This window comes from Flammeovirga yaeyamensis (assembly GCF_018736045.1).
Classification (GTDB): Bacteria; Bacteroidota; Bacteroidia; order Cytophagales; family Flammeovirgaceae; genus Flammeovirga; species Flammeovirga yaeyamensis.
Genome location: NZ_CP076133.1, coordinates 1,614,803 through 1,730,145, shown reverse-complemented (window position 1 = coordinate 1,730,145; position 115,343 = coordinate 1,614,803). Strand labels below are relative to the sequence as shown.

The window sequence follows — 115,343 nt, the reverse complement described above, 5'->3', positions numbered from 1 at the left end:
TCTTGTACTCACGACCTGTTAAAGCGGCGAAATCTTTAAATGCTTGATCTGTAATTTCTTTAATGTGATCAAAGAAGAAAGGTCTTTGTGCAGCCACCGATTGCATATACGCATCTTGGTTTTGAACAATACCCGCCATTAACGGATTATCCACATCCCAAATTTCAGGAATACGTCTACGTGTCTCTCCATAGATAATTTTTTGAGCTGGAGTAGGCGTTGGGATAATGTCGTCTGGACGACCTAAGAAATCTTTGATTAAATCACGCTCAGGAAGGTTGAGCGACTCAATAAGGTGAGTAGTAAGGAAACCGTCTTGCGCAATCACACCCGGAGTTAAAGCCATCTCGGCAATTTTGTGGGAAATGATGTTCAAGTCGGCAACGTGTTGTGCCTTTTTGGCGAATAATTGGAAGAAACCTGTATCATCAATGGCATGGTAGTCATCGTGACCCGCATGCACATTAAGGGTAGATTTCGTCATGGCTCTAGCACCAATATTTAATACATAAGTAAGTCTTTTACCTACCGCTGCATATAAAGATTCGTGCATGTAAGCAATACCCTGACCAGAAGAGAAGTTTGCTGCTCTCTGTCCTGTCATAGATAAACCAGCCGTTACAGCTGCCGCTGCATGTTCACCCTCTGGCTCAATGAAAATTAATGGTTTGTCCGAAATGTTTAAGTGCCCTTTGGCTGCTTCTTCCGCCCAATATTCACCCATCTGAGTAGACGGCGTAATAGGGTAGGCCCCCGCTGCATCCGATGATTCTCTTTCGCACATAATAGCCGCGGTGTTACCATCCATCGCGACACGTACGCCAGGATACTTAGCGTTAGTTGTGTTGTTGCTCATTTTTATTAATGCTGCTTTTTAAATAAGTGTGTTATCTAATTCCGTACAAAAAAAGATGACAGATTTCAGTGAAACCCTGCATCGCGATTTTGCATTTTCTATATATATAATCTTGTAGTAATTGTTTGTTAACTTGGTTATTGTCAAGTATTTCGTCGAAATACTTTTCATTTATCTCACTCCATTTCACTACAAGAAGTTATTCCTCCTCTCTAATTAATAAAGTTAGCTTTCTAACATAATAGTTTTTTTGGACCAATAGTTACTAATATGTGCTTCGTGTTATAAGCTAAAATTATATTAATTGTACTCTTTACACTCCCAATGTATTGAGATTAGAAATGAATGAACATGATGATGATCAATAGAAAAGATGATGAAGGTCAATAATAAGAGAGAGTCATTGTAGGATTTGAAGTTGTATTTATTATTAAATAATTGCAAATATTATCTTATAATTACGTTTTTTGATGTCAATAGGTATGATTCTGCTAAAAACTGGTTTACCAATTTAAAGTCGCTTTTTTTGTACTTAAATGATTATTTAGAATAAATTTAAAATAGTATTTATGACGCTTATTTTAACATTTTAACTCCATTTTTTAAGATTTAAATTTTAAAGAAAGGTGATTTTAGAAATCGTAATTTCTCTCTGATTTTAATTTTCGCTCTAATATTAAAACACTTATTATTGGTTAATAATTGAAAATAACATAAAATGATTGTTTAATATCAATGATTAGTGTATATTAGACACTACATCACCACTAGCAATCTCAACCCATAGATTTTCATAACTTTTTCCTTTTGCCAAACTACAACTTTTAAAATACGATTATTATGAAAATATCAAGACGAATCATTAATCACGAGATGGACAGAATAGACCAAATGACTGAAGAACAGGCTTTACTTTTTACAAAAGAAACGGATTATTTTAATCCGGAGGTGGATAATGGCGTCTTCGCTAAAATAGAACCGCTTGTTATTAAGAATCCACAAAAGATTCAAAAGTTAATGTTAATTCAGATGCAATCTTTTAAGGCTTTAAATCCAAAAAAGAGAAGACCATACCTTGCTTATGTAAGTATGTTAGATGCACGAGGTACATTATTTTACGATTACACCAATAAGACAGAAGAAGAAATAGAGGATTTAGTACTTTCTGGAAAATTATTACCAAAATCATTAGTAGTTTATACATTGTTTTGCATTGATATGAATGATAAACATAGACGTAGTATTCATTTAGGATGCCCTTATGTATTTGTGAATAGACAAGCTACTTTTTGGCTAATGAAAAACTTTCAAGGTAGATTCTTTTTCGGAGAGGATAAAGAATTGATGAAGGAGATTAAGAACGCCGGAGGGGAGGTACATCGTTTTCCTTTGGGTAGAAAAAAAGTGTCTTAATAGAAGGCGTAAATCTACGCCTTTCTATTGTAGATTAAATATAAATTAGTGTGTTTATAGGTAAATACTGTCCAAGAATTAATAAGGATCACATTTTTTTTTCAGAAAATAAATGATTAACTAGTAGTGTCGAAACTAAAAAGCTAGGATAACCAAATTGACTACTGTTTAAATTTTTAATTTTCATCAAGATGAAAACATTAAGTCATGTGCTGTTATTAACAGCATTATTAGGGTTATTAAGCTGTCAAAATCAATCATCAGAAACATCTTCTAAAACATCAACTCTTAAAGAGGCATTTGATGGTAAATTCCTATTGGGTACTGCTTTACATGTAGATCACACCAATGGTCTAAGAGCGGCTTCTTCTTCATTAGTAGAAAAGCAATACAATTCTATTGTAGCAGAAAACTGTATGAAGCCAGAAGAAATTCATCCTTCAGAAGGAGTGTATAATTTCACAGAGGCAGATCAATTTGTCGAGTATGGGGAAAAGCACAATATGTTTATTGTAGGTCATACTTTGGTTTGGCATTCTCAGGTTCCTGATTGGTTCTTTATTAATGCAGAAGGAAAAGAATGCTCAAGAGAAGAATTGATAGAACGTATGAAAGACCACATTTATACTGTGGTTGGTCGCTATAAAGGTAGAGTAGATGCATGGGATGTGGTCAACGAAGCAATTGATGATAAAGAAGGTTTACGAAAAAGTAAATGGTATAACATTATTGGAGAAGACTTTATCGATTTGGCCTTTCAGTTTGCTCATGAAGCAGATCCAAATGCAGAATTATACTACAACGATTATTCTATGATTCTACCACATCGTCGTGCAGAAGCTGTAAGATTGGTAAAACGCCTTTTAGATAAAGGTATCCGTGTAGATGGTATAGGAATGCAAGCACATTATGGAGTGGATTACGTAAAAATTCCAGAATTTGAGAAAAGCATTACCGATTTTGCAGATCTTGGAGTGAAAGTAATGTTGACAGAATTAGATATATCTGTTTTACCTTTCCCAACCGAAGAGATTTCTGCTGAGATTTCTCAAAAATATGCCAAATCTCCAGAATTTGATCCATATCCAGAAAATCTTCCGGATAGCATGCAAGTGAAATTGGCTCAAAATTATGTCGATTTATTCAAGGTTTTAATCAAGCATCAAGACAAAATTAGTCGAGTAACTTTCTGGGGAGTGAACGATGCACATACTTGGAGAAACAATTGGCCTATCGAAGGTCGTACAGATCATCCTTTATTATTTGATAGAAATAATCAGCCAAAAGAGGCGTATCATGCGGTTTTGGAATTGGCAAAATCAAACCCTAAAGGGTAATTTTATTCCTTATTAGGGACAATTTTTATATTAAATAAGCGGTGGTCACGATCTTTATCAAGTCAAATTGATGATAAAATTTTACAAATGAGTTTATTCTCTGTATTATTATATATGATGAAATCGTGATCACTTTTTAAACTTAAATAATAACTATCACTTCACCGTCTGTATATGAATTATTATTTACTACTACTAATTACATTTTTCACAACTATTACAGTTTATGGTCAGCAAGATCAATTTATTAAATTGAACTTGAGTGCCGATGGGCGACCAATTACGGATATAAATAAGGATCAGCAAGGATTTTTATGGGTGGGTACTTTTGGAAATGGTATCTATAAATATGATGGTTTAAACTATGAGCTGTTTAATTATTCTGTAACCGATTCTTCTAAAATCAACGACAATTTTATTCGATGTTCATTAATTGATAATGATCAAAAACTATGGATAGGCACGAATAAAGGAATTAGCTATTTTGATACTCAAAAAGACAAATTCATTCCCATTAGATTAAGCAATACTGAAGATGTAGTTGCTTTCGAAATGGAGGAAACCAAAGATGAATCTATTATTTTGGCAACAAACACCAAAGGTATTTATATAAAGAACAAGGATAATTCCATCGATTTTTATCCGATGAAATTAAAACTAGAAGACTACTTTAAGATCAACTCTTTAGCCACAAGGGATCATAAAAACTACTATCTAGCCACCAACCAAGGGTTATTTATATTTAATTATCTAAGGAAAACCTTTACTAAAGTAAAACACAAAGACCTTCCCGAGAATATTAGTATTCAGAAAGTGTATTTGTCTAAAAACGGTACTCTTTGGATAGGAACGGTAGAATCTGGAATTTATACTTATAAGATATCTTCGGAAAAAGTAGAAGCTTTTCCTGTGACTACTACTAGAATAATGGATTTTTGTGATAGTGAATCAGGAATTTTTGTGGCGACAGAAAATGATGGCGTATTTGTTTTCGATGTTGAAGACAATAATAAATATCTTCATTTTGAGAGTAATGCAAAAGATTGGAATTCGCTTTCCTCCAATTCTGTTTGGTCGTTGTATGCAGTAGATAAAAATAAAATCTTGATTGGGTATTATGAATTTGGTGTTGGTTTATATGATCCGGAATTCTATAAATTTAGCCACCTTTCTCATAATCCTTATAATAAAAATTCTTTGGCTACTTCATCAGTAAATAGTATTGTCTCCGATAATAATGGCTTATTATGGTTAGGGCAAGATGGTGGAGGAATGACAAGATATGATCAAAAATTGGATCAATATTCAACGGTTAATACTCAAAACAATCAGCTAATAAAAGGCTTAGGAAGTGATGCAGTTCAATCTGTATTTAAAGATAGTAAAGGACAAACTTGGGTAGCTACTTGGGGAAATGGGATCTATTATTTACCTAAAGGAAAAACATCTTTTGTAAATTACACTAAGGACAATTCTAACTTATCTTCTGACCGTGTGATTTATTTTGATGAAGATAGTTATGGACGTATTTGGATTGCGACTTTTGATCGAGGGATTTGTTACTTTAATGCAAAAGATCAAAAGATGTATTACCCCAATTATGGTGATTTTGTTAAGACAAGCTTATCGACCAAAGATGTTCGAAATGTATTGGTAGATGGAAAAGATAATGTTTGGGTGGGTACAACAGAAGGACTCTTCTATATTGAAACTCAAGATAAACAGTTTAAAGTAAAGACAGTTTTATCACAACAATTGGGGGGAGACAACATTTTATCACTTTTTATAAGTCAGGATCGACATTTGTGGATAGGGACAGATGGAGCAGGTTTGTATAAGTATAATTTAGAAACCAAGCAGTTGATCTCCTATTATGGTAATAATAAAGTCAACCGAAAGGTGATTTGTGGAATCACAGAAGACCTGAATGGAAATATTTGGTTAAGCAGTAAAAATGGTATTGCTGTAATTCAAAAATGGAATGATAGTGTTCGTTATTTTACGCAAAAGGACGGTTTAGTATCAGAGAACTTTAATTATAACTCTATAGCTTTTGATCCTAATTCAAATACATTATTTGCCGGTTCTATCAGGGGGTTGAATTATATTGATGCCTCTATTATCAAACCCCAAAAATGCGAGGCGGAGATTTTCTTCAATACAATCAACATTCATCAAACGAAATTTCAGAATGATGTTGAGGAAATTCAAAGAAAGATAACAGACGGGGAAGAAGTAGTGCTTTCTCAGGATGAAAATATCTTCTCCATAGATTTTACCGGTATCGATTTCCCATATTCTGATAAAATTGATTTTGCTTATTATTTAGAGGGACCCGAAAAGTCATGGAATTATGTAGGTGCGGTGAGGAATGTGACTTATACTTCTCTACCAAGGGGAGAATATGTTTTTCATTTAAAAGGAATGGATAATAATGGGGTGTGGACAAAAGAAAAAACGATAAAGATCAAAGTTTTACCTTATTGGTACCAATCGAATTTGGCTATTGTAGTTTATGTTTTACTCTTCTTGCTTGGACTTTATTTCTTGAATAGAATAATGAAGGCAAGAGTGAGAATTTTGGAAGAAGCCAAAGGAGAAAGAGAGCGCAGATTGCAAGAGGAAGAACTAACTAAAGCAAAGCTTCGGTTTTTTACGAATATATCACACGAATTTAGAACTCCTTTGACATTGATTCTAAATCCAATTACTGATATGATATCTGGGCAGTTTTCTACTCAGCAATTAAGAGAAAAGAATGTCTCAATCTATAGAAATGCACTTCGATTAAAGAATTTGATAGATGAATTGATGGATTTTAGAAAGTTGAATTCTAAGAACATGAGCCTTAAAGCACAGCTATTAAATCCGGAAGAAGTGATTGAAGAGGCCATCTTATTTTTTGAAGAAGAAGCTGAAAGTAGGAATATCGAAATTTCTATCAAGAAAGACTTTACAAATGAGATTCAGATTTACTTGGATGAAAGTATGATCGAAAAGATCATCTTTAATCTGTTCTCTAATGCCTTCAAATTGATGGATCAAAATGGCGAAATCAATATCAATTTATCACTTTCTGATACTTATTTGAGAATTTCGGTAAGCGATACAGGTCCAGGAATTTCTAAAGAGAATCTAGAAAAGGTATTCGATCGTTTTTATCAGGTAGATGCACATCAGGATGCTTATTATGGTGGGACAGGAGTTGGATTGGAAGTAGTGAAACAGTTTGTGGAGCTGCATAAAGGTAAGATTTCAGTGGAAAGTATTGTAGGTGTGGGCACAACCTTCCATTTAGATTTCCCAATGGGTAAAGATCATCTCGATGAAAATCAAATATTTGATAGGAATTCGTTGAATAGAAAGAAATATGTACTTCCTGTAAGCGATCATAAATCGGTTATTGCAACTACTTCATCCGCTTCGAAAAAACAATCTGTTTTATTGGTAGAGGACAATTATGAACTGCGTTCTTATTTAAAGGAGGCGCTACACGAACATTATCAAATACATGAAGCATCTGATGGAGTAAATGCTTTGGATCTCCTCGAAGAAAAAAATATCGACATTATTATATCTGATGTGATGATGCCTAATATGGATGGTTTCACTTTATGTGAAAAGGTGAAGACGAATTTAAAGATTAGTCATATTCCTCTTATCCTTTTGACAGCCAAAAATGATCAAGAAGATAAAATAAAAGGAATTGATTTAGGGGCAGATGCTTATATACAAAAACCATTTGATTTAGAATTACTGCATGTGACTATAAAACAACTTCTGAAATCAAGACAAGTAATATTCGACCGATTTATTGGTAAATATCAAGAGGAAGGGTTTGAAAGTCCAACGACCACAAATGTAGATCAAGAGTTTTTAAAAACGATTACGGATTATGTGTATCAACATATTTCAGATCCTAATTTAAATGTTGAACATTTGGCTGGTCAATTGAATTTAAGTAGGAGTCAGTTATACCGAAAAATTAAAGCACTTACGGGTTTAACAGCTACAGTATTTATTAAACGGATTCGTTTAGAACAAGCAAAGAAATTGATATTGGTAGGGAATAGTAATATGAGTGACGTTGGATATCAAACAGGATTCTCTTCTCCATCTTATTTCTCGAAATGTTATAAAGAGTATTTCAATATTCTACCAACACAAGAATTAAAAGAGGTCGAAGGAAAAGAATAAGAAGGCAATTACTATTGATCTAATCATCTATAAACTCGGCTTTATGTCGAGTTTTTTTATACTTAAATGATAAACATGGTATAATATTTTATTTAAAGAGTAAGAATTGTATTTAATTTTTTTAACTATTTGATTTTTTAGTGTGGCTGAAATGAAAATTATGATGCATCAAATGTGACATTTGTTGCAAAAATGTGCCTCAACATCATTATTACAAGATTTTGCTTCAATTTTATTATTTGTATAAAGTACAATTATACAACTTGCAGCATGAGAAAAAAGTCAAGCGAACAAAATGTTCACTCTAGGAAATTAGTAGTACTAGAGGTCTTGGTTATTACTAGTTTAGTTGGTCTCATTATTTTAATAGCCACTTTGGCGTAGATAATAGACCAGCAGTTTCGACACAATTAACAAGTCTGTGATAAGGCACATTTTTTAACTTTAAAATCTACATAAACAAAATGAAAAGAAATTTTACTTAGACAACATTTCAGCTCTCAAGTTATGCTAACTCTAACTATTCACTAGATCTGTAAAGTTTAATATAAAACAAAATAGGTTTAGTATCTGATTGAATTAAACATAGAAAATGAAATGAACAATTATTTTTTTAGAGCAGACGTATCGAAAAAGATACCTCTTCTAATGATTCTATTTTCCGTTCTGTTATTACCAAACTATCTCTATGCTCAAGATTCCAAAATAATCAAAGGAGTTGTAGTAGATAGTAATAATAATGTACCACTACCTGGTGTAAATGTATTTATAGTAGGTACTACAATAGGTACGATTACCAACTTCGAAGGTGAATATTCTATTAAAGTAGATGCGAATTACACCGAGTTAGGTTTTAAATATATTGGTTACATCGAAAAGATGGTTTCCATAGAAAACCAAACTGAAATAAATATTTCGTTGGACGAAGATGTAAAGCAGTTAGAAGAAATTGTGGTTGTAGGTTATGGTACTCAGGAAAGAGCAAAAGTAACGGGTGCAATTGCAACAGTAGATTCTGAAGCCATTACTTCGACTCCGGTCTACACGGCAGATCAAGCTTTACAAGGTAGAGCTACAGGTGTGTCTGTAACTAATAATGGTTCTCCAGGTAGTGATCCAATTGTACAAATTCGTGGTGTAATGGGTACGAGTGGTAACAACCCTCTAATTGTAGTAGATGGTATTATTGTACAAGGTTTGGGTGATTTGAACCCTTCGGACATTGAGACAATGACGGTCTTAAAAGATGCTTCTACTACTGCTATTTATGGTGCACAAGGTGCAAATGGTGTAGTTGTAGTCACGACTAAGAAAGGTAAGTCAGGAGAAATTAAAATTGATATTGACGGCTACCGTGGTGTTCAAACAGTGCAAAACCAACATGATGTAATGGGTAGAGATGACTACATCAAATACTCTAAAATGTGGGGAAATGCTGCTGAAGGACGTTTAGAAAATGAAAAATATGCTGATATCAGTAAGTACAATACCAATTGGCAAGATGAGATTTTCCAACAAGGTATTATCGAAAACTACAATGTTGGCTTATCTGGAGGTGGTGAAAACACGAATTATAGAATTAGTGGTAACTACATGAATCAGGAAGGTGTATTAAAAAACACGGGTATTGAGCGTTTCATGTTTAGAGCGAATTCAAATTATACGAAAGGTAGATTGAAGGTAGCACAAACATTCTCGGTGTCAAGTACTGATAAAAAGCCGGAGCAAACATCTGCAGGTCGTTCAGCATTAGAGCATGCCATTAAAATGCCACCATATCTTACGGTTTATAATGCAAGTAATTTAGGTGGGTATCAAGGTACAAATATTCAATTGGATGGTCAAGATGCTGAAAACCCGGTAAGAGTTTTAGAACATACAGAAATCTCTAATCGAAGAGTGAACCTTATGGGTACGTTATCAGCAGAAGTGGAGTTATTCCAAGGTTTCTCTATTAAGGGACAAGGCGGTATTGACTACTTCAATTATACAAATGATTTATTCTCCCCAGCATACGACGATGGATCAGCTTTAGCTAGACCCAACAGAGCATTGATCGAGAAAGGATATGGATCTCATGCAATGATGACATTAATTGGACAAGCCAACTACAGTAGAAAATTCGGTAAACACAATGTAAATGCTGTAGCTGTTGTAGAACGTATTGAAAAGAAAAATATGAATGCAGGTACGTCGAGTTTTAATGAAATTACCAATGAGATCAAGAATACAACGAATACTGACTTAACTGGCGGTTCTTTCTCTGTAGATTATGGTAAACTAGGTTATTTAGGCCGTGTGAACTATGATTATGATGGTAAATATCTATTTGCTGCTTCATATCGTCGTGATGCTTCTTCTAGATTTGGAGCCAATAACAGATGGGCAGGATTCTACTCTTTATCATTAGGTTGGAACGTGTTGGATGAAGCATTTATACCAGAAACTGATTGGATGTCACAGTTAAAGTTAAGAGGTAGTTATGGTTCTGTGGGTAACGATAATATTGGAGATTATAGATATTCTGCATCTATCGTTTCAGGTAATCATAGATATGTTTTTGGTGGTGCAAACGGTGTGTATCAAGCATTTGGTACAACGGCAGGTAACCTACCAAACCCTAATTTAAAGTGGGAAACAACTTACATGACTAACGTAGGTGTTGATTTAGGTTTCTTCGAAGATCGTTTAACACTATCAGCTGAATATTATAAAAACGAAAGTGATGATCTATTAATTAATGTTCGTCAGGTTTCTTCTATTGGTGGTGTAAACTCTACTCAAGCGAAAAATGCAGGATCTGCTCAAGTAAGTGGTTTTGAATTTAATCTTGGAGTGAAAAACCAGGAGAAGGCATTGAAATGGGCAGCCAACCTAAATATTAGTACCATGCAAAATAGAGTGAATGATCTTGGTGGAGAAACACTTTTTGAAGGGTACTATGAAAACAACGGTTCTATCTTAAGAAGTGTTGAAGGTGAGCCGCTAAGACATTTCTACGGTTATCAAGCAGTAGGTATTTTTAGATCTTGGGAAGAGATTTATACTTCACCAATTCAGACATCAAATACTGCGCCTGGCGATGTGAAGTTTAAAGATATTTCTGGTCCTGACGGTGTACCTGATGGTGTTATCGATCATCACGATCAAACAATCATCGGTAATCCAACTCCAGATGTAGTATTTGGTTTAAACATGGATTTTAGTTATAAGAACTTCGATTTAAACATCTTCTTTAACGGTACTTATGGAAATGAAATCTATAATACTACAAGATGGTATTTGGAAGGCGGGCAACGTTTCTTCAATGCCCATCCAAAGATGTTAAATGCATGGACGCCTGAGAATCCAGATTCTGATGTACCTCGTTTAAGCGAGTCGGGTGATAACTTAAGAACTTCAGATCGTTTTGTGGAGGATGGCTCTTATTTAAGACTGAAAAATATCACTTTAGGATATACACTTCCTAAAAACGTTTTATCGAAATATATCTCAAGATGTAGATTCTATGTAAGTGGACAAAACTTGTTTACAGTAACAAAATATACTGGTTTGGATCCAGAGGTTGGTGCTGCAGCAGCAAGTGGTAACAACCCTGCCGAGACGGGTATCGATAGAGGTAACTATCCAACTCCTGTAACAATTATTGGTGGCTTACAATTAAACTTCTAAACATCATGACAAAAATTAAAAATACATTCATTTTATTATTAGTGATTGCACTTGGAAGTAGCTGTAGTACAGATTTCCTTAACATCTCTAACCCTAATGAACTTACTGAGGATACTTATTTCAAGAACAAATCTCAGTTACAATCTTCGGTTGATGCATCTTATGTCAATTTGCAATCAAAAGGTCTTTACATCCGTCATTTATTTTTTATGAATGACAATATGGGTCACGAAGTGGAATTAAATCCTCAACACGAGCCTGATAAACGTCAGTATTATAATTTTACTTTTGACTCAAATCACGAAGGCATCTTTACTTATTGGGATAACTGCTTTAGAGGTATTAATAAAGCAAACTTCGTAATCTCGAATCAAGATAAATTTGAGAATGTTACTCAGGATGATGTGGATAGAGCATTAGGAGAAACTCACTTTATGAGAGCCTTTTACTATCATCTTTTAGTGACTCGTTTTGGTGGTGTTCCGATTTACCCAGAGTTAACTGATACTCCAAAACCGAGATCAACTAAAGAAGAGGTATATCAATTTATTTTGGAAGATTTAGCCATTGCAGCTGAACTTTTACCTACTCAAGCGAATTCTGATGGAGGTAGAGCAACTTCAGGAGCAGCCTATGCATTAAAAGGTAAAATGCACTTGTACAGACAAGAATGGCAAGAGGCAGCAGATGCTTTCAAGAAAGTAACAGGTTATACTTTGGTAGACGATTATTCTCATAACTTCCTAGAAGAAACGGAATACAATTCTGAATCAGTTTTCGAAGTAGGTTTTACAAGAGAATTTGGTTGGTCTGATCAAGATACTTGGTGGGTAGAAGATGCTTCAGGAATGCAGTTCGTATCGTTAAGAGGTCAGGAATATGGTTGGAACGATTGGTTCAACTCTTACCCAGGAGATGACTTGTTAGACGAATATGAAGCGAACGATCCTCGTTATGTAGCCAATTTCTATACAGATGGAGAGTTGTTTAATAACGGAACAGAAGTAGTAAGTCTTCCAGATCATAGAGCAGCTTGGAAGAAATATCAAAACTATTATCAACGTCCGAAAGAGGAAATTGCATCAGGTATTAATCACCGTGTAATTCGTTACTCAGATGTTCTATTAATGAGAGCAGAGGCGGAAAATGAGTTAGGTAATATCTCGACAGCAGTTAATTTAATGAACGAAGTGAGAGCAAGAGTAAACATGCCGTTATATGGATCAGCAGAAATGAATGCAACGTATCCTGTAAGTAATAAATCGGATGTTTTCAAAGCCATCGTTCACGAAAGAAAAGTAGAGTTAGCTGGTGAACAAGTACGTTACAATGACCTACTACGTTGGGATATGGCTTCAACATTCTTAGCAGGATCAGGCTTTGTAAGTGGTAAGTCGGAGTTACTTCCTATTCCACAAAAAGAAATTGATGTAAACCCTGAAATTTCTGCAGCGGATCAAAATCCTGGCTATTAATATCAGCTTGTTGAACTGAAAATGAATGAACTATGAAAAATAAATTTATATATATATACCTTTTAGGATTACTTTCTGTTTGGGGATGTACATCAGAAGATTCTTCACCAATGGAAGAACTGCCAAAAGCAGCATTTACAGCGACTCCATCAGATGAAAATCCTAACTACATAGTACTTGATAATCAATCGACAGGGACATCCATTATGAGTTCTTGGAAGTTCAAGGAAGATGGACCTTTCGTAAGAGGATCACAAGGTATGGATACTACCTATTACCCTAACGAAGGAACTTACAAAATTACGTTATATACAGGTAATAATGCAGGTGTAGATACAGTGTCTCAAGATATCGTTATCGAACAAAGAGATCCGGATTTACCACCAATCGGAGGAGATGCTTTCTTATTGTTAGGCGATTTCGAAGATGGTAATGTGGGTGATTGGAATGCATGGGGACAAGATGTTTCTGTGGTAAGTAATCCAGGTGCATCAGCAGCTAATCCTTCTGATTTGGTGTTGAAAATGACCCAAACAGAACCTTGGCAAAACAGTGCTGTTAGAAGTATTCCTCAAGTGACTCCTTTTGCAACAAAGATTGTGGTTGATGTTTACTTCGAAGTAGCAGGCGAATTAAAACTACAGATAGAAAGTGATTTTAATACCGGATATTTCCAAGCTGTACCAGCCGGAGAATGGGTAACATTAGAATACAATCTCGAAGGAGAAGTTGATCCTGCAAAAGAGTATCCATGGATTCTTTTCCAAGGAAATACGGCAGGAAGTTACTACATCGATAACATCAAATATTATGCACTTGATATTGGTGGAAATAACGGAACAGTATATGGCGATTTTGAAGACGAGCAAGTGGGTGATTGGAATGCTTGGGACCAAGCCGTTTCAGTAGCAGCAAATCCAGCAGCAGATGCTGTCAACTCATCAAACTTTGCTTTAATGATGACACAAGCAGATCCTTTCTCAGCAAGTGCTGTTAGAAACGGTCAGATTGTGGGTGTTGCAGCCGATAAGATTACGGTTGATGTGTATTTTGAACAAGCAGGTTCTCTAAAGTTACAATTGGAAAGTGATTTTGATACAGGGTATTTCCTTGATGTCGAACCTGGAAAATGGGTAACATTAGAGTACGATCTAAACGGACAAATAGACGGAAGTAAGGAATATCCTTGGGTGGTTATTCAGGGAAATACGGCAGGGAATTACTATGTCGATAACATTACTTACTACGAACAGTAAATTGTTTTCAATCCAGGGTGAAAGCCCTGGGTTGTAACTAAGCTTCAAAAAGAAATAACATGAAAAAATTATTTATATATCTATTATCTGCGTTAGTAGTTGGACTCACAAGCTGTGTAGATAATAAAGAGCAAGAATTAACACTTTCTTCACCGACTATTTATAAAATCTCCAACTTAAAAGCCAGTAGCTTTACGGCAGATTGGACAAGCATTGTGAATGCACAAAGCTATGAACTAAATCTGGCTACTGACGAGAATTTTACCAACCTTGTGGCTCCATATGAAAGTGTTTCTACTAAAGAAGATTTCTTCCATTTTGAGGGGCTTGCTAAAGGACAGACTTTTTATGTGAGAGTAAAAGCCTCTCTTAAGGAGAAATCTTCAGATTTTTCTAGTGCAAAATCAATTACTACTTTGGCCGAAGATGGTGTAGAGCCAGACACTCCACTAAAAGATGTGGCGACAACGTTTAGAGTAGGTATGGCTACTATTGTAGATCGATTAAATGGAACTCACGATGAGATCTACAAAAGAGAATACAATCAGATTTCAGCTGAATGGGAAATGAAAATGAATATCATGTATCCAGAAGAAGGTAGATATGATTTTACATTAGCAGATCAATTGGTAGAATATGCACAAAATAACGGTATGGAAGTTCATGGTCATGCTTTGATTTGGCATGCAGCTACTCCGGATTGGGTAGAGAACTATGCAGGAACGGACGAAGAGTTTTCTGATATGGTCGAAGATTATATCAAAACTACTGTAACACGTTACAAAGGAAAAGTAATCTCTTGGGATGTTGTGAATGAAGCCATTGATGATGCTGGTGGAAATTATAGAAATTCAGTTTTCTTAGAAAGAATGGGTGAAGGCTATATTCAGAAATGTTTTGAATGGGCAAGAGAAGCAGATCCAGATTGTTTATTATTCTACAATGATTATAACTTATGTTGGGATAGAACTAAGTTAGATGGTGTCATCACTAAAGTGGTTGATAATTTCCAATCGAATAATGTTCCTTTAGATGGTGTTGGTTTCCAAATGCACATTGGTTATAACGGCCCATCTAAAACAACAATTGCAGAACATACTAAACTAATTACTGATAAAGGTATTCTTATGCACTTCTCGGAGTTAGATGTAAAGATAAATCCTGATAATGATTTATCGGGTCCTACTGAGGAAAGAGAGTTTGCTCAAAAGGACAAAGTGAGAGAGGTAGTAGAAGTGTATAATGCAATACCGGAAAGTAGCAAGTTTGCACTAACGATTTGGGGATTAAGAGATGATGAATCATGGATTCCAAGCCATCAAGGTCATGATGATTGGCCATTATTATACGACAAAGACTTTACGATCAAAAAAGCACATACAGGCTTCTTAGAAGGCCTTCAAGAATAGAGTTAGCTATGTGAGGAGGAGGGAATCAGAGTACCTCTTTCTCCTTCTAACATCAAACAATTTATTTATCGGCTTGTCAATAAAAGAATCAACATGTGTGTGTTGGGGTGGTATTTTATTGCTTAGATTTTATTGACTTTATTATTGAGAAAAATGAAAATTGATGACCAAAAAGTATCGTTAAAAGAAAAGATTGGATACAGCTTGGGTGACTGTTCTGTTAATTTTGTATTTCAAATTATGTTGGTTTTTCAACTTGGTTTTTATACAGACGTTTTCGGAATTAAAGCAACAGCTGCTGGAACGATTCTATTATTAGCAAGAGTTATTGATGCCTTTGTAGATCCTGTGGTAGGCATTATGTCGGATAGAACCAACACAAGATGGGGGAAATATAGGCCATGGGTGCTTTGGACTGCCATACCTTTTGGATTATTTTTCTTTTTAGCTTTTACTACTCCAGATCTTACGGAGCGATATAAAGTGATTTACGCAGGGATCACCTATACCTTATTAATGGCCATCTATTCCTTAAATAACACACCGTACTCAGCTTTACATGGAGTGATGTCGAGTGATATTGATGAGAGAACTAATATTGGATCTGTTCGATTTGTTTTAGCCATGGTGGCCTCATTAATTGTACAAGGTTTTACATTACCATTAGTCGATAAATTAGGTCAGGGTGATGATCAGAAAGGTTGGTCGATGGCGATAGGTATTTTCTCACTCATTGCTATTGTATTTTTTGTCATCACTTTTCTTACTACGAAAGAAAGAATTACACCGCCTCCAACACAGAAAACTTCCATCAAACAAGATTTTAAAGATTTGAGTAAAAACGGTCCATGGTTCTCTATGTTTATTGTGACCCTTTTTATCTTCACAACATTATCATTATGGGGAGGAGGAATGTATTATTTCTTTAGTTATTACATGCAACCTCAAGCCATTTTCTCATTCTTAGAGCAATTCAATTTAGTACAAACTACCAACAGCGAACCATCATTATTACACAGTTTAATGGATGCCTTTGGTCTATTGGCATTACCAGATCAAAGCAATGCATTTAGTGTTGGATTTAGCTTTTTTAATATGATAGGGCAGTTTTTTACCATTATTGGTGTATTGACCCTGTCTGCTCCATTGGCAAAAAGGTTTGGCAAAAGAAACACCTTTATTGTCTGCCTGTTTATGACTTCAGTTTTTACTGGACTATTTTTCTTTGTTCCAGAAGATAAGGTGGGTTGGGCATTTACCTTAAATATTTTGAAGTCAGTATTCTATGCACCAACCATTCCGTTACTCTGGGCAATGATGGGCGATGTAGCCGATTATTCAGAATGGAAATATAAAAGAAGAGCCACGGGATTTGTCTTCTCAGGGATTGTATTTGCATTAAAAGCCGGATTAGGTTTAGGAGGTGCTTTATGTGGATGGATCGTATCAGTTTATGGATATGAACCTAATATGGTACAATCTACAGAGGCCATTTTTGGTATTCGTTTAACTGCTTCAATTGTCCCTGCAGCTACATTTATGATTTCGGTTATTTCTCTCATTTTTTATGTGATTACGAAAGAGTTCAATATCAAAATGCAAGGGGAATTATCAGATAGAAGAGCAAAGCAACAAGAAAATGAATTTATAGAGGTCGAAAATGTGGCCTTAAATTAAGTATATATCATATCATTTGATAAAATAAAATCAGCATGAGTTTAGTAAAAAATAAACCAAAATATATTGCAGATCATTTGTACACTGCAGACCCTTCCGCTCACGTATTTAATGGAAAATTATATATCTATCCATCACACGATATTGAATCTGGTGTAGAAGAGAATGACAATGGTGATCATTTCAATATGCAAGATTACCATGTCTTCTCTATGGATGATATTAATGGAGAAGTGACGGATCATGGTTGTGTTTTGAAATTAGAAGATATTCCTTGGGCTGGAAGACAAATGTGGGCACCCGATGCCGCTGAAAAAGATGGTAAGTATTATTTGTATTACCCAATGAAAGATAAAAATGATATCTTCAGAATGGGAGTGGCAATTAGCGAAAAACCAGAGGGGCCATTTATTCCAGAACCAATGCCAATGGATGGGAGTTACAGTATTGATCCAGCTGTTTTTAAGGATAATGAAGAAGATTTCTATATGTACTTTGGAGGAATCTGGGGAGGTCAATTACAAAGATATAGAGATAATAAGGCAATAGAAGTGGGACAAGAACCTGCTGACCATGAAGATGCTTTGTGTCCGAAAGTCGTGAAACTTTCTAAGGACATGAAGGGCTTTGCGGAAGAACCAAAAGATGTAGTGATTCTCGATGAAAATGGTGAGCCATTAAAAGCTGGAGATCACGATAGAAGATATTTTGAAGGACCTTGGATGCATAAATATAATAACAAGTATTATTTCTCATATTCTACAGGTAATACCCATAGAATATGTTATGCAGTAAGTGATTCACCGTATGGACCATTTCATTATAAAGGTGTTGTATTAACTCCTGTGGTTGGGTGGACAACTCATCACTCCATTGTAGAATTCAATGGAAAATGGTATTTATTTTACCATGATAGTCAACCATCAGGAGGAAAAACTTGGCTGAGAAGCGTAAAGTTTGTGGAAATAGATTTTAATGAAGATGGTTCAACAACCACTGTAGACGGTGAAATGTAATAACATGTATCATTCATTGTTTCAAAAGCACTCTCAAATTGGGAGTGCTTTTTTTGTGTAGGACAAATGGAGCATCAAAATGCTTCATTTTTGATGCTCCATTTTTATTATTATTTGTCGTTTTTTTGATATACAACCGATTGTTCTTCAGTTACTTTTGATAATGAGATCTCAATGAAATGAATTAACTCTTCTACTATCTATTTTGTTCCGGCTACATCATAGAAGTCAGAAAGAGTGCTAACTAAATCTACTAAATTATTGAAATGAAAAATTATCTAAACGAAAAGGTAAACTTTAGGAACAATCATGTAAAACCACCAAGCTTTGTAAAAACTATCGCTCTCTTATTTATTTCACTACTGTTTTTTAGAGTGGATTGTAATGCCGTTATTTCTAATTCGGGTATTACAATACAAACAGAGACAATGACTTTAGGAGGAGCTTATGCAGGTACGACAACAACTCCTTTTGATGGTATCATTTTATATGCTAATGATGATAATGGATCCACAACCATTCAACTTTCCAATGCACCCGGAGTATTTGATATAAGCTTAAGAGGAGCATCCACAAATGCTAGTGCTGCAGGTGTTAGTTTAGAAATTGATGGAACCGAAATTACCACTTTTTCTTTTTCTGGTACTGTCCCAAGTATTGATACAAAATCAATAAAAATTGAAGGGAATGCAGGAAGTAAAGTGATCAGGTTGGTACTGAAAACAGATAATGGATCAAATGATACATTACTGGATTGGATCAGTTTTACTCGAACGGGTGATATTCCACCTCCTCCTGCACCTCCAACTTTGCCAAGCGAGGGTGCTTTCTATACAGGGAATTATAGAAATATGTTTAAAGAGGCAGGGTATACACAACAACAAATTGATGATAAAATCAATAGTGTTTATCAACAGTTATTTTATGGAGATAATGATACCGAAAGAGTATATTACCCTAAAGGAACGGATGAGGGCTACATCTTAGATATCGATAATAATGATGTACGATCAGAAGGGATGTCTTACGGAATGATGATCGCGGTCCAAATGAACAAGCAAGAGGAATTCGATCGTATATGGAAATTTGCGAAAACTCATATGCAACATGGTCCGGGAAACCGAGAAGGTTATTTCCGTTGGATTGTGGATGCGAATGGAGCAGAATTAGATCCTAATACGGCTTCAGATGGTGAAATATATTTTATCACAGCCTTGTATTTTGCTTCCGTAAGATTTGGAGATCGCGGTGGTATTTATAATTACCGTGCAGAAGCGGATTATATCCTTGAGCAAATTATGAATAAAGGGTGGCCACACAATCAGATCATTGGTTCAGTACCAAATATGTTTAATGAGGAAAAGAAAGTCTGTTTCGTGCCTTATGCTCAAGCTTCAACTTATACAGACCCTTCATACTTTTTGCCTTCTTTTTATGAAGTTTGGGGAATGATGGCCAAAACCAATCGTCAATATTGGAAGGATGCTGCAGTTGTTGCTCGCGACTTTTTTCAAGCGGCTGCACATCCTACAACAGGTTTAATGCCTGATTATTCCAATTATGATGGTAGTCCAACCGGCGGACATAAAGAGGATTTTGTCGTAGATGCTTGGCGCTGTGCGATGAATGTTGCCATGGATTATGCTTGGTTCAAGAAAGACGAAAGAGAGAAAACAATTACCGATAACATTCAAGACTTTTTCTACAATGAAGGTATTTATAGTTATTCTAGTGGCTATACCTTAGATGGCAATCCTTTACCAGGGACAGACTATCAAGCAGTAGGTTTGGTCGCTTGTAATGCCATGACTTCTTTGGCTTCCACCGATGCGAAATCTTGGGAATTTATCAATGCATTATGGGATCGAGCACCAACCACAGGTCGATACCGTTATTATGATGGATTATTACAAATGATGTGTCTATTGCATTTATCAGGTAATTTTAAAGCGTATGTAGACGGTTCAACTCCTCCTGTTGATCCTAATCCGATTCCTGTAACAGGAATTACTTTAACTCCATCATCATTGTCTTTGGTAGTGGGACAAACAAGTAATCTGTCAGTAAGTATTTCACCCTCAAATGCTGATGATAAACGAGTAAATTATACATCGTCGAATACGAACATTGCGACTGTTTCAACTTTAGGTGTCGTTCAAGCGATTCAAGAAGGGAGTACAACAATTACTGCGACAACTGTAGATGGTGGTTTTACAGATGAAACTATTATAACAGTTAGCTCACCTCCAACATCTGGACAAACGCCTTATTTAGGTAGTCCACAAATTATTCCTGGAACAATAAATCCCGTCACATTTGATAATGGTGGTCAAGATGTTGCCTACAATGATTCTGATGTGGACAACAATGGCAATGGCGATCGTCAGGATACGGATGTAGATACCGAAAACAGAACGAATGGTGGTAATATTGGATGGATTGCTGCAGGAGAATGGTTAGAATACACAGTAGACATCAATACAACAGCCAATTATACTTTATCAGCTGAAGTTGCTTCACCATCATCTGATGGAAAATTTCATATTGAATTTAATGGTGTCGATAAAACTGGAATAATCAATGTGTCCTCTACAGGAGGATGGGGTACATTTACCAATGTAACTGCTTCGAATGTTAGTTTAACCGCAGGGGAACAAGTGATGCGAATTGTTTTTGATGAAGGAGGTTTTAATCTTGGAAATCTATCTTTTACCGAAGATAATTCTAACGGAGGTGGAGATAATGGAGGAGACAATGGCGGAAATACGGGTACATGTTCTTTTGGACTACCTAGTTCAGAAGCATTTCCTACTACCAATACAAGCTTCACTCATGCACATGTATTAGGTAATGGTCCCGATTTATCTCATGTAAATAATATTTCCGTGAACTGGTCGAAAGAAGGCGGACAAATTTGGGACTTCTCTATGCGTACAAATAACGGTGTGCCTAATTGGTATGTTGATCTTAAAACAGCCATTACTCATACTTTAGGTAGTGCCTCTCCATCGATCACTTTTTCGAATAGTGGATTCAGCGGATTAGATGGAGCATATTGGATTGGCAAAGAGGGTTCAGATGTGGTATTGGTTTCAAAAACATCAGATTTCACCATTTATTTAAGTAATTCTTCTTCTGCACCTAGTTGCTCTAATGCTAGGTTGATGACTGTGAATTCAACATCAAATAGTGATTTGGAAAATGAAATTCAACTTTATCCGAATCCTGCTACAGATCAAGTGAGCATCAAAGGGCTGAAAAGTACAACGACTAAAATCAAAATTTATACGATAAGTGGGGTATTGGTTTCTACTTCAATTTTAAATGAAGATGAAAGAAAGTTGAATGTTTCAGCTTTAAAGAAAGGAACCTATGTGCTTCAACTTTTATCGGATGATGATTATCAAATTAAAAAACTGATGATTCAATAATTAAACTGTCTAATCAAGAGTCCAATAATTAAACATTCTACTTCACTCAAAAAATTGGGCTCTTGATATTTTATGAAATGAAAACTTTATTAAAATGAAAAATCTACTATACATGAAAACGCTAGATTCTTTAAGCGGTATTCACAACAACAATCAATTGATGCAACGTTTCTATAAAAGCGTTTTTGTAATGTCTGTTTTCCTATTTTCAGTTTTTGATGTACAATCCCAAACTATTTGTAATAATCAGATTGGGAATCAAGGAGGATATACCTATGAGTATTGGAAAGATTCTGGAAATGGTTGCATGACGCTTAACAATGGAGGAAACTTTTATGTTTCTTGGAGCAATATAGGCAACCTTTTGGCTCGAAAAGGAAAGCGTCCCGGTGTGAAAAATCAGACAGTGACGTATGGAGCAAATTACCAACCTTCGGGAAATTCTTATTTATGTATTTATGGTTGGACAACAAGTCCTTTGGTGGAATATTATATAGTGGAGAGTTGGGGAAGTTGGAGACCACCTGGGGCAAATGCTAAAGGGACTGTCACCACTGACGGAGGTACATATGATATTTATGAAACCACAAGAGTACAACAACCTTCAATTCAAGGAACAAAAACGTTTCAACAGTATTGGAGTGTTCGTCGATCGAAAAGAACAAGCGGTACAGTAACGTGTGCCAATCATTTTAATGCTTGGGCTTCTTTAGGAATGAATATGGGTAATCTATATGAAGTTTCGTTTACTGTAGAGGGTTACCAAAGTAGTGGTACATGTAATGTGTATAGTATGTCGATGGGGACAAGTAATGGAAACTCTGGTGGAGGAAATACAGGGTCGAATACGATAAAAGTAAGAGCTAAAGGCGTAAGTGGACAAGAGAAATTGAATGTCCGTATTGGTAATCAAACCATTCAGACTTTGTCGCTAACTACTAATTTTAAGATTTTTACTGTCAATACCAACTCTAATGGAGATCTAAATCTTGAATATTTTAATGATCAAAACGGCAGGGATGCTCAAGTGGATTGGGTAGAAATTAATGGAAATAGAAAACAAGCTGAACAACAATCGTATAATACAGCGGTTTGGCAAAATAATTCTTGTGGAGGTCAATATTCTGAATGGATGCATTGTAACGGAGTTTTAGGTTTTGGAAATACATCAGGAGCTAGGATGATGAATGTCGATGCTATTGATATTTCAGATAATTCAATTTATCCAAACCCAATAACTAATGGTAAAGTATCTATTAGAAATGCTGATTTAGGGGAGATTTATCAAATTGTGATTTACGATCAGCAAGGGGCAATATCAAAAAGTTGGGAGGTAAATGATGGTCAAGCACTGATGAATTTAGAACTTGATTTACCTAAAGGTATTTATATTATGCACGTGGTTGGATCTATCAAATCACTTCAAGAAAAAATCATTATTTCAAACTAAGCATTTGATGATAAGGGGAGCAAAATCAGCTCCCCTTATTAAGTTATAAGCTTGGTCCGTTTAGCTTATCATACAAATTATCTGATGACATCAAATAAGTCTCTTTTTCCAATTCTGCTTCCCATTTTTCCATAATCATTGGATTCACTTGAAGACGAGAATCGATGTATTTAAAAGTGGGATTATCAAACCACATTCTATGTGCCTTCCAATTACAATTTATGTACGAAATGGCTTTTACCGTTTTCGGATTTTGATGAATAGTCGCAAAAAATGGAGTAAACCAATTTTCCCATGCCTCCACTGCTTGATCTTGATTAGCTAAGTCAGTCTCTTTATTTTCTTCCAAAGCAGGAGTGGCTTCAGCAATAAATACGGGTTTTCCTTTTTGCTTCGCAAAGGCAATCATATTTTGTTTTTTCCACGCCCCAAAAAATGAAAAAGCACACCAATCTACATAATCATCTCCTGGGTACCATTGCTCTAATTCTTCTAATGAGGACATAAAACCACACGATTGCCAAACATAGGCTACATTAGTAATCCCCATTTCATCGTAAATATCCTTTATCCTTTTATAGGCTTTTATATAGTGTTCTCTATTGTAGTGATTCCAATCATGACCATCAAATTCATACCCAATACGCAAGAATATCGGACGAGGGGCCTGTTGTTGAAGGAAATTTCCTAATTCACGAATCATTTCATCTCTTTCACCATAAGCCACCGCAGAATCGTGATGTACCATGCCTAAGCCAATTGCCAAAGCCATATTTTTATAATCTTCATCCCCCAATTGAAGACTCATGTTGCTATCGTTATCGCCCCAATCTGCTGTAGAAGTAACACCATCCAAACCTTTATGAGTAAACCCAAAAGATTCTTCACCCGGAGTGAGTACCGTATAAGCAGTGAATCCTGCAGGACGTCTTTCAAAATAATCTAGATAACCATTGTTGTATTCTTCCAATCCTCCAATAGAAGTCAATTCCTGACCGATAAATACTAAACACTTACCGTCCTCAGGCTCAAATTTAGCTCTAGAAGTTTCTTCAATTTTAGTTTGCTTTTTTTGAACAGATGTACATGCACTTATCAAAAACACGGCACATGCACTAATACATAATCTTCTTAAAAAATTCATTTCAATTTACTTTTTGATGATGGTTTGAATTTAAGGGGTTTGACTATCGATTCATCAAATTTTTCTACCTCATTTGTACGTCATAAAGTATTGAAGTAAGAGTTGCATCATTTGAAGTATTCCTAGCAACATTTGTTATAGCGTTAAGGAGTATCAAATAGAAAAAAGGAGTATTAAAAGGTAATAGAAGACCTAATTTTTTTGATAAATTGCAATGATATTATAATTAAAGAAATACTGACATCAGACAAATGAACCAAAGAAGAAACCCATGGATAGCGGGAGTATCCAATTTTTTTATTTTAGGATTAGGTCAATTATATAACGGTGAATTAAAAAAAGGTATACTGTTTCTCCTTGGATTTACTTTTCTTCCTTTCATTCTCCGATTAACACATTTGCCTTATTCATTTTTTGGATTTTGGGTGACAATATTTATCATATTTGTTCTTCGATTGTATGTTATAATTGAAGCTGTGAAGTCCGCTAAAAAGCTTCAAGATTATACCTTAAAGGCTGTAAATAAGTGGTATTACTATTTCTTATTTATAGTAGGGTCAATAATCATTAGTTTGATATTTGATCATAATTCATTGTTAGGAGTCGGCACTTTTTCAGTAGCCTCTGAATCCATGGAACCTACTATAACTCAAGATGATTATGTTGCCGTGAAAACTTCAGTTGATGTCAATAAGTTGGAGTATGGCGATATTGTGGTTTTTTCAGATGAAGAAGATGAAGAATCATTTTATATCTGTAGGGTAGTTGCACAACCTGGAGACAAGGTGATGTTGAAGGATAATTTACTTGTAATTAACGGTCTTCCATTAGCTCATCAAAAAAAGGAAAATGATTTTTATACCGAAACTTTACCCAACTTCAAAAACATTGATATTCGAGTAAATCAAGAGGTTCCAAAAGGACATGAGTCGGCAAATACCTATGAATTTGAGATCGCTTCGGATGCCTATTTCCTAATTGGCGATAATAGAGATAGTGCTTTGGATAGTCGTTATTTAGGTGAAATCAAAAAAGATAGAATCAAAGGAAAACTGCTCTTTATTCCTTATGGTTTTGATGTGAATCGGATAGGAACAAAGTTTTAATATATGTAGACAACATTATCAATAATTCCTATACACCCTATAATTTTTCTTTATTTTCTTATTAATATTTGAAAAGACGAATATTTAAAATACGTAATAATACGTAATAACTTGATAGGCGAATATAAGAAAAGTACATCTTGAAATTTATTTTAGTAACATCACAATTAATAGAGTATTAAAATATAGATATTCAATACGTTACGTGGTGTATGGAGTTTTTGTTGTTTATCGAAAAAATGAAATTTTCATTCATCTTTTTCTTTAAAATTACGTAGAAAATTACATTAAATTTGAACTTCATACGGAATTAATTTAACTGAAGAAGATAAAATTAAAATTTATTTGTATTTTTGCACTACGAAAAATTAAATGTCAATTATTCATTTAATAAACGAAAACAGCATTACTTACTCTTAACAGATGAAAGTAAGCAAATAAACTTTCCTTTTTATACACTATACACTAAGAGAATTTTTATGAGCAGATATAACGAATATCTCCAAGAGATCGAAGAAAGAAAAGGTCAGGGGTTACATCCAAAACCGATAGACGATGCAGAATTAACTAGTGAGATCATTGCGCAAATCAAAGATGTGAACAATGAATACAGAAAAGACTCACTAAACTTCTTTATTTACAATACACTACCTGGAACAACTAGTGCAGCTGGCGTTAAAGCTCAATTCTTAAAAGAAATTATTCTTGGTGAAGCTAAAGTAGAAGAAATTACAGCAGAATTCGCTTTCGAACAATTATCACACATGAAAGGAGGTCCTTCAATCGAAGTACTTTTAGACCTTGCATTAGGTGATGATGCTTCAATTGCAGAAGCTGCAGCTAAAGTATTGAAAACGCAAGTTTTCCTTTACGATGCTGATATGGAACGTTTGGAAGTTGCGTTCAAAGCAGGAAATACTGTAGCTACGGAAATATTAAAGAGTTATGCTAATGCTGAGTTCTTCACAAAACTACCAGAGGTAGAAGAAGAAATCAAAATTGTTACTTTCATTGCTGGAACAGGTGATATCTCTACAGATTTACTTTCTCCAGGTGCTGATGCTCACTCAAGATCAGATCGTGAACTACACGGACAATGTATCTTCGAACATAATAAAGAGCAACAAAAAGCATTAACAGCATTAAAAGAACAACATCCTGATAAGCGAGTAATGTTAATCGCTGAAAAAGGTACAATGGGTGTAGGTTCTTCAAGAATGTCAGGTGTAAACAACGTAGCGTTATGGACAGGTATTCCTGGTAGCCCATATGTTCCTTTCGTTAACATCGCCCCAATTATTGCAGGTACTAACGGTATCTCTCCAATTTTCTTAACTACTGTAGGTGTAACAGGTGGTATTGGTATCGACCTTAAAAACTGGGTGAAGAAAAAGGATGAGAACGGTAACACAGTTCTTGATGCAGATGGTGAGCCAGTATTAGAGCAAACATATTCTGTGGAGACAGGTACTGTACTTACAATCAATACAAAAACAAAAAAATTATACAACGGAGATCAAGAACTAATTGATATCTCTGCTTCTTTAACTCCTCAAAAAGTAGAGTTTATTAAAGCAGGTGGTTCTTATGCAGTTGTATTTGGTAAAAAATTACAATCTTTCGCAGCAAAAACTTTAGAAGTGGAAGCTCCAGTAGTATTCGCTCCATCAAAAGAAATTTCTATTGATGGTCAAGGTTTGACAGCTGTTGAAAAGATCTTTAATAAAAATGCTGTTGGAACTACTCCAGGAGTAACATTACACTCAGGTTCTGACGTTCGTGTAGAAGTAAACATCGTAGGTTCTCAAGATACTACAGGTTTAATGACTTCTCAGGAATTAGAATCAATGGCAGCAACAGTCATCTCTCCAATTGTAGATGGTGCATACCAATCAGGTTGTCACACTGCGTCAGTTTGGGATAAGAAAGCACAAGCGAACATTCCTAAGTTGATGAAGTTTATGAACGACTTCGGTTTGATTACAGCACGTGATCCAAAAGGAGTGTACCATGCAATGACAGACGTTATTCATAAAGTATTGAATGACATTACTGTTTCTGATTGGGATATCATTATTGGTGGTGACTCTCATACAAGAATGTCTAAAGGTGTTGCTTTCGGTGCCGATTCAGGTACAGTAGCATTGGCTTTAGCAACTGGTGAGGCAACAATGCCAATTCCGGAATCTGTGAAAGTGACTTTCAAAGGTGAAATGAAAGCTTACATGGACTTCCGTGATGTAGTTCACGCTACTCAGCAACAAATGTTGAAGCAATTCGGTGGAGATAACGTATTCCAAGGTAGAGTAATTGAGGTGCACATTGGTACTTTAACGGCTGACCAAGCGTTTACTTTCACTGACTGGACAGCAGAGATGAAAGCGAAAGCTTCTATCTGTATTTCAGAAGATGAAACATTAATCGAATCTTTAGAAATTGCTAAGTCTAGAATCCAGATCATGATCGAGAAGGGTATGGACAACGATAAAGCAGTTCTTCAAGGATTAATTGATAAAGCGAACAAGAGAATCGAGGAGATCAAAACAGGAGTTAAACCTCCACTGACTCCAGATGCTGATGCGAAATACTTCGCTGAAGTAGTAGTTGATTTGGATGAAATCGCTGAACCAATGATCGCCGATCCTGACGTTTATAACGAAGATGTTTCTAAACGTTACACTCACGATACAATTAGACCTCTATCTTACTACGGTGGGGACAGACAAGTTGATCTTGGTTTCGTAGGTTCTTGTATGGTTCATAAAGGTGACATGAAGATTCTTGCTCAAATGTTGAAAAACATTGAAGAGTTACACGGTAAAGTAGAATTCAAAGCACCTCTAGTTGTTGCTCCTCCTACATACAACATTGTAGATGAGTTAAAAGCAGAAGGTGATTGGGATGTATTGAAGAAGTACTCTGGTTTCGAATTCGATGATGATGCACCTAAAAATGCTGCTCGTACGAAATACGAAAACATGCTTTACTTAGAGCGTCCTGGTTGTAACCTTTGTATGGGTAACCAAGAGAAAGCCGAGCCGGGTGATACAGTAATGGCGACTTCAACTCGTTTATTCCAAGGTAGAGTTGTAAAAGACTCTTCTGAGAAGAAAGGAGAATCGTTATTATCATCAACTCCTGTAGTAGTACTTTCAACAATCTTAGGTAGAACACCTAATTTAGAAGAGTACCAAGCAGCGGTGAAAGGAATCAACTTAACGAAGTTCAAACCTTCTTCTAAGTTGTTGACTTCTTAATTGAATTAAAATCACTACTTTTTTCAAGTAGATTTTAAAATACATTAAATCTCAGTAAATTGCGTTACGACGTTTATTTACTGAGATTTTTTTATAAACCTTAGTAAAACGACCAATATCTCTCAATCTGATATTATTTTTTAACTCAAATGATTAGCTAACAAACTCATGAAACAACTATTTTATTTTTTACTTATTGTGTTGACCTCCTGTCAAGTTCAACAAAAAATTAATACCGAAGCACTTACAGCTGAATTAGATAGTATCTATTATTTAGATCAAAAATACCGCAACCAACTATTAAATACTTATGAAATTGATTCTACAGAAATCAAAGCACTTTGGAATAAGCAAAATGCAATTGATCAAAAGAACTTAAAAAGAGTAATTGACATTATCGATACTGTAGGAGAATTTCCTGGCAAAAGTTTAGTGGGTAATAAAGGGAGCAAAGCTGTTTTTTATGTTTTACAACATGCACCAGATAGTATCCAAAATAAATACTATGATATGATCATACAAGCCGGTGAGGATCAAGAATTAAGTAAAAACTTGGTGTGTATGTATCAAGATAGATATTTAATGCAAAACGGAAAACCACAAATTTATGGATCACAAATTCAGATTGTAAAAGAATTAGACCCTCAATCAGGAGAACTAGTTGAGGTAACTAAATTGTGGCCAATTGCCGATACAACTAGCATAGATTCTTTAAGAATGTGGAACGGATTTGGTCCTTTGGAAGATTATTTGAATGCGTTTGGTTTGAGTCGTTGGGAAGAAAAATCAAATTATACGAAATAACTAACAATCTAGATCTTAATGAAAAAACTAATCAAAGGCTTCCTTCTATCGATAGTAACTATTTACATCATTTTTTGTGGTGGACTTTATCTCAATCAAGAATCTCTCATATTTTTCCCAGATAAATTAAAGGCAGATTATCAGTTTGAATTTCCTATGGATTTTGAAGAAATGAATTTCAATACTTCTGATGGAAATACGATTAATGGATTATTATTTAAAAGTGATAGTACAAAAGGTTTAGTTTTCTTTTTACATGGTAATTCGGGTTCATTAGAAAATTATGGGTATACCACTCAAGTTTTCTTAGAAAACAATTATAATGTCTTGATGATTGATTACCGCGGTTTTGGAAAAAGTACAGGTGAAATCAGTAGTCAGAAACAGCTTTTTGATGATAATCAAATGATTTATGATCGAATGAAACTTCAATATAATGAGGAGAATATTATTATTATGGGGTATTCGATTGGAACCGGTATGGCTTCTTTTTTGGCATCAAAGAATAACCCCAAAGAACTTATTCTTCAGGCACCTTATTACGGGCTAAAAGCAATGATGCGAAAACATTATCCTTATGTGCCTCCATTTTTATTAAAATATCGTTTTGCTACTTATAAATACCTCAGGAAATGTAATTTTCCCATTTACATATTCCATGGAAAAGGGGATAATGTCATTCCTTATGATCAATCAGTGAAGTTAAAAGAAGAATTTCCTTCTAAAATCGAATTGACCACTTTAAAAAATCAGGGGCACAACGGAATAAGTAATCACTCAAACTATTTAGAGGTGATGAATGTGATACTATCAAAAGAATAAGAGACTTAACTGATACAAATACCTATAATTGTTTAAATTATCTTTAAATAATATTCGAACGATTGAATAATTTGTAGTTTTGTGTACTGAACTAAACTCATTGTACATGCAACTTGATATCAGACGAATATTAGTAGTATTATTTTGTTTTGTTTTACTATCAAATACTTATGCTCAAAAGAAGAATTTACGATTCTCAGCCCTAGGAGGTCCAGCATATTCTCCCGACTATGGACTGCTTGTTGGTGGAAGTATGTTATTCACTTTTAAAACCAACCCACTCGATGTTGATTTAAGAAAATCGGTAGTGCCCATTAACTTTTCAGTGATGGAAGCAGGATATGATTTTAAAATTCATCCTCAATTATTCTTAAAGGGAGGGGATATACGTGTGTTTTCTGATTTAGAATATTTAAATACTTATAATCATTATTATGGTGTGGGTTATGAAGATAATCGAACCATAGAAAGGGGGGAAAAGACGACAGAATATTTTCAAAATACAGTCATCCTTAGAAATGATGTACTCTTCAGAATAAATGATTCACCTTTTTTTATTGGTCCCTCTTTAGATTATACTGACCGTATTCTCACAGATGTTGCTCCAGGTATAAAAGACGATTTCATTTATATATACCAATGTGGTACCGAAGAAGGAATAAACTTTAGAAATGTTGGTTTTGGTATTCGGGCAACCTACGATACAAGAGATGTACCGGTGAATGCTTATGAAGGTAAGTATTTCGATATTAATGCTCGAATGTATAATAAAGAATTAGGAAGCACCCAAAATTGGGGTGTCATCTCAGTGGAATATCGACAATATAAAAAACTTCCACGGCTTGGAGAAAGAAAAGTATTGGCTTGGACAGCAAAAGTGAGATCTACCGTTGGTGATACTCCATTTACGGATATGTCACAAATTGGCTCCCCACATGACCTAAGGGGTTATTATAAAGGGCAATTCAGAGATAAAACTTCAGCTTATATCATGGCTGAATTTCGATCGATGTGGAATTCTAAATCAAAGTTTTTATCCAAAATGGGATATACCGTTTGGGGAGGTGTCGGAATGATTGGGTCAGATATTGTCACCCCACAAGGTGTATTACCTAATTTCGGAGCAGGATTTCGTTACGAGGTACAACCAAGAATGAACTTTAGAATTGATGTTGGGCATGATCCCCTGCAAAATCAGACACTCATTTATTTTAATATGACAGAAGCATTTTAATTTTTTTTTCGCGTTAAGAAAAAAAATAATTGATTATTAAAATTATAAATATATCTTTGCGCCACTAGAAAATGTACTACCTGATTATCATCATAATTATTTAAAAAAATACCCTACCCAAAAACATAAAAAAGGCCTAAATATCTCTGACTAGCTTAAGGTGTACAAATTCTATCTTTATTATTAAAACATATTGTAAGTAGTTGATGTTTAATACTTTGTAAAGTATTAAGCCGGTTTCTTGTACGCTATATATTTCAGTTAAATAGTAGTCGTATTCGTACTGTTTCTTTCATAATTAATTTGAAACGGATGGATCTAAATCAAATCGACAAAATCGAATTAGAATACCTCAAATTCGAAGATTATTTGGAGATTAAAGGTGTGATGGTATCTGCCTATTCTTCAATGCCTGATTCTTATTGGAAAGAAGATCAGATTAAAAATCTTTTGGAAAAATTTCCGGAAGGTCAAGTAGTCATTAAAGTGAATGGGAATATCGCAGGTACTGCTTTATCTATTATTGTGAATTACAATCAATTTGATGATAACCACACCTACCGAGATATCACTGCTGATTATACATTTAATTCTCATGATTACAATGGGGATACTTTGTATGGGATTGACGTATTTATTAAACCAGAATTTAGAGGTTTAAGACTGGGTAGAAGACTCTATGATTACAGAAAAGAATTATGTGAGAATCTTAACCTAAGAGGGATTGCATTTGGGGGTAGAATACCGAATTATCATAAGTTTTCTGATGAGATTACTCCAAAGGAATATCTAGAAAAAGTGAAGTTAAAGGAGATACATGATCCTGTGCTAAACTTTCAGATATCCAATGATTTCCATCCAACAAGAATACTAAAAGGTTACCTTGAAGGGGACGAAGATTCTGGTGAATATGCAGTGCTTTTAGAGTGGGATAACATTTATTATGAAAAACCAACTGAGAAAGCGACAACCCAAAAAAAAGTAGTACGTTTAGGCTTGATACAATGGCAAATGAGACCATACAAAGATATCAATTCATTGCTACAGCAAGCAGAATATTTTATAGATGCAGTGTCAGGATATCGATCAGATTTTGCAGTATTTCCAGAGTTTTTCAATGCTCCGCTTATGGCAAAATATAACGATTTATCAGGAGCAAGAGCTATTAGAGAACTAGCAAAATATACAGAAGAAATAATTGAAAAATTCTCCAACTTCTCAATTTCATACAACATAAATATCATTGCAGGCTCAATGCCAGAAGTAAAAGATGGTGAATTATTAAATGTAGGCTATCTATGCAAAAGAGACGGAACAGTAGAACGATTTGAAAAAATCCACATCAACCCAGATGAAAAGAAAGTTTGGGGTATGCAAGGTGGTAAAGGACTCAAAACATTTGATACAGATTGTGGAAAAATTGGTGTTTTGATATGTAACGATGTAGAGTTTCCAGAATTGAGTCGATTGTTAGCTGAAGAGGAAATGGAAATACTCTTTGTACCATTTTTAACCGATACACAAAATGGGTATTCCAGAGTAAGACATTGTGCTCAAGCAAGGGCAATCGAAAATGAGTGTTATGTGGCCATCACAGGAAGTGTAGGAAACCTTCCAAATGTTCATAATATGGATATACAGTTCGCTCAATCTATGGTATTTACCCCTTGCGATTTTGCTTTCCCGACGAGCGGGGTCAAAGCAGAAGCTACACCAAATACAGAAATGATTTTAATAGCAGATGTCGATCTTGATTTACTGAGAGAATTACATCAGCACGGTAATGTTAGAAACTTAAAAGACAGAAGAACAGATATTTATCATTTAGAAAAAATTTAATCGATTTTAATTACACCTCAACCATTTTATGTAAAGATGAAAAACACATACTTTGATTTAATTGAACAAAGCTATTACTTTCCACAGGAAGGTTTTGATCTCAGAGACAACTCTCTCACTTTTCATGGCGTTTCTTTGAAACATCTTATTGAAAAACACGGAACTCCTTTTCGCTTTATTTATTTACCTAAGATTGGTGATCAGATTAAAAAGGCAAGAAACTTATTCAACAGAGTCATTAAAAACAATGCTTATCAAGGCGAATATAATTTCTGCTATTGTACAAAATGTAACCACTTTTATCACGTAGTAAACGAAGCGATTAAACATAATGTCAATCTGGAAACGTCCTCTTCATTTGATATTGATTTAATCTTATCATTATATGAAAAAGGTAAAATCACTACAGATATCAAAATCATTCATAACGGATATAAAACAGAGGATTATCTAAGAAAGATTGTCGATTTACAAAAAGCGGGTTTCCACAACTCTGTGATCATTCTAGATAGTATTAACGAGTACCATCGTTTAGCAAGAATTAAAACAAAGCATGTGGTAAAGATTGGGGTGAGAATGTCCATTAACGAAGAAGCACAATCGGCTTATTATACTTCGAGATTAGGCATCCCTCAAAAGGATATATTGGAATTTTACAGAACTTATATTCATGACAACCCTAAAGTTGAATTTAAGATGTTCCATTTCTTTGTGGATTCTGGAATAAAAGATACGCCTTATTACTGGGGAGAATTTAGAAGAGCATTATCTCTTTACATCGACTTGAAGAAAGAATGCGAATCTCTAGATTCTTTGAACATGGGAGGTGGATTTCCAATTAGAAACAACTTGGGATTTGAATACAACTATGAGTACATGATCAATGAGATTGTATCAACAATCAAATCAGCTTGTGCTGAAAGTAAAATTCCCGAACCTCATTTATTTACAGAATATGGTAAATACACAGTAGGAGAAGCAGGTGCCATCATTTTCGAAGTATTAGATAAGAAAGAACAAAACGATACAGAAACATGGTACATCATCGATAACAGTTTAATGAATACCATTCCAGATGCATGGTCAATTCAGGAAAAATTCATCTTGTTACCGGTAAACAAATGGGACCATGAATATGGTAGAGTGAATATTGGAGGAATCAGTTGCGATCATTCGGATTATTACAATTCAGATGATTTAAACCAAGAGGTTTTATTACCAAAATTTGATAAAACCAAAGACAAAGAACCATTGTATTTAGGGTTCTTCCATACAGGTGCTTATCAAGATTCTGTAAGTGGATATGGTGGAATAAAGCATTGTCTGATTCCAGCTCCAAAACATGTAATCATTGATAGAGATGAAAAAGGGAATATCATAGATACGGTGTATCGTGAAGAGCAATCGGTTAGTGAAATGTTTAAAATTTTAGGATACAATGAGTAATCCATACATTTTCGCAGGTTTAGAAGAAAAGTATTCTGCTTACAGTAATGCAAATATTTTACTTCAGCCTATCCCATACGATGGAACAAGCACTTGGGGAAAAGGGGCGGACAAAGGTTTAGCTACTTTCATAGAAGCTTCTGAAAACATGGAACTTTATGATATCGAAACAGATTCTGAAGTCTATAAAAAAGGAGTATATGTTCTTCCTGAAATTGATGAAAATTCAAGTCCTGAAAAAGTGTATCAAGCTGTGTATAAGAAGACAAAAGATCTACTTGATTCAGGAAAATATCTCACTTTTTTTGGAGGGGAACATTCCATAAGTATCGGAGTAATTGATGCTTTCAAAGAGAAATACGAAAACCTTACTGTACTTCAAATTGATGCACACGCCGATCTACGACCAAGTTATCTAGGTTCGGAATTTAACCATGCTTGCGCTTTGTATCGTGCTTCTAAATCGACCAATTTAATTCAGGTGGGCATTAGAAGTATGGATGTATCTGAGAAAGAACATATGAATTTTGATAAGTGTTACTTCGCAGAAGATATTTATGGTAATTACGATTGGATGGATAAGTCAATTGATCAGATGACTGACGATGTATATCTCACTATTGATTTGGACGCATTTGATCCAGGAATAATGCCAGCAACAGGCACACCAGAGCCAGGTGGTTTTGATTGGAACACATTAATCATTTATCTCAAAAAAGTTTTTACAAAAAAGAATGTGGTTGGGTTTGATATAGTTGAATTTGCACCTATCGAAGGTTTGCACGGACCCGGATTCTTAGTTTCAAAATTGTACTACAAATTATTATCATATAAATACTATGGAAAATAAAGGAGCTATCTCTCAATATATGCTAGAGCACTTTAAACACTTCAATGCTGCTAGCTTAGTGGATGCTGCTAAAGGTTATGAAGCACAATTAGTAGCAGGGAATAAAATGATGGTTACGCTTGCAGGAGCTATGAGTACTGCAGAATTGGGGAAATCATTAGCCGAAATGATTCGACAAGATAAAATTCAGATTATCTCTTGTACAGGGGCCAACTTGGAAGAAGATGTGATGAACTTGGTAGCACATTCATTCTACAAAAGAATACCAGAATATAGAGATCTAACACCTCAACAAGAAAGAGAATTGTTGGATAGTGGTCTAAACAGAGTAACGGATACTTGTATTCCAGAAGAGGAAGCTTTTAGAAGATTACAAGATCATATCTATAAAATCTGGAAAATAGCAGAAGAAAACGGAGAAAGATATTTCCCACATGAGTACATGTATAAAATGTTGCTATCTGGGGAGTTGGAACAATATTATGAAATTGATCCTAAGAACAGTTGGTTGTTGGCTGCAGCCGAAAAGAACTTACCTATTGTTGTCCCAGGATGGGAAGATTCGACTATGGGGAACATCTTTGCTTCTTACTGTATCAAAGGAAAATTACTACCTTCTACTATGAAATCAGGTATAGAATACATGACTTGGTTGGCAGATTGGTATACAGAAAATACACAAGGAAATGGCATCGGGTTTTTCCAAATAGGTGGAGGCATTGCAGGTGATTTTCCAATTTGTGTAGTACCAATGTTGTATCAGGATTTAGAAAGACCAGAAACACCGTTTTGGAGTTATTTCTGTCAGATTTCAGATTCAACAACTAGTTATGGTTCGTATTCAGGAGCAGTCCCTAACGAGAAAATCACATGGGGAAAATTGGACGCTGATACACCGAAGTATATTGTAGAGTCAGATGCTACTATTGTAGCCCCTTTGATTTTTGCCTACTTACTAGGGTATTAGATTTTGTTTTGATAATCAAGAACTCTCAGATTGTTTGATGTATAAAATAGAGTTCTTGAGGTTGTATAATTAATGTCAGTAATTAAAGATAAATCGAGGAGTATTGCTCCTTGTATTTGTACGAGTTATTAAATAGTTTTAGTATTATAAAGATGAAAGGACGTCGCTATGCAACGTCCTTTCTTATATTTTATTGAGGCGAGAACCTCGTAAATCGTATTTCTTCTTTTAAACTTCTTTCGATAAAGTTTGATCGAGCACCATTCACTAGATACACTTCAATTCCTTTTTCGAAGCAGATTTTGGCCGCACTAATTTTGGAAGTCATTCCTCCAGTACCTAAACCATTTTCCCTTTCTTCGATATACTGATCAATATTCGATAGGTCATTCACTACTGGAATCAGTTCAGCATCATCATGTAAATTGGGGTTTTTAGTAAACAACCCTTCAATATCCGATGCGATGATGAGCAGGTTAGCATCCACCAAAGAAGCCACCAAGGCAGATAATTTATCATTATCACCTAAGATCAATTCTTCTACTGCCACTGTATCATTTTCATTAAAAATGGGAATGAAACCGTGATTCAATAACTCATCTACTGTATTTCTTGTATTTTTTCTTGATTCTTCGTTATCAAAATCTTTATAGGTCATTAAACATTGAGCCACTTTTAGATCAAAATCGCCAAAACATTCAGCATAGATCTGTAAAAGTTTAGGCTGACCAATGGCTGATAGTGCCTGCTTAGAGTGCACCATATTGTTTTTTAACCCATTAATATTGATGAACTGTTTAGCAGTTGCAACAGCTCCCGAAGAAACCAAAATGATATCGTATCGATCTCTTAAAGCAAGAATTTGTCGACCAATATTTTCTATTTTACCTCGTGAAATTAGTTTGGTACCTGCCGTTAAAGTGGAGGTGCCAATTTTCACTACAATTCTTGGCTTCATTTTAATTACGTGTTTGTCCGTTACCCGAAATAAACCATTTGTTAGATACGAGCTGAGCCAATCCAACAGGTCCTCTAAAGTGTAACTTTTGTGTACTAATGGCAATCTCAGCACCAAAGCCAAACTGTCCACCATCTGTAAACCTCGATGAGGCATTGTGATAAACTGCTGCACAATCTACTTCATACTGGTAAGCAGTGGCCACTTCTTTATCATTTGTGATAATCACAGCAGAATGTCCTCCAGAATACTTGTTGATAGTGTTTACTGCCGATACTTTATCAGGAGTTACGGTAAATAAGATTTTCTCTGATAAAAATTCCTCTGGCATTAATGCATCTACATCGGCTTTTTGAGCTAAGGAAGTGAAAGTAGTTACTTGATCATCACCTAAAACTTCTAAACCAAAATCGGTTGCTTTTTGAGCCAATTGAGCTACTTTATCAGCTAATTGAGGAATCTCTTGATCGAACAATACTTTGTCGATCGCGTTACAAACACTCAAACGACTTTTACCATTTAAGACAATATCGATGGCCATATCAAAATCTACATCCTTATGGATATAGATAAAGTTATTTCCACGTCCACTAATCATCAAAGGAACGTTCGTCGTTTGTTTGATATAATTAATCAGACCTTCACCACCTCTCGGGATAATTAAGTCCAATTGATATGTATTTTCCGAAAGCATTTTTTGTGTAGCAGCACGATCTATGTCTAAATACTCCACATAGTCTTCGCTGACATCATTAGATTTTAATGCTTTTTTCCAAAGGTCGACTAAAACCAGATTCGAATTTCTAGCTTCTTTGCCACCTTTTAATAGGATCTTGTTTCCAGATTTAAAAGCACTTACTGCAGCCTCGATAGTTACATCAGGACGCGATTCGTAAATAATAAGAATACGACCAAAAGGAACCACACGATTTTCTACAGTCATCCCATTGGGGTGTTCGTAAGCACTTAATACTTTCCCCTCGGGGTCTTCCAAACCTAAAACTTCAGCTACAGAACCTACCATACCCTTCACTTTTTTGTCATCCACTTTTAGACGATCCACCAAAGTGGGGTCAAGGTCTCCTGCCTTTTCTAAATCCAACTTGTTGGCCTCGATAATCGATGAAGCATGATCTTCAATCAACATCGCCAAATCTTTTAGCACATTGTTCTTCTTCTCTGTGGAAAGTATCATCTTCTTTATAAGTTATTGTTAGTTATCCCACAATCGCTTTGTGGTTTGGAATTAATTCTCACAATATACGGCGATATTATCAAAGAATTTAATATTTAATTGATAAATTAATAATAATAGATCTAAACCATTGATATTTTTCAATTTTATACTGCTTTTTTATTTTATTAAATTAAATAGTAATTTGATGTTTAAATTGGAACTTTGACCTAGTTTAAACATAAATTATATATGTATTTCGAAGGAACTATATCCATTGACCCATCTCAATTGACGCATATTGAGAAAGTTAAACCAACAAAAGCATTCAAAAGAGTATTTTATTATTTGACCTTAGGAAATGTTTCTGATCAAGTAGAAAAAGAAACATTTACGGCGGTTTCTATCCTACAACAATTAAATGATGTACTGATTCATTTAGGTATTGATAATATTGTTCGATTATCACACGATGGTATCGATTTTTATTTAGATAAATACGGTAAGGAAGGCGATCTTAAAGAAGCTTTTGATAAATACGATTTAGAAATTGATCATTCCATGTCAACACACTACGAGAAGCTGGTGATGGTAATGGAACATGACGATACTACTTTTAAATATTTATTAGAAATTGATATTAACCGTACCCACAAAGTAGGAGAGTATCCTATTGAAATGAAGGTGACCGGTTTATTAAATCAGTTTAAAAAATCGGATAAAGATCGTACGGCTGTAGAATCAGAAATGTCTGATATTTTCAAAGATCAAGAAGCTTATAATAAGTTTAAGGCATCCAAACAATATGAATTTGAGCAGTTTTTGAACGAAATTAAAATGGCTATCATCAAATTGATGAAAGTAGATGATGTCATTACCAAAACAAAAACGAAGGTGGTTGTACCTAAAAATAAGGTACAAGAAGAATCAGATATTCGATACGATCAATCCTTCGGACAATATGGAGTTCATTATGGTTATTATGGTTTCTCGGATTTCCTTTTCTACAGCATGTTATGGTCGAATATGAGTCATACAAATAATATTACCATGTATGAAACTCACTTGGAATCGGACATGGGAGAAGAATTAGGTTTCTTCGATGAAGTCGATACTTCTTCGGATTATTTTAATGATGAGGTGGAGACAGATTATCACGACCTTGAAACTGAAAGTGAAGATTACTCATCAGACGATTTTGAATCAAACGATACTGGTTTTGAAAGTACGGAAGATTCAGGAAGCTGGTTCGATTTCGGTGGAGATAGTGATAGTGATTGGGGTGGTTTTGATGATTTTGATTCTGATTGGTAATATTTAAAGAATTTAAATAAAAAGGCTTTTATACTTCGGTGTAGAAGTCTTTTTTTTATATTTTTATTTGTATTGATATTATTTGTTTAAATGAAGACACCAAAAAAGCCAGAGAACGAGTTTCAAAGAATTAAAGATTTGTATTCCTACAATGTTTTGGATACTCTAAATGATATTGATTTTGATTATATCACTCAAATGGCTGCACAAATATGTCAAACAAAAATATCAGTGGTTAGTCTTGTAGATCGAGAACGACAGTGGTTTAAATCTAAATTTGGTATTGATGCCGCTGAAACACCAAGAGATGTTTCATTTTGTGGTCATGCGATCTTAGAACCCGATAAAATGTTGGAAGTAAGCGATGCTCGATTAGACGAAAGGTTTGCCGACAATCCTCTAGTTACAGGAGCCCCTCATGTTACTTTTTATGCTGGAATCCCTTTAGTTACCGAAGAAGGAAATGCATTGGGTACATTATGTGTAATTGATGATCAACCCAAAGAACTCAACGATTATCAAAAAGAAAGTCTGAAGATATTAACACATCAAGTAGTCCGACTTTTAGAATTAAGGAAAAGAACACTTCAGATAGAAAAAAATAATCAGGAACTGACTAAATATTCAGAACACTTAAAAGACTTCATTCAGATTTCTACTCAGAATATGAATGGACCTGTTCTTAGTATGAATAGTATTATCAACTTAGCTCTTTTAAAACAACCCGACCCACAGATAGAAAGCTACTTAAAAAGAATATCGAGAGAAATTGATATCCTGCAAGACTTAATGAGGGATTTTGAAAAGTACGATGAAATTGTAAAAAGAAAAGAGAACCTTGAAATCTATTGCCTCAAAGATTTAACTAGGGACTTTAACGATTTCTTATCCCAATATTCTAACATATATACCATTAATATTCATTCTGATCTAGAACATCTGGTAATTGATCAGAAAAATATAATAGAAATTTTTCATCAATTGGTTAGCTTCTTTATTGGTTACTCCAACAAAAAAGTACTTGATTTTGATTTAACGATTCTTGAAAACTACTTCAACTATGAATTTGAGTTGAAGGTAAAAAAATTGACCATTGAAAAAGATCATCTAAAAAATATTTTTGATCCTTTTATAAGTAAAATCTTAAATCAGAAAAACGATAAAAAAATCAAGAAAGATTTGTCTCTAATACACAAGCTTATTAGCATGAAAGGTGGGAAAATTAATGTGACTTCTAATGAAGAGGATGGGACAGTTATTTATTTCTCTATTGAAAAATAAAAAATTAGCTAACAAAGGTTAACCTAAATAAAAACTTTGTTATGAGTGTTGATAATACAATAATAAATGAGCACATTTGTTATGTTCAAACATATAAACATAATATATGAACATTACAATAAACCATAACTCAGCATTACCACTTCATAAGCAAATAGAAAATGTATTGAGAGATTTAATCGATACAGGAGAGTATGACAATGGAAAACTATTTCCTAAAGAAGTAGATATCAGTAATCGTCTTGGTGTTTCTAGAAATACTGTGAGACAGGCCATCAATACGTTGGTGACAGAAGGATTATTGATAAGAAAGAAGGGAGTAGGAACAACTGTAGCTGAAAAGAAAATTCAAACGAAGTTATCTGAGTGGCATAGTTTCACTCAAGAAATGAATAATAAAGGAATTCCTTTTAAAAACTATAAAGTCCAATTAACCAAAGTGAAAGCAACGGAAGAATTGGCTTTATTACTTTCAATAGAAGAAGGAAAGGAAATCATGAAATTGGAAAGAATTAGAGGCGACAAGGACATGCCATTTGTGCACTTTGTTTCATGGTTTCATCCAAAAATTGATTTTGACGAGAACGAATCATTCGAGAAACCTTTGTATGATATTATAGAGGAAAGATCGAATATTATCCTTACAAAATCTTCAGAAGAATTATTGGCTATGTTGGCAGACAAACAATTGGCCCTAGATTTAAAAGTAGAAGAAGGATCGCCAGTTTTATTTAGAAAAAGAGCAGTGGCTGATCCAGGAGGTAGAGTGATGGAAATTAATCATGGGTATTATCGAGGAGATCGTTTTACCTATCAGATCGAGATTAACCGATAACTACCACAGCACTTACATTAAATGAACTGAAATTACTTATTAAATGAGACTAGACGCTAACAACGAAACAACCTATATACTTACTGCTGATATCGGCGGGAGTCACATTACGTCTTCAGTCGTTAATGTGGAACAAAAATCTATTGTAGAAAATACAATATTTCATTCAACGGTGAATAGTCAAGGAACTGCTGATGAAATATTAGCTACTTGGTTAAACGCTTTAGCCTCTTCCTTAGAAAAATGTAATGATATTAAAATCTCTGGGGTAAGTATTGCCATGCCCGGTCCATTTGATTACAACAAGGGGATCTGCTTAATGGAAAATGTCGGTAAATACGATTCTATTTACGGATATAACATTAAGTTAGCTGTCTATGAAAAACTTTATCAACATCTTCCTTCTGCAGAAAATGTAGTCTTCCTTAATGATGCTGATGCCTTTATTTTAGGTGCTGTCTATCAACAAAATTGGGAGACTGATAAGGTAATCGGTATTACTTTAGGTACCGGTTATGGTTCTGGTTTTGTAGAAAATGGACAATTGAGAACATCTGGAAAAGACATTCCTAAAGATGGTTTATTGTACTGTCAGCCTTATAAAGAGGGCATTAATGAGGACTATATTTCTACAAGATGGTTCGTAAATGAATGGAATAAAAAAACAGGGGAATCAATAAAAGGAGTAAAGGAGGTAGCTGAATCTCAGGAGGCATTATCAAATGATCTTTTCGAAGAATTTGGGCAGAATTTATCCAATACTTTATTGCCTTGGCGCACATCATTTAACCCTTCTAAATTAATCATCGGAGGCAACATCACGAAAGCCTTATCACGATTTGAAAATACATTAAATAAAGATTTAAATATAAATGAAATAATTGCTTATCCTTCTACAGAGGAAGCTTCTATGATTGGGGCTGCGATTCATTTTACAAAAACTATATCAAACAAAATGACAAGAAATACGAAACAATATTTGATGCCTTCAAAAGTAGAAGGAACGGAGAAAGGACAATACAATATTTATCCTTCTCATCAATTAACTGAGGGCGAAATTAATATTGGATATGCTTCTTTAGCACAATCAATCAAAGGAAATAATAAAATTCTTTTAGACGGTTTTGTAGGAGTGGATTGGGAAGCCGTTACTTCTCAGTTATTAGATGCTTTAAAAGCGGAAGGTATTCAGAAAGCAACTTTCTTAAACTTGGATGGTGCTTTAAAATCAGATAAAGAAATTGAAGAATTGGTAGCACCTTATTTAGGTGGTGATGATCCAATTTTCGGTAAAATATACGATAAAAACCTTGTGGATTTCTTTGATCAAGAGAAGTTGGATCAATTAAAGAATCAAGAAGGTGAATTGGTAATTATCTATGGTAGTGGTGCTTCTTTACTACAGGACAGCGATACTGCTCTAGTATATTTTGATGTACCAAAAAATGAGATTCAATTCCGTTCTAGAGCATCAAGAGTATTGAACTTAGGTGCCAGAGAAATCGTTGCTCCAAAGCCTCAATATAAGCGTATGTATTTTGTGGATTGGATGATTTTGAACGATCAAAAATCGAAAATTCTTAAGGATATTGACTTTATAGTTGATGAACAAAGAAGCAACGAAATTACTTGGACGGATGGTGATACTTTCCGCAAAGGTTTAGAAGACATGTCGCAAAATGCATTTAGAGTTCGACCTTGGTTTGAGCCTGGTGCGTGGGGTGGACAATGGATTAAAGATAAAATTGGCGGATTAAATGATGATGTACCGAACTATGCTTGGTCGTTTGAATTAATCGTTCCAGAAAACGGTATTGTTTTCGAACAAAACGGAAACTTATTAGAAGTATCTTTCGACTTCTTGATGTTCCACAATCATCATAATGTATTGGGTGAAGCAGCCAACCGTTTTGGTTATGAATTCCCAATCCGTTTCGACTTCTTGGATACTTACGATGGAGGTAATCTATCTGTTCAATGTCACCCAAGAGTACCTTACATGCAGGAACACTTTGGACATAAGTTTACGCAAGATGAAACCTATTACATGCTTGATGCTGAGGAGGATGCGAAAGTATACCTTGGTTTCCAAGAGGACATTGAGCCTAAAGCATTCGAAAATGCATTAACACATGCAATGGAATCTGGTGAAGAAATGGATGTAGAAAAATACGTTCAAGTTCACAAGGCGAATAAACACGATTTGTTCTTGATTCCAAACGGTACCATCCACTGTTCTGGTAAAAACGGAATGGTATTAGAAATTAGCTCAACTCCCTATATTTTCACTTTTAAGATGTACGATTGGCAACGTTTAGATTTGGACGGAAAGCCAAGACCAATGAACATCGAAAGAGGTATGGAAAACTTGTATTTCGACCGTAAAGGTGATAAAGTGCAAGAGGAATTGATCTCTAAACAAGTAGTGACAGAAGAAGGTGAGGATTATCAAATCGTAAATCTTTCAACGCACAAAGAGCATTTTTATGCTGTGGATCGTTTTGAGTTCGATTCATCGATTGAAGTAGAGTTGAACAACCAATGTCATATTATGAGTTTGGTAGAAGGCGAATCGATCACAGTCGTGACCAACGAAAAAACATTTGATATTAATTATGCTGAGACTTTTGTAGTTCCAGCAGCAAGTAAGCACTATAAGTTAATTAACACTTCTGGCAAGAGAGTCAAAGTGATAAAATCTTATGTGAAATCGGAAGAGTGCTAAGCACTTAGAATTATTACTTGACTTGGAGGATTGTTTATAACATTCGGACGTTGCCTAGCAACGTCCACCTCCATTTACTTTTTTACTAACTAACAGCACACACACAATAGAAATGAACAGAAAAGTTATTTATACCACAATAGTTGCCGCTATTGCTGGAGTGTTATTTGGATTCGACACTGCAGTAATATCTGGGACTATACCCTATGTAACCAAACACTTCTCCCTCGAACCCGCTTTAGTAGGTTGGTTTGTAAGTTCTGCATTGGTCGGATCTATATTGGGAGTTAGTTTTTCTGGTTTAGCAAGTGATAAGTTTGGTCGTAAGAACATGCTTATTATTTCTGCAGTAGGATTTTTATTATCTGCATTAGGTTGTTCCATATCCAATGGATTTACGGAATTAATTATCTATAGAATGCTAGGTGGGATCGCCATCGGTTTAGCTTCTATGGTGGCTCCATTATACATTAGTGAGATCTCTCCTAAGAAATACAGAGGTCGATTGGTAACTGTTTATCAATTATGTATTACAATGGGGATATTATTGGCTTATTTCTCTAACAGTTTCATTCAGTTTCAAGAAGTGGACTTTAAAGGAATATTCTCTGGTATTGAAGGTGATGGATTATGGAGAACCATGTTTTTCGTAGAAGTTGTTCCTGCGTTTATCTTCTTGATTGGATTGATATTCGTTTCTAAAAGCCCTCAATGGTTAATGCTTAGAGGTGAAGCTGAACAAGCAAGAGAATTATCAAATAGTCTTGGCATAGAATCACCCACATTAACTGATGATGAGTCGAACAAAGTGAGTTTAAGCGAGCTTGTAAAAGGCAATTTGAAAAAGCCCATGGGTATTGCGGTATTCCTTATGTTATTCTCTCAATTATGCGGAATTAACGCCATCATATATTATGGTCCAAGTATTTTAGCCGAAGCAGGTTTAAGCCTTGGAGATTCTCTAGGAGGACAAGTGAGTATCGGAATAGTTAACATGTTATTTACCATTTTCGCTATCTTATTTGTCGACAGATGGGGTAGAAAACCTCTACTTACATTGGGAGCCTTAGGAGTAACATTTGCTTTGCTAACTACAGGAATGTTATTTCAATTAGGAGTCGATTCAGGATATAGCATTGTTGGTACAATCATCTTATTTATTGCCTGTTATGCCTTCTCATTAGGACCAATACAGTTTGTGGTAGCATCAGAAATTTTCCCTCTTAAATTCAGAGCAAAAGCCATGTCGGTGTGTACCATGATGCTTTGGGTAGCCAATGCCATTGTTGGACAAGTATTTCCAATTTTGTTAGACAGTGCAGGTCCAGCAATCACCTTCTTCATATTTGGTGGAATCGGTATTCCTGCCGTTTATATCATATTGAAATTTATACCTGAGACGAAAGGAAAATCATTCGAAGAAATTCAAAAGATGTGGAATAAAAACCATATCTCTCAAAAAATATAAACTGTCTAAATCAATTAAAAATGAAAAAATTACTATCGATTGTAGCTATCAGTATGATGATGTCTTGTTCGGACCAATCATCTGAATTAAAAAACACAATTAAAGAAGACCAACAAATTGATGAGATCAATAAAATGGGTCTAAAACTAATATCCTCTGGTTTTAATGCCGGAGATGGATATGCTGAAGTATGGATTAGAGATTTTAATACTTTTGTGACGCAATCAGCAAAGGTGTTAGATCAAAAAGACATTAAAGATAACATCCTAAACTTCTTTTATATTCAAGAAGCCGATGGAAATATTGCTGATGGGTTTATTGAAGTAAGACCTGGTTATGATTCAACGTATTACAAAAAAAGTGCATTAAAGCCTTCACTTGCTTATCATAAAAATACGGTAGAAACAGACCATGAAACATCACTAGTACAAACTGTTTACAAATACATTAAAGCCACAAACGATCGCTCAATTTTAAATGAAGTGATTGATGGTAAAACAGTCACGGAACGTTTAGTGATGTCAATGGACTTTTTGATGAACGAACGTTATAACGAAAAATATGGATTGCTTTGGGGTGCGACTACTGCCGATTGGGGTGATGTTCAGCCAGAACATCCATGGGGAGTAGCGCTAGACGAGAATTCTCACCTTACGATTGATATTTACGACAATGCGATGTTTGTTATCGCATTAAACAATATGATTGAAATTTGTGGTCATCAAATCGATGTGGTGAAATGGACAAAAATCAAAGATGAGATTACGAATAACGTAAGAACACATCTTTGGGATGAGAAAAATCAAAAATACATTCCACATATCTACTTACATGGATCACCTTTCCCTAAAGATTTTGATGAAAACGAAATCATGTACCATGGTGGTACAGCCGTGGCTATTCAAGCGGGATTCTTGACGAAAAAAGAGATCAAGGTTTCATTAGAGAAAATGATCAAGAATGTGAAAGAATCAGGAGCACCTTCTATTGGTTTAACATTGTACCCGGTGTATCCTGAAGGATTTTTCCAAAATACAGGTATGCATCCATACGGTTACCAAAATGGTGGTGATTGGACTTGGTTTGGCGCTAGAATGATTTCTGCATTGATCGAAAATGGATACGAGAAAGAAGCATGGGAGCAAGCACAACCAATGTTTGATAGAGTCCTTAAAAACAAAGGATTCTACGAGTGGTACACTCGCGATAACCAACCTACAGGATCAGGTATGTTTAGAGGATCGGCAGGTGTGTTATTAGATGCTATCGATGCTTTCCAAGATTACGCAAATGAAGACTAAACCCATGAAAAAACTACATTTATTACTCCTGATGTGTTTGGGGTACACTGCTTTCGGTCAATATATTGATCCATTGGAAGCAGTGGACCCAAATATTGGGACAGTACATTCGAGATGGTTTTTCTATACGCCAGCAGCCAACCCGTTTGGTATGGCTAAACCTGCTCCATCTACGAACGGTTCTTACGGAAACAAATGGGGCTGGGAGGCTGTCGGATATGATGGAACACATACTTCTATCGAAGGGTTCGTTAATTTCCATGAATTCCAAGTAGGAGGTATTTCTTTAATGCCTACAAATGGAGAGTTGATTACTGTTCCTGGGAAACTAGAAGAAGTAGAAAAAGGTTATCGATCGAACTTTAAAAAAGAAAATGAAATCGCCCAGCCGGGATATTATAGTGTGGTGTTAGAAGATTACAATATCAAAGCTGAACTCACCTCAACACCAAGAGTTTCTTTCCACAGATATAGTTTTCCTAAGGGCGAGAATCATTTACTTTTTGATATAGGAAATACGCAAGGAGAGAGTGGTAATGTCGTTGATGCAGCGGTAACAATGGTCGACGATAAAACCATCGAAGGGTATGTCATTACTCATCCAGGATATGTGAAATATTATCAACCTGGAGCTTATGTCAAAATGTATTTTGTGGCAGAGATTGATAAGACGACATCATCTATTGCATCATTTAATAAGGAGGATATCCACTTTGGATGTAAAACTGCTTTAGGTCAAGGTGCAGGTTTAGCTTTAACTTTTGATCAGAATAAAGAGTATCAGGTCGAAGTGAAAATCGGACAATCTTATACTTCCATTGAGAATGCGAGACTAAACCTTGAGAAAGAAGCCATCGACTTACAATTTGATGAAGCAAAAGAGAAAGCCCAATCGAAATGGAGAGAGATGTTAGGAAAGATTGCTGTAAAAGGAGGATCCAAGGAACATCAAACAAAGTTTTATACGGGATTATATCATGCACTTTTAGGTAGAGGTTTAAGTAGCGATGTAAATGGTCAGTACCCTTCAATTAATGGAGAGGTAGGACAAATTGAAATCGATGAAACGACTAATCAACCAAAATACAATCATTACAATACGGATGCTGTTTGGGGTGCATTTTGGAACCTTACGCAACTTTGGGCATTGGCTTATCCAGAGTATTACAATGAGTTTGTGCAATGCCAATTGGATATTTACAAAGATGGAGGATGGCTTGCAGATGGAGTCGCTACCAACAAATTTGTATCTGGTGTGGGCACGAACTACACAGGATTATTGATTGCTAGTGCTTATAACAGAGGTATCGATCAATATGATCATGAATTGGCGTATCAAGCAGTTCGTAAAAACGAATTGGGTTGGATGAACCGTCCTTTAGGTGCCGGTAAAGCCGATACAAAAGTATTTGTCGAAGAAGGTTTTGTGCCATTAACACAAAACAACGAGTATTATTCAGCATCCAATGCAGAAGGTTCTCAGTTTTCGGCATCCCACACTTTAGAGTATAGCTTCTCCGCTTCTGCGGCAATGAATATGGCCAAAAGTTTACATCACATAGACGATGCGAAGTTGTTTGCCGATTATTCAAAAGGCTGGGAGAAGTTGTTTAATGAGGAAATCGGATTTATCACTCCAAAAACAAAAGATCATCAGTTTGTTAAAGACTTTGATCCTAAGAAAGTTTGGACAGGCTTCCAAGAGGGAAATGCTTGGCAATATACTTTTTATGTCCCTCATGATGTGAAAGGGTTGGCAAAGAAAATTGGACCTCAAGAGTTTATCGAACGATTGAATGGTGTTTTTGAAACAGCGGCTATTACAAAGTTTGGTGGAGGAGAAACGGTGGATGCTTTTGCTGGTTTGGAGAATGTCTACAATCACGGAAATCAGCCATCATTGCATATTGCATGGATGTATAATTTTACGGATCAACCTTATAAGACGCAATATTGGGTGAGGGAAATTTGTGATGTATTCTATGGAACTGATGAAACTCACGGTTATGGATACGGACAAGACGAAGACCAAGGTCAGTTAGGGGCATGGTATGTTCTTGCAGGTATCGGACTATTTGATGTTGCAGGCGGAACGGGTGAAAATCCTAACTTGCAATTGAGTATGCCGCAATTTGAAGAAGTAAAAATTTCTTTAGATAAGCAGTTTTATGAAGGGGAAGAAGTAGTGATCAAGATCAAAGGTGATCCTACTAAAAATAGATATATCAAATCGGCTGAATGGAATGGGGAAAGTTTAGAAAGTGTTTTCCTTCCTTGGTCTGAGTATATTAAAGGTGGAGTATTAGAGATGAAATCTTCTGCAAAACCTAAAAAATAATTACTTGTATCAAAAACCCCGGAATGAACCTTAGGTTTACTGTATTGTAAAATTTCTAGATAAAGGTTATTTTAAAACTAGGGTAAAAGAAATAAGTGAACCATCGGAATGAATAGAGCTGTAACTCTACAGGAATTCTTGGACTTATTTCTTTTAATCAGAACCAAACCTAAATAAGAGAATGCTTCAACCCGTTAAGGTTGGTAGGGAAGTTCTGAATACCCTAATTCCTAATTAAAACGAAGATACAAAATGATTTACAAAAAAGTAATTGGGGTTGATGTAAGTAAATTAACATTAGACATCGCTTTACAGTTAAGTCCTTCGAAGTTCATTATGAGAAAATGTGGTAATACTAAAAAGCATATTTCCACTTGTTTCAAAACTTTATTTAAAGAATATGACCTATCAAAAGAAGATGTATTAATCGTGGCTGAGAATACAGGACTTTATACTAATCCTTTAATTTGGAGTTTAGTTGAAGAAGGCTATAATTTATGGATTGAGTGCCCTAATCAATTTCATCTTAGTAAAGGATTTACCAAAGGAAAAAATGATCAAATAGATGCACAAAGACTTGCTGATTATGGCTACAGAAATTCTGATAAAGCAAAACTATGTGAGCTAAGTTCGACCAGTCTTTCTACATTAAAATATTTGAATTCAGAAAGAGATCTAATTGTAAGTGAGCAACAGAAATTTAAAGCACAAATTACTGATCATAAAGATTATGTAGAAGAAAGTGAGTATAAAGATCGAGTTAAAAGATATAATAAAATACTCAAAGCTTTAAAAGAAAATTTAGATGCGATAGACAAGAGAATAGATCAGATAGTTAAAAATGACAAGGTATTGAAACATCAATTAAACCTTCTAAAAACAATACCAGGTGTAGGTCCTAAAATTGCACTAGATGTAATAATTGCTACCCTAGGTTTTAAGAAATTTGACAATGCACGTCAATTTGCTTCCTATGTTGGAGTTGCTCCATTCCGATATGTCTCAGGAACGAGTATTCGGTCTAAAAATAAGGTGTCAAAACGGTCAAAGTTATCACTTAAAAGCAATATCCATATGGGGGTTGTATCTGCCATCCAAATAGAGGGTGAATTTCAGACGTATTACCAACGAAAAATTAGTGAAGGGAAAAATAAAATGACGGCAATTAATAATTTACGAGCTAAAATGATAAAAAGGATGTTTGCTGTAATTAAGAATAACAAGGCTTATCAAAGTAATTATATAGCTTGCTGGACATAGTTTCTATATCGCTAGAGATTAATAAATAACGCGTCAAGGATGATTGAAATACATAAGAATTCATCCATCCTTAACATGTTAAACTAACCGATATTTATCTTTAAAATAGATATCTACCCATATTCTAGAAAATTGGATAAAATAAATATTGATTTACTTGTTTTATCCATAAGAGAATTCCGGGGCTTTTGATACAGTTTTTTATTCCATTCCCTCAATCCAAGCACCATTCGCTTGCATCACCATCATGCCAATTTCTTTGACTTCCTTCTTTAAAGGAGCCAATTTCTCATTGATCATTTTCATCTCATCTTCGATAATTTTTACCGTTTGTAGATGGGTAGGCGTTGGACCATAAGTCGACATAGAAATGCCTCTATTTAAAGCGAAAAGTCTTTCACCAATCGTTGTCTTACTTTTTTCTCCCACTTCATTCTTAGCAGGGTTGCCAAAAAGTTGAGAATCCAATTGATCCAAAGATAGTTTCACATTCGAAATACGTTCGATGATATTGTCGTTTAAAGAAGAATTTAAAGTAGCTGTAAATAGCTTCTCACTCGCTTTTTGAGTATTCGATAACTGAATCGATAATTTGTTGACATCACGAGTCAGTTGCTCATATTTTCTCCAGAATGCAACTACTTCATCCATGCTTTTACCTTCTAATGCCGTTTCACCAAGACGTTCGACCACTACTTCCACAGGTTCCGTTAATGTATTGGTTTTACCACTTTCGAAAGAATGTAAAGAAGCAGTATATTTTCCAGGTGCAGCTAAGAAAGAATGCAATTGTTCTTCATTTCCATCTAAAGTGATTGTACCAGTTCCGCCGACTCTTAAATCCCAAGTCACTCTATGGAATCCTTTAGCATTAGTGGCTTTCACTCTATTAATGATACTTCCGTTTTGGTCTTTGATTTCCAAATAGACAAACGGCTTCATCTCTCTTTTTTCTGTCTCTAAAGCTTCCCAGCCCGGGAATTGAGCTCCGGCAACCGCCTCTGATTCAACTCTGATTTCCTCTAAGCTTTTGATGGATTCTTTTAAATAATAAGTAAAAGTGGCACCGAAATCAGGATTATCGGCAACGTACATCTGACTACCTTGGGTACCTCGTTTATCATCAAAGTCTACGGTTGATTTTTGGATGTACCACCAAGCTTTTCTTGGAGCAAACAAAGAAGCAGTCTGTTCGATTTGTTGTTCTTTGACATCACGAAGTGCTGTGTAATCATCTAAAATATAGAAACCACGGCCAAATGAAGCAGCAACCAAATCATTTTCTCTTCTTTGAATAGCCAAATCTCTAAATGATATAGTAGGAATTCCACCATTTAATTTTGTCCATGAATCACCCGCATTATTACTGAAATAAACACCGAATTCGGTACCTGCAAACAAAAGATCTTTTGATACATGATCCTGAACGATTCGCCAAACCAGGTTTTTGTCACCAAAACCATTTTGAATCTTCGACCATGAATTTCCTTTATCTGTCGTCTTTAATAAATACGGTTTGTAATCACCTTCTTTGTGGTTATCTAATGCTACATAGAATGTGTTTTCATCAAATAAATCGGCTTTAATATCATTTATGTACGAACGTTTAGGAACCCCCAAAGTGCTTGCCTCAATCTTCTTCCAAGTCTGTCCTTCATCAGAAGTAAACTGAATCAAACCATCATCTGTACCTATTGCAATAACTTTTTCATTTTTTGGTGATACAGCAATTGAGGTAATCGTACTGAAGTTAGACATTGCATAGATATCCCAAGGAGAATCCCAACTTTGCACACCACCCATAATAGGCAAAGCAATTCGTTCTTCATTTCTAGTTAAATCTTCTGACAAAGCCGTCCAAGAATCACCACGATCAGTCGATTTCCATAATCGCTGAGAGGCATGATAGATGGTTGAAGGTTGATGAGGAGATACTAAAATGGGTGCATCCCAATTGTAACGCTCATAATTTTCGTCGGCTGCTGGTTGAGGCATAATATCAATGACTTCTCCTGATTTCAAATCAATTCTTGATAAAGTACCTTGCTGACGTTGGCCATACATAATATCTGGGTTGCCAGGTTCTGTAGCGGGTTGGTGACCATCCCAATTCAAGACTACTTTCCAATCGGCATTACGAATACCATGGTGATTCATGGTTCTAGATGGACCACCTTCTGTACTGTTATCTTGAGTGCCACCATATACATTATAGAATGGGAATGTATCGTCCACGGCTACTTTATAGAATTGAGTCACTGGAATGTTTTCCATATATCTCCATGTACTTCCCAAATCGAAACTTTCGTAAACGCCTCCATCTGTTCCTACAAGAATGTAATTTGGATCGGAAGCTTTGAATGCCATCGCATGACTATCGCCATGTTTAGCTGTTTCGTCCATATATTCGAAAGTTTTACCACCATCTTCGGATTTCATTAAAGCGTTATTCATGAAATAGAGACGATCGAATTTATGTGGAGAGGCATAGATTTCTTGATAATAATGAGGACCTGTACCTCCAGAAACTACATCAGACATTTTAGTCCAATGACCACCTCTGTTTTCAGATCTCCAAACACCGCCTTTTTTACGGTTCAATTCAATAGCAGCATACAATACATCTGGATTTTGAGGAGAAATAGCCAAACCTGTTTTACCCCATTTACCTTGAGGAAGACCTGAAGTCAACATTTTCCAAGAATCACCGGCATCATCAGAAACATAGAGGCGAGATTTTTCGCCACCACCCATCCAAGCAGCCACTGTTCTATGATGTTCCCAAGTCACCGCATAAATTCTATTTGGATTACGAGGGTCAGAAACCATATCAGTTACTCCTGTGAAAGCATCATCACCAAGTGTTTTGGTCCAAATTTTACCACCATCTTTAGATTTAAAAAATCCTCTGTCACCACCTTCACTCCAAAGGGGACCTTGTGAAGCGACAAGGATAACATCAGAATTATCTGGATGAACAATAATTTTCGAAATGTGTTCTGAGTTTTTCAAACCCATATTTTCCCAGGTTTTTCCACTGTCCTGACTTCTGTAAATACCATCACCGAAAGCAACGTGTCTACCGCCTACATTTTCTCCTGTTCCTACCCAAATAGTATTAGGGGAGTTGGGGTCAATAGTCACACATCCTATCGAATATACCGATTGGTTATCAAAAATAGGCTCAAACGTGGTTCCCGCATTGACAGTTTTCCATACTCCACCTGAACCAACTGCTACATACCAAATGTTTTCGTTGATGGGATCGATGGCTAAATCGGCAATTCTACCCGACATAAATGCGGGGCCGATACTTCGAAAAGTAAGACTATCAAATAGGTGAGTATCAAGAGATGGTTGATTTGCTTTAACAGCCTTTTTCTTCTTTTGAGCATAAGATGAATGCCAAGAAAAAATAATGAGTGCTGAAAGGAGCAATAGTTTAAATTTTTTCATGAATTGAAGTTTAAATGGATCAGATCATAGAGAAAGATTGATAAAAAATAATCTGATTTATAGTTTAAATTAATATTGTATTGAATGGTTTTTAATTCATTTGTATTGATCACTTACAAGGTAAAAAAGTAACAATGTAAATAAAATTCAATACCTGTATAACTTATCAAATTCATTATAGTTTTTTAGGTATAAAGAAAATGAAAGATAATTTCTGTCATCAAAAAAAATTAGTGTTCAAATTACTTTTGATCATCAACATCAAATAGTCTATTTTGATGAGAATACACATAATTAACTCTAAATAAAGCTCACTTACTCAGTGGGTAATTAAACCTAAATGAAATGAGGTACTTCATCCTATGTATATCATTATTCCTTATTTCTGCAGGAATAAATAATAAGAACCCTGCATACAAAAATGCAAAACTACCAATTAACGAAAGAGTAGATGATCTGGTCAATCGTATGACCCTCGACGAAAAAATTCAACAGCTTGATATGTACTCGGGAGGAGACATTTCTGTTGATGGTGTTTTAGATAAGAAAAAAGTAAAAGCACTGTTAGGGGATAAAAGTGTTGGTTCGGTACACGATTATTATCCTGAAAACGCCAAATTATCTAACGCATTACAAAAATATTTTGTTGAAAAAACGCGTTTAGGGATTCCAGTACTCTTCATCGAAGAAGCTTTACATGGATATCAAGGGAAGAAGTCGACAGCATTTCCTGTTCCTATCGGAATGGGGAGTATGTGGGATACTCTTTTGATGAATAAAATTGGTCATGCTGTGGCACGAGAAACTAGATCTGTAGGTGTACATATGGTGCTTTCACCAGTGTTAGGTATTGGCAGGGAACCTCGTTGGGGCCGTGTGCAAGAAACTTATGGAGAAGATCCTTATTTAGCGGCAAGAAATGGTGTGGCTATCATTAAAGGTATGCAAGGAGATGATCTAACGAAAGATGATGCTATTGTAGCTGAACCAAAACACTTTGGTATTCACAGTATACCGGAAGGAGGTAGCAATACATCTCCAGTGTATATTGGAGAAAGAGAAGCAAGAACCAATTTCTTATATGTTTTCGAAAAAGCATTTACAGAAGGAGAAGCTTTAGGAGCAATGGCTGCGTATCATGAATGGGATGGTATTCCTGCAGCAGCTGATAAATGGTTATTACATGATCTCCTGAGAGAGGAGTGGGGCTTTAAAGGAATGGTAATTTCTGATTTAGGAGCTATAGCAAAACAACAGAATAGTCATTTTACAGCAGCAACGCCAAAAGAGGCCATTACAAATTCTATCAAAGCTGGTTTAGATATGCAATTTTATGATTACTCTCATGAAGTTTTTGAACAATCTATAAGAGAAGCTATTGATGACAAAACTTTAGCTATGGCCGATGTAGACCGAGCAGTAGCAAGTGTATTGTATGTGAAATTCAGATTGGGATTGTTTGAGAATCCATATATCGATGAGAGTTTAAAAGACCAACGTTACCACTGTGAAGAACATCAAGAATTGGCTTTAGAATCTGCACATAAATCAATTGTACTGCTTCAAAACAAGAACCAAATTTTACCATTAAGTAAAGAAGTAAAGAAAGTCGCAGTACTTGGACAAATGGCTGATGAAGTAAATTTAGGAGGCTATTCTCCTAAAGAATTGGAAGGTGTATCCATTGTAAAAGCATTTGAGAATACTGATTACGATATAAAATTTGTCAACCCAAAACTTCCAGCCAATGCCTTTGAACACATCGATGCAGATGTATTATATACTTTTGATGGTCAGCAAGGTGGCTTAACAAGACAGTTTTTTAATTCACCTGATTTAACTGGTAAAGCTGTAGTTACCGAAGTAACTTCTGAGTTGATTCGCAATTGGCATAATTTAAGCCCCGCGGCTGGCGTAAGTGCATCAAATTATTCGACAAAATACGAAGGCTATATTGTACCAAAATATGATGGTGAATATACTTTTGCATTAGTTGCCGATGATTATGGTAGACTTTTCTTAGAAGACTCTTTATTTATCGATTGCTGGAATGCAGAATCATGGAATCTTACTCGTACACGCACAATTTCTCTCAAAAAAGGACAAAAATACAAAATTAGAATGGAACATGCTGGCTTGGTAGATTCAAATGGAATTGGTCTTCGTTGGAGAGTAAAACCTGATTTTGAAGTAAGTAAGTTCTCAATGTATGAAGAAGCTGTTGAAGAAGCGAAAAAAGCTGATGTTGCTGTAGTAGTGGTTGGAGAATCTCTTGAAGAATCAGGGGAGGGACTTGATAAAACAAGCCTAGAAGTAAGCACTTATCATAAAGGTTTAATTGAGGCTGTTCATGCTACCGGAACTCCAATTATTTTGGTACTTCAGAATGGTCGCCCATTAGTTCTTAACGATGAAGTTGAACAGGCAGATGCTATTTTGGAAACATGGTATGCTGGTGAGTTAAGTGGACAAGGAACAGTAGATATTATTACTGGAAAAGTAAATCCTTCAGCAAAACTACCAATTACTTTCCCAAGAAGTGAAGGACAATTACCATTATATTATAACCACAAGAGATCATCATCACACCACTATGTGGATGAAAAGAGTACACCACTTTTTGCTTTTGGTCATGGATTGAACTATAGTTCATTTGACTATTCGGATCTATCATTATCAAATAAACAAATTGATAAAGATGAGAATATCACCGTTAGGTTTAAGGTGAAAAATACATCATCTACTGAAGGTACAGAGGTGGTTCAGTTATATATTCAGGATGTAGTGAGTTCTGTTGCAACTCCAATTATGCAGTTAAGAGGATTCGATAGAGTAGATCTTAAAGCAGGAGAAACAAAAGAAGTATCTCTTACTTTAACACCTGACGACATAAGTCTTTGGAACAGACAGATGAAACGTGTTGTTGAGTCTGGTGAGTTCAAAATAATGGTCGGTGCTGCATCTGATGATATTCGATTGGAGAGTGGTTTTGAGGTGAAGTAAGTTTTAAATAAAATCAATTACTTGGACTAGCCCATAACTGAAGTCATGGGTTGGTGATATAGTTTATTTTGATAGGTTGAAACCTATCAAAAGATCCCCCTTAGATCTTAATTTATGAAGAGGTTTAAGGGGGAATTATTTTGTGTCTTTAATGATCAAACTTCCCCCAAAGTAAGTTGACCATTTCTTAGAAGAATCGATTACCCCAGCACCAGTTCTTAAAGAGAATCTTATATGTGATTGATACATCAAATATCTTTCATAATGTACACCATATCCTAATACAAAGGGACCTGCGAATTCAGTAGAAATAATGTTTTTTCTAATATTGCTGTCTAATTCTTGAGCTTCACATACGTGAGTATTAAGAATTAGAAAGAAGATAGTTATTAGGTTTTTCATGAAGAGTTATAGTTAGTATTTTTTGAATAGTTTATATCTAGTTTGAACTTATATTATGTTTCTTTTCAAGCAAAAGTTCCATTGCAATAATAGCTTCTTTGTCATAGTATTTTTTTCCTTTATTGATATTATTTTGAAGTTCAACAACAGATAATTTCTCATGGACTTTCATAAAATGATAGATTTTAGACTTTATCTTATTTGTTTTTCTTTCATGAATTTCTTTTTGACTTCTAAGAATAGACTTGCTTATATAGGGGAAGAAAATATAATCTATTTTCATTTTTTTAAAGTTATTCAGAGAACCAATAATATGGTCTTTATTTACAACGAATTTCTTATTTGAGGCATAAAGAATTAGAAAACCAAAACTTGAGAAAGGCATCCATCTTGATCGACCAAGAAACTCATCTTTTCTATGATGTAATTGAAGAATTAATTTTACTTCCTCAATATCTGAATAATCTATTATATATTTTTTATTAGTTTTTGATTGAATGATAATTTGATTGTTAGATAAATTCAAGCTGCTTGTATTACAGTTCTTACTATAATTTTTAAATAATATTAAAATTGGCATAATTATAATAATTTGAACCATTGATAATATTATTATATAGTGTAATTGAATGCCATTAATGAAACTAAAAAAAGTAAAGATTACTATGTTCATTATGGATATGAGTACTAAATCTTTTGTTTGCTTGAAGTAGTTCATAAAAAAATTATTTATTTGGCTTAATTGACATTACAGGAATATATTATCATTAGAGCTATTTCCTTATTCATGATATTACCATATTGATCAAAGGAATAAGTAATAACATACCCCACTCCGGTTTTATATGGTTGATGAACATATTTATAAGTCATCATTTGCTCATTGTTCTTAATTGATTTTATATATTTTTTTTGTATTTCTTTATCCGAAAAGTCAATTCTAAGGTCAAGGTCAAATTTTCGTAATTTAACTGCTCTTTTATTAAATTCTAGACTATCTTGAAGCTGTAGTAGGGATGTTTGAACTTGAGATTCAGCATTATCTACAACCTCTTGATCAGGAAAGTATGCTTTTGAAATTTCATCAAATTCTTGAGAAAAAACAGCATTACTAATTAATAATACAATTGAAAATATGATTAATTTTTTCGACATAAATATCTACTGAATAAAACCTAAAATCCATTTTCATAAATATAACAATTGTAGCCAAATAGAATTATAATAAAGTAGAACATGATTATCAACTAATTATTCAATAAAATTTCTTTTATCTCACTAGACTTCATCTTCTTTATTCCCACCTTTCTACGTCTTTTATTCAAGTTTTCTGCATCCTCAACAGGATACAATTCTACTTTTCCATCCACCAATTTTGATTGGGTCCCATATAATTGTTTTTCTCCATTTTCCACTAACATTCTATCTTTCATACTAGCCATTTCCCATAGTTCGGATTCACCTTTTAAGGCGGATGATTCTAATAATGGAAAATACTTCATCCTTATTTCTTTATCTTGTGCATGCTGTATGATGGTGAATAAAGCTTGATTTGCGGTATCACCGATTTTGTCTTTTCCTAACCATCCGTAAGTATCAATAATAAAAGTTGCTTTTGATAAAGCCATGGAATCAAACTTTTGGATTTCCGTATTCAGAGAGTCCATTTTAAAAGAAGCATAGCCATATTTTCTCATTGTGGGTACCACTTGATTTCTAATTTCTATATTTTCTTGAGCGATCTTTTCTAAATCAATTTGTATGGCTTTATAATCTTGAGCGTAACTTTGAACTGTGATTACAAAACTGAAAAGAAAAAAAAGAAGTTTTAATTTGATAGATTGTATAAGCATGGAAATCAAATATCAATGAAATTGGAGTTTAATTTGATAAACAAATATCAAAAAGTATACCCATGAATTAGAAACTTAATATAACCTTAAACTATGCGTTAATTATATATTAATACGATATAATAAATTTGTATGATTTAATTATAAAATACCTATTCATGAAACTAAAAACTCTTTTTACACTAATTCTATCCATCCTTTTAATATCCAATATAATCGGGCATCCGCCACATGATCATGATCACGATGGTTTACATCATTGGGAAAAACCAAGTAAAGATCCAGATAGAATTATTCTTACGTTTAATGGTAACCCCGCCACAAGTAGAGCTGTAACTTGGAGAACGGATAATACGATCAAAAATGCTGTAGCACAAATAGCCGAAGCCACCGTGAATTCTAAATTTGTTGACGATGCTGAAAGGCTTACAGCCAAAACAGAAGAGTTTGATTTAGGACAGTATAAAGGAAATAAATCATTAATTGTTCATTATCATAGTGTGGTATTTGATCAACTAAAACCAAATACTTTATATGTTTACAGAGTGGGTGATGGCAAAGAACATTGGTCGGAATGGATTCAATTTAGAACAGCAAAAAATGAATATGCACCCACACAGTTTGTATATTTTGGAGATGCTCAAAACGATGTTCTAGAACATTGGTCTAGAGTAATTCGACAAGCGTATCAAACAGCTCCAAATGCGTCTTTTGTGGTTCATGCAGGAGATTTGATAAACAAAGCCCATCAAGATCAAGAGTGGGCTGAATGGTATAAAGCAGGTGGTTTTATCCATAGTCAATGGACAGCAGTACCCGTCGTAGGCAACCATGAGTTTAGATCTTTAGCTAAAAATGAACCCAAGCAACTATCCATTCAATGGCGACCTCAATTTACGTTACCAGTTGAGGAAAGTTTATCAAAAGAACTGCATGAAACTGTATATACCATCGATTATCAAGATGTGAGAATTATTGTGTTAAACTCTAATGACAAATTGGAGGAACAAACAAAGTATATAGAAGATCAATTAAAAGATTGTACTGCAAAATGGAAAATCATCACTTGTCATCATTCTGTATTTGCTCCTGCAAAAGGCCGTAATTTCCAATACGCAAGAGATCATTGGAAACCTCTTTTGGATAAATATAATGTCGACCTTGTATTGAACGGTCATGATCATACCTATGCTAGAGGACATGTACCGGTACGTACCACAAAAAAATCGACAGATCTTCAAACAGTATATGTTACATCGGTAAGTGGACCAAAACAATATGAATTAGATACAGAACAAATGAAAACGTATAAAAAGGATGGTTATGAATTGGACAAATCTGGTGAACAGACTCAATTTTATCAAGTCATTACCATAGAAGAAAATGAGTTGACGTATGTAGCTTATACTGTTTTGGGTGATGAATATGATCGAATGGTTATTTCAAAAGATTTTAAATCGGGTAAAAAAAAGTTAAAACAATAATATATTATATAGATCACTGTTCTTTGTGTTAAGCCGATAGGCGTCACTAAGAACTGAAAATTTGTATAAGTCTTCGACTTATTACTAAAAATTTGATATTTTTTTTTAGAAAGAATAGTTATAAGTCTGGAGACTTTTACAATGCTAAATTCTTAGTGACGCTAACGCTTAACACTAAGAATAGTGGAGTTTAAAAGTAACCTTTATCTAGAAATTTTACAATACTGTAAACCTAGGGTCATTCCTGGGTTGTTTATTTATGATTAAATCGTATCATGAATTTAGAATATCTGCAGTTATAATTCTGAAATTATAAGAATTTATAGTGAGCCTTACTTTTTTCTGATAATGATGAACATAGATGTTCTTTCCTTTTTTTATAAAGTCCTTTTCATCAGATTCTTTGATGATCATAAGTACAAATTTTTCCACCTCATCATTCGATAAATTTATACTTAGTTTCTTATTGATTCTGCCATAAACCAAATCGGTATAACAGATATTGTTTAGAATGTCAGTTTTATATTGAGTCATTTAGAATAGATTAAAAGTTGAAGTATTTCTAAAAATACTTCAACCACTTTGAATTACTTTTTCTTTTATAATCACCAAATTTCTTTGTTGGGAAATATAGTATTGTGGCTAATACCACAGTAGAAACCCAAACATAACCAAGGTGATTAAAACTTAGATATTTTCCTTCAGGGATACCAAAGATAGCCACGGCAATTTTATACAATATCAAAAGAACGTAAAGATGTAGGATGTAAAAAAACATAGGAGCAGATCCAAAAGTCTTTAAAGCATCCGTTATTTTATTTTGTTTGTTTTCAAGGAATGATAATATCAATAATCCAAAACCAATTCCCCACAACAGAAAATCTAGAGAAGGAGGGTATTTTGTGAAATTGACAAAGTCCATGACTGTCTTTAAAATTGTATCTTGAGTTTCCCAATGTAATGTTTCTCCATATAGATTAAATCCACGGAGAATTAATAGAAGTCCCAAACTACCAACTCCAATGAATTGAAGTGTTTTAATTCGATCTTTAGGTGAGTATTTTTCTCCAAAAATTGGCCCAGCAAAATACCCTAATAATATAACACCAATCCAAGGTAAAACAGGGTAGGAGGCTTTGATTTTCAAAAGTTCATTCGGGAAAATAAAACCTCTATCGTGTAGGATAGCCCATAAAGTATATCCAAATTCATCAGGAGAGAAATGAATAGGCGTAAGTGCATTATGTCCAAATACTATTAGGAAACCCAAAATACCAATTACTTTATAAGGGAGGTGTGATAATGCAGCAAGTGTTATCATACTTACACCAATTGCCCAAATTACTTGAAGGTATAAGGTATGATATTCACCAAACCAAGAGAAATTAATGAAGGCTATTTCTATGAAAATAAGGAACAAGCCTCTTTTAAATAAGAAGCTGCTAGCCGATCTTGGATCCTTTCCTCTAGGATTTGCATATAGCCAAGCTGATAAGCCAGTTAGAAATACAAATATGGGAGCAGCAAGGTGAGTTAATATTCTAGAGAAGAATAATCCAGGACTTGTTTCATTGATATCAATTGGGTCTGAGACGGGATAATAATAAAAGAATCGTTCTCTAACATGATCTAATAACATGATAACAATAACCAATCCTCTTAGCACATCTATAGATGTAATTCTACCTTTATTCTTAGTTGTTTTCAGCTCCTTCATTTAGGTTTTAATAGTATAAGAAATGTATTCAGAGAATAAATGTAGACCTATAATAACATAAGTGCAATACCGTCGCATCAATAAATGCTAAGGTTAACATACTTTCAACTTAATCTTCAAGCTTATATTTTAGAGAGGATAATAATCTTTCTTCAAAATCACCAATGATTTGTTCAGCCCAAAAATTAGCATAAATGTTCATTTTAGAATTGATAGAATATTTACAACTTAATATCAATTTCGTTTTATTTTCTGAAAGATGTATCAACTCATATTTAATGTTTTGAAAGGTAAAATAATCGCTTTTAAGAATATGATGATCTGTTGGTGTATTCCTCAGTTTCGAATCATTGATATGAATATCGAATGAAACATTTTCTAGATAATTTATGTTAGAAATACTTTCGTATAATTCTAAATCATCAGAAAAATAACCTATTCGATATTCTTTACCATTTACTGTTTTAATTTCGGATTTTATTGGTCGAGGTACGCCAATATAATTAAAGAACCCTTTTTGATATTCATCTTCTAGAATCTCAGGTACTTCTATTAGATTCGCCCAAACTTCACTTTTAGTTTTTTCTATAATGATACTTGACTCAACATCATACGTTTTGGTGTTATTGGGTATTATTGATTCAATTGGACTAAATATCAATGGTAAAAAAATTATAGAATATAATTTATTGTGATACTTCTTTTTGAGTAATGGAGTAATCAATAATCCAACTAAGCCTGCTACTAATATAAATGGAAAGGCTAGAATTAAAATACAAAGCCAATCTTCAATTCCCTGTGATAAAGTGATAATAAAAAAGAGTATCTGACTCAATACAGGATAAACAATAGTTTTCCATTTTGATAATAATACTTCTTTTCTACCGATAAGAAGTGGAATAACAGAGATTATAATAGGAACAATCCAAAAAAAAGAAATACTATTGATACTGTAATATTTAAATATTTCTATGTCTTCTGATGGATCAAAAAATAATCGCAATAGTAATCCATATAAGGCTCCGGTTAAGATGCCTAAGTATTGTTTGAGTTTCATAGTTAAGTTAGCAAAAATTAAGATTAAATATATTGCTAATTAATAATACATCAAAAGTCTGATAAAATAAAAAAGCCTTCCCAAATACATGATCTGAGAAAGCTTTAGGTAAAAGTTATGAATCTAATGCATAAGTTCTTTCGACAGGCCAACTATCCACGTAGCCTTTTTTCCAATTGCCAAAGCTGAGTTCTTCTTCTGTAACTATGCAATTGTCTAAATCGTATCGTATTTGACCTTCGTTCATATCCTGACCAATAAATACAATTTCATTATTTCTATCTCCAAACGATTCGTCCCAACCATCTTCTATTTGCTGACGGTTTTCAAGAAACGCTACATATTTTAATCTCTTTTCTAGAGGCATATTACTCCACCAAACTCCAGCACTATCCGCTTTTAGAGATCCTCCTGCCTGACTCCAAACGATAGCTTGTTCTGGCCTAGAGGCCAACCAAAACAATCCTTTACTTCGAATTATTGTGCTAGGGAATTGATGTTGAATAAAATTCCAAAAACGATTGGGATCAAAAGGTTTATTGTTTCTATAGACAAAAGAAGAGATTCCATATTCCTCTGTTTCGGGAGTATGTTCTTCCTTATTTAATTCTTCTATCCATCCAGCACTTTGTTCGGCCTCTTCGAAATTGAATAATCCTGTATTTAATATTTCTCTTGGTTCAATTTTGCTATAACTTGTTTCAATGATTTTAGCTGAAGGATTTAACTTTTGAACTGCAGCTTTTAAAACTCCCAAATGTTCTTTATTCACCAAATCCGTTTTATTCAACAAGATCACATTGGCAAACTCAATTTGATCCGTTAATAAATTCACAATCGTTCTAAAATCGCCTTCTATATCGGTTAATTCTCTATCCATCAGCGTTTCTGGACTTCCAAAATCTTTAAAGAAATTGAAAGCATCTACTACTGTTACCATCGTATCGATATAACTAAACTTAGAAAGATCAATACCATTTTCTTCATCAATAAATGAGAATGTTTGTGCAACAGGTACGGGTTCACTAATGCCTGTACTTTCTATCAATAAATAATCGAAACGATCTTCTTTTGCCAGGCGTTCTACCTCGACCATCAAATCTTCTCTAAGAGTACAGCAAATACAACCGTTACTCATTTCGACTAATTTTTCTTCCGTTCTTGATAATGTATTTTCGTTTTTAACTAATTCAGCATCCACATTAACTTCACTCATATCATTTACAATAACAGCGACTTTTAAACTTTCTTTATTATGAAGAATATGATTAAGTAGGGTAGTCTTACCTGCGCCAAGAAATCCACTTAGTACGGTAACAGGGAGTTTATTTTTCATAGTGTTTAGAGTTTCATAGATGTTCTTGACGTAAATGTAGATCTATAATTTTGTAAATGCAATTATGTCGCAAAAACATATTATAAGAACATAGTTTGATGAAACGCTAATCATATTAATTAAAATAAAAAAGTAGAGTGATTATTTCTGAAGTCGTATAAAGTCATCATAAGTTAAGAATTCAACTCCTCTTCGAGTATTTGATATATTATTGGCCATCGACTTTCCTAATAGATCTACTTTTATTCCTCTATATTTTCTTGCACTTCCTTGGAAGATAAAATCCAATTTTGGCCAAACTACTAAAAAGATACCTTGAACTATACCATACCTGTTGGTTGGAGTTAAAATCATGGAAGGTTGGTAGATACTTAAGCTATCGAAATTTAGTGCCGTTAATTCATCAATAAGTTCTCCTTTGGTACGCATATAGTAATTCATCGATTTACTATTAGTTCCAACAGAGGCCAACAAATGAAAATGTTTAACTCCATTGTCCTTACATATTTTAGCAAAGTTGATTACTGCTGTTTTATCAATGGCAATGAATTCTTCTTTAGAGACTTTAGTGGATTCTCCAACCCCTAAAGTACAAATGGCAATATCACAATCGTGTACCTGATCTGCATAAGAAGAAGGTTGATGTATATCGATTTTTACTTGTTCTAAATATGTCGGAATAGTATCAATTTCTACAGGTCTTCTTCCCAAAGATAAAATTCTCGATACATTATTAAAGCTTAGTAATTGTTTTAAAGCTTGAGAACCTACAGCTCCTGTAGCACCTAGAAAAACGACTCTGAAATTGTCTTGCATGGAATAATAATTTAAAATCATATGGTTGATAAATCAATTTACCATATGATTTTAAATATTCTATTATTAATGGAACAATAGTTTTTATTCAACCAATTTATATCGCCCAATATGATCAGTTAAATCACCTCCCAAATATAAATATCCATTGTGTTCCTCTACAGAACTTGCCTCAGAAACAATTTCACCTGTCGGTTCATAATATGTTTTGATGACTTTACCCTCTTCACTTAAATGCATGATCATACCAAAAGATTCTTGTTTCGGTTGTAACCATAATGGAGTAGCATAAATAAGTTTTTTCATGAAGGGTTTCGGTTGAAACTTATCTAATGTATCGTCTCTTCTCGTTGTAAAACCCACCCAAAAACTACCATCAGATCGTTTTGCAATTCCATTTGGAAGACCTGGCAAATTATCTATAAAAATATCGATAGTTCCCTTTTTATCTCCTTTTAGCCAATACCTGATGATTCTGTATTTAGTTAATTCCACCAGTAAAACGAAATCATCATTTTGAGATACGGCCACACCATTTGCAAAATAAGCACCATCGATGAGTGTTTGTGTTACTTTTGTAGAGGGGTTATATCGATAAAGTCCACCATCGGGCTTTACTTCAAAAATAATTTTTCGCGCATGTTTACGGCTGAATTTTACCTTAGAAGAAGTATTAGAAAAGTAGATATTACCATCTTGAGCTATATCAACATCATTTAGCATTAGAAATGGATTATCATTTTCATCCTTTTCGGTCAGGACAGTCAATTTCCCGTTTTTATCAATACTACCTAATCCAATATTTGGAATACAAGCAATAAGATTTTCCTCAGCATCAAAGTCCAAACCAGTTACCCAATTGTGAGGGTTACAGAATTCTGATACTTCACCCAATGTATCAATTTTTAGAATCCTTCCATCTGTAAAATCAGTTGCAGAAACATGGGCACCACAATATAGATTTCCATCTTGATCTACAGCAATATCTTCGGGACCATACCAACCGTTTAAATCAATCCATTCTGTTGAAGCCAATAAATCGTTTTCTTTTAAACTGCCTTTGAGTTCTGGTTTTTGAGGTGGCGTCCAAGCCAAAGGTTGAATAGAACATGCTTGGAAAACGAAGTTCCCGATAAATAATAAAACAGCAATAAGGAAAGAGAAAGTTACTTTTTTTGTCATCATAATTTGTCATCGTTTACGTTGAATGATACACAAATTAAGGGCGATGAAAATTGTTCTGCATTGACTTTTGTTAAGAAGTGGCGATTTGCTTTCTCACCCTACTCAACGATTCGGGGGCAATACCTAAATAAGTAGCAATTTGATGTTGAGGTACTCCTGTGACAATCTTTTTATCATGACTATCGATAAAATCAAGATACTTTTCTTTAGCAGTTAAGCTTTGCATTTTTCTTGTTCTATCGATAATGCATAAATAATTTTTCTCTGCGATAATTCTACCTAATTTTTCAAATTTAGAATCGTATGCATATAGTGCTTTCATGGTGTCAAATGAGATAGAGTAGAGCACACAATCGTTAATGGCTTCTAAAAATTCAATACTTGGTGTTTGAGTAATAAAGCTTGAATAGACCGTAATAAACTGACCTTCACAAGCAAAATATGTATTGATTTCCTTGCTGTCTTGAAGGTAATAGGTGCGAAGTAAACCTTTATCAATAAAGAAAATGCTATCGACAATTTTCTCTTGGTTGACAATGATAGACTTCGCTTTATATTCGTGTCTTACTAATTTACTTTCAAGAAATTCAAATTCGGAATCAGACAGTTGGATGAGGTGAGATAGGGATGTTTTGAGTTGTTTCATTTTGTTTACCAAAGGTTCTTGGTACTAATAATAATTACAACTCTAAGTTATCACTTTTTTCTCATCAATCTTTTGATGATGAAGCTTATTTAATTATTTATAAAGATCAATTCGATACTACTTTGAGCCCGACAATAGAAGCTATTAAAGTAGAAATAAAGAATATCCTCCAAAAAGTAGCAGGTTCGTTAAAAACTAAAATACCAACTATTACGGTTCCCACAGCACCAATACCCGTCCATACACCATAAGCTGTACCAATGGGTAATACTTGGGTCACTTTTACTAATAGTAACATGCTGATGCTAAGGCAAATTCCAAAACCAATATACCAATAGATCATTTCAGTTCCAGTGGTTTCTTTGGCTTTACCCAAACATGCGGCAAAGGCTGTTTCGAATAGCCCTGCAATAATTAAGAGTATCCAATTCATAAGTAGAAGAATTTAATCATTATTAAAATTAATGATTCTAATGATAACTGAAAATAATTGTTTTTTCGAACAAAGATTTTGAGATTAAAAGATCAAGATCTCTTAATAAATTTAAACTCAAACAATTTTAACGTGTGTAGTGAATACACTTATCAAAATAGTTTTAATTTTGCTATTGAAATGACTCATCACTTAAATAATATATAATTTACTGCCAATAGAATTACTAACGTTTACAATGAACGAACTAACCAACTTTAAGAATTTCTACCTGAAGCATTATTCCCACCTATGTGCATATGCCTTCCAATTTCTGAAATCAAAAGATTTGAGCGAAGACGTAGTGCAAGAAGTTTTTGTGCAATTGTATGAGAAGCACGAAACTTTGGCTGATATTGCACAGCCGGATCAATATATTTTTCGTGCAGTAAAGTTTAAATGTTTGGATGTTGTAAGACATCATCAGTTGGTTCATGAAAAAGCGAATAAGATTGAATCTACTTATTATGGTAGTAAAGAGTACAACGATTCTACTTTAGAAATGAAAGAATTAAATGCACAAATCGATCAATGTTTTGATGCTATGCCCGATCAATACAGTGAACCTTTATACATGGCTAAATTTTTATCGAAAAAAAATCGAGAAATCGCTGAGGTACTCGATAAAACTCCTAAACAGATTGAAAATGCGATATATAGAGGTTTAGTTCAACTAAAAAAATGCCTAAAAGACCTTAGCTGTGAGGTAATTTAAAAACTAAAATAATGTTAAATATGATTTTCAAGTGAGGGAATTGAAAAGCTGAACCGATTTAAATGTGAAAATGACAACTAATACAGAACATATCGAACAACTTATCCTTAAAGGGATTCAAGGCAGGGCAAACTCTTCGGAGGAAAAAGCTTTGACAGAATGGAGAACAGCTGCTCCAGAAAACGAAGCTTGGTACCATGACTTGAATGCCACTTGGAATGATTTAGACGATTATGTTCCCGAGTTTGATGCCCACAAAGGTTGGGAATCATTCTTAGAGAAAAAGCCTGAGAAAACACCTAAAGCTATTTGGAACGTATGGCTTAAAGTAGCATCGGTGGCAGCCTGTATTACATTGGGTATTCTTATGTATGCCAATCATAATTTTACTTCACCTATCGAAAGACATCAAGAGGTCGTTTGGACAACAGACGATGGAGATATTATTCCTTTGGAACAAATCGCAGATGCATCTTCATCAATTAAAAATGAGGAAGTTACGATCAACGTTTTAGATTACAATAATCGAAAACTAGAAGATACAGAAGTGATTGTTCCTAAAGGGAAAAGAGTGAAATTATTACTCGAAGATGGTAGTAAAGTTTGGCTTTCTGCTGAAACAAAATTCAAATTCCCTACTTCTTTCAAAGGTCAGAGAGAAAGAGTAGTGGAAGTAAATGGTGAGGCATTTTTTGATGTCAGCAGAAATGAGCAACAACCTTTTAGAGTAAAGAGTACATCGACAGATATTGTCGTATTAGGAACTAAATTCAATGTAGATAACATGTCCGATAACATTGATCAGACGACTTTGGTGAGTGGTAAGGTAAACATCGAAATGCAAGGGAAAAAGACAGCAGAATTGTCGCCTTCCGATCAGTTTACTTTAAAAGGAAAAGAATGGACATTAAAAGAAGTGGATACCTCGGCTTATGTAGCATGGACAAAAGGAAGTTTACTCTTTGATGATATTTCTTTCCCAGATCTTGAAAAGAAGTTGGAGAGATGGTATGGAGTCGTTATCACCAATAACAACAAAACGTTGCAGCAACAAAGATTTAGCGGAGAATTTGATAAAAATGATGATATCGAAAGTGTATTGTCATTATTAAAATCCTCCAATAACATCAATTATTCTATTAAGAATAACATCGTAAATATTTACTAAACTACACTTGGCGGAGGTAGTTCCGCCATCACTTTCGGTTTCAAACTAACTGATATCTAACGATTGAAACCCCTGTTAAACTTAACGAGCAAGATTAAATTATTACTTATTTAACCTAATCGCTCTGATTATTCAACACTTCAGCTAATCAGAAAAGAATAGTTATGAAATGGAACTTTAACAATTTGAGCCAATTCCAATCTAATTGTCGAATTGGTACTAGGAAAGCTATTACCTCGGTATTGGTAGCATCACTTTTAGGGGGAGCCCCACTAACGACTTTAGCCAACGACTTTGATACAGTCCTTGAGCAAGGTCAGACGTTGAAATCTGCTTTTAAAGAGGTAAGAGAAAAAACGGGCTATAAGATTTTTTACAATTCCAGTGATGTAAATGTAGCACTCACGACAGATTTTGATTATCAAGAGGCATCGATAGAGGAGATCATGACCTCAGTTTTAAGAGATACGGGATTGTCATTTAAAATCATCGGTGATCAGGTACTGGTTTTTAAAGCAGTAGCTGAAAACGAAGTTTCTATAATGACTTTAGATCAAGAGAAACGTCAAGTATCAGGTACAATTACTGATGAAACAGATTTCCCATTGCCAGGTGTAAACGTGGTGATAAAAGGAAGGGATAAAGGAGCAATTACTGATTTAGAAGGTAAGTTCAATTTAAATGTTTCTGATGAAGATGTGCTTGTATTTAGCTTCGTTGGTTACATCGATCAGGAAGTAAAAGTAGGAACACAATCTGTAATTAATATCAAATTGCAACCACAAGTAGACGAGCTTGAAGAAGTGGTGGTTACTGCATTTGGTATTGAGAAAGAGAAGAAATCAATTGGTTATTCAGTTCAGGAAGTAAAACAAGATGAATTAACTGATACAAGAACGACTAACCTTGGAGCGAACCTTTCAGGTAAGATTGCTGGTGTACAAGTGAACCCATCTGGTGGTTTGGGTGGATCAGTATCTGTTCGTGTTCGTGGATCGAGTTCAATTTCTGGTAATAACGAACCTCTTTGGGTAGTGGATGGTGTGCCGATCAATAGTCAGAGTATGAATCAGATTTCTAACCCAGATGACGGACCAGAATGGGGTGGATCTATTGCCGATGGTGGTGTATCTGATATCAACCCTGAAGATATTGAAAGTATTTCAGTACTGAAAGGACCAAACGCCGCAGCCTTATATGGTTCTCGTGCCCAAAACGGTGCGATTATCATTACTACTAAAAAAGGTAAAGCACAGAAAGGAGTGAAGGTAGAGTACAATGCCAACGTTATGTTCGAGCAGGTACAATCTTTCTACAATATGCAAGATACTTACGGTCAAGGTACCAATGGACAAGTAGATACAAATGCAATGGGTAGCTGGGGAGCACCAATGGACGGACAAATGGTTCAAAGTTGGGTAGATCCTTCATTGCAAACACCTTACTCTGTGAATAACCAATGGGAAGATTATTTCCAAACAGGTTCTTCTGTAGCGAATAACGTGGCAGTTTCTGGTGGTAATGATCTAGCAACTTTCAGAGTATCGTTTATGGATCAAAGAACGAATGGTATTTTCCCATCTCAATCGCTAAATAAAAACTCTATTGATTTCCAAGGTGGTTTAAAAACAGATAAGTTTACTTTGAATGGTAAGTTTAACTACATCAGCCATAGAGAAGAAGGTTCTCCTGCCCAAGGTTATAATGGTACGGTGAATCAGTTTGTTCAAATGCCAAGAAGTATTCAGACAAACGATATCAAAAACAATTACATACATCCAGTGTACGGTCATCAGTTGAACTGGTCAGGATTATCTTCTCAATATATTAACCCTTACTGGCAAGATTATAATGCCTCAATAAACAATGCAGAGAGAGATCGCTTCGTAACTATGTTATCGGCTGGATATCAATTTAATGATTGGTTGAGTTTATCTGCTAAATCTGGTTTGGATTACTATGCAGAGAGAAGAGAGACAAGAGACCTTCCATCAAACGAAACTATGACGGATAAGAAGTACATTCTTGATCAATACAATGTGATGGAAATGAACTCGGACGTGATGCTAAATGCGAATAAACAATTTGGTGATTGGGGTGTGAGTGCTAGTATTGGTGCCAACAATATGTATCAACAGCGTTCTGGAATGGGTAACGAAGGTATCGGACAAATTGTACCTGGATTATGGTCAATTCCTAACTCAATGGCCGTTGTGAACAGACAATCGTTCTACGAGAAATCGATCCAATCGGTCTTCGCTTTTGGTCAGTTTAGCTTTAGAAACTATGTATTCTTAGACTGGACAGCACGTAATGACTGGTCGTCGACACTTCCTGCTGAAAACAGATCGTATTTCTATCCATCAATTGCAGGTTCTTTAGTAGTAAGCGACATGCTGGAAGATTTGAATACGAAGCTTCCAGATTGGATGACGTATTTGAAAGTGAGAGCTGCAGTTGCAAAAGTGGGTAATGATACTGATCCATATATGTTGGCAGGTACTTACAGAGTGCAACAAGGTGCAGGTGGTCCTTTGGTAGAGGCTCCTTTACAGATGCCACTAGAAGGATTGATGCCGGAAGAAACCGTATCAAAAGAAGCGGGTGCAGAGATGAGATTCTTTAATAACCGTGTGTACATGGACTTTACGGTGTATCAATCGAATACATTCAACCAAATCTTAACAGTTCCAATGACATCGTCTTCAGGATATTCTCATAAGATTATTAATGCTGGTGATGTTGAAAACAGAGGTTTTGAATTCATGATGAACGTGACTGCTATTGAAAAAGATAATTTTAAATGGGATATCGGGATGAACTTCTCTAAGAACAGAACTTATGTAAATCAGTTAGCTGATGGTGTAGAGACGTATGAAATGGCTTCTGTAAATGGTGTGACAATCGTTGCTCAAGAAGGTCAGGATTACGGTAACATTAGATCAACAAGATCATTTGTTTATGATGAAAACGGAAACAAAATGATTGGAGACGATGGTCTGCCGTTAACATCAAATACTCCGGAAGTAATTGGTAATATCCAGCCTGATTTTATGGGATCTATCAATACATCAGTTCAATATAAAAACTGGTCATTGAGAGCTCAAATCGATTATAAGAAAGGTGGAGAGATTTATTCTTACACAGATGCAATTGGGTCACTTCAAGGTACTGGAGAAAGAACATTGGCAGGTCGGGATGGAACAATGGTAGTTGAAGGCGTAAATGCTGAAACAGGTCAACCAAACGATGTGCAGATTTCTTCTGAACAATATTGGAACCATGAAGGTGGAGCGAATGCAGTAGGATCTGAGTTTATCTACGATGCAAGTTATGTATCACTTAGAGAGTTGTCGGTAGGTTATAGCTTGCCATCTGCTTGGTTGCAGAACATGTTCTTAGAAAAAGTAAGAGTATCGGCAGTAGGTAGAAACTTATTCTACTTCAAAACGAACATGCCGGGTACATCACCAGAATCTTATGCAGGTCCAACAGATGGATACAGAGGTATTGAGATGGGTGGATATCCAATGACAAGAAACTTTGGTTTTAACGTGAATGTTGTATTCTAAGCTTAAGAAATCATGATCAAAAATTTAAATAAATATATCGCTTTATTTCTTTGTGCAATTGCCTTCTCTTGTACAGATAAATTCGACGAAATGAACACCAATCCGGTAGAGCCAACAGAGATTCCACCGAACATGGCGATTGGTAACTTGCTAGTTAACGGTAACATTGCAGAATGGTCGCGTTACCAACAAGCTTACACATTATACTCTAGTTTATATTCTCAATATTTTGCGAATACGACCAATTACTTCTCATCTGGTCGTTACATCATGAACTTGGGATGGATCGATTATGGTTACTTCCGTACGCAATATTGGGAAGCAACTCGTATGTATGATGATATTAAAAAGTATTCCAAGAAATATCCGGGTTACGATAATCATTATTGGATAGCGAGAATTCAATACGAATTATCATCGGCTAGAACGACGGATCAGATTGGTGATATGCCATATACTGAAGGTGGTCGTGGTTATGATTATCCAAAATATGATTCTCAAGAATTTATTTACAATAGTGTCTTGAATGGATTAGACTCTGCTTACATTATGTTAGGTCAGTTTACTGATCAAGCTAGCTATGGGTCTGAGGATGTAATCTATGGTGGAGATCTTCAAAAGTGGAAACAATTAGCTAACTCATTGATGTTGCGTTATGCAGTTCGTGTAAGTAAAGTTGATCCAGAATTGGGAAGAAAGTATGGAACGTTAGCTTTATCAAGAGATTTGATGGCCTCTAATTCTGATAATGCGTCGGTGATGACAGATCCACATAGTTACATGAGAGGTCACCCTTTATTTGAAGTGGCTTGGTGGAATGAATTCAGAATGAGTAGAACGATGCAAAAGCAATTGACAGAGACGAGTTCTACAATCACTGACCCGAGAATGTATTTATACTTCACTAAAGTGACTCATAATGATGTAAACGAAGAAACACTTCAGAGTTATATCAAACTAAATGAAGAGGGACGTTTGACTGATTTTAATTATGCAAAAAACTTAAATGACGAAAATCTATATACTGTATCCTTCTACAAAGGTGTTGAAAATGGTTTGCCAGCCAACGAAATTCCAGCTTTAGGAAATAACCCTGGTGATAACTGTAACATCGGACCAATGTTTAACAACGATTCACGTTACAAAATCATGAGTTATGCTGAAGTATGTTTCTTAAAAGCAGAGGCAGCCTACTTAGGTTGGGGAGGTAATGCAGAAGCAGCTTACCAAGAAGGTATCCGAGCATCTTGGGAGTACTTGAGTTCCCTTTCAGAAACTCAAAACTTCTTATCAGGAGCTGACCCTGCAAAAATGGATATCGAAGAGTACATCAAAGGTCTTCCAACATTTACAGGTGCTGAAATACAAAACATCCAAACTCAAAAATGGATTGCTAACTACCCTGATGGTTGTGAGGCTTGGGCAGAAGTAAGAAGAACTGACTTCCCTAAGTTAATGCCAATCAAACAAAATGATTCTGGCATCAACTTAACCAACGGGTTCATTAAAAAACTTCCATACACAGAATCAGAAATTACTATTAATGCAAGAAACGCTTTAGACCCGAATAACAACCAAGGTCAAGGTGATGGTATTGATGTGAGTGTTTGGTGGGACGTGGACTAACTGTGGGTTATTTGAGAGTTTAGGGGAGGAGGAGAATTTCTTCTTCCTTAAAAGCTTTGAAAAATGAAAAGTTAAAAATGAAAAACGTGAAATGTTAGGGGGACGTTCATTTTGGTTTGTAGGCGAAGATAGTATGTTAATTAACAGAGCTTATGAATAAAATATACCTTTAGCTTGATAATTAAAGTAAATTTATAACTGTAAAGCTTCATACTTCTCCAAAATATCACAACTAACTACGTTTTTCATTTTTAACTTTTCATTTTTAATTTAAAATACAATTACGAAATGAGATCTTTAATTACTTATCTAATTCTTTTACTTGGAGTGACGAATCTAGTTGCTCAAAATCCTATTAAAATTGGGGTGGCGGGCATGACTCACGGTCACGTACATGGTTTGTTAGGTGATAAAAACAATAAGGATATTGTTATTGTTGGAATTGCTGAATCAAATACTGAATTGGTAGATCGTTATCAAAAAATGTATGGTATTGATCAATCAATAATGTATTCGGATTTGGAAGAAATGTTAGATAAGACAAAGCCAGATGCTGTTCTTGGTTTTGGTAATATCTACGATCATCTAAAAATTGTTGAATTGTGTGCTCCAAGAGGAATTCATGTGATGGTTGAAAAACCGTTAGCTGTAAACATGGATCATGCTAAGAAAATGAAAGCGTTAGCAGATAAGTATAAGATTGAATTATTAACCAACTATGAAACTACTTGGTATGGATCACATGAAAAACTATACGAAGAGGTACAGAAAGGCGCTGTTGGTGAGGTAAAGAAAGTGATGGTGAATGATGGTCATAAAGGCCCGAAGAAGATTGGTGTGGAGAAAGAATTTTTAAGCTGGTTGACTGACCCTAAATTAAATGGAGGTGGTGCTATTATAGATTTCGGTTGCTATGGTGCTAATCTGATGACGTGGTTAAATAAAGGTGAAAAACCGCTAAGTGTAACGGCTGTTACCTCACAACTTCAGAAAGAAAATAATCCAAATGTAGATGATGAATCCATTATCATCTTAAAATACAAAGATCAAGTTGGGGTAGTGCAAGGTTCTTGGAACTGGCCAATTGGTAGAAAAGATATGGAAGTGTATGGTGAGAAGGGAGTGATTACGGCGGAGAATCATCAAGATGTGAACATCAAAATATCTACTGGATACAATACATATGACCGTGAAGATTTTCATATCAAAGAGAGGTCATACCCATACAATAACCCATTTTCCTACTTTGCTGCTATCATCAATAAAGAAATTAAAGTGACTCCCTACAACTTATCCTCTTTAGAGAATAACATGATTGTAGTGGAGATCTTAGACGCGGCTAGAAAGAGTGCTAAAAGCCATAAAGAAATAAAACTAAACTAATATGAACTTACACATTATCGATATCAGTATCATTATCGGGTATATAATCCTTACGGTGATGATCGGATATTTTATATCAAAACAAGCTTCAAAAAACCTGGATAGTTATTTTCTAGGAGGAAAAACGATACCATGGTATATTTTAGGTTTATCCAATGCGTCGGGAATGTTTGATATTACCGGCACCATGTGGATGGTATCTTTGGGCTTCATTTATGGAGTTAAATCGGTTTTTATTCCATGGCTATGGCCCGTTTGGAATCAGATTTTTTTAATGGTTTTCTTAGCGATTTGGCTCAGAAGATCAAATGTGATGACCGGAGCAGAGTGGCTCAAAACTCGATTTGGCAAAGGTCGTGGATCTGAATTATCACATATTGTAGTAGTCATCTTTGCTATCATTGCAGTAATTGGTTTTATCGCCTATGGTTTCGAAGGAATTGGGAAATTTGCCACCCTATTCTTACCATGGGATTTAAGTACCACTATATTTGGTTTAGAGATTCCTTCTTCAAAAATGTATGCCGCCTTGATTATGGCACTCACTACAATTTATGTGGTGAAAGGTGGTATGTACTCTGTAGTAATGACAGAATTAATTCAGTTTATTGTAATGACAGTGGCTTGTATCGTTGTTGGAATTATTGCTATGAATATGGTGAGTGCGGAACAAATTGCAGCTGTTGTACCTGATGGCTGGTCTTCGTTAGCATTCGAATGGAAAATGAACTTAGACTGGGGGAATTTAATTCCTGCTGTAAATGATAAAATTGAATCGGATGGCTATAGCCTTTTTGGGTCTCTAATGATGATGATGATATTCAAAGGTGTGTTAGTCAGCATCGCAGGTCCAGTGCCAAGTTATGATATGCAACGTATTATGGCGACAGAAACACCAAAAGATGCTGCTAAGATGTCGGGTATAGTATCCTTAGCATTGTTCATCCCAAGATATTTGATGATCATGGGATTGGCAGTTATTGGATTGGTGTATTTATCACCTCAATTTGCCTCAAGCAATGGAGCTATTGATTTTGAGTTAGTCTTACCTTATGCCATTCAGAATTTCATACCCGTTGGATTAAAAGGATTATTACTTGCAGGGTTAATCTCGGCTTTCATGTCAACTTTTGCTGCCAACGTAAATGCTGGTCCAGCTTATATAGTAAATGATATCATCAAGAAATATTTTATGCCTGATGCTACAGACAAACAATTGGTAAGAATGTCTTATATCGCATCATTTGCTGTAGTAGTAGTAGGTATGATGGCTGGATTATTTGTCCAAAGCATCGATGGTATCCTAAAATGGATTGTTGCAGCACTATTCGGAGGATATACCGCTGCCAATTTATTGAAATGGGTTTGGTGGAGATTCAATGGATTTGGTTATTTCTATGGAATGATCTTCGGGTTATTATCAGCTGTTACCGTCCCCTTACTATTTAGTGAGTTAAGTGGTATAGCTGCATTCCCAATAATCTTCTTGATATCGTTATCTGCATCCATTATCGGATCATTATTGACTAAACCAGAAGACGATGAAACGTTAATGAGATTTTATATTACTGTTAGACCTTGGGGACTTTGGAAACCAATTTCAGAGAAATGTAAAGCATTAAATCCTAACTTCCAGGCCAATAAAGATTTCAAGAGAGATATGGTCAATTGTGCGGTAGGTGCAATATGGCAATTGAGCCTTCATTTGATTCCAGTATACATTATTATCAGAGATTTTTCTGCCGTATCTTTATCCTTATTATTGATGTTAGGCACAATGGCTTGGCTAAAATACAAGTGGTACGACAAAATGGAAGATTATCCAGAGGATATGGAGGAAACACTTGAACTTCTTGAGAACAAAAAAGAACTAGTTTATACCAATTAATAAATAAGAAAATGAAAAACTTCCCATGGGAACCTCGTCCAGAAGGTTCAAAAGACGTCATGTGGCGTTATTCCCAAAACCCTGTTATTCCTAGAAATGCAATAGCCAATTCAAATAGTATTTTCAATAGTGCAGTTGTAGAATTCGATGGAGCCTATGCAGGTGTTTTCCGTTGTGATGATAAATGCAGAAGAATGAATATTCATGCTGGATTTAGTGAAGATGGCATTAATTGGAAAATAGAAGAATTACCAATAGAATGGGTTTCTGGAAATACAGACATGATTCATTCTGATTATAAATATGATCCGAGAGTAGTTTGGATAGAAGATAGGTATTGGGTGACTTGGTGTAATGGTTATCATGGGCCAACTATTGGTATTGGCTATACATTTGATTTCAAAACATTCCACCAATGTGAAAATGCATTTCTTCCATACAATAGAAATGGCGTGATGTTCCCAAGAAAGATCAACGATAAATATGTGATGCTTTCTAGACCATCAGATACTGGACATACACCTTTTGGAGATATCTTTATTTCACAATCACCAGACATGAAATTCTGGGGAGAACATAGACATGTGATGTCGCCCGCACCATTTGAAGAATCTGCCTGGCAATGTATGAAAATAGGAGCAGGTCCTATTCCAATTGAAACAGAAGAAGGTTGGTTAATGATTTACCATGGGGTACTTCGTTCTTGTAATGGATATGTATATGCTATGGGTGCTGCTATTTTAGATATAGAAGAGCCTTGGAAAGTAAAATACAGATCTCAATCTTATCTATTAACTCCTGAGACTCAATACGAGTGTATGGGAGATGTGCCAAATGTAGTGTTCCCTTGTGCTGCATTACATGATGAAGAAACAGGAAGAATTGCTGTTTATTATGGTGCTGCAGATACGGTGACAGGTATGGCATTTACTGAAAAAGATGAGTTAATAAAATGGGTGAAGGAAAACTCATTGTAAAATACATTGATCATCGAAAAGGTTACTTTTTTTAAAAAAGTAACCTTTTTTTAATTATTTATTGTCTTACAAATTAACCTAATTGTCTATTATTTGAAACGAACTAAAAGTATTTACTCTTCAATTTCATGAAAAAACTATTATTTCTCCTCCTTTATTTTTCAATCTTATTACCGAGTTGTGAAGATTGTGGAGTTTCTTCTGAGCCCAAAGTGATGATTACCTACGAGGATGGGTTAAATTCGGACAATTATTGGAAATCACATTATAAAAAAGTGGAAGTCTTAAGAAGTGGAACATATGATTCTATTCCAGATTTAGATTACTTCCCAATTTCGTTGGTATCTGATACGACTTCATTTGTTTTCACTGATATAGAGAACAATACTGATACATTAACAATATCATATGAAAGAAATTTTTATTTCCAATCGAAAGCATGTGGTTATGTATTAGATATCGAAGATATGAAATCTGAATCTCAAACTACTTTTAAAGATGTTTACATTGAACATGTCTATAATGAATATCCAATACTTTACTCCATTACTGTTTATAATTAGTCTTACCATGCTAATTAGCTTTAATACATCTGAAGTTAAAGCTCAATCTTATCATGAATTTGGTATTGATTTATCAAAAACTGTTTACAATAATATTGGTAAAGAACGAAAGGGAATTGTTATTGAGCCAGTTTATTATTATGTAGCTAAAGATAGTAATTATGTTCTAAAAATCCCTTTTGGTTATAGTTATGTTAGAAATGATACTCGTTTCCCTAATACAACTTTCAATAGTACGAATGGATTTTATTTTAAGCCGGGAATAGGAGATAAAAAAGGAAAAATAAAATCTTATTTCAATTTAATTTTTTCATATTATGGTATAAGAAGTAAATATGCTATAGAAGGAGATGTTTATGGAGATCACCAAGGAGAATTTTCGAAAAATGGAATATTTTCTTTTGGATTAGAACCCAATTTTGAAATAGATTTTCCGATTTCCAATGTCTTTAAATTAATCTTAAATTTAAGGTTGGCGTATGTTCCTTATACTTCTGTTCCAGAAGATTACCCTGTTTTTTATGTACCTGGTGCTGGAAATGTCAATAATAAGAATAAGTTGACAGGAGGGTTAAATTTATATTTGGTTTGGAAATAATCTTTATTCTATCCACTCGAATAATTGAGTTTATGTTAATGATTTATTGTTTTTTATTATAATAAATCCATATAACAGAGTGTAAAATTTTTGATTAGAGTGTTTTAACTAATAAAACACTCTTTTCTATTTTATTAACAATTCATATACGCTACTTGGAACAAAATTAGAATGCTCACTATTTGACGAAAGTCAATTAAACCTAATTTGTAAACTTAACGACAAACATTATGACAAGAACATTACGTTTTTTGATCCCTCTTGTCCTATTTTCATTAACTGCTAACCTATTGTTTGCTAATACAGCAATTGATTATTATTTGAGCAAAAGTGCAAGTAATGTAAATTTTATTTTTAATTCATTAGATGATTGGAAGAAGTACCAATGGTTTGATAAAGATGGAAAAGCCTTATCTACATATCCATCCGATTTATCTACAGTTGTATTAAGAGAAGAAGAGAGTATTACAATAAATTTATTGTCAGAGATTGATGATTTAAATTTGGCAGGAATCAAAAATATTTCTCAAAATCACACCTCTTCAGTATACATTAATACTAATGAAGATATCACGGTAAACATTTTGAATTTCACATTTGATAATGGAAACCTCTATGTTCAAGGTGAAACCTTATTGAATACAACTAATATTACAAATACGAATAAGGCAGGTCTTGTAAAAGTTGAAGAAAGGGCGAAATTGAATGTGAAAGGAAAATACTACACAAAAAATGATGGAGAATATCAATATGCAATCCAAGTACTAGGAGAAGCGACTTTTGATATATTAAATGCTCAGACTAAATTTGGAATTAATGTAGCTGAAGATGGTTATATGCATCTAAAGAATATTATTGAATCCAAGAATAATTTGGATTTGCTTGTATGTGGTACTTTAAGAATAAATCATTTTGATGCAAAGAATGGTTTAAAAGTTGATTTATGTGGACCAAAAGGAACAAATTGTAGTGTAGATGATGGAAGAGGGGGGAAATTAATTGTTGATGGTAAATTTGAATGTAAGAACTCTATTGAAGTTGTTCGTTGTGGATATATTGCTGCTAATGAATCAAGTTGTGATTGTGTTATATGCGATGGTGATATCGATTTGCTTGTAGAATTAACTTATTTCAAAGGTCAACAAACCCCAACAGGTCATTTGCTTATTTGGGAAACTGCATCTGAACATAATTCTTCTCATTTTAATTTACAGGCTTCAAATGATAGGAAAAATTGGGAAACAATATCAACTATAGATGCAGCAGGGACTAGTAATGTCAAAATAAAATATCAATATCATAATCAAACAAATACTAAACATTACTATCGTTTAGAACAAGTAGATTTTGATGCCAAAAAAGAATATTTTGGTATTGTATCATTTAATAATGTTGGAAATGATTTTTCAGCTAAAGTATACCCAACGATTACACAACCCACTGAGCAATTAAATGTTGAAATTAGAAACATTAATTTAGCTTACCCTGTAGTGGCTGTTTTGTATGATCAAATTGGTGCTGTAATAAATCATGAAATCTTAATTAATGATCCGGATGAAAATATGACCACTTTTTACACAACACCTCAAATTGTTAATTCCGGTGTTTATTTGTTGATGATTTCAAATGGAAGAAATAGTGAAACTACTAAGATTGTAGTTCCATAACATTATATACTTAAGTTTATAAACCACATGATATCTATAAAAAATCATGTGGTTTTTTTATGTACTACACGATTAACTACTTAATTCTTAATGATATAATGAATATTTATTCACATTATCATTTATTAACTATCCTAAGAATAATATGGAATAATTATAGTTTAGTAAGATTTGAACTAATACTCAAAAGATCAAAACTATAATAAACTAATACTAAAATGAGAAAACAACTACTTTTCCTATGTAGCTTTATCCTTTTAAATGTATTCGCTGATTCTACGTTTATTTCAAAAGCTTACTCGGAAACATATTATTATAAAAGTCCTGACCAAAATATAAATTATAAGGTTACTATTAACGGTTCTGATGATTGGAAAGCAGGACCATGGTATGATTCTAATCATCAGCTAACAAGCAATTATCCTAAAGCAGGAGACAACATTGAAATTGGTCAAAATATTGATTTAACAATCAATGTAACTGATTATGCTGATTATACTTTTTTTGAAAGATTTGGATCAATAAAATTTGATAATCATTCGACTTTAGTTTTGAATTCATCTATAGAATCTGAATTTGAATTTAGCGATATTTATTTCTCAAATGGTTTATTGAAATTGACAGGTAATGCTATCCTTTCATGTAATGATATTATTTTTAATTCTAATATTGAACAATTATTAGTAGATAGTAAAGCAGAATTGATTGCTTCATCAGTTTCTGTTCAAAATTCAGGATCGTTAGAATTTGATGTTATAATAAGGGGGAAAGCAAAAATTGTAAAGATTGATGGACAAAGTCAATTAACATTAAATGTAACTGAAACAGGTGTGTTAAATTTAATTGATTCATTTTATACACAAAATACTCCATTTTTAAAAATTTGTGGAGTTATGTTAGTTAGGAATTTTGATGGAGGAGTTAGTCCTCAAATAAACCTTTGTGGAGATTATGAAGATGGAGATTGCTCAACAGATAATGGAAATGGAGGGAAATTACTTATTTATGATAAAATTGAATGCTCTAATGTTCCAGTAATTTCCCATTGTGGATATATTACTTTTTATGGAGATGGTACTAATTGTGATAAAGAATGTGGCATATGTGATGAAGACATCGATCTCCCAGTAAAAATCATCTATTTCAAAGGCCAAACGAATCCAAACGGAAATCTATTAATATGGGAAACTGCCTTAGAATTTAACTCATCCCATTTTGATATAGAAGCTTCTGATGATAGAAAGAATTGGCATGTAATAGGTTCTGAAAAAGCATCGGGAAACAGTGATGTGAATTTGAAGTATCAGTATTTAGATAAAAACGTTTCTGGTAAATTCTATCGTTTGGCACAATATGATTTTGATGGAGGAGTAGAATATTTCGGTGTTGTTTCTTTCGAGGATATTGGAGATAAATTCGCAGCTAAAGTGTATCCGACAGTTACAGAGTCAAAAAAGAAATTAAAATTGGAAGTCAGAAACGTAAATCCTGCTCATCCTATAGTTGGAGTTTTATACAATCAAAATGGTGTAGTAATTAATCATGATATTGTGATAGAAGCACCAGATGTCAATACAACATCAACATATACCACTCCAGATCATCTTACTTCGGGAGTTTACATTTTGACGATTTCAAATGGTAAAAACAGTGAGACTACAAAAATTGTAATTCCGTAAATAGTTATAAATCAATTTATAAAGGCTGTCTAATCAACTATTAGTACAGCCTTTATTTTTACATTGACTTAATTAGCTGTAAATCAGTAAACTGAAATATTATTCTTTCAATAAAAGTATTGTAGTAATCATATAAGTTTCACATTTATAGAGATTTAAAGATATATAAATCATTTTTTGTCTATACATTTAATTACCAATTTTTAAATGAAACTTAATTTTAACCCAATGAAACTTATAGCAAGATTAGCTACTTTACTGCTATTGTCAGTGTGTCTATTTTCATGTGATGACGACGATGATTCAGATCCAAGAGACGTGAATTACGTCTATTTTGTAACGGATGAAATCCCTGCACCAGACGAATTTGGTGATCCTAATGTTCAACTACAATTTAATACCTCTTCTAATAATATTGAAGTTGTGATAAGAACGTCTGTTGAAATTGGTACTGCAGCAACAACTGTAGTAGCAGAATATACCCAAGATGTGACATCGTATAATAGAGATGGTGACAATTATTCTATCCAAATTGATTCAGGATCTACATACAATCAAGAATTAAAAGCTGATGTAGGATGTGTTAGTATTCCTGACTCAGGTTTTTCAATGGGAAAGACCACAACATCTGTTAGCTTGGACGACATCCTTGTTTGGGATAGCTCAAACTCTAAGTATTATATTCCTGGTGAAAAGCTAGGAGAATTACTAGGTGTAGTAGTTGATCCTGAGTTTGGCCAAGGCGGCGGAGGTAATGTTGTTTACCCTAAAATTTGGTCTTCTGATGGAAGTATCATGAAATGTGGTGAATTCCCTACCAATTTGCCGAATTAAAGTCAATCTTTTCGCTTAAAAAAGTGATGATCTCAAAAGGTCATCACTTTTTTTGTGTTAATACATTATTAATATCGAAATAGTACACAAAATACACGTTCTAGTTCACAATTTATTTTTGATCCTAATAGGTTAGATGCCGTATATTTGTCGTGTAAATAGATAAATGAAAAAAATACACTTAAATAGTTATACTTCAATAGATAACTATACTATATAAATGAAAGGGGTTATAACTAAAATACAGCGATTATCAATTCATGATGGACCAGGAATACGTTCTGTAGTCTTTATGAAAGGCTGTAATATGCGTTGTGCATGGTGCCATAATCCCGAAACATTTTTGAGAAAACCAGAAATTGAGCGTTTAGAAAATAAGTGTATTCAATGTCTGGAATGTATCAAAGTATGCGAAACAAAAGCGTTATTTGTTAATAACGGTAAAGTTCACTTTAATGCTTCTAAATGCACTCAGTGTATGGAATGTTCTGAGGTGTGTTATTCCGGAAGTATGCATAAGATCGGAGAATATCATACAATAGAAAGCTTATTTAAGCAAATCGAATTGGATATACCCTTCTTTGTGAAATCAAAAGGCGGTGTCACATTTTCTGGAGGTGAACCATTGATACAGCATCAGTTTTTGTATGAATGTATTCAATATTTAAGATCGAAGTCAATACATATTTGTATTGAAAGTAATTTTTCGATGAAGTGGGAGACTATTGAGAAGTTTTTACCCTTGGTAGATCATTGGTTAATTGATCTCAAATTGATGACTTCAGTGGAACACAAAAAATGGACATTAATTGATAATGATAAGGTGCTTCAGAATATCAAAAAATTAGATAGTACTGGAAATAGTTATGAATTGAGAACTCCATTAATTCCATCAGTAAATGATAATGACAATGAAATTCAAAAGTTAATACAGTTTGTATCATCACTTGATCATTGTACTAATTACCAACTGAATCCTTATCATACTTTAGGGAATCAGAAATATAAAAACTTGGGATTGGAGAATCCATTTGAAATAGAAAATGAAATAAATAGAGCTGATTTGGAAACATGGAACAAGCAGCTTCAACAATATAGAAAATGAAAGAAATTTACTTACAAAGATTAACTGAACTAAAAAAACAAAAGGCCCTACAGACAAAAGAAAAGATAGCTTTAGAAGGTCTTTTGGATGAAGATGATTATGGAAGAATAGCAGTTCCAAAGGAGAACGCTTGGGAAATTATTCCAAATCATGAAGATGGTTCATTTTATGGTACAGAGGGTTGGACCAAGAATTTCTGTAATTTAATGGATAACCATCCTACTTATATAGATGCAAATGATGCTTTTGCTGGGCGTTGGATGTACTTTATGTCTAAAATGCGTCCAAACAAATGGAATCCAGATTATCCATATACTCATTTAGAGGAAAATCAAAAGAAGTATGATATCATTCATGGTATAGGTGATGATGCCCATTTTGCTCCAGATTTTAGTTTAGGTTTACAACTCGGTTGGGATGGTTTATTATCTAAAATTGATAGTAATAATAAAATAAACTCTTCAGCTGAGCAAAATGAGTTTTACGATGCTCACCGAAAGGCAATTAAGGCCATTCAAGGTTGGATTCAACGTCATATTGATGATATTGCTATTAAAATCAAGGAAGAAAAATCTCCAGAATTAAAGGAGAATTTGATTCAAATGAAAGAAACTAATGAAGCAATCTTACATCATCCTCCTAAAACATTAAGACAAGCATGTCAATGGATTATATGGTATCACCTAGCCTCAAGAACTTATAATAGAGATGGAGCAGGTGGGCAAATCGATACCCTTTTGCAGCCATTTTATGAAAATGATATTCAACAAGGATTAATTACAAAAGATGATGCTATCTACTTCCTTGCTTGTTTCTTGATTAACGATCCTATTTATTGGCAATTAGGAGGCCCTGATGGAAATGGAGGAGATGTTGCATCAGAAATTTCTTTCTTAATCTTAGAAGCTGCAGACAAAATAAATACATCATTAAATATAACAGTGAGAGTGCATGATCATATGAACGAGGCACTTTATCAAAAATCACTAGAATATTTAATCAAAAATAAAAATGCTTGGCCACGTTTCTCGGGTGATAAGGGCTTAATCGCCGGATTCATGAAAAATGGTTATTCTGAAGATTTAGCTAGGAAAAGAATTGCTGTGGGTTGTAATTGGATGTCACTTCCAGGATTGGAATACACTATGAATGATTTGGTAAAAGTGAATATGGCCAAAGTTTTTGAGGTGTCTTTTGAGGAGATGATCAATGGCGACCAAGAAAACTCAACAGCTCAACTTTGGAGTAACTTTAAATCTCACTTGTCGATAGCCATTCAAACAGCTGCAGATGGAATTCTTCATCATTTGAAGTATCAAAAATACAATGAGCCAGAGCTAATACTTAATTTGCTTTCTTATGGACCACTTGAGAAAGGAAAGGATGTAAGTGATGATGGTGCTATGTATTACAATTTATCAATTGATGGAGCAGGTATAGCTATTGTCGCTGATTCGTTCGCTGCAATACAACAGAGGATAGAAAAAGAACATCGCTTGGATTGGAACGACTTATCTCATCATTTACAATCAAATTTTGAAGATGAAAATGGTGAAAGAACTCGTCTTTTACTTCAGAATTCAGAAAGATACGGACAAGGGAATACGATCGGAGATCAATGGGCAAAAGAAATTAGTGCTTTTTTCAGTAAAGAAGTAAAATCCAAATCTTCTCAAGATAACCGATACTGTTTTATTCCAGGATTATTCTCTTGGGCCAATACAGTAGGGTTAGGGAAAGCAGTTCAAGCCACTCCAAATGGAAGAAAGGCACATCAGCCAATAAATCACGGAGCCAACCCAACACCAGGATTTGTGATTGATGGCGGATCGTTAGCACTAGCAAGAGCCGTTGCGGAAGTTCAGCCTGGTTTTGGAAACACCGCACCTATGCAATGGGAATTGGATCCTACATTAGCAAAACAAGAACATGCAGATGTTATTGGGGCAATTATCAAAACTCATTTTGAATTAGGAGGTACATTAATCAATGTCAATATAATGGATAAATCACAAGTACTTGCAGCACATGAAAATCCAGAACTTTATCCTGATTTAGTGGTGAGAATAACAGGATTTACTGCTTATTTTGCCATGCTTACCAAAGAATTTAGACAATTAGTAGTCGATAGAATTTTAGAAAATTAAGAAGATGATTACTGAAAGATATATACACGAAAAAGAAGGGTATTATCCTTTTTTGATTCGAGAAGGTTGGCAAGTTGCTCAATTAAATTATGAAGAAGCAAGCAGTCCAGAAAATATTAAAAGATTAGACGTACATCATCAAACAGATGAAGCTTTTTTATTAATTTCGGGCAAAGCCATTTTAGTCTCTGCAAATATTGAGGACGACCATATTACTTACGATATGGAAGAGATGAAAGAGGGCATTACCTACAATATTCCTGTAAATGTTTGGCATACCATTGCATTGCAAGAAGGAGCGAAAGTACTAATTATAGAAAAAGACAATACCCATTTAGGTGATTTTGAATTTTATGATTTTTCTGAAAGTCAACATCAGTTATTCCTAAATGAAATAGGGAAAATTTGGAAAAAAATTTAATAAATAAATCAAGGGAATAACCCCATAAACCATAAATAAAAATGAGAACTACCTTCATTAAATCTATTACGGCCATGGTTTTGGTCGCATTTAGCTCTTTGATTTTCACATCATGTGGATCAAAAACTACAAACAACGAAAAGACGGAGACAAATCAGATTTCTGATAAGGAAAAGCTTGAATATCAAGAAAGAGTGAAAACAGCTTTCAAAAAAGGTTGGAGAGCGTATATGGATTATGCTAAAGGTTTAGATGCAGTAAATCCAATTTCTGAAAAAGGTCATAATTGGTATGCAGAATCTTTACTAATGACTCCAGTAGATGCTTTTTCTACCATGTATTTAATGGGATTAGAAGATGAAATGAAAGAGTGTAAAGAGTTAATCTTCACAGAATTAAACTTTGATAAAGACTTAGATGTTCAACAATTCGAAATTGCTATCCGTATTTTAGGTGGTTTGATTTCATCTTATCAATTGGATGGAGATCAAAGATTCTTAGATTTAGCGATTGATCTTGCAGATAGAATGTTGCCAGTATTCGATTCACCAACAGGTATTCCTTATCGTTTAGTCAACCTTAAAACTGGTAAAGTTGGTGGACAAGGAACGAACCCATGTGAAATCGGTTCTATGATGTTGGAATATGGTACTTTGTCTAAAATCACAGGTAATCCTAAATACTATGACCTTTGTAAAAGAGGTATCAAAGCAGCTTACGATAGAAGAGGTAAAACAGGTTTACAAGGTTCTTGGATTGATCAAGATACTGGCGAGTGGGCAGACACAAGAGCACACATCTCAGGAGGTATTGATGCTTACTATGAATACTTATTAAAAGGTTACCTATTATTCGGTGATGAAGATTTCTTGGAGTGGTACAATGTATCAAGAGACGCCATCAATAAATATTTAGTAGATACAACTTCAGTACCTGGTGAGTATTGGATCGGTTGGGCTGATATGAACACTGGTGAAAGACACAGTACAAGATTTGGTGCTTTAGATTGTTTCTGGAACTTATGTTATGTACTTGAGGGATCTACAGATAGAGCAGAAAAACTACAAGCATCTATTGCCAAAATGTGGTTCAAAGATGGTATCGAGCCTGAAGCAGTAGATTACACTACAATGCAACCTTTCTACGAAGGTGCTGAATACTACATGATGCGTCCTGAAGCCATCGAATCTACTTACTATGTATGGAGAGCTACTGGCGACAAGCAGTATTATGACCAAGGCAAGAAGATGTTCGAAAGCATCGAGAAATATTGTCAAGTAGAAAATGGTTACGTTCAGTTGAAAGATGTAAAAACAAAAGAGAAGTGGGATACTTTAGAAAGTTTCTTCTTTGCTGAAACAATGAAATACTGTTATTTATTCTTTGCTCCATCAGAAGTGTTTGATTTAGAGAAGTATGTGTTGAATACAGAAGCACATCCTTTGAAAAATACATGGGACAAAGATTGGAAAGGAAATAAAATTGGTTTGAAATAAAACTGATTAAATCACTTTAGAAAAGGGTTGAATGTTTTTCATTCAGCCCTTTTTTTGTAGATTTAATTAAGAATATAACTCTCTTACTCTTATTTCATTCAAAAATGATAATTACTAAATCCTTACCAATCAAAAACATACTAAAATGGTCTGGAGGCCATTTGGCTTGGTTAACTGTCTTCATGTCTGTTTTTGCTTATTTATACGCAAGAGAATATATCAGTCTTACCATACCTTGGTTACCCGTTTCAATTATTGGTACGGCAGTGGCATTCTATGTGGGTTTTAAAAATAATCAAGCCTATAATAGAATGTGGGAAGCCAGAAAAATTTGGGGTGGAATTATTAATGATAGTAGAACGTGGGGTATGTATGTAGATGGTTTTATCACAAACTTTTTTACAGACAATAAAGTTTCCGATGACGATATTAAAGCTATCAAGAAAAGATTAGTTTACAGACACTTAGGTTGGTTATATGCACATAGAAGTCAACTGCTTACCCCAACTCCTTGGGAGCACATTAGTCAGAAAGGACACATTGGTAGAACAGCTAAATATTATCAAGAAAACTTTGGAATTGGATTAGTTACAGATGAAGTAACCAAATCAGAATTAAAAAATTATCTACCCAAAGAAGAACACGATCGATTAATTGCTTATCAGAATACTGCTACTCAGATTATAAATGAACAGTCACGTGAACTTCATAAACTAAGAGAAAAGGGATTAATAGAAGATTTTCGACATATGGAAATGTCTCGTTTGCTAAGTAGTTTTTACACTCTTCAGGGGAAAAACGAAAGAATCAAAAAGTTTCCTTTACCACGTCAATACGCAAACATGAGCAGGTATTTTATTGGGATCTTTGTTCTCTTACTTCCCTTTAGTATGATGCCATCTTTAATGGGGTCTGGAGATTGGGGAATGATCATTTCTATTCCTATTACTGTTCTTTTGGGTTGGATGTATATCATGATGGAAATAGTAGGTGATTATTCTGAAAATCCATTTCAAGGTATGGCCAATGATATACCTATGTTATCGTTATGTCGAACCATAGAAATTGATTTGAAGGAAATGTTAAATGAAACCGATTTACCACCAGTCATACAACCAAGCAAAGGAATTCTTATGTAAGAAAAGCGACAATTTATGTGTTAAAATTACATGAATGGAATTGAATTTTATTAATATTTAGTATAATAATTTTAACTAATTTGTGAATGAATGATTATATGGTAAAATGTATGTAAATAACTGAAACCATGGCGAGTATATGGTGTTATGGTAGTGTGATTGTTAAAATATTTACATTATCAAATCAAAATCGTTATATAAGTCTTCTAAAAAAATTAACTTTGTAAAACTGTATTTATTTTTGATTACTTACACTAACGTTCCTAACAGATCTCGCTATTATGTTAAAAAACTACCTTACTAATAAGTTACTATTAGTATACTTAACTTTCTTAGTGTTACCTATTGCCTTTGCTCAGGATATATACTATTCAACTCCAACAACACAAGATGTAAATGGAGATTACTTAGTCCTTGAAACATCAAACTGGAATTCAGCTTCTGATGGTATGGGATCCCCACCTGCCTCCTTAAATGAATTAGAAAATAGTTATTTAATAATTCAGACAGGGCATGATTACACTTTGGCTACTTCTATTACAACTTCCTCAACTATTGAGTATATACATTCAATGGAAATAGGAGGTACATTAGAGATTAAAGACAACATCACTTTAAGTATAGCCAATGACTTTCTTTATTACGGTACTTTAAATGCCTCAACAACAGGTTCTACAGTGATTTTTACTTCTCAAAATGGAGGAGTGTCGGTCATTGAAGGTAGAAATTCTAATGGTTCCGGGAGAACAATACCTTTCAACCACCTTACTTTCAATAAAGCAGGTCAACAAGTCATCTTAAATGGGACTCCTTTAGATCTTGAAGGAGATTTCACAATCAATAACACCATCTTTTCACCTAAAAACGGAATTAATATAGCAGGAAACTTTACTATAGATAATTTAAGCACAGTACTATCTACATCCAACAGAGTGACAATGGATGGAGCAGGTAATCAAGTTTTACAAGTTCCAGTTGCTCCAGATATGATTACTGGTAATCAAAGAGCCCAATTTAATAACTTAGAATTCACAGGTGGTGGATCTAACTCTACATTAGGGGATTTATATGTTACCGGAGAGTTATTAGTAGGTCACGATGATAATGCAACAACACTACAAATTGGTAGTGGTAACCACCATTTTAGAAGTGTGAGATTAGATTATAATAACGCGACTGCTGCTACTGCAATTAATGCTTTAACATTCACTTCATCAACATATTACAGTAGAGATGGTAATTTGCATTCCTACAATTTAGATACTGATTTTCATACAAGTGCAATTCCTATCTTTTTAGGTACTGTGAATTTTGAACTAACAGAAGGTTCATTAAGCGTAGGATCTAATAATGGAAGAAAATATGAGTTCCAATTTATAGGAAGTATCAATATTGATAATAACAAAGGCTTAGTTTTAAATGAGTTTGCTAAGATCACTGGTGTAGCGGGTACTTTAAGTGCAACTGATGGTACTAGAATAACAGTAAGAGGTTCAGAAATTCCTCAATTTTCATCTTATGTACTCTCAACCAATAGTAATTTTATTTATGAAGGTACATCAGACTTAGATATTGTTTCTAATATTGATTATGGTAATCTTTCGTTAAGAAATGCATCCAACAAAAACTTTGATAACGATACAAAAATCAAAGGTAATTTAAATGTGATCTATGATGCGGTGCTAACTTCTGACAATAATGTAGAAATTACTGTCCAAGGAAATATAACAAACAGGAGAGATACAGATTCTGGTAATGCTGGGCAAATTAATGCTCCTAATGCGACTTTAATTCTTGAAAACATAGATCAAAATCAGACGATTACAAATGCCAAAGGAGATGTTCCATTTGTTTTTAATGAAATCCAATTCACTTCTAACGGAGCATTAACAGCAGAAAGAACTATAGAATTAGAGCATCCTTTAACTGCAAACACCATCACTTTTAATAACCCAAATGGTTCTGAGTCCAGCAGATTAAGAGTAGATTTTAATGATACTGATGTTGTTGTAAATACATCAATGACACAGACTGGGTATACTAGAATTAGAACTGCTGCAGCTACTCCCAATTACCTTATCGGTACTTTTGGTGATACACAGTCTGTAATTGATTTTTACAGTAACGGTTCTCAAACTATTCCAAATATTACATACGGTAACATTTGGTTCTCTGGTGGAGGTACTAAAGCATTAGCTGGTAATCTAACTGTAAACGGAGATTTTATTAAAGTTAGTAATAATCCTAATCTACAGACGAACGGTTATCAAATTGATTTGAAAGGTGATTGGTTTTATGACAACAGAAGTTTCGGATCAGGGATGGATAACAGTACTGTACTTTTCACAGGTACAGAAAAACAAGAAATTAAAGATGCTATCTTTTATAATCTAGAATTTAGAGGGACTGGAGACGTTGATATCTCCAGAGAAGTTAGAATAAACAATAACATCTTACTAGAAGGAGGAGTTTCAGGTACTCCAATGATGGTGAATGCCTTTGCTAATTTAAGATTATACGGTAATTGGACAGAAAATAACGAAACGTCTCAATTTGTTCCGAACATAGGAACTGTTTATTTTGAATCATCAGCAGCAAATCAAACAGTTACTCAATCTAGCTTATCTGCCTTTAATAACGTACAAATTTCGAATACTGGTTACAAAGTTATTTTCAATAGTAAAGTGAAAATTAATAATCAACTGAGATTAAATTCAGGTAAAGGTAACCTAGATATTGAAGATGATTTAACTCTTTTAGGTGATTTTAGAAACGCTGGTTCAAGTAACGATTTCACTCAGAATAATAATGCATTAGTTTTATTTGCAGGAACAAATTCACAAAGAATAGAAGTTGATAATACTTCGAAAGCAGTATTCCAAGGTGTACGTTTTTCTGGTGAAGGTGTAAAAACATTTGATGGTGCTTCCACTTATACTTTCGAACAAGATTTTGATATTCAAGGAGCAACAGTAAATGGAGAAAATAGAACATTAAATGTTAAAGGAAACTGGATTAACAACAGTGGTTCTTTCCGTAGTACTGGTAGAGTGATATTTAATGGTACTACACAAACTATTGATGCAACAGCCTTTAATAACGTAGATATTGATGGATCAGAAGTTACTTTGAATGGTAACATTTCATTGACGAATGATTTTGAAATGTTGAACAGTTCGATCTTGCATGCCAATGGATTTACAATGTTACTTTCAGGTGATTGGGATGGTTTAGACGGTACTTTTAATCACGATAATGGTAATTTAATTTTTGTTGGTAGTGGAAAATCATTCAGAGAAGACGATCAATTATATAATTTAACTATTGGCTTGGATGGTACAAGTACTTTCTCATTTCAAGGTGGTGTGGCTGATTATTATGTTTTAAATAATTGGTTACAAACTGGAGGTAGAGCTGATGTGAATGGAGGAAATCTTCATATTGGTGGTGATTTAAAGATGGGTGATGGAGACATGTACGAGGTCAACACTCTTTACCTTGAAGCACAAGATAATAGTAAAGATTATGTATTCGAAATGGGTAAGCAATACAATAATTCTACCTTACCTACGAGAAACAATAATACCGATATCATTTTTAATCCAGTGGCCGGAACGCGTTATTTAATGGGTTCTGATCTAAGAATGGAAGGATCTACTGGTCATCTTACCCTCTCTTCAGGTACTTTATTTATGGAGGGTAAAACTATTGAAATGACAAATGGCAACAAGCAAATATTTGTTCAAAATGGAGCGGAACTATTAGTAAATTCAGGAGCAACACTTTCATTACCAAATAACAATTCAGGCGCTTTAGTGGTAGAATCAGGTGGTAATTTGAGAATAGAAGGTGACCCCAACAATTTTGCTTTAGTAGAAGGTTACAATGGTAATTCTTATAACATAGAGATCAATGGTACGTTATCAGCTATCAATTACAAGATTACAGATATCAATGGTGATGGTTTAGAATTTAAATCAGGTTCATCATTAAACGGAACAAACAACTTATCTAATGGTTTATTTATAAATAATTCAGGTACAGCATCTATTACAGTAAGATCGGGTGCATTATTACCTGCTACTACTATCGAAAATGTTTCGTTTGGTACTGGACCAACTTATGCGGTGGTCAACGAAGATGCTAGCATGGGTGTCCTAACTTTCAATAATGCTAAGGGTTCAAATAGAGCGGTTGAATTGGATCCAACGGATAGAGTGGAATGGAATAACGATCCAAGTATATCATGGACAGGTGATGTTAGTACGGATTGGTTTACAATAGGTAACTGGAGTTCTGGAGCTGTACCAACAGAAACCGATAATGTATTTATCCCAAGTGGCCGACCTAATAACCCACTCGTAAGTGGAGCTACCGCTTCTGCTTTAAAAGTAGAAGTAGATGGTGGAGCAACCCTAACATTGGATGATAAAATTGAAATATTTAACGGAGTATTTATCTATTCAGGGGCTACAATAGAAGGAGGCAATGCAGACTCTATTGTAGTTCATGGTGATTGGGTAAATGAGGGTACTTTCACACATAATAATTCGATTTTAAGAATTACATCGGAAGATGCAAAAGTGTATTCATTTGTACCTGGAACCGATCAATACAACGAAGTTATTGTTGATTCAAGAGAAGGAACAATTCTACAATCTGATAATACTTTGAATGTGAATGATTTCTTTATACAATCTGGTATTTATGATGTATCTGATAGCGATATCAAAGTATATGATCGATGGAGACAGCCAACGGGTATTTTTGAGTTTAGAACATCAACAGTTACTAGTGTAGATGCAACTGTAGATGGTGGTGATTTCTATTCTTTATCAGTTGATAATACAATGATATTAGATGGAAATATTACCGTCAATAAAAATATCAAATTGAATAACTCAGGTGCAACTGTTACAGGTAATGACCATTTGATCTACCTTTTGGGTAATTTCGATAATAGTAATGGCGGTACTTTTACTCAATCAGGAACAATAATTTTAAATGGTGGTTCCCAAAACATATATGGTGATGCCACTTTAGGTAATATTATTATTCAAGGTACAGGTAACAAAGTTTTTAATGATTTATCTGATGTTACGGTTGTTGATATTACTGTTTTAAATGGTATTGGTGGTGTGTACATTAATGAAAATGCTACTTTAAACGGTACAGGTTCATTTACGCAAACAGGCGGTACGGTCGAGGTAAGGGGTGCAGATAATTACCCTAAAGGATTTAGCCAATACAGAATCACAGATGGTACATTTACTTATCGACCAACTTCTGATATTGTTCAAAATATAGGAGAAATTACTTACCACAATCTTAATATACACGATACTGAGAAACAATTAATTGGAGATATTGAAGTGACAGGAGATATCTATTTTGATAATGATAGTGATCCCGCTTCGCTTGTAGTAAATAATTATGAAATTGCTCTTCATGGTAATCTAAGAACTCAAAATACAACTGATGTATTAACGGTTAATTGGGGAACAGGTACCTTAAGACATTATGGTGGTTCATGGAATATAACTCCAGTATTGCAAAATGTACATCACCTCATTCTAGAAGGAGAAGGGAACAAGTATTTCCTAAATAACATGTCGATAACTGGCGATCTTACTGTTAGAGGTAATGCAGTCGGACGTCAAGGTAGGAACGGTGATCCTTCTATAATTACAGGTACTGCTTCTGGTACATTCCAAATTGCCGATGGAAATACTTTTTATGTATACGGAGAAGATACAAATGTATTATTACCTCAAAATTTCGGGACCTATTCTTTCCATAAAAATTCAACTTTTAGACTACAGTCAGCTTCTGATGCAACCACAACAATATCTACAGTACCTACTTACGGTAACTTATATATTGAAACAAGTGGGGCAACATTAGTACAGAATTCTGGGACTTTACAAGTAGAAGGTAACTTTGATGATCGTGTAAGAGGTGGTTACGCATTAAATGATCAATCTACTGATATTGAAATTGCTGGTAATGTTTATGTAACCACTTATCTTGCTCCAACAAACACGATTACTTTTAATGGTAATATCGTTGGAGAGGAACAATTGATAAATACGCCATCTTCTATGATGTATAATGAGTTACAATTAAGTGGTCAGGAAGAAAAAAGGTTTGTGTATAATTCTTACACAGTATTAGGTGATATTCAGGTGGATGCTGATGCTAAAATGTACATCAATAAGTCTTTCACTTTTGAAGGTAGTCAATGGACAACAACTTCAGGTGGTGAGATCAATTCAACAAATGATTTGATTGTTAAAAATACATCTGCTGTTACACAAACATTAAACTTTGGAGATAATCATACCATTAGACGTTTATATTTTGAAGAACAAAGTTCAAAAGACATTGTACATGCACTTAATGTCGATAACACTTTAAGTGTTGATGCTACTTCTGGAAATGTTGACTTTACTGATAAAATACATAATATAGGCGCCTCACAAATAATATTAGATGGCCCTTATGATGCTTCTGCTTCCACATTCATTCTTGATGGTGGGGGACAAACAATTCCTGCCGGCTTTGTAGTCAAAGAGCTTCAAATGATGAATTCGGGATCAAAAGTTTTTGCAGGTGATTTGACTGTTGGTAATTTTATTGGTAAAGATAATGTGAACGTCAATGCGAGTGAAGATGCTATAATTACCATCAAAGGGAATTTTGATTTAGAAGAAGCAAGATACAATCGTTCAACTGCCATAGTAAAATTCGACGGAGAAGTAAATGGAGCCACTTATACATTCAAAAATAAAGGTACTAGAAAACTATATAAAGTGGAATTCAATGCCTCTGCTGGTAATGTGAATTATCAATTAGACACCGATTTATATACTTCTAAAGGTTTAACGGTAAATTCTTCAGCTACTGTAGATGTAAACGGGATGGTTTTAAATGTTGGAGAAAGAACGGATGCTGATGACTTAGATAATATTGAATTCGTAGATATTTACGGTACTATAGATATTTCGAATGGTGGTGATCTTGAGGTAAATGCAAGAGATACAAAAGCTGATGGCACAATTAATCCAACTTTAACCGTTTATTCAGGCGGTACTTTAAAAGTTGTAGGACAAGTTGGTCAATTATCTAGAGTAAGTACAGTAGATAGAGGTTCAGACGATCACCGATTGATAGTCGATATTCAAGATGGAGCAACAATTCATGCTAAATTCTATGAATTCAAATCAATTGATCATACAGGTGTTCAAGTTTCTAAAAATGCTACAGTAGACAATACTAATAACTTTTCTGAAGGGGTATTTACAGGAATGTCAACCAATAACTCTCTTCCTAGGAGAGTCTATTTAGATGTTGATGCAGCGATATCGACGGATATCACAAGTGTTACTTTTGATTACTCTGCGACACCAAATGTAAATAATAATCTTTATAATGTATCAAGAGCAGCCGATGCTGGTAGTGCCATTAATTTCTCAGGTTCAACAGGAATTGCAGGTTCTATCAAAGGTGAAGAATATGAAGAAGATTTTGACCAAGATGCAGGAGGAGCAGGACTTATCAATTGGCCTGTGAATAATGAATATGTTTGGGAAGGCGATGTTTCCAATGATTGGTTTGATGGTGATAACTGGTCAAGTGGTTTCGTACCTGTGTTGGGAGTTAACAATGCTGTGATCAATTCTAAAACATCCACAAATACATTCTATCCAAGAATTACAGGTTCATCAACTGCTGAAGCTAAAGATCTAATCATAAGAGGAGGTCAGTTAACTTTAGATAGCGATATAACAGACGCATTAAATCTTTCGGGTGATCTTACGCTAGAAAGCGGAATGATTACTGTAACGAATTCAGAAAGAATAGCTGTTGGTGAAAATCATTCGGTATCTAATTCTGGTACATTCAATCCTGGTACAGGTACAGTCGATTTAGTAAAATCAAATGGTACTGTAGTATTAGATCAAAATAATTCTAATTTCCATAATTTAATTATCAGTGGAGCAGCGTCAGTATCATTACAAAGTCGTTTAGTAATTGATGGTGATTTCAGTATCACTTCAACAGGCGGAATTAAACTTCCTGAGGGACATAGAGTCACTTTTAAAGGAGATGTAATTATTGCAGAAAATGCTCTATTTGATGTTTCATATGGAGGTGATATTTATTTAAATGGTACCACTGCTCAGACTTTAACTAGGGCTAAATTTGGAAGAACCCATTTTGATGGTTTTGAATATATTATCACTGACTCTTTAGTGATTAATAGTACAGCATTTTTAAACCAAGGTACAATTAAACAATCTGTCGCAGGTGTACAATATATCTTCTATGGAGATGTTTATTCAGAAAATGATGACTTTGCATTTTATCTTAATGATGGAGGTGGAGAAGTAATTGTAGATGGAAATCGTTGGTATGGATATGGTACAACGAATAACATTCAAAATTCAACCACAGGTTCTGCTGATTTCATATTTAATCGAACTGGTAATATTAATTTCTATGGTGATCATTGCTATTTTGATAACTTAGTTCTTAAAGCTGATGGAGGTTATTTAAATACAGATATCACCGTATTGGGCGATTTAGATTTGACTCAAACTTCAATGTTTACACGAACTTATCAAATTACTGGAACAAACAACGGTAATTTAAATCTTGGAGATAATGTTCGTTTAGATATTGCAGGAGCAGACAATTTCCCTACAGGTTTCAACACATATAATCTTGATGAAAATAGTATCACTTCTTATACTGGATATGTAAATCAGACCATTAGAACAATTGAAGACAGTAAGCCAATTTTCTATGGTAACATCTATACATCAAGAAATACAACAAAGACATTAGATAATAATCTAATTGCTAAAGGATATGTAAGATTGAATGAATCAACATTAGATGCAAATGAAAAAAATATCAATGTAGGAGGAGATTTCTTATACAATAATTCTGCAGCTCATTTTGTTTCTGATAATTCAGTGATCACATTTAATGGGGATACAGATCAAACAATGTCGTTATTCCCTACAAACGATAATAGTTTCTTTAGTATAGTAGTAGATAAATCAAATGGTACGCAAGTAAACGTATCTAATTCTGATATTACTATCGAAAATGACTTATTGGTTCAAGAAGGTAATTTCCAAATGATCGACCGAACAGCGACAATCAACCGAAATATGTTGGTGAATAATGGTTTGATACTAGAAAGAGGAAATTACTACATGAATGCTACAGGTACAGGCGCAATTATTAGAACGAATGGATCTATGTTTAGAGGACTTGTTGTAGAAGGACAATCTTCAACAATATTTACTTTAGACGATAATTTGAATATCTCTAGTAATTACGATTTAAACCTAATTCGTGGTAAGTTTATTTCAAATACGGGAGAAATTACAATTGGAAATAACGGTCATTTTAATATTGGTGTAAATGCCTCTTATGATATGTTTGCTGATGCAAAATTATATATGAATAATAATGCAGTAGTTAATGTACTAGGTGATATAAAAATACTTGGATCAAGTGATTTGCCAGCAATTATTACTGCCGCAGACGAAAATGATTATTATTATTTTACTGTTGATGGAAATATCGAAATTCAACACTACAGTATTAGTGGTTTAGGCTTACCTGGAATTGTGATCAGAGAGAATGCTATTATTGACCCGAACGATTTAGGTTATAATTTCTCTGATGGTACTTTCTCTAATAACTATCGTGGTGGTGTTGCTTTAAAAATCGAAAATGATCAAGATTTTATTGCTACTGAAAACTTAGGTGTATATACAGGTGGTGCCATAGAAAATGTCAATTTCATACAATCTGTCTCTAATGGTACGGCCAACGTTTCGAAACAAATTGCCACCTCAGGTCAAGTGGACTTCTATAATGCTAGAGGTGCTTTATCAGGTGAAAATTATGATAGAGATCCATATAATTTGATTAATTGGGTAAATCCAACTGAATTTGTATGGACAGGAGCTGAAGACACAAATTGGTTTAATGTAAATAATTGGTCACCATCAGATCAAGGGTTACCGACAAGTTCAGATGATGTGAGAATTCCTCCTGTTACTCGTCAGCCAGTAATTTCAGATACACAAATAGCGTATGCAAACAACTTAATTATTGAAACAGCCGCTATTGTTAGAATTTCTTCTTCTGATGGAGATGTGGATTTACAAATTGAAGAGTCTTTAGATTTATCTGGTCAATTAGATTTAGGTTCTACAGATGGTCAAGTAGGAATTAAGAAAAACTGGAGTACTAATGTTACAGGTTCTTTGAAGAATCAAGGTGGTGAAATCATCGCTAATGGAGATGGTGCTCAATTCATCGATAATGCGGGTATTGATTTTGGTAAGTTGACAATTGCTGTCACTTCTTCTACATCACTCCAACTTAATGGTGAAGAAAAAATCACAGGAGACCTACAAGTTGATGCATCCGCTTCATTAGAATTAATAGGTGATAACGAAATATTAGATATCGCTGGGAATATTTCTGTATTAGGCGAGATGAATACAAATAATAATTCATTAGTCTTAATCGAAGATGGAGTAGATGGAAATACAAAAACTATCGATATTTCGAATACTTCTACAATCCAAAAGTTACAAGTGAATTCAACAGATATGAACGATACGCTTGAATTATCTTCTAATCTAAGAATTGAGGAAAATTTAGCGGTAACATCTGGAACGCTTGATTTAAAAACTTCTGAATTAACTTTTGGAACACAACCAAATGCTCAAATAGAAATTAATGGAGGTCACTTATTTATTGATGATACAAGATTATTAATGGGTGATCAATCTAAGTTAGTAATGAGCACAGGTACGTTGACCTTACAGAATAATGCTATTGTAACAAGGTCAAATCCTGCTAGTGGTGGCTACGGCTTTGAATTAAATGGAGGTCAATTGAATTCTTCTAACGCCACTTTTGAGTATATGGGAGCAGAAGGTATTGTGTATGATGGAGTACAGATTAATCCAGTGAACCTCGATGTGGATATTGAAGGAGTTCCTACGAATTTTGATGTGTTGATGCCGTTTACTGTGTATCAATATGGAGCAACTTCAGGAAGATATGTCCACTTTAAAAATTACACTACATCTGGAACTCCAACAGTTGGAAATAAATTACTTGATTATAAATTCTACCATAACTTCTTCCTAAGAGGTGCACAGTATAACGCTTTAAACGAAACTGCCTCTACTGTTTATTTTGTAGACGCCAAAGGTTTATTAAAAGGAGATAACTTCGAAGAAGGTGGTGACATTGTATGGGAAGATACCAAAAATGTATATGTGTGGATCGGTAGTGCAACAGAAGATTTACCGGGTAGTGGACATGCAGCATGGAACAATAAAGATCATTGGGGTTACTTTAATGGCACACCAACGCCAGATCCTGCAAATGAATTCCCAGGTGAATTAGCTGATCATGATGATAATGCTATCGTTATTGTAGGACAACCTCAGCCTGGTTTCTTACCTCCGGTACTGAGATCATCCCATCCAACAATTAAAATATTCTCTTTAGATGTTCTACCTCAAGCAGGTTTTGTTATCATTGGTGATAATACTTCAGATGATTTGGATATTTTGAACCCTGTTGAATCAGATTACGAATTAATTATTTCTGAAGAGTTCAATATTGTATCAGATATGTCTGGGTTTGGCTACGTTGATTTCCAAAATTCATTAGTGGGTATTCAAGGTAAAATTAATAATGATGGTATTTTCTATCCTAATACTTCAATTATGGTATTAGAAACACCGACTGGTAATATCAACCTAACAGCTGGAGAGAATTATCATAGTTTATATATCAAAGGACAGAATACATCAGTGGTTAATTTAGATGGAGATATAAATGTTCAAGGTAATTTCGAAATGGACAATGGTACATTAAATATTGGAGGAAATACATTTAATGTAGGTGGTGATTTCGAATTGATGGCTGGAGTGACAGTACAATATGAAGACGATTTCATTTTGAACTTAAATGGCTCAGATCAGAATATCACTTTGAACAATCAAACAATTAATCACTTATATTTTGATGGAACTGGCAATAAAACCTTCCAAAGCAATATTCAAATAGCAGGAGATTTACAGATTCTAGGTCAGTTTGTCTCATTAAACGACAATGGTTATAATTTAAATATTGGAGGTAGATGGTTTAATGAATATGCAAATGGAAACTTCACATCAACTGGTCAAACTACTTTTGATGGATCTTCACCACAGTATATCAATACATTTAATGGAGAGGAAGTATTCAATCATTTAATCATAAATAATAGTAATGGATTAACTTCTCAAGTTGATTTACAGATTAAATCAAATCTTACTTTAACAAGTGGTTTAATAGTGGTTCCTCACATGATTTTACAGGATGCAGTGGGTAATATCACCTCTGACGCTTCTTCATATGTTGTAGGTAAAGTAACTAAACAGAACTTGAGTACAGCATTTGGTAGTTATTATGTATTCCCTGTAGGTTCTACAACAACATGGGCTAGATTAGGATTGAATAACGTTGATGATGATCCGACAGATTATTATGTTGAGTTTAAGGATGTCGATCCAAATGCTCAAGTAGTGGTAAATGATGGATCAGAGGATAAGACAATGGCTATATCTTCTTATGTATGGGATGTTCATAGAGTAGATAATGGTGGTTCATATGGCGGTATAACAATTGAAATGTATTTTGAAGATCTATCAGCATTAACTTTAGAAAACGAAGACTTTAGAACAATTGTACATCATGATGAATCTGTTAATCCATCAGTTTGGGAATTGATCACTTCAACTTGGTCAACTGTAGGAGCTGGCGGACGATTACTTTCGACAATACCTGCAGAGATCAACAGTTTCTCTGATTTTGGAGCAACATTAGAAGAGTATGTAGATCCTAGTCCTGATTTACCAGTAGAACTTATCTCGTTTACAGGAGATATTAATAATGATGAGGTAACATTAAAATGGTCTACAGCCACCGAAGTAAATGCATCTCATTATGAAATTGAGAGATCAGTAGATGGTAGAAACTATGAAAAGATAGGTGAAGTAAATGCTGCTGGAAATAGCAATACGCTTCAAAATTATACCTTTATCGATGTATTAACTTCTTCTAAAGGATACTATAGATTGAAGCAAGTAGATTTTGATGATGAATTCACTTACTACGGACCTGTAATTATTATTCATCCAAATGTTTCATCAGAAATCGACTTGTCTCTAGAAGCATATCCTAACCCAGTAGATGATGAAGATACTCAATTATTTATCTTAGGACTGGAATTAGGAGAGTCATATGTTGCTCAGATATACAGTATAACGGGTCAATTAATGCATGAAATTTCTGATGATGATGATAAAATCACTATTCCAACAACAGATTGGAAAACAGGAATGTATATGTTGAAAGTTCGAACATCAACGGGAAAAACAGCTTATTTAAAATTAATCAGACAATAAAAAATAAACGAGAATATAAATGTAAAGGTGGAATGAAAGTTCCACCTTTTTTTTATTTTTAGCCCATGGCAGATTTACTCAAAAATATTTTTTCTAAAGCGCTAGTAGAATTAATTGCTGATGCAGTAGATAGCGTTACAATTGATTTTTCAAAAGATAAGTTTCTTTCTAAAGTTTTTGATAAGGAATGGGACAATAAAGAACTGAAGCAACGTACATCTCATGTTACTGATATTATCATCACTTATTTATCAGAGGATTTTAAAATTTGTGCTCAACAAGTGATGGATATGGGAGACTATTTTATTGATCATAATATCTATCAATTTAAAAATGGAACCTTAGCACTCTTATTTCTTCCAGATATTATTGAAAAACAAGGAATTGATTTCTTTGAAGACAGTGTGATAGCATTTAAAAAAATTACTCCTTTAATTTCTTGTGAGTTTGGTGTTCGACCATTTTTTATTCGATATCCAAAAGAAATGATGTCGGTGGCGCTTAAATGGGCAAATGATGAAGACGAACATGTAAGAAGGCTGGCATCAGAAGGTTCAAGACCAAGACTACCTTGGGGTATTGCGCTACAGGCGTATAAAAAGAACCCCAATCCTTTAAAAAAATTATTAGAAACACTAAAGAACGATTCATCAGAATATGTAAGAAGGAGTGTAGCTAATAATTTGAATGATATATCTAAAGATCATCCTGAGTGGGTAATTGATATTGCAAACAATTGGATAGGTAAATCAGCTGAAACAGATTGGATTGTAAAACATGCCTGCCGTACTCTTTTGAAAGAGGGTAGATCAGATGTAATGGGGATTTTTGGTTATTCTTCACCGAATTATTTTAAAATATCGAATTTTGATGTCATTACAGAAAATGTAAAAATTGGTGAAGCCTTGACATTTCATTTTGAACTCGATCATTTAAATGAAACACAGGGTAAAGTGAGATTAGAATATGGCATTTATTATTTAAAGAAAAACGGTAATCATAATCGAAAAGTCTTTAAGATTTCAGAGAAAGAAATGGATGGTAAAACCAACTTGTTCATCAAAAGAAATCAATCGTTTAAAGTGATTACAACAAGGACTTTTTATGCAGGAGAACATTTCGTGAGTATCATTATCAATGGGAAAGAAATGCAGAAAAAATCATTTCAATTAAGATGAAATATTTTTCGTATTGTACGGACGTAGCACTGCTACGTCCACACATATAATTTGGGATAAATTAAACCTTTGTATATTGTAATACAAAAGAAACTAATCTAGGAAGAACTGTTTTATCATCATCATCAAACCATTCATCCAATTCGATTAATTGAAAATGATGCTTTTTAGTATAAAATATAAACTCTGAAATATGATGAGTATATACCTCTAATTCTTCAGTACCTTTTTCTGTTTCATATCTTGCTTTAGTACCACTATATTGTTTAAAAGGATGTAACTCACAGATAAAAAAAAGACCATCTTTTTTAATTTTTTCTGAGGCTAATTTAAAAATATGATCTAGGTCTTTGATATGTTCTAATACAAGATTAGTGGTAATCAAGTCAGCGTAGTTATCAGCTACTGGCCATTCTTGATTTAAATCTACTTTATTAAAGGTAACTTTCTGATCTTTTACTTTTTCTTTAGCAACAGCCAACATCTCTTCAGAGAAATCAAATGCAGTTATTTCTGTAGCATTTTTAATTAGCCACTCAGTATTCTTACCTGTGCCACAACCTAATTCTAAAACAGTTTCAAAAGAATATTTTGATAACTTCTTTTGGGTAACAATTTTATCTAAATCTCGAGTTTTATTATTATTTGTGTCGTATTGTTTTGACCAAATATTATAGGCTTTTTCGATACTCATTTATCTTGGGTTTTAGGAATATAAAAGAATTACTATAAATTTATATAATAAATTTTTTTGTGAACGATTTTTTTATGATTGATTTAATAAATCATTTAGGTGGCAGAACCAATACAGTTTTATTTCTTTTGATGATTTTATCCTTTTTTATTTTATCATCATTTATAAAAAATAAGTCTCTTAAAGTAATTTGGTCAATAACTAGTAGTTCAATATTAACACTACAGTTTTTTTCTTTGTATGCTACCCAAAGATTTATTGGTTATCAGTTTTATCTTCATTGCGAAATTAAAGGATTAATTGGGGTTGGAGGTTTGTTTTGGAAACAAATCATTCTAAGTAGTTTATTTTTTATAACTATTTCTGTTCTTTTTTATCATGCAAATCGCATTTTTGATAAACATAAAGTGTCAAAAGCATTAGTTCTATTTGTGAGCCTAGGTGTTTTGATAGGGCAGGGGAAGTTCATTGAGGATACTAAAACATTAAGTCAGATTGTATTTTTTTATGATGATTCTAATTTTAATGATGCTTTAAAAAAATATCATCTTTCTGATTATATACCTGCAGATAAAGTAGAAGCAAAAGCTGGAAAAAATGTAATCATCATCTCTTTGGAATCAATAGAAAGAGGTATATTTTCAGATCAATTTAACCCGATTGCTAAAAATCTACATTCTCTAAAAAATGAATGGAATTACTTAAAGATTCAACAGAATACAGGTAGTTCTTGGACGAGCGGTTCATTATATACTTTTATGACGGGTTTTCCTGCATTTTTTGGAACTGAAAAAAATGGTATTTTTCAAAATGCATATCATTCTAATATATCAAGTATAGGTAATGTTTTTTCTAAATCTAATTACAATAGCTCCTATCTAATAGGAAGTGCTAATATTTCTGGGATTTCAGAAATGTTGAGATGTTTTAAAATTGACAAAGTAATTGATTATACCAACACTACTGATAAGGGAACAAAGTCATGGTTTGGCTTAAAAGATAAAGATGTATTTGATGAAGCAAAAGATGAAATTAATAGATTATCCAAGTTAAAAAATCCATATGCAGTAATTATTTCTACTACAGATACTCATTTTCCCGATGGGATTTATGATGCCCGCATGAAAGATTATGTTCCTAAAGAATTGAGTAAAATGGAGTATTCTATTGCCTCATTAGATTATTTATTGAATGATTTTATAAAATATTTAGAGCAGAATAATTTACTAGAAAATACAAGTATCTTCATTTTTCCAGATCATAAAAAAATGGGTGATCCTGGCATTTATCAAGGTACTGGTGAAAGAGGATTATTTATGATCTCTAACGAAGATCTTTCAGAGTTTGATCATCAAGAATTGTATCAGTTAGATTTGCCAAAAATAATTCTGTCTGCAGCAGGAATAGATCATAACCTAACATTTTTAACTGATTTTATTGAGGGTAATAAAGAACAATATATTCGTGAACATATTTATGAACTCACTGAAATTAATTCAAAAGGAATATTAAATCCAAGAGTTGAACAGTTTGATGCGAAGGCTATATCAAAAAACTACTTTAAGTATAAAAAAGATAGGTCTAAATTTATTGCTCAAGCAGGTGGAGTTATTGACGGAAGATCAAATACAAATAGCTTAGAAGCTTTAAATAGTAGTTATAATAAAGGATTTAGAATATTTGAATTAGATATATTATCTACTTTGGATGATTATTTCATTGGAGCACAATCATGGGGTGCATTTCATCATATGACTAACAAAAAAAGTGATAGTATTGTCAATCATTCTGAATTTATGACAGCAAAGCTATACGGTAAATACTCAGTTTTAGATATTCGATTAATTAATGATTGGTTTTCTGAACACCCCGATGCTATATTATTAACTGATAGAATAAATTCGCCTATTCATTTTTCTAAACAATTCATTGATAAAGACCGCTTAATGATGCAGGTTTATGATAAAACAGCTTTAAACGAAGCTATTCAATTAAATTTAAATGCTGTAATACCTAGAGTAGAATTATTAAAAGAGATGGATGAGGCTGAGATTAAGAAATATGTTAATATAGGAATCGAATTTTATACAATAGAATACAACAATACAGTCGATGAAAACAATACTGTAAACTATTTTAGTTCTTTAGGTTTACAACCCATTTATTACGGTCTTGACTTATCATCTTATGATGTAGATTATTTTGTGAAATATCATATGGATGATGTTAAAGCATTAATTGTAGATGATTATAATTTTGAAAAAAAATAGACTATCCATCTATAAGAATAGTCTATTTATGATTAGAGTTTAATTAAGGAATCTAACTTTGAGATAGCATCATTTAATCTCTTATTTAGAATTATAGAATACTGTTGATCTGTTGGAAATAATATGCCAAAATAGTTTCTCCATAATGGGTCATTTTGGATCTCTGTACTATAGTTATAATTTCCATATTCACTCATAATTTCATTAATCCGTTCTTCAATTCTAAAATATGTGTCTACATAGAAATAGAAGTGCCTTTCACCATTTTCAGTTAATCGACCTGCATAAGTGATATCATAAAGTTGCCATAACTCTTCTGATAGACTTTCCTCTATTTCAAATAGAGTTTCATTTTCTCTTTGTGATGCTAAACCGTTGGCTTTTGGTGATAACATCTCTATAGAGATCTTAAGCATGTTTTCTTGATGTAATAAAGGAGCTACTTTTTTTAACCCCAAATCTACATAAATACCCTTTTCCGGGTTAGTGCCGATTAAGAAATAAGACTCCCAATCAGCTTGGTAAACATAAGTTGTTTTAGTAGTAGTTGCTTGCTTTTTAGGTTTACCAAAAATAAAATTCATTAGTCCCATCTGCATATATTTTATAGAACCGTAAATGATTTAAAACGAAAGAGAACCACAGATTAAATAAGGTCTTGATTTTCGTACAGATGATAACGATAACCAACAATTTTAGTTGTGTTTTTTTTTTATTTATTCATCAAATTTATTGGTGATTTTAATTCCCCTATAGAAACTATCTAGAAAGAGGGAATTATGCGTTTCATTTTTATAAAATTGAACATCTAGTAGAATGTTATCATCCTTTTTTAATTCTTTGATAAACTCCTCAATTTTAGATTTGTGAAACTCAGGAATAGGTTGATAAGTGAGGTACACTTTTACATTATTTGACCTTTTATATGAAGTGAATTTTTTAGTCACTTCACCATCACTAAACCATATAGAAGGGTCATAAATATGAAGTACATCATATGGATGATCCATAGAAAGAATATAGCCTCCAAAATAACCGCCATAGGAGTGTCCAATAAGTGTTTGATGTTCATTGACAGAATATCTATTACCCACATTAACCATTAATTCTTTTATCAGATAGTTATAGAATTTTAAAGCTCCTCCAGAATTCTCAGTATTGTACCATGTAGAGTCAACTGCTTCTCCATCATATTCAATTCTAGATTGACTAAATGTGAGATCGACCCCTCTTTTCTTTTCCCAATCAATATGAGGGATACCTACCACTATAGAAGGTTGAATAATTTTATTTGCTCCTTGATCAAAGACAATTTTATTGATTAATTCAAACCTCCATTCAGCATCAAGCACATAAATAACAGGATATTTTGTGGAGTCATTATAATTTAAAGGAAGACTGACCCAATAATCACGTGTTTCATTCAAATAAGTGGATTTAATTGAATTCTTGTCATAAGATGATAACGAAATCTGATCTTGAGCAAAAGTGAAAAACGATAGAAAAAGTAGTGTAAATAGCGAAGAAAGTTTTTTCATTTGTCAAATTGAATTTTGTGATATAAATTTAACTTCTATTCATTGTAAAACAAACTTTAAAACTATGGCTTCTGGATTTTTTGCATTACTCGACGACATTGCGGTGATCATGGACGATGTGGCGGTAACTACCAAAGTGGCTACACAAAAAGCAGGTGGGATATTAGGGGATGATTTGGCCGTTACGGCAGAGAAAGCCTCTGGATTTAAGTCTTCTAGAGAGATCCCTGTGTTATGGGCTATCTGTAAAGGGTCATTTATTAATAAATTGATCATTCTTCCTTTAGCTTTTTTACTAAGTGCCTTTTTACCTTGGTCTATCGTTCCCATATTAGTATTGGGAGGAATTTACTTGGCTTTCGAAGGAGCAGAAAAGGTGTATCATTACTTCTTTGATAGTGGACATGCAAAAGCGGCAGAAGCTAAAATGAATCGATCTGAAGAAGAGCAAGTAGCTCACGAAAAACAGAAAATTAAATCCGCTATTATCGTAGATTTTATTCTATCTGTCGAAATTGTAATTGTAGCCTTAAGTGCTGTAATTGATGAAGATATTTCAGTACAAATTGCCTCAGTATCTTTAGCCGCAGTAATTGCGACCTTAGGTGTGTATGGTTTAGTAGCAATCATTGTAAGAATGGATGACTTTGGTATAAAATTAATTGAGTCAACTGATGGAAAGGATAACCTGGTATCAAAATTTGGGTTATTATTGGTCAATGCTCTTCCTTGGGTAATTAAAAGTTTATCGGTAATAGGTACTTTAGCCATGTTGTTGGTTGCAGGTGGAATTTTTGTACATAACATTCATCAAATACACGATGCATTGCATGCTGTACCTTCAATTGTAGCTGAGTTTTTAGTAGGTAGTGTGGTAGGAGCTGTTGCATTGATTATAGTGAAAGTGGTGGAAAGTACTGTGAAGAGGAAAGCCGTATAAATAAATTGAACTTGATATTTAATAGAGTCATTTACTTTAATTATTTGTCTGATTTTTAAAAGTTTACAAAATGTAATAACTTTGTAATTACAGTAATGCAATTGATATGGAAGCAAAGATTATACAAGTAGGAAACTCTAAGGGTATTAGATTAAGTAAGACTATTTTAGAGAAATATAATATTTCAGATAAAGTAGAATTAATTTTAAAAGAAGATTCTATAGTTATTACACCTATAACTTCACCTAGAGAGGGTTGGTCTGAGGCCTTTAAATCATTATCAGAAGATAATGCTGAAGAGCCATTAATTGACGATTTTTTTGATGATGAACAAAATGAAGAATGGTAGAACAATATAGAATTGTACTTGTAAATTTAGATCCAACTCAGGGTACAGAAATTAAAAAAACTAGGCCATGCGTTATTATATCACCTAGTGAAATGAATAATAATATTCAAAGAGTCATCATAGCTCCAATGACATCTAATACTAAAAATTACCCATTTAGAGTTAGGTCATCACATAATGGACGTGAGGGAATGATATGCCTTGATCAAATTCGAACTATTGATCAATCTAGAATAGTTAAGAAATTTGATATGATATCTAATAATGAAATATCCGAAATCAAAAAGATATTAAAGAGTATGTTGGTGGATTAATATAATTTCAGACAACATATTCAAAATAAACACCCCAAACCACTCACAAAAAACTAGACAACACCAAATTCATCCACTTCTAATCAAAATACATAACAATTAATCATCACTTATTCTCTAATTTTGTTTCATACTTTTTTTATAAACTCAGCAGACTTCTTTGAAATAGAATTATTAAATGAAATTATTACCGCTCTTATTCTTGACTTTTTTGATGTGTAATATTACTTATGCTCAAAATAAAAAAACAGCTTCTACAAAAAGTAGTGCGACGCTTCGTTTAGAACAATATGCACAGAATGGAAATTGTGATGTGAACATTCCAAACAATCCAGAATGGAATATTGCTTTTAATCGTTATGATCTTCAAGGTGATTTAGCACCAAATAATTATTATACCAGACGAGACCCTAGCTCAGTCATTAAAGTAGAAGGGAAGTATTATGTATGGTACTCCTACAGTCTAACTGATGCACCAGGCAAGGAAGCCCCTTGGGATTACAACGATTTATATTATGCAACTTCTACTGATGGATGGACTTGGGAGGAACAAGGTTTAGCGGTTGGTCGTGGTCCAGAAGGTTCATTTGATCATCGATCGGCATTTACTACAGAAATTTTTTATCACGAGAAGAAATTCTATTTAGTATATCAAGCCGCCAAAGATCTTGAAGGAATCTATGATAAGAATACTATCGCCATGGCATATGCCGATTCTCCTGATGGACCATGGACAAAAGTACCTGAACCATTAGTAGCTCCTACAACAGATGCAGATGGACCTTTCTTTGATGACAATGCTGTTCATGATCCTTGTATTCTTCATTTTAACAATAAATTCTACCTGTATTATAAAGGTGAAGGATCTGAAGAACCTATTTGTGGTGTTGGTGTATGGGGACTGAACAAACAAGTGAAATGGGGTGTCGCTATTGCAGATAATCCTACTGGTCCTTATGTGAAGTCACCACAAAATCCAATTACGAATACAGGACATGAAGTTTGTGTTTGGAATTCTGAAAATGGAGTGGCATTAATGTTGCATCAAGATGGTCCAGAATACGGTACTGTTCAGTACGCAGAAGATGGGGTGAACTTTGAAATTAAAGGAAAAGTAAACGATTTTGTGTTACAAGATTACTCTTCTGATTATCCAGAGGCAGCAGGATTGTATCGCCCAGTTACAGATGATAAATCGCCTGTTACAGGAGTATCTTGGGGTATATGTCATACTTTAACAAGATCAGGTGGTAAATTCTGGATGTACCTTCGCCGTTTCGAAAGCAAAGATAAATCGATTATCGTCGATGATTCGGATAATGAAGGCATTGTTTTGACGGATGAAATTCCAGAGCAACCTGTTGAGCCAGAAGAGCCGGAACCAGAACCAGAGGAGCCTTCAGAACCTGAAGTTCCAGGTGATGGTGAAACTCCTACATCAGTTGGAAAAACATCTTCATCTTTATTAAATGTATACCCCAATCCCGTAGATCAATCATTGTATTTGGAGGGTATCATAGCAGGTATTTACGATTTTGAAATTCGTTCTATTGTAGGTCAAATAGTTAAACAGAATCAATTTGATACTGACAATAAAATGATCAATGTATCTAATCTAACTTCTGGATTATATTTTCTTTCTTTGATGAATCATACAACAAATGATTTTTATAAATCATCATTTCTAAAGAATTAGAAATTGATGAAAGCAAAATAAATAGGAGGGTACCTTATCATCTGATAAGGTACCCTTAATTTTTATCAGAAAATATAGTTGAAATAATTACTTGTTTTATTATCATTTGATTAACTTAAATTATCAATCAACCACTAAACAATTAATTAAATGAAATTTGCAGTTACTACAGCAAGTGGAAACCTTGGTTCATCCATTATCAAACACCTAAAAACAGTAACCGACAATGCTAATATTATTGGATTTGCTAGAACACCCGAAAAAGCGGCTTTCCTAGAAGTTGAAATAAGAAAAGGAGATTACAACAGTAAAGAACAATTTTTAGAAGCCTTAAAAGGAGTTGATGTATTGATCCTGATATCAGGAATGGATCACCCCGACAAAAGAATTGGTCAACATAGAAATGTAATAGAGGCAGCCAAAGAGAATGGAGTGAAAAAAATTGTCTACACGAGTATTATGGGGTTTGAAAAGGGGACAGGTTTTAGCCCTGTTGTCTCAAGTAATAGACAAACTGAAGAGGACATTAGAAACTCGGGAATGCAATGGGCAATCGGTAGAAATGGTATTTATATTGAACCGGATGTAGAATATATTGAAACGTATAAAAATGAGGGTAAAATAGTAAATTCAGCAGGTGAAGGAAAATGTGGTTATACAACTAGAGCCGAATTAGCTGAAGCATATTTCAATTTAGCTATTAAAGAAGAATTCAATGGCAAAACGGTAAATTTATATGGACCAAAAATTACTCAAAAGGAATTGGCTGATGGATTAAATAAAGTATTTGATCTTCAATTGGATTATGAAGCTGTTTCGGTAGAAGATTATACAAATGCGAGAATCAAAGCTTTAGGTGATTTCTTGGGTTCTGTTATTGGAGGGATCTATGAGGGCATCAACAAAGGTGCATTTGATGGAGATAGTCAGTTTGAGGAAGTAACAGGAAGACCACATATTTCTTTAGTAGAAATGATTGAAAGTATTAAGTAAGACCAATTATAATTAATCAAAAATGAGTAGAATTCAGTAGAATGTTGTGTTTTAAGTTTTTTTCACGCAAATAGTTGTTAAGCTACTTTGATTAAGTGAGTGTTTTACCCTTATTGCTCGACATAAATACGAAAAGAATTACTATACTGAGT

The 115,343-nt window shown here is 34.2% G+C and carries 75 protein-coding genes (1 of these 75 cut by a window edge); 55 read left to right on the top strand and 20 right to left on the bottom strand.

The annotated features are described in order from the left end of the window. Positions 1–856: the 5' portion of a 2-oxoacid:acceptor oxidoreductase family protein gene (locus KMW28_RS26620; protein WP_205958242.1), read on the bottom strand. 4,043 nt of this gene lie to the left of the window's left edge; only the first 856 of its 4,899 coding nucleotides appear in the window; its start codon is at positions 854–856; its stop codon lies off the left edge, out of view. A gap of 840 nt (positions 857–1,696) precedes the next feature. On the opposite strand from KMW28_RS26620, the gene KMW28_RS26615 reads away from it, so the two are divergent. The 11 genes from KMW28_RS26615 to KMW28_RS26565 all read left to right on the top strand — a co-directional run bounded on the left by KMW28_RS26615 (position 1,697) and on the right by KMW28_RS26565 (position 23,189). Next, the gene (locus KMW28_RS26615; RefSeq protein WP_158297899.1) at positions 1,697–2,269 is read left to right on the top strand and encodes a hypothetical protein; all 573 of its coding nucleotides are present in this window, start codon (positions 1,697–1,699) and stop codon (positions 2,267–2,269) included. A gap of 191 nt (positions 2,270–2,460) precedes the next feature. Then, a complete protein-coding gene (locus KMW28_RS26610) occupies positions 2,461–3,606 on the top strand; it encodes an endo-1,4-beta-xylanase (protein WP_169667078.1) in 1,146 nt (381 codons plus the stop codon). Positions 3,607–3,780: 174 nt separating this feature from the next. Then, a complete protein-coding gene (locus tag KMW28_RS26605; protein ID WP_169667080.1) occupies positions 3,781–7,803 on the top strand; it encodes a hybrid sensor histidine kinase/response regulator transcription factor in 4,023 nt (1,340 codons plus the stop codon). Between the two features lie 597 nt (positions 7,804–8,400). After that, positions 8,401–11,475 carry a SusC/RagA family TonB-linked outer membrane protein gene (locus KMW28_RS26600; protein WP_169667082.1) on the top strand — a complete coding sequence of 1,025 codons (3,075 nt, stop codon included), beginning with the start codon at positions 8,401–8,403 and terminating at the stop codon, positions 11,473–11,475. 5 nt (positions 11,476–11,480) lie between these two features. Next, entirely contained in the window at positions 11,481–12,950 is a 1,470-nt protein-coding gene (locus KMW28_RS26595) for a RagB/SusD family nutrient uptake outer membrane protein (RefSeq protein WP_169667084.1), read from the top strand. A gap of 32 nt (positions 12,951–12,982) precedes the next feature. Then, positions 12,983–14,206, top strand: a complete 1,224-nt coding sequence (locus KMW28_RS26590; protein WP_169667086.1) for a carbohydrate binding domain-containing protein — start codon at positions 12,983–12,985, stop codon at positions 14,204–14,206. Positions 14,207–14,265: 59 nt separating this feature from the next. Beyond that, a complete protein-coding gene (locus KMW28_RS26585; RefSeq protein WP_169667088.1) occupies positions 14,266–15,615 on the top strand; it encodes an endo-1,4-beta-xylanase in 1,350 nt (449 codons plus the stop codon). Positions 15,616–15,768: 153 nt separating this feature from the next. Next, the gene (locus KMW28_RS26580) at positions 15,769–17,292 is read left to right on the top strand and encodes an MFS transporter (RefSeq protein WP_169667090.1); all 1,524 of its coding nucleotides are present in this window, start codon (positions 15,769–15,771) and stop codon (positions 17,290–17,292) included. Between the two features lie 35 nt (positions 17,293–17,327). Then, positions 17,328–18,308 (top strand): glycoside hydrolase family 43 protein, encoded by a 981-nt coding sequence (locus KMW28_RS26575; RefSeq protein WP_169667092.1) that lies wholly within the window; start codon positions 17,328–17,330, stop codon positions 18,306–18,308. 266 nt (positions 18,309–18,574) lie between these two features. Beyond that, the gene (locus KMW28_RS26570) at positions 18,575–21,739 is read left to right on the top strand and encodes a glycosyl hydrolase family 8 (RefSeq protein WP_169667094.1); all 3,165 of its coding nucleotides are present in this window, start codon (positions 18,575–18,577) and stop codon (positions 21,737–21,739) included. Between the two features lie 94 nt (positions 21,740–21,833). Further along, positions 21,834–23,189, top strand: coding sequence for a glycoside hydrolase family 11 protein (locus KMW28_RS26565; protein WP_169667096.1), 1,356 nt, complete (start codon positions 21,834–21,836; stop codon positions 23,187–23,189). 43 nt (positions 23,190–23,232) lie between these two features. Here KMW28_RS26565 and KMW28_RS26560 read toward each other — a convergent pair whose 3' ends face one another. Next, complete coding sequence (locus tag KMW28_RS26560; RefSeq protein ID WP_205958243.1) at positions 23,233–24,333, bottom strand: glycoside hydrolase family 26 protein; 1,101 nt, start codon at positions 24,331–24,333, stop codon at positions 23,233–23,235. Between the two features lie 251 nt (positions 24,334–24,584). Between KMW28_RS26560 and lepB the strand changes: the two genes are divergently transcribed. The 9 genes from lepB (at position 24,585) to KMW28_RS26515 (ending at position 36,658) form a co-directional block, all read left to right on the top strand. Beyond that, positions 24,585–25,439: a signal peptidase I gene (lepB, locus tag KMW28_RS26555; protein ID WP_169667098.1), complete on the top strand. Its 855-nt coding sequence runs from the start codon at positions 24,585–24,587 to the stop codon at positions 25,437–25,439. A gap of 479 nt (positions 25,440–25,918) precedes the next feature. Then, a complete protein-coding gene (locus KMW28_RS26550; protein ID WP_169667100.1) occupies positions 25,919–28,696 on the top strand; it encodes a bifunctional aconitate hydratase 2/2-methylisocitrate dehydratase in 2,778 nt (925 codons plus the stop codon). Positions 28,697–28,864: 168 nt separating this feature from the next. Next, on the top strand, positions 28,865–29,500 hold the full coding sequence (locus KMW28_RS26545; protein WP_169667102.1) for a DUF6624 domain-containing protein: 636 nt from the start codon (positions 28,865–28,867) through the stop codon (positions 29,498–29,500). A gap of 18 nt (positions 29,501–29,518) precedes the next feature. Further along, complete coding sequence (locus KMW28_RS26540) at positions 29,519–30,322, top strand: alpha/beta hydrolase (RefSeq protein ID WP_169667104.1); 804 nt, start codon at positions 29,519–29,521, stop codon at positions 30,320–30,322. Positions 30,323–30,428: 106 nt separating this feature from the next. Next, positions 30,429–31,556, top strand: coding sequence for a BamA/TamA family outer membrane protein (locus KMW28_RS26535; protein WP_169667106.1), 1,128 nt, complete (start codon positions 30,429–30,431; stop codon positions 31,554–31,556). Between the two features lie 312 nt (positions 31,557–31,868). Further along, on the top strand, positions 31,869–33,395 hold the full coding sequence (locus KMW28_RS26530; RefSeq protein ID WP_169667108.1) for a carbon-nitrogen hydrolase family protein: 1,527 nt from the start codon (positions 31,869–31,871) through the stop codon (positions 33,393–33,395). A 36-nt stretch (positions 33,396–33,431) separates the two neighbouring features. Beyond that, positions 33,432–34,841 carry a type III PLP-dependent enzyme domain-containing protein gene (locus tag KMW28_RS26525; protein WP_169667110.1) on the top strand — a complete coding sequence of 470 codons (1,410 nt, stop codon included), beginning with the start codon at positions 33,432–33,434 and terminating at the stop codon, positions 34,839–34,841. Further along, positions 34,834–35,691 (top strand): agmatinase, encoded by an 858-nt coding sequence (speB, locus tag KMW28_RS26520; protein WP_169667112.1) that lies wholly within the window; start codon positions 34,834–34,836, stop codon positions 35,689–35,691. The genes KMW28_RS26525 and speB overlap by 8 nt, the downstream gene beginning before the upstream one ends. Next, a complete protein-coding gene (locus KMW28_RS26515; RefSeq protein WP_169667114.1) occupies positions 35,681–36,658 on the top strand; it encodes a deoxyhypusine synthase family protein in 978 nt (325 codons plus the stop codon). Before speB ends, KMW28_RS26515 begins: the two co-directional genes overlap by 11 nt. A gap of 190 nt (positions 36,659–36,848) precedes the next feature. Here the strand turns inward: KMW28_RS26515 and proB are convergent, their stop codons facing one another. Beyond that, entirely contained in the window at positions 36,849–37,616 is a 768-nt protein-coding gene (gene proB / locus KMW28_RS26510; protein ID WP_169667116.1) for a glutamate 5-kinase, read from the bottom strand. A gap of 1 nt (position 37,617) precedes the next feature. Further along, the gene (locus KMW28_RS26505; protein WP_169667118.1) at positions 37,618–38,811 is read right to left on the bottom strand and encodes a glutamate-5-semialdehyde dehydrogenase; all 1,194 of its coding nucleotides are present in this window, start codon (positions 38,809–38,811) and stop codon (positions 37,618–37,620) included. Positions 38,812–39,042: 231 nt separating this feature from the next. On the opposite strand from KMW28_RS26505, the gene KMW28_RS26500 reads away from it, so the two are divergent. The 8 genes from KMW28_RS26500 to KMW28_RS26465 all read left to right on the top strand — a co-directional run bounded on the left by KMW28_RS26500 (position 39,043) and on the right by KMW28_RS26465 (position 51,312). Continuing rightward, a complete protein-coding gene (locus tag KMW28_RS26500) occupies positions 39,043–40,104 on the top strand; it encodes a hypothetical protein (RefSeq protein ID WP_169667120.1) in 1,062 nt (353 codons plus the stop codon). 90 nt (positions 40,105–40,194) lie between these two features. Then, complete coding sequence (locus KMW28_RS26495; RefSeq protein WP_169667122.1) at positions 40,195–41,385, top strand: GAF domain-containing sensor histidine kinase; 1,191 nt, start codon at positions 40,195–40,197, stop codon at positions 41,383–41,385. Between the two features lie 106 nt (positions 41,386–41,491). Then, complete coding sequence (locus tag KMW28_RS26490; RefSeq protein WP_169667124.1) at positions 41,492–42,220, top strand: GntR family transcriptional regulator; 729 nt, start codon at positions 41,492–41,494, stop codon at positions 42,218–42,220. Between the two features lie 43 nt (positions 42,221–42,263). Then, positions 42,264–44,945 (top strand): ROK family protein, encoded by a 2,682-nt coding sequence (locus KMW28_RS26485; protein WP_169667126.1) that lies wholly within the window; start codon positions 42,264–42,266, stop codon positions 44,943–44,945. A gap of 112 nt (positions 44,946–45,057) precedes the next feature. Further along, complete coding sequence (locus KMW28_RS26480; RefSeq protein ID WP_169667128.1) at positions 45,058–46,413, top strand: sugar porter family MFS transporter; 1,356 nt, start codon at positions 45,058–45,060, stop codon at positions 46,411–46,413. A gap of 20 nt (positions 46,414–46,433) precedes the next feature. Beyond that, positions 46,434–47,714, top strand: a complete 1,281-nt coding sequence (locus KMW28_RS26475; protein ID WP_169667131.1) for a GH36-type glycosyl hydrolase domain-containing protein — start codon at positions 46,434–46,436, stop codon at positions 47,712–47,714. Positions 47,715–47,718: 4 nt separating this feature from the next. Continuing rightward, entirely contained in the window at positions 47,719–50,052 is a 2,334-nt protein-coding gene (locus KMW28_RS26470; RefSeq protein WP_205958244.1) for a GH92 family glycosyl hydrolase, read from the top strand. Positions 50,053–50,304: 252 nt separating this feature from the next. Then, the gene (locus KMW28_RS26465; RefSeq protein ID WP_169667330.1) at positions 50,305–51,312 is read left to right on the top strand and encodes an IS110 family RNA-guided transposase; all 1,008 of its coding nucleotides are present in this window, start codon (positions 50,305–50,307) and stop codon (positions 51,310–51,312) included. A 201-nt stretch (positions 51,313–51,513) separates the two neighbouring features. Here the strand turns inward: KMW28_RS26465 and KMW28_RS26460 are convergent, their stop codons facing one another. Continuing rightward, complete coding sequence (locus KMW28_RS26460; RefSeq protein WP_169663902.1) at positions 51,514–54,768, bottom strand: WD40/YVTN/BNR-like repeat-containing protein; 3,255 nt, start codon at positions 54,766–54,768, stop codon at positions 51,514–51,516. A gap of 345 nt (positions 54,769–55,113) precedes the next feature. On the opposite strand from KMW28_RS26460, the gene KMW28_RS26455 reads away from it, so the two are divergent. Beyond that, positions 55,114–57,771, top strand: a complete 2,658-nt coding sequence (locus tag KMW28_RS26455; protein WP_169663901.1) for a glycoside hydrolase family 3 N-terminal domain-containing protein — start codon at positions 55,114–55,116, stop codon at positions 57,769–57,771. Positions 57,772–57,906: 135 nt separating this feature from the next. Here the strand turns inward: KMW28_RS26455 and KMW28_RS26450 are convergent, their stop codons facing one another. From KMW28_RS26450 to KMW28_RS26435, 4 genes are all read right to left on the bottom strand, one after another. Next, the gene (locus KMW28_RS26450) at positions 57,907–58,173 is read right to left on the bottom strand and encodes a hypothetical protein (protein ID WP_169663900.1); all 267 of its coding nucleotides are present in this window, start codon (positions 58,171–58,173) and stop codon (positions 57,907–57,909) included. 37 nt (positions 58,174–58,210) lie between these two features. Continuing rightward, complete coding sequence (locus KMW28_RS26445) at positions 58,211–58,891, bottom strand: hypothetical protein (RefSeq protein ID WP_169663899.1); 681 nt, start codon at positions 58,889–58,891, stop codon at positions 58,211–58,213. A gap of 20 nt (positions 58,892–58,911) precedes the next feature. After that, the gene (locus KMW28_RS26440) at positions 58,912–59,328 is read right to left on the bottom strand and encodes a hypothetical protein (protein ID WP_169663898.1); all 417 of its coding nucleotides are present in this window, start codon (positions 59,326–59,328) and stop codon (positions 58,912–58,914) included. Positions 59,329–59,420: 92 nt separating this feature from the next. Continuing rightward, positions 59,421–60,026 (bottom strand): DUF6624 domain-containing protein, encoded by a 606-nt coding sequence (locus tag KMW28_RS26435; protein ID WP_169663897.1) that lies wholly within the window; start codon positions 60,024–60,026, stop codon positions 59,421–59,423. Positions 60,027–60,184: 158 nt separating this feature from the next. On the opposite strand from KMW28_RS26435, the gene KMW28_RS26430 reads away from it, so the two are divergent. Then, a complete protein-coding gene (locus KMW28_RS26430; RefSeq protein ID WP_169663896.1) occupies positions 60,185–61,510 on the top strand; it encodes a fibronectin type III domain-containing protein in 1,326 nt (441 codons plus the stop codon). Positions 61,511–61,783: 273 nt separating this feature from the next. Here KMW28_RS26430 and KMW28_RS26425 read toward each other — a convergent pair whose 3' ends face one another. The 8 genes from KMW28_RS26425 to KMW28_RS26390 form a co-directional block, all read right to left on the bottom strand. Then, positions 61,784–62,044, bottom strand: coding sequence for a DUF3781 domain-containing protein (locus KMW28_RS26425; RefSeq protein WP_066215206.1), 261 nt, complete (start codon positions 62,042–62,044; stop codon positions 61,784–61,786). Between the two features lie 28 nt (positions 62,045–62,072). Further along, the gene (locus tag KMW28_RS26420) at positions 62,073–63,227 is read right to left on the bottom strand and encodes a DUF1624 domain-containing protein (protein WP_169663895.1); all 1,155 of its coding nucleotides are present in this window, start codon (positions 63,225–63,227) and stop codon (positions 62,073–62,075) included. 109 nt (positions 63,228–63,336) lie between these two features. Then, positions 63,337–64,284: a hypothetical protein gene (locus tag KMW28_RS26415; protein WP_169663894.1), complete on the bottom strand. Its 948-nt coding sequence runs from the start codon at positions 64,282–64,284 to the stop codon at positions 63,337–63,339. Positions 64,285–64,399: 115 nt separating this feature from the next. After that, positions 64,400–65,620, bottom strand: coding sequence for a GTP-binding protein (locus KMW28_RS26410; protein ID WP_169663893.1), 1,221 nt, complete (start codon positions 65,618–65,620; stop codon positions 64,400–64,402). A gap of 141 nt (positions 65,621–65,761) precedes the next feature. Further along, entirely contained in the window at positions 65,762–66,436 is a 675-nt protein-coding gene (locus KMW28_RS26405; RefSeq protein ID WP_169663892.1) for an NAD(P)H-binding protein, read from the bottom strand. Positions 66,437–66,520: 84 nt separating this feature from the next. Beyond that, a complete protein-coding gene (locus KMW28_RS26400) occupies positions 66,521–67,621 on the bottom strand; it encodes an SMP-30/gluconolactonase/LRE family protein (protein ID WP_169663891.1) in 1,101 nt (366 codons plus the stop codon). 70 nt (positions 67,622–67,691) lie between these two features. Beyond that, positions 67,692–68,267 (bottom strand): Crp/Fnr family transcriptional regulator, encoded by a 576-nt coding sequence (locus tag KMW28_RS26395; protein WP_169663890.1) that lies wholly within the window; start codon positions 68,265–68,267, stop codon positions 67,692–67,694. Positions 68,268–68,373: 106 nt separating this feature from the next. Next, positions 68,374–68,700 carry a DMT family transporter gene (locus tag KMW28_RS26390; RefSeq protein WP_169663889.1) on the bottom strand — a complete coding sequence of 109 codons (327 nt, stop codon included), beginning with the start codon at positions 68,698–68,700 and terminating at the stop codon, positions 68,374–68,376. 238 nt (positions 68,701–68,938) lie between these two features. Here KMW28_RS26390 and KMW28_RS26385 point away from each other — a divergent pair, with 238 nt between their 5' ends. From KMW28_RS26385 to KMW28_RS26295, 19 genes are all read left to right on the top strand, one after another. Beyond that, positions 68,939–69,454 carry a sigma-70 family RNA polymerase sigma factor gene (locus tag KMW28_RS26385; protein ID WP_169663888.1) on the top strand — a complete coding sequence of 172 codons (516 nt, stop codon included), beginning with the start codon at positions 68,939–68,941 and terminating at the stop codon, positions 69,452–69,454. A 70-nt stretch (positions 69,455–69,524) separates the two neighbouring features. Next, positions 69,525–70,622 carry a FecR family protein gene (locus tag KMW28_RS26380; RefSeq protein WP_169663887.1) on the top strand — a complete coding sequence of 366 codons (1,098 nt, stop codon included), beginning with the start codon at positions 69,525–69,527 and terminating at the stop codon, positions 70,620–70,622. Positions 70,623–70,786: 164 nt separating this feature from the next. After that, the gene (locus KMW28_RS26375) at positions 70,787–74,194 is read left to right on the top strand and encodes a SusC/RagA family TonB-linked outer membrane protein (protein ID WP_169663886.1); all 3,408 of its coding nucleotides are present in this window, start codon (positions 70,787–70,789) and stop codon (positions 74,192–74,194) included. A gap of 12 nt (positions 74,195–74,206) precedes the next feature. Further along, positions 74,207–75,820: a SusD/RagB family nutrient-binding outer membrane lipoprotein gene (locus KMW28_RS26370; protein ID WP_169663885.1), complete on the top strand. Its 1,614-nt coding sequence runs from the start codon at positions 74,207–74,209 to the stop codon at positions 75,818–75,820. Between the two features lie 288 nt (positions 75,821–76,108). Then, the gene (locus KMW28_RS26365) at positions 76,109–77,203 is read left to right on the top strand and encodes a Gfo/Idh/MocA family protein (protein ID WP_169663884.1); all 1,095 of its coding nucleotides are present in this window, start codon (positions 76,109–76,111) and stop codon (positions 77,201–77,203) included. Between the two features lies 1 nt (position 77,204). Then, positions 77,205–79,091: a sodium:solute symporter family protein gene (locus KMW28_RS26360; RefSeq protein ID WP_169663883.1), complete on the top strand. Its 1,887-nt coding sequence runs from the start codon at positions 77,205–77,207 to the stop codon at positions 79,089–79,091. Positions 79,092–79,102: 11 nt separating this feature from the next. Then, positions 79,103–80,068, top strand: a complete 966-nt coding sequence (locus tag KMW28_RS26355; protein ID WP_169663882.1) for a glycoside hydrolase family 130 protein — start codon at positions 79,103–79,105, stop codon at positions 80,066–80,068. Between the two features lie 128 nt (positions 80,069–80,196). Next, positions 80,197–80,631, top strand: coding sequence for a DUF6452 family protein (locus tag KMW28_RS26350; RefSeq protein ID WP_169663881.1), 435 nt, complete (start codon positions 80,197–80,199; stop codon positions 80,629–80,631). Then, entirely contained in the window at positions 80,591–81,229 is a 639-nt protein-coding gene (locus KMW28_RS26345) for a hypothetical protein (protein WP_169663880.1), read from the top strand. The genes KMW28_RS26350 and KMW28_RS26345 overlap by 41 nt, the downstream gene beginning before the upstream one ends. 230 nt (positions 81,230–81,459) lie before the next feature. Then, entirely contained in the window at positions 81,460–82,896 is a 1,437-nt protein-coding gene (locus KMW28_RS26340; protein WP_169663879.1) for a hypothetical protein, read from the top strand. A gap of 218 nt (positions 82,897–83,114) precedes the next feature. Next, complete coding sequence (locus KMW28_RS26335) at positions 83,115–84,575, top strand: T9SS type A sorting domain-containing protein (protein ID WP_169663878.1); 1,461 nt, start codon at positions 83,115–83,117, stop codon at positions 84,573–84,575. 228 nt (positions 84,576–84,803) lie between these two features. Beyond that, the gene (locus KMW28_RS26330) at positions 84,804–85,409 is read left to right on the top strand and encodes a hypothetical protein (protein ID WP_066215172.1); all 606 of its coding nucleotides are present in this window, start codon (positions 84,804–84,806) and stop codon (positions 85,407–85,409) included. Between the two features lie 220 nt (positions 85,410–85,629). After that, the gene (locus tag KMW28_RS26325) at positions 85,630–86,514 is read left to right on the top strand and encodes a glycyl-radical enzyme activating protein (RefSeq protein ID WP_169663877.1); all 885 of its coding nucleotides are present in this window, start codon (positions 85,630–85,632) and stop codon (positions 86,512–86,514) included. Continuing rightward, positions 86,511–88,661, top strand: a complete 2,151-nt coding sequence (locus KMW28_RS26320) for a pyruvate formate lyase family protein (RefSeq protein WP_169663876.1) — start codon at positions 86,511–86,513, stop codon at positions 88,659–88,661. Before KMW28_RS26325 ends, KMW28_RS26320 begins: the two co-directional genes overlap by 4 nt. Positions 88,662–88,665: 4 nt before the next feature. Next, positions 88,666–89,082, top strand: coding sequence for a hypothetical protein (locus KMW28_RS26315; protein ID WP_169663875.1), 417 nt, complete (start codon positions 88,666–88,668; stop codon positions 89,080–89,082). Positions 89,083–89,123: 41 nt separating this feature from the next. Next, complete coding sequence (locus KMW28_RS26310; RefSeq protein ID WP_169663874.1) at positions 89,124–90,578, top strand: glycoside hydrolase family 47 protein; 1,455 nt, start codon at positions 89,124–89,126, stop codon at positions 90,576–90,578. 104 nt (positions 90,579–90,682) lie between these two features. Continuing rightward, complete coding sequence (locus KMW28_RS26305) at positions 90,683–91,717, top strand: bestrophin family protein (RefSeq protein WP_169663873.1); 1,035 nt, start codon at positions 90,683–90,685, stop codon at positions 91,715–91,717. Between the two features lie 281 nt (positions 91,718–91,998). Then, positions 91,999–105,219, top strand: coding sequence for a T9SS type A sorting domain-containing protein (locus KMW28_RS26300; RefSeq protein WP_169663872.1), 13,221 nt, complete (start codon positions 91,999–92,001; stop codon positions 105,217–105,219). Between the two features lie 65 nt (positions 105,220–105,284). After that, positions 105,285–106,397: a DNA alkylation repair protein gene (locus KMW28_RS26295; protein ID WP_169663871.1), complete on the top strand. Its 1,113-nt coding sequence runs from the start codon at positions 105,285–105,287 to the stop codon at positions 106,395–106,397. A gap of 61 nt (positions 106,398–106,458) precedes the next feature. Here KMW28_RS26295 and KMW28_RS26290 read toward each other — a convergent pair whose 3' ends face one another. After that, complete coding sequence (locus KMW28_RS26290) at positions 106,459–107,091, bottom strand: class I SAM-dependent methyltransferase (RefSeq protein ID WP_169663870.1); 633 nt, start codon at positions 107,089–107,091, stop codon at positions 106,459–106,461. A 74-nt stretch (positions 107,092–107,165) separates the two neighbouring features. Between KMW28_RS26290 and KMW28_RS26285 the strand changes: the two genes are divergently transcribed. Continuing rightward, positions 107,166–109,361 (top strand): sulfatase-like hydrolase/transferase, encoded by a 2,196-nt coding sequence (locus KMW28_RS26285; protein WP_169663869.1) that lies wholly within the window; start codon positions 107,166–107,168, stop codon positions 109,359–109,361. A 32-nt stretch (positions 109,362–109,393) separates the two neighbouring features. Here KMW28_RS26285 and KMW28_RS26280 read toward each other — a convergent pair whose 3' ends face one another. Next, positions 109,394–109,954: a DUF695 domain-containing protein gene (locus tag KMW28_RS26280; RefSeq protein WP_169663868.1), complete on the bottom strand. Its 561-nt coding sequence runs from the start codon at positions 109,952–109,954 to the stop codon at positions 109,394–109,396. 123 nt (positions 109,955–110,077) lie between these two features. Then, entirely contained in the window at positions 110,078–110,899 is an 822-nt protein-coding gene (locus tag KMW28_RS26275) for an alpha/beta hydrolase (RefSeq protein WP_169663867.1), read from the bottom strand. A gap of 64 nt (positions 110,900–110,963) precedes the next feature. Between KMW28_RS26275 and KMW28_RS26270 the strand changes: the two genes are divergently transcribed. The 5 genes from KMW28_RS26270 to KMW28_RS26250 all read left to right on the top strand — a co-directional run bounded on the left by KMW28_RS26270 (position 110,964) and on the right by KMW28_RS26250 (position 115,191). After that, complete coding sequence (locus KMW28_RS26270) at positions 110,964–111,839, top strand: DUF808 domain-containing protein (protein WP_169663866.1); 876 nt, start codon at positions 110,964–110,966, stop codon at positions 111,837–111,839. Between the two features lie 106 nt (positions 111,840–111,945). Continuing rightward, complete coding sequence (locus tag KMW28_RS26265) at positions 111,946–112,188, top strand: AbrB/MazE/SpoVT family DNA-binding domain-containing protein (RefSeq protein ID WP_169663865.1); 243 nt, start codon at positions 111,946–111,948, stop codon at positions 112,186–112,188. Next, entirely contained in the window at positions 112,182–112,502 is a 321-nt protein-coding gene (locus tag KMW28_RS26260; RefSeq protein ID WP_169663864.1) for a type II toxin-antitoxin system PemK/MazF family toxin, read from the top strand. Before KMW28_RS26265 ends, KMW28_RS26260 begins: the two co-directional genes overlap by 7 nt. Positions 112,503–112,680: 178 nt before the next feature. After that, on the top strand, positions 112,681–114,198 hold the full coding sequence (locus KMW28_RS26255; RefSeq protein WP_169663863.1) for a T9SS type A sorting domain-containing protein: 1,518 nt from the start codon (positions 112,681–112,683) through the stop codon (positions 114,196–114,198). 150 nt (positions 114,199–114,348) lie between these two features. Then, positions 114,349–115,191, top strand: coding sequence for an SDR family oxidoreductase (locus KMW28_RS26250; RefSeq protein WP_169663862.1), 843 nt, complete (start codon positions 114,349–114,351; stop codon positions 115,189–115,191). Positions 115,192–115,343: the final 152 nt, after the last annotated feature.

Coding starts and splice junctions, on each gene's coding strand:
- KMW28_RS26380 (WP_169663887.1), top strand. CDS start 69,525: ATGACAACTAATACAGAACATATCGAACAACTTATCCTTAAAGGGATT.
- KMW28_RS26440 (WP_169663898.1), bottom strand. CDS start 59,328: ATGTCGAAAAAATTAATCATATTTTCAATTGTATTATTAATTAGTAAT.
- KMW28_RS26465 (WP_169667330.1), top strand. CDS start 50,305: ATGATTTACAAAAAAGTAATTGGGGTTGATGTAAGTAAATTAACATTA.
- KMW28_RS26495 (WP_169667122.1), top strand. CDS start 40,195: ATGAAGACACCAAAAAAGCCAGAGAACGAGTTTCAAAGAATTAAAGAT.
- KMW28_RS26445 (WP_169663899.1), bottom strand. CDS start 58,891: ATGAACTACTTCAAGCAAACAAAAGATTTAGTACTCATATCCATAATG.
- KMW28_RS26525 (WP_169667110.1), top strand. CDS start 33,432: ATGAAAAACACATACTTTGATTTAATTGAACAAAGCTATTACTTTCCA.
- KMW28_RS26265 (WP_169663865.1), top strand. CDS start 111,946: ATGGAAGCAAAGATTATACAAGTAGGAAACTCTAAGGGTATTAGATTA.
- KMW28_RS26295 (WP_169663871.1), top strand. CDS start 105,285: ATGGCAGATTTACTCAAAAATATTTTTTCTAAAGCGCTAGTAGAATTA.
- KMW28_RS26375 (WP_169663886.1), top strand. CDS start 70,787: ATGAAATGGAACTTTAACAATTTGAGCCAATTCCAATCTAATTGTCGA.
- KMW28_RS26270 (WP_169663866.1), top strand. CDS start 110,964: ATGGCTTCTGGATTTTTTGCATTACTCGACGACATTGCGGTGATCATG.
- KMW28_RS26315 (WP_169663875.1), top strand. CDS start 88,666: ATGATTACTGAAAGATATATACACGAAAAAGAAGGGTATTATCCTTTT.
- KMW28_RS26570 (WP_169667094.1), top strand. CDS start 18,575: ATGAAAAATTATCTAAACGAAAAGGTAAACTTTAGGAACAATCATGTA.
- KMW28_RS26575 (WP_169667092.1), top strand. CDS start 17,328: ATGAGTTTAGTAAAAAATAAACCAAAATATATTGCAGATCATTTGTAC.
- KMW28_RS26580 (WP_169667090.1), top strand. CDS start 15,769: ATGAAAATTGATGACCAAAAAGTATCGTTAAAAGAAAAGATTGGATAC.
- KMW28_RS26395 (WP_169663890.1), bottom strand. CDS start 68,267: ATGAAACAACTCAAAACATCCCTATCTCACCTCATCCAACTGTCTGAT.
- KMW28_RS26540 (WP_169667104.1), top strand. CDS start 29,519: ATGAAAAAACTAATCAAAGGCTTCCTTCTATCGATAGTAACTATTTAC.
- KMW28_RS26290 (WP_169663870.1), bottom strand. CDS start 107,091: ATGAGTATCGAAAAAGCCTATAATATTTGGTCAAAACAATACGACACA.
- KMW28_RS26420 (WP_169663895.1), bottom strand. CDS start 63,227: ATGAAGGAGCTGAAAACAACTAAGAATAAAGGTAGAATTACATCTATA.
- KMW28_RS26485 (WP_169667126.1), top strand. CDS start 42,264: ATGAGACTAGACGCTAACAACGAAACAACCTATATACTTACTGCTGAT.
- KMW28_RS26565 (WP_169667096.1), top strand. CDS start 21,834: ATGAAAAATCTACTATACATGAAAACGCTAGATTCTTTAAGCGGTATT.
- KMW28_RS26330 (WP_066215172.1), top strand. CDS start 84,804: ATGAAACTTATAGCAAGATTAGCTACTTTACTGCTATTGTCAGTGTGT.
- KMW28_RS26600 (WP_169667082.1), top strand. CDS start 8,401: ATGAACAATTATTTTTTTAGAGCAGACGTATCGAAAAAGATACCTCTT.
- KMW28_RS26535 (WP_169667106.1), top strand. CDS start 30,429: ATGCAACTTGATATCAGACGAATATTAGTAGTATTATTTTGTTTTGTT.
- KMW28_RS26605 (WP_169667080.1), top strand. CDS start 3,781: ATGAATTATTATTTACTACTACTAATTACATTTTTCACAACTATTACA.
- KMW28_RS26610 (WP_169667078.1), top strand. CDS start 2,461: ATGAAAACATTAAGTCATGTGCTGTTATTAACAGCATTATTAGGGTTA.
- KMW28_RS26370 (WP_169663885.1), top strand. CDS start 74,207: ATGATCAAAAATTTAAATAAATATATCGCTTTATTTCTTTGTGCAATT.
- KMW28_RS26260 (WP_169663864.1), top strand. CDS start 112,182: ATGGTAGAACAATATAGAATTGTACTTGTAAATTTAGATCCAACTCAG.
- KMW28_RS26590 (WP_169667086.1), top strand. CDS start 12,983: ATGAAAAATAAATTTATATATATATACCTTTTAGGATTACTTTCTGTT.
- lepB (WP_169667098.1), top strand. CDS start 24,585: ATGAACCAAAGAAGAAACCCATGGATAGCGGGAGTATCCAATTTTTTT.
- KMW28_RS26545 (WP_169667102.1), top strand. CDS start 28,865: ATGAAACAACTATTTTATTTTTTACTTATTGTGTTGACCTCCTGTCAA.
- KMW28_RS26310 (WP_169663874.1), top strand. CDS start 89,124: ATGAGAACTACCTTCATTAAATCTATTACGGCCATGGTTTTGGTCGCA.
- KMW28_RS26415 (WP_169663894.1), bottom strand. CDS start 64,284: ATGAAACTCAAACAATACTTAGGCATCTTAACCGGAGCCTTATATGGA.
- KMW28_RS26560 (WP_205958243.1), bottom strand. CDS start 24,333: ATGAATTTTTTAAGAAGATTATGTATTAGTGCATGTGCCGTGTTTTTG.
- KMW28_RS26480 (WP_169667128.1), top strand. CDS start 45,058: ATGAACAGAAAAGTTATTTATACCACAATAGTTGCCGCTATTGCTGGA.
- KMW28_RS26360 (WP_169663883.1), top strand. CDS start 77,205: ATGAACTTACACATTATCGATATCAGTATCATTATCGGGTATATAATC.
- KMW28_RS26460 (WP_169663902.1), bottom strand. CDS start 54,768: ATGAAAAAATTTAAACTATTGCTCCTTTCAGCACTCATTATTTTTTCT.
- KMW28_RS26505 (WP_169667118.1), bottom strand. CDS start 38,811: ATGATACTTTCCACAGAGAAGAAGAACAATGTGCTAAAAGATTTGGCG.
- KMW28_RS26615 (WP_158297899.1), top strand. CDS start 1,697: ATGAAAATATCAAGACGAATCATTAATCACGAGATGGACAGAATAGAC.
- KMW28_RS26385 (WP_169663888.1), top strand. CDS start 68,939: ATGAACGAACTAACCAACTTTAAGAATTTCTACCTGAAGCATTATTCC.
- KMW28_RS26500 (WP_169667120.1), top strand. CDS start 39,043: ATGTATTTCGAAGGAACTATATCCATTGACCCATCTCAATTGACGCAT.
- KMW28_RS26425 (WP_066215206.1), bottom strand. CDS start 62,044: ATGACTCAATATAAAACTGACATTCTAAACAATATCTGTTATACCGAT.
- KMW28_RS26595 (WP_169667084.1), top strand. CDS start 11,481: ATGACAAAAATTAAAAATACATTCATTTTATTATTAGTGATTGCACTT.
- KMW28_RS26355 (WP_169663882.1), top strand. CDS start 79,103: ATGAAAAACTTCCCATGGGAACCTCGTCCAGAAGGTTCAAAAGACGTC.
- KMW28_RS26585 (WP_169667088.1), top strand. CDS start 14,266: ATGAAAAAATTATTTATATATCTATTATCTGCGTTAGTAGTTGGACTC.
- KMW28_RS26550 (WP_169667100.1), top strand. CDS start 25,919: ATGAGCAGATATAACGAATATCTCCAAGAGATCGAAGAAAGAAAAGGT.
- KMW28_RS26475 (WP_169667131.1), top strand. CDS start 46,434: ATGAAAAAATTACTATCGATTGTAGCTATCAGTATGATGATGTCTTGT.
- KMW28_RS26305 (WP_169663873.1), top strand. CDS start 90,683: ATGATAATTACTAAATCCTTACCAATCAAAAACATACTAAAATGGTCT.
- KMW28_RS26320 (WP_169663876.1), top strand. CDS start 86,511: ATGAAAGAAATTTACTTACAAAGATTAACTGAACTAAAAAAACAAAAG.
- KMW28_RS26430 (WP_169663896.1), top strand. CDS start 60,185: ATGAAACTAAAAACTCTTTTTACACTAATTCTATCCATCCTTTTAATA.
- KMW28_RS26300 (WP_169663872.1), top strand. CDS start 91,999: ATGTTAAAAAACTACCTTACTAATAAGTTACTATTAGTATACTTAACT.
- KMW28_RS26515 (WP_169667114.1), top strand. CDS start 35,681: ATGGAAAATAAAGGAGCTATCTCTCAATATATGCTAGAGCACTTTAAA.
- proB (WP_169667116.1), bottom strand. CDS start 37,616: ATGAAGCCAAGAATTGTAGTGAAAATTGGCACCTCCACTTTAACGGCA.
- KMW28_RS26340 (WP_169663879.1), top strand. CDS start 81,460: ATGACAAGAACATTACGTTTTTTGATCCCTCTTGTCCTATTTTCATTA.
- KMW28_RS26280 (WP_169663868.1), bottom strand. CDS start 109,954: ATGGGACTAATGAATTTTATTTTTGGTAAACCTAAAAAGCAAGCAACT.
- KMW28_RS26365 (WP_169663884.1), top strand. CDS start 76,109: ATGAGATCTTTAATTACTTATCTAATTCTTTTACTTGGAGTGACGAAT.
- KMW28_RS26435 (WP_169663897.1), bottom strand. CDS start 60,026: ATGCTTATACAATCTATCAAATTAAAACTTCTTTTTTTTCTTTTCAGT.
- KMW28_RS26490 (WP_169667124.1), top strand. CDS start 41,492: ATGAACATTACAATAAACCATAACTCAGCATTACCACTTCATAAGCAA.
- KMW28_RS26325 (WP_169663877.1), top strand. CDS start 85,630: ATGAAAGGGGTTATAACTAAAATACAGCGATTATCAATTCATGATGGA.
- KMW28_RS26400 (WP_169663891.1), bottom strand. CDS start 67,621: ATGATGACAAAAAAAGTAACTTTCTCTTTCCTTATTGCTGTTTTATTA.
- KMW28_RS26250 (WP_169663862.1), top strand. CDS start 114,349: ATGAAATTTGCAGTTACTACAGCAAGTGGAAACCTTGGTTCATCCATT.
- KMW28_RS26350 (WP_169663881.1), top strand. CDS start 80,197: ATGAAAAAACTATTATTTCTCCTCCTTTATTTTTCAATCTTATTACCG.
- KMW28_RS26410 (WP_169663893.1), bottom strand. CDS start 65,620: ATGAAAAATAAACTCCCTGTTACCGTACTAAGTGGATTTCTTGGCGCA.
- KMW28_RS26390 (WP_169663889.1), bottom strand. CDS start 68,700: ATGAATTGGATACTCTTAATTATTGCAGGGCTATTCGAAACAGCCTTT.
- KMW28_RS26405 (WP_169663892.1), bottom strand. CDS start 66,436: ATGCAAGACAATTTCAGAGTCGTTTTTCTAGGTGCTACAGGAGCTGTA.
- speB (WP_169667112.1), top strand. CDS start 34,834: ATGAGTAATCCATACATTTTCGCAGGTTTAGAAGAAAAGTATTCTGCT.
- KMW28_RS26530 (WP_169667108.1), top strand. CDS start 31,869: ATGGATCTAAATCAAATCGACAAAATCGAATTAGAATACCTCAAATTC.
- KMW28_RS26335 (WP_169663878.1), top strand. CDS start 83,115: ATGAGAAAACAACTACTTTTCCTATGTAGCTTTATCCTTTTAAATGTA.
- KMW28_RS26285 (WP_169663869.1), top strand. CDS start 107,166: ATGATTGATTTAATAAATCATTTAGGTGGCAGAACCAATACAGTTTTA.
- KMW28_RS26450 (WP_169663900.1), bottom strand. CDS start 58,173: ATGAAAAACCTAATAACTATCTTCTTTCTAATTCTTAATACTCACGTA.
- KMW28_RS26255 (WP_169663863.1), top strand. CDS start 112,681: ATGAAATTATTACCGCTCTTATTCTTGACTTTTTTGATGTGTAATATT.
- KMW28_RS26455 (WP_169663901.1), top strand. CDS start 55,114: ATGAGGTACTTCATCCTATGTATATCATTATTCCTTATTTCTGCAGGA.
- KMW28_RS26275 (WP_169663867.1), bottom strand. CDS start 110,899: ATGAAAAAACTTTCTTCGCTATTTACACTACTTTTTCTATCGTTTTTC.
- KMW28_RS26470 (WP_205958244.1), top strand. CDS start 47,719: ATGAAAAAACTACATTTATTACTCCTGATGTGTTTGGGGTACACTGCT.
- KMW28_RS26345 (WP_169663880.1), top strand. CDS start 80,591: ATGAATATCCAATACTTTACTCCATTACTGTTTATAATTAGTCTTACC.